Origin of the sequence: Paraburkholderia sp. RL17-347-BIC-D (assembly GCF_046027915.1) — a bacterium.
Lineage (GTDB): Bacteria > Pseudomonadota > Gammaproteobacteria > Burkholderiales > Burkholderiaceae > Paraburkholderia.
The window spans coordinates 56,728-138,661 of the sequence record NZ_JARESS010000024.1 but is presented as its reverse complement, the minus strand read 5'-3'; the positions used below and the strand labels follow the sequence as shown (position 1 = coordinate 138,661).

Here is an 81,934-nt window from a genome sequence, read left to right as displayed (position 1 = left end):
ACTCGACAATCGCATCGAACCCGAACGCCGCTCCTGCCCCGTCGAACCGCTTTACACCGTGCGTTTGTTCATCTGCCCCGCGATGTGATCCGCCTGGCGGATCGCCAGCGTGACGATCGTCAAGGTCGGATTTTCCGCCGCTCCGGTGGTGAACTGGCTGCCATCCGAAATGAACAGGTTCGACACCTCGTGCGTCTGGCCGAAGCGGTTGCACACGCCGTCTTCTGCGCGCGCGCTCATGCGGGCGGTGCCGAGGTTGTGCGTGGACGGATACGGCGGCACGCGATATACCGTCTTCGCGCCCGCCGCTTCGTACACCGCGGTGCCCTGCTTGTATGCGTGCTCGCGCATCGCTTCGTCGTTCGGATGATCGTCGAAGTGCACGTTGGCAACCGGTTGGCCGTATTGATCCTTCACGTCCGTATTCAAGGTCACGCGATTGCTCTCGCGCGGCATATCCTCACCGACGATCCACATGCCGGCCGTGTACGCGTATTGATCCATCGCCTGGGCAAATGTCGGACCCCACGCGCCCGGATTGAGAAAGGCCGCGTAAAACGGCAGGCCGAGCGAAACGGTCTCCATGTGGTAACCGCCCGCGAAGCCGCGCTGCGGATTGAACACCGCTTCGTCCTCGATGATGCCGGCCATCGTGGTGCCCTTGAACATATCCACCTTGTCGTTGAACACCGCATACACCGAGCCCGTGGTGTGACGCATGTAGTTGCGGCCCACCTGCCCCGAGCCGTTCGCTAGCCCCTGCGGGAATTTGCTCGAATGTGAGTTCAACAGAAGCCGCGGGGTCTCGATCGAATTGCCGGCCACCGCGACGATACGCGCCTTCTGTCGCTGCAATTTGCCCTTATCATCGTAGTAGAGCACCTCCTTCGCCTTGCCACGCGCATCGGTTTCGATGCGCACCACGTGGGCCTGCGTGCGCAACTCCAGATGCCCAGTCGCCTGCCCGCGCGGCAACTCGGTATAGAGCGTCGACCACTTCGCGCCCGTGCGGCAGCCCTGAAAACAGAAGCCACGCTGGAAGCAATGCGCGCGGTCGTCGCGCACCACGCTATTGATCGCCATGTGGCCGGTATTGCATTCCTTGTAGCCGACCTTCATCGCGCCGGCCGACATCACCTTGAAGTTGTTGTTGCCCGGCAGGCCCGGCAGACCGTTGGTGCGCGTCACGCCCATTTTCTGCGACGCGCGGTCATAGTACGGATCGAGTTCTTCGCGCGTGAGCGGCCAGTCGAGCAGGTTGGCGTCCTTGATATTTCCGTAGGTCGTCTTCACCTTGAACTCGTACGGCTGGATGCGCAGGCTCGCGCCGGCCCAGTGCGCGGTGGTGCCGCCCACAGTCTTGCAGATCCACGCGGGCAGATTCGGAAAGTCCTTGGCGATGCGCCAGGAGCCCGACGTGGTGCGTTTGTCGAGCCATGACAACATCTGGAACGCGCCCCATTCGTCAGTCGTGAAATCGGCCTGCGTATGCAGCTTGCCCGCTTCCAGCACGACGACGTTGATGCCCTTCTGTGCCAGTTCGTTGGCGAGCGTGCCGCCGCCCGCACCCGAACCGATGATCACGACGACCTTGTCGTCGTTGTGCGAAAAACGCACCTTGTTGTTGTCCTGATTCATGTCTTGTCTCCGCTGTCGACCAGAGTTGGCGCTTTAGCGCCTTACTCTGGTCCCATGCACTCGCATCGACCAGAGTTGGCGCTTTAGCGCCTTACTCTGGTCCCATGCACAATGTTTGCCGTCGTGGCGATTAGCTATCCGTCGGGATCGGGCCGCTGGCGGCGGCCGGCGGATTGGGCAGCCACGAGAGACTGTTGAATCCTTTGTTCAGATAGCCGCCGTCGCCTTCCGATGCGCCGTAGCCGAAGTGCGCATACGCCATGGTGTTGGCATACAGCGAGACCACCGCGGTGCTGCGTATCGTGTTGAAGAAGGGTGTGCCCGCGAGCGACGCGACGTCTTTCGCCTGGTCGGAAGGCGTGCGCTTGAGCCAGTCCGAGCCGGCTTGCGCGTCGAGCTGTTTGACGCCGTCCGCGAGTTGCTGGCGCACCGCCGGATCGGCTTTCGCTTTCGCGTCGAGGTCCTTGACCACGAGCGCATAGACCGCGTTGTCGAGCGTGGGGTGCGGATAGAGCTGCCGCGTGAAGGCCAGAATCACTTCGCCCTGATGCGTGTCCAGCCCTTGCAGCTCGAGCGCCCAGGCGCGGCTCGGTGCGAGCGTCGACAACACCGACGAGAACGCCAGCGTGCCCATCAGCACACCCGTGCCTCTCAATAGCTCGCGCCGCGTGAGCGGAATCCGCAACGCGGCCGCGGCCGCCTTCGCCGCGCGATGTTCGTCGCCGGTTTCATGGGAATGTTCATGGGGATGCGCATGCTCATGACCAAGCGCATGACGTGCGTGATCGGACGTGACGATCGGGATGATCGTTGTCTTCATGTCTGTCTCCTTTGTCGACCCGAGTTGGCGCTTTAGTGCCTACTCGGGTCCCATGCAAGGTTGCTTTGTGGGGTATTGCAACTATGCGCGGCGGCCGCCTGGATTGCTTTTACTATTGATAGTGGCCGTAGCGTTCCAGCACTTCGATCTTGTAACCGTCCGGGTCCTGAATGAAAAAGTAACGCGCGAGCAACTCGCCGTTGTCGTTGTGAAACTCGCGCAGATCGTTGGGCGCCATGCCGAGATCGAGCAGACGCTGCCGTTCGCTTTTCGCATCGTCCACGCAAAACGCGACGTGACCGTAGCCGTCGCCATGCGAATACGGTTCCTCGCGGCCTTTGTTCCAGGTGAGTTCTATTTCGGCGTCCGCTTCCGCGTTGCGCAAATAGACGAGCGCGAAGTCCGGAAAGTCGAGCCGGTGCGATACGTCGAAATTGAAAGCCTTTTGATAGAACTGCAGCGAGCGCGGCAGATCGTGTACACGGATCATCGTGTGAATGAGTTTGGCCATCGGTGTCTCCTCCTGTTTGAATCAAGTTTAGGAGGCCGCCCACGCGAGTGGTAATGCACGGCTAAATCGCGCCAGGGACTTGCCCTATGTTGCGGGAGCGTCATTGCGGGGTTTTCGTTCGCGCGTCGACGGCGCAAACAGCGATGAACAGGGCGCCGCGTCAGGTTGCATTGCAGCACGCCTAGCGGTTCAAGCCAGCATGCGCCGAATGGCATTAGGCAAAACCCGACCTCGACGTTGTGCTAACGCGTATCCGGTGAAGCCCGTTCGTTTTTGCCTCGTGGCCATGCACACGCGCCTCGAGTTTCCCTAAGATTCGGTTGGTGTCTTCTTGAATGCTGTGGAGCGTAGTGCGTTATGGAATTCGATACGAAAGTCGCGATCATCGTGCTGGACGATCTCGCTGTCTGGCAAAAGCTCAATGTGACCGCGTTTCTCGCGACGGGAATCGCCGGCGCCGCACCGGAGGCGATGGGTGAGCCGTACGAGGACGCGGCGGGCCGCCGGCACGCGCGTCTGCTCGGCCAGCCGATGATGGTGTATCAGGCGGACAACGCAGGTTTGCTGCGCGCGTTTCGCCAGGGCATCGAACGCGAATTGACGCGCGCCGCGTATGTGCGCGCGATGTTTGCGACCGGCCACGATCAGGCGAACCGCGAGGTGTTCCGCGCCGAACCCGCCGATGCGCCCGACCTCGTCGGCATTGCCGTGCGCGGGCCGAAGAAGGCGGTCGATAAAGCCGTAAAAGGTCTCTCACTGCATGCGTGACACGCCGTGCCGCTCTCGCGTTCAGAGTTCAGGGCTCGGGCCGCGCTCCAGATAGGTGGTCAGCGCGATATAGCTGCGCGTGCCGGTAAAGCCTTCGATCGCATGAATGCGCGCGAGCAGTTGTTCGAGCGATTGCGTATCGCGCGTGCGGACCTTCAGCAGCATGGCACTCTCGCCTGTCACGGTGTGAATCTCCTCGACGTCCGATAGCTCCTGCAGTGCCAGCAGTTGCCGCGTCACCGCCCAGCTCGTGGTATCGACATGTACGAACGCGAGCAATGGACGGTTGAGCCTCGCGGCGTCGAGCGCGGCGACGGTGGCCTTGATCACGCCATCCTTCTTCAACCGCCGGGCGCGTTCGTGGACCGCGGGCGCCGACAGAAACAGCAGTTTGCCCAGTTCGGCGTAAGTCCGCGTGGCGTCTTCGGCGAGCAGCGCGAGCAGCTTGCGGTCGGTGTCGTCGAGCGAGGCCGGGCCCGGTTGGGTGCCCGGCGTCCGGAGCGCCTTGCCGCTGCGAGTCGAGGGTGGACGTGGGCCGGTGCTCATCGTTTTGCGGTGGGATTGTCCCCGTCGTCTCCGAGTCCCTCGCGCAACGCTTTGCGGATCACCTTGCCGGTCGCCGTCAACGGCAGGCTGTCGACAAAGCGGATCTCGCGCGGATATTCATGCGCGGCGAGACGCGTTTTGACATGCTGCTGGATCTCGCGCACGAGCGCCTCGTCGCCGACAAAGCCGGCGTTCAGCACCACGAACGCCATCACGATCTCCGTGCGTTCGCGATCCGGCGCGCCGATCACGGCCGCCATCGAAACAGCCGGATGACGCAGCAACGAATCTTCGATCGAAGCCGGCCCGATTCGATAACCGGCGCTCGTGATCACGTCGTCGCCACGACCGACGAAGCGGATGAAGCCGTCCGCGTCGCGTGTGCCGAGGTCGCCGGTCACCAGAAACTTGCCACGGAATTTCTCGCGCGTCGCCGCCTCGTTGCCCCAGTAGCCAAGGAACATGACCGGATCGGGCGCGGCCACGGCGATATCGCCGATTGCGCCTGGCGGCAGTTCGTTGCCGTCCATATCGACGATGGCGACATGATGCCCCGGCACCGCTCGGCCGATCGCGCCGAAGCACGGCTCGAACAGCGCCGCGCACGACGACAGCACGACGTTGCATTCCGTCTGCCCATAGAACTCGTTGATCGTCACGCCCAGCGCCGTGCGGCCCCAGCCGATCAACTCCTCGCCGAGCGATTCGCCGCCGCTTGCCACCGAGCGCAACGCGAGGTTCCAGCGTTTGGGATGTTCGACTCCGCGCATCATCTTCAGCGCGGTCGGCGGCAAAAACGTGTGCGAGACCGCGTGACGCGCCATCAGATCGAACGCGGACTGACCGTCGAATTTCGCAAAGCGGCGCGCCAACACCGCGACGCCGTGATGCCATGAAGGCAGCAGCACGTCGAACAGGCCGCCGATCCACGCCCAGTCAGCCGGCGTCCACATCAGCGTGGCGTGCGCGGGAAAGCCCTGCTGCGACATCTCGACACCCGGCAGATGACCCAGCAACACGCGATGCCCGTGCAGCGCGCCCTTCGGTTTGCCGGTCGTACCCGATGTATAGATGATGACCGCCGGATCGTCGGCGCCGGTGTCGGCGGGCGTGAAGCTGGCCGATGCGCTGTTCAGCGCCTGCCAGAATGAACGCACGGCTACTTGCGGATCGCCGCTGTCCTGATCGATATCCACGCTGAAGACACTGCGCAATGCCGGCAACGCCGCGCGGATTTCATCGACCTTCTGCACGCCGCCCCGATCCGTAATCAACGCGACCGCACCGCTATCGCCGAGCCGGTGTTCGATCGCGTCGACCCCGAATAGCGCGAAGAGCGGCACGGCCACCATGCCGGCCTTGTAGGCGGCGAGATGCGCGATCGCCGTTTCGATCGATTGCGAGAGGAAGATGCCGACGCGGTCGCCGCGTTGCGCGCCCGCTGCGAGCAGCGCATTGGCGAAGCGGTCGGACAGCGCCTTCAACTGGTCGAACGTATAGCGTGTGGCGTTGCCCTCGGCGTCTTCGTAGATCAGCGCGAGGCGGCCCGAACCGTCGGCCCATTTGTCGCATACGTCGACGCCGATGTTGTAGCGCGCCGGGATGTGCCACGCGAAGTTTGCCGCGAGCGTTTCGTAGGTCTGGCCGTCGAGATTCATCGTGTCTGCTCCTGCAAGCCCGTCGGCGGTTGATAGCGCGGGAAGCCGTTATATTCGATCGTACGCTGCGCTTCAGCGAGCGGCCATGAATGGCGCGCGTTCGGCACACCGCCGTCGACACGGATCACCGTGCCGTTGATGAACGCGGACGCCTCGGACAACAGAAAGACCGCCGCGCTGGCGAGTTCGGATTCGGTGCCGAAGCGCTGCAGCGGAACCTTGTGTTTCAGCGTGCGCAGCAACGCCTGATACTCGTCGTTGTAGCTGTCCATGCCCGCGGACGCAATCCAGCCGGGCGCGACCGCGTTGACTCTGACGCCCGCGTGGCCCCATTCGCATGCGGCCGTTTCCGTGAAGTTCCATACACCGGCGCGCGCCGCGCCTGAATGCCCCATGCCGGGCATGCCGCCCCAGATGTCGGCCAGCATGTTGACGATCGCGCCGCCGTGGTTTTGCATCCATTGGGTATAGCACTCGCGGGACATCAAAAACGTGCCGTGCAGATTGTTGCGCACGACCGCGTCCCAGCCGTTCAAGGAGATCTTTTCGAGCTTGGCGGGGAATTGGCCGCCTGCGCAGTTGAAGAGACCATCCACGCGGCTTAAATCCGTGATGATCGAAGCGATCGTTTCACGGACCTGTTGCTCGTTGCGGATGTCGCAGGAGTAAAGCTTGTGGCCGTTGGCGGAGGACGGATGATCCTCGGCCAGTTCGGCTTGCACTGCTTTCAGCTTGTCCTCGCTTCGGCCGACCAGCGCCAGGGTCGCCCCTAAGGACGCGAGTTCGTGAGCCGTGCATCGGCCGAGCCCGCTGCCTGCGCCGGTGACGATGATCACCTTGCCGGCGAAAAGACCTTCGCGGAAAACTGAACGGTAGCCGTTTGACGGCGGTGAGGTACTCGACGAAGCTGCGGGCATTCGGGTGTCTCCTCCATGTGCTGCGCTTTCGATGTTTTCTGAGTTTAGCTCAAGTTTCATCCGCGCGTTGCGCACGCCTGCAATTTTTGTTTCCTCTACCACGCCATTAGCATTGAAACAATCTTTGAGCCAGACTCAATTCGCGCTCACTCAACGGCCCGCCTATCCCTTTCGATGAACGTCTCCTCCCTCTCCCGTCGCGTGCCCGTGCAGACGCGTTCCGAACAACAACTCAAGGCGATTCTGGAGGCGGCCTGGCTCGTGTTTTCCGAAGTCGGCTTTGCATCGGCCACCTTGACGGAGACTGCCGGGGACGTCGGCGTGTCGCAGGCGACGATCTTCACGTACTTCGCCAGTACGCGCGATCTCTGCGTTCGCGTGCTCGGCAATCGATACGACGAGATCATCAGTCAGGTTGAAAACAAATTGCCGCTGATCGCGGGCACGTGCAACAGGTTCGCGCATTTGGTGCGGATGCACCTCTACCGGCTGACCGTCGACGGCACCGGTTTATGCGCGCTCATTCTTTGCGAAGGGCGCGAGAAGCGCAGGAGGCCGCGTTGCGGCAGTTTCGCAACGAGGTCATCGGGGCGGTGAAGCGGTTCGAGGCGGCGGGTTGGAAGTGAGCGGGCGGCGCTTACGGGTCGACATGATGAATGCACGAGCGGCTAGGACTGCAGAAAGGGAAAGACGCGTTCGAACAGCAACTCGGGCGCTTCCTCAGGAATGTAGTGACCGCACGGCAGCGCTGCGCCGCTCACATGGTCCGCCCATTGCCGCCATTCGGCGAGCGGCTCGAAGCATTGCTCGATCACGCCTTGCGCGCCCCACAGAGCCAGGAATTCGCATTCGATCTTCCGCCCTTCAGCGAGCGACGCGCGGTCATGATCGAGGTCGATTGTGATGCTCGCGCGGTAGTCCTCGCAGATGCCATGCGCGGTGCCGGGGTCGCTCAGACAGCGCAGATACTCGGCGTAGGCCGCGTCGGTGAACGGTGCGAGGCCGGCGCTGCGCGCGCCGATGGTCTGCTTCAGATAGAGATCGGGGTCCGCGCGAATCAGGGTCTCGGGAAACGGCGCGGGACGCACGAGAAAGAACCAGTGCCAGTAAGCGCGCGCGAAGTCGAACGAGGTTTGTTCGTACATCGCGAGTGTCGGCGCGACGTCGAGCGTCACGAGTCGCGTCACCGTCTGCGGATGATCGAGCGCCATGCGAGCGGCCACGCGCCCTCCGCGATCGTGACCGATCACGGCGAAACGGTCGAAACCTTGCGCGCGCATCAGCGCGACCTGATCGGCGGCCATGCGGCGCTTCGAATAGTTGCCGTGATCGTGCGTGCCCTGCGGTTTGCCGCTGTCGCCGTAGCCGCGCAAATCCGCGGCGATCACTGTGAAGTGCTGCGCCAGCGTCGGCGCGACCTTGTGCCAGATCGCGTGGGTCTGCGGATGACCATGCAACAGCAGCAAAGCCGGCCCGTTGCCGCCGCGAATCGCGTTGATGTGGATGCCGTCGACCTCCGCCGACGCGTCTGTGAAATCTGTAAACATCGTTGCCTCCCATGTTTGGATGAAGTCTAATTGATGCCTGCAGCGATATGGTTTCGCCTAAGGCAATCCGGAATTAACTTTTTGGAACGAATCAATGGACGGCTTTTCCGACCTGAATCTGTTCGCGCTGGTGGCTCGCCACCGCAACCTCGCCGCGGCCGCGCGCGAACTCGGCGTCACGCCGCCGTCCATCAGCAAGCGGCTCGCGCAGATCGAACGGCGCCTCGGCGTGCGGCTCGTGAACCGCACCACGCGGCGCGTGAGTCTGACGGCGGAGGGTGAAATTTATCTGACGAATGGCTCGCGCATCCTCGACGACCTTGCCGAACTCGAACAACTGGTCACGCAAAGCCGCGCCGAACCGGCCGGTCTGTTGCGCGTGAATGCGTCGTTCGGCTTCGGACGCGCGCATATCGCCCCGGCGATTTCGCGTTTCAGCGAGCGTTTCCCGTCGATGAAGGTTCAATTGCATCTGACGGACCGGCCGATCAGCTTGCAGGAAGAAGGCTTCGATCTCGGGATTCGTTTCGGCGAAGTGCCGGATGCGCGCATCAACGCGCGCTTGCTGCTGAAGAATCAGCGTGTCGTGTGCGCGTCGCCGGCTTATGTGAAACGGCACGGCGCACCGCTGATGCCGCACGATCTCACGCGCCATGCCTGCCTCGTCTTACGCGAAAACGAATCGGCGTACGGCACGTGGCATCTTTCGCGCGGCAAGAAATCGGAGACGGTGAAGGTGGATGGTCCGTTGAGCAGCAACGACGGCAGCGCGGTGCTGAAGTGGGCGCTCGACGGCCGCGGCGTCGCCGTGCGTTCGGCGTGGGAAATCGCCGGACATCTACGGCGCGGCGAACTGGTACCGCTCTTGACCGAGTGGACGCTGCCGAACGCGGATATTCACGCCGTCTATCTGGAGCGGCACCGTCTGTCGGCCAAACTGAGAACGTTTATCGACTTTCTCGGTGACGAGTTGCGCGAGAGTGTTCAGGCCATGTAGCGTGACGTGGCTTGAAATGACACGTTCGACTCACCCTGCCCGTTTGCTCCGCTGTTGCGCCCGGCTGGCCCGCCAGCGCAAGAGAACGCTGATGAGTGCGGCAAAGGCGGCAGTCGCCGCGTAACCGGCGAGGCGAATCATGTCTTCACTCGGCAAGCGGGAGATCAACAGAACGACTACGGCGAGTGCCAGCACGGCTAGAAGTCCGATGATCCATTTCATCTCTTGTCTCCGCGACCACGGTTGTGAAGTGAAGCGCCGCTGTTTTGCGTAGCATACCTGCGCGAAACACAAGATGAACGTCGTCGTTTACGTGGGCAAACCTCTGCCCGTGCCGTGCGCCTGCTGCAAAATGAAATCGATGAATGTCGATGCTGCGCGCGTGTGATGCCGGTTCGGCATATACAGCATGTACATATGCGTGCCGAAGATGCTCAAGCGCCATTCATCGAGCGCGGTCACCACGTCGCCACGGCGCAGATCGTCCTGCACCACATAGTCCGGCACGAGGCCCACGCCGAGGCCGGCGAGCACTGCCTGGCGCAAGAACAGAAAGTTCTCGGAGATGAGGCTCGGCTCCAGCAGCACTTCATGCCGTTCGTCGCGCAAATAAGCGGCCACGCGTAGCTGCCTGCCGACCACCGCCGCTGTGATCAGCGGCGCCGTGCCGAGGTCGTCGAGGCGCTGCGGCATGCCGTGCCTTTGCGCAAAGTCCGGTGACGCGCACGCCACATACCGCACCGGACCCATGTCTCGCGCGACCAGGTTTTGCGGCGGCTCGGACATCACGCGCACGGCGATATCGACTTCATCGCGCATCAGGTCTTCGACGCGGTTCTCGAACATCACATCCAGCACGATGCCCGGATACAGCCGTTTGAACGCGATCAACCAGTCCGACATGACGAGTTGCCCGTAACCGCTCGGCACGCTCAGCCGCACGCGCCCTTGCAGGCTTTGCCCGAGCGTGGTGACGGACTCGCGCGCGGCAAGCAGCGCATTCTGGATCGTGCGGCCATGTTCGTAGAGCTGCAGGCCGATCTCGGTCGGTTCGACGCGGCGCGTGGTGCGCCTCACCAGTTGCAGCCCGATGGAGCGCTCCAGCTGGTTCAGGTGGTAGCTCACGTTCGCGCGGCTCATTTTCAGCCGGCGCGCGGCTTCGCTGAGATTGCCCGCGTCGAGAATGTCCACCAGCAAGGTCAGGGAATTGACGTCCATGGCGGCACCTTTGTCAAAGAAATTTTGACAGTCTGTCAACCGTCCATGTAATTGTCAATAAACCTTGACCGACCCACAATCGGAACATTCGCCAGACCCGGCATGCCATGCAGCCGATCACAATCAGGAGACGACACATGACCCCCACCCCTTCAGCCGATGTTGTGACGCGCGAATTGCGTGGCAAGGTGCTGCTCGTAACGATCGACCACGCGCCGGTGAACGCGCTTTCAGCCGACGTGCGGCGCGGCCTGCTCGCCGCCGTCGAAGCCGCGGACGCCGACAAGGCCGTGGAAGCCGTGCTGATCGTCGGCGCGGGACGCAATTTCATCGCCGGCGCGGACATTCGCGAGTTCGGCAAGCCGCCGGTGCCACCCTCACTGCCGGACGTGTGCAATCGCATTGAAGCGTGCACGAAGCCGGTGGTCGCCGCGATTCACGGCGCGGTGCTCGGCGGCGGCCTAGAAGTGGCGCTCGCGGCGCATTACCGGATTGCCGTCGACGGCGCGAAGCTCGGCTTGCCCGAAGTGCAACTCGGCCTGTTGCCGGGCGCGGGCGGCACGCAGCGCACGCCGCGTTTGATCGGCGCGCAGGCCGCGCTCGATCTGATCCTGAGCGGCCGTCATGCTAGCGCGAAGGAAGCCCTGACGATCGGTCTGATCGACCGCGTCGGCAGCAGCGACGACATCCTCGCCGAAGGTCTCGCCTACGTGCACGAGTTGCTGGCCGCCCACGCGCCGGCGCGCCGCACGCGTGATGCCGCGGCACTCGGCGATCACGCCGCGAGCCTCGCCGCCGTCGCCACGGCGCGTGCGGAAACCGTGAAGAAATCGCGCGGTCTGTTCTCGCCGCTGAAAATCGTCGACGCTGTCGAGGCCGCCATCGAACAGCCTTTCGACGAGGGTCTGCGGCTTGAACGCAAGCTGTTCCTCGAATGCATCGACAGCCCGCAGCGCGCCGGTCTGATTCACGCGTTTTTTGCCGAGCGCGAAGTGCTCAAGGCGCCGGAAACGCGCGACGCCAAACCGCGCGCGCTGAACACGATCGGCGTGGTGGGCGGCGGCACGATGGGCGCGGGCATCGCCGTCGCGGCGCTCGACGCCGGCCTGCCGGTGACGATCATCGAACGCGACGACGTGTCGCTCGCGCGTGGCCGCGCGCACATCGAGAAAGTCTATGACGGGCTGATCGCCAAAGGCCGCATGAGTGCGGAGAAGAAGGCCGCGCTCATGGCGCGCTGGAGCGGCAGCACGTCGTACGATGCGCTCGCCGACGCCGACCTCGTAATCGAAGCCGTGTTCGAAGACCTCGCGGTCAAACAGGCTGTGTTCGCTGAACTCGATCGCGTCTGCAAAGCGGGCGCGGTGCTCGCGACCAACACGTCGTATCTCGACATCGACGCGATTGCGGCGAGCATTTCGCGTCCCGCCGATGTGATTGGCCTGCACTTCTTCTCGCCCGCCAACATCATGAAGCTGCTGGAAGTGGTGGTGCCGAAGCAGGTCAGCGCCGACGTGGTCGCCACCGCGTTCGAGCTGGCGAAAAAGTTGCGCAAGACGCCGGTGCGCGCGGGCGTGTGCGACGGCTTCATCGGCAACCGTGTGCTGGCCGTGTATCGCAGCGCCGCGGACGCCATGATGGAAGACGGTGCCTCGCCCTATCAGATCGACGCGGCCGTGCGCGCCTTCGGTTTTCCGATGGGACCGTTCCAGGTCGTGGATCTGGCAGGCGGCGACATCGGCTGGGCGGCACGCAAGCGGCGCGCGGCCACGCGCAATCCCGCGGCACGTTATGTGCAAATCTCCGATCGGTTGTGCGAGCGCGGCTGGTTCGGCCAGAAGACCGGGCGCGGGTTCTATCTGTATCCCGAAGGATCGCGCAGCGGCACGCCCGATCCGGAAGTCGAGTCGATCATCGACGCCGAGCGCGCACGCGCCGGAATCACGCCGCGCAGCTTCACCGATGAAGAGATCATGCGCCGCTACATGGCCGCGATGATCAACGAGGGCGCCAACGTCGTGCATGAGCGCATCGCGCTGCGGCCGTTGGACGTCGACGTGACGTTCCTGTACGGCTACGGCTTTCCGCGCTATCGCGGCGGTCCGATGAAGTACGCGGACATGGTCGGCCTGCCGAAAATCCTCGCCGACATCCGTGAGTTCGCCAAGGAAGATCCGCTCTTCTGGCAGCCTTCGCCGCTGCTCGTCGAACTGGTGGAACGCGGCGCCGATTTCGCGAGCCTGAACCAGAGCGTCTGAAACGGCGCATCATCGTCGACGTGCGTCATGATGACCGGCCGCGCCCCGCGCGCCGGTCGCTCAACCCTATCCGGAAGAACCGCCATGGATCTGAACTTCACTCCTGAGGAAGAAGCCTTCCGCGCCGACGTGCAGGCCTTTCTGCGCGACAAACTCCCGCAGCGTCTCGCCGACAAGGTGCACGGCGGGCGCCGTCTCACGCGCGACGACATGGCCGAGTGGCACGCGATTCTCAACGCGCAAGGCTGGCTCGCCAATCACTGGCCAAAAGAGTACGGCGGCCCGGGTTGGAACTCGGTGCAGAAATTCATCTTCGAAAACGAATGCGCGCTGGCCGGCGCGCCGCGCGTGGTGCCGTTCGGCGTCAACATGCTCGGCCCGGTGCTGATCAAATACGGCAGCGAAGCGCAAAAGCGCCATTGGCTGCCGCGTATTCTCGATGGCTCTGACTGGTGGTGCCAGGGCTATTCGGAACCGGGCGCCGGCTCGGATCTCGCCTCGGTCAAAACCACCGCCATGCGCGGCATGGATGCGCAAGGCGAGCACTACATCGTCAATGGACAGAAGACCTGGACCACGCTCGGCCACTTCGCGAACATGATCTTCTGCCTCGTGCGCAGCGCCACGGACGTGCGCAAGCAGGAAGGCATCAGCTTCCTGCTGATCGACATGAAGACGCCGGGTGTCGAAGTGCGCCCGATCATCACGCTCGACGGCGAGCACGAAGTCAACGAAGTGTTCCTCACCGACGTGCGCGTGCCGGTCGAAAACCTGGTCGGTGAAGAGAACAAGGGCTGGACCTACGCCAAGTATCTGCTCACGTACGAGCGCACCAATATCGCCGGCGTCGGCTTCTCGGTGGCCGCGTTCAACCGCCTGCGCAAGATCGCCGCGAAACAGCGGCGCAACGGCCGGCCGCTCGCGGAAGATCCCGCGTTCGCGGCGCGCATGGCGCGTGTCGAGATCGATCTGGAGAACATGAAGACCACCAACCTGCGCGTGATCGCGGCGGTGGCGGGCGGCGGCGTGCCCGGCGCCGAGAGTTCGATGCTGAAGATTCGCGGCACCGAGATCCGTCAGGAAATCTCGTCGCTCACGCGTCGCGCGATGGGTCCGTACGCGCAGCCGTTCGTCGAGGAAGCCTTGCACGACGGCTTCGAAGGCACGCAGGTCGGCCCCGACGAAGCGGCGAGCGCCGCCTCGCTGTACTTCAACAATCGCAAGCTGTCGATCTTCGGCGGTTCGAACGAAATCCAGAAGAACATCATTTCCAAAATGATCCTTGGACTGTAAGAGGCGCACGTCATGAATTTCCAGCACACCGAAGACCGCCGCATGCTGGCGGATACGCTCAACCGTTTTGTCAGCGAGCAATACGGCTTCGCGACGCGCGACCGGGTCGCGCAGTCGGCGGAAGGTTTCAGCCGCGAGTTGTGGAGCCGCTTTGCGGAGCTCGGCACTATCGGCGCACTGTTCGATGAAGCGGACGGCGGTTACGGTGGCGGCGGCTTCGATATCGCCGTGGTGTTCGAGAGCCTCGGACGCGGGCTCGTGGTCGAACCGTTTCTGGATACGCTGATTGTCGGCCGCGCCGTTGCGCGGAGCGGCAGCGAGGCGCAAAAGGCCGCGCTTGGGGAATTGATCGACGGCTCGCGCATCGTCGCACTCGCGCACGGCGAGCCGGACAGTCACTATGAACTGTCCCGCGTGACGACGCGCGCGCAGCGCAGCGGCGATACGTGGCAACTGAATGGCGCGAAAGCGGTGGTTCAGCACGGCGAGCACGCTTCGCTCTTTCTGGTCTCGGCGCGCACGAGTGGTGACGACGATAGCGAAGCAGGCGTGACGCTCTTTCTCGTGCCGCGCGAGGCGGCCGGTGTCAGCGTGCGCGGCTATCGCAAGATCGACGGCGGACGCGCGGCCGAAGTGACATTCGACAACGTCACGCTCGGCGGCGACGCGTTGCTCGGCACGGCGGACGCGGGCTTCGCGACGCTCGAATACGGGATTGGCTGCGGCGTATTGGCTCTGTGCTCCGAAGCCGTCGGCGCGATGGATGTCGCCAAGGACTACACGCTCGACTATCTGCGCACGCGCAAGCAGTTCGGCGTGCCGATCGGCAGCTTCCAGGCGTTGCAGCATCGCATGGCCGATCTGCTGCTGGAGATCGAGCAGGCGCGCTCGGCGGTGATCAACGCGGCGGCGGCGCTCGGCGCCGAACGCAAGGTGCGGGAGCGCGCGGTGTCGGCGGCCAAGTACAGCATCGGGCGGATCGGCGCGCTAGTGGCGGAGGAATGCATTCAGCTGCATGGCGGGATCGGCATGACGTGGGAACTGCCGCTCGCCCATTACGCGAAGCGCCTCGTGATGATCGATCATCAGCTCGGCGACGAGGACCATCATCTCGAGCGGTTCGTCGCGCTGGGCCGCGAATGAGCGGGAGGCGCGAGGTAGTGAAACGCCATCAATGAATCGGGTAGATGTTTGCTGGAGTATGGCGATCGCGTCGGCCTGTTTCGGTGCAACCAGGCCTGCGATCGTCCGTGATCATCACGAGTACAGGGCGCGCACGCTCTGTTGCGCGTCGAGTCGGACGGCAGACATCGAACAACCCCTTTTGTATCGAACGTCTTACATACCAAGCATTCGCATCTAAAACTCGATCGGCTTCTTCCCGCCACGGAAATAAGGCGCATGGAGTGTCTACAGCGTTGACGGCGGCCCGAGAAGGCCGCGTTTGATGATTCTCAGGCGATCGCAGAAGCGGAAGTAACAACACGCAAACCTGGCCGATGCCGCCTGGCGCCCAATAATGGGCGCCTCACGCTCGGGCCAGCGCGCTGGCGTTCAGGTCATCCGTAGGCCGCTTGCTAAAGCGACCTCACTCCGGCGAATCCATTCCTGACTGCAGATAGTTCTGGATGCCGACCTTGTCGATCAACTCCAGATTGGTCTCGAGCCAATCGATATGTTCTTCGGTGTCGTCGAGGATATGGGTCAGTATCTCGCGCGAGATGAAGTCGCGAACCGATTCGCAATAAACGATAGCCTCCTTGCAGGTGGCCTGCGACATCTGTTCCAGCTTCAGATCGCACTCCATGATCTCTTTGGTTTCTTCGCCGATCAGCAGTTTGTGAAGGTCTTGCAGATTAGGCAGGCCGTTCAGCATGAAAATGCGCTCGATCAGCAGATCGGCGTGCTTCATCTCACCGATGGATTCGTCATATTCATGCTTGCCGAGCTTGTCGAGCCCCCAGTGGCCGTACATGCGCGCGTGCAGGAAATACTGATTGATCGCGGTGAGTTCGTTTTTCAGTTGCGAGTTCAGGTATTCCAGGACCTTTGGGTCGCCTTGCATATTACCTCCCTGTTTCGTGTGCGAAGACCCCGGTGCCGCCGAAGGATTGATTGGTCGGGCAGGTTCTTTGGTGGCGTTGCACCAACACGGAACCGGCCTCACGTCTTATGTTTTCTGCCGTCTATCCCAGCATAGCGCATCGAAACGGCAAGGCAAAAAATGAGAATCGTTATCAACGACTTAGGGTAAAGGTTACGTCAGCGCTGAGAACGCGCCGCCGGCTTGCTGCCGCAAGCCGCATGCCACCTGGGGCGCCGGCTTTAACAACAGCGACAGCAGTTGAGATTCGCGCACTGCGGAACTGACGCGCCGGCATCTTTCTACTTCGTGCCAACGAGCCCAAAGAAAAGGCGGCACGACACTAGATAGCGTGCTTGGCTCCATTCGACAAATGACTAGTATGGTTTGGTGACCAATCGCCTCCGACGCCGTGGCGCACAACATGGATTGCGACTTACCTGTTGCTTAGGCGGCGGATGAAACGATGCCTGGCTGACGAAGGAGCGACAAAATGAACGCGAGTCTTCAGGCGATGCGACCGCGCTCTCCAGACACGGTCGTGATTGCTCGCACGAAAGAACTCGAAGACAGTCGCGTCAAGGCGGTGAACATCGACGGAATAGATTTGATCGTACTCAGGCACGCCAACGCCATTTCGATTTTTCAGGGCCGCTGTCCGCATGAAGGCACCCTCCTTTCCGAAGGAACGATAAAAGACGGCCTTTTAACTTGCCGGGCGCACGATTGGCAGTTCAATTGCTCGTCAGGCTGCAAACAAGGACTGGGTGTATCGGATCTGAAGAGATTCGACGCGATCATCGAAGACGGCGACGTGAAAGTCGATCGCAACGAAGTGCAGGCATGGAATGCAAAGCGCTCTGCCCCGGACCATAAGACGCCGCACCGCGCCTCTCCCGTCAGATCGCTTTCCCAGCTTCCAGGCCCAAAGCGAATTCCGTTTCGGGGCACTACATTGCAGCTACAACCCGAGAGGCTGCATCTCGTACTCGAACAGTGGTCCAGGGAATTCGGCCCTGTGTACACGTTCAGGTTGATCGGCCGCCCCTTCGTCGCGATCGCCGATCCGATTCTCATCCATCAGGTCTTGCGCGATCGACCCGGCGCTTATCGCCGCTGGAACACGATCGAAACGGTCGCGCGGGAACTGGGTATCAACGGCGTCTTCTCCACGGAAGGCGACGCCTGGCGAAGGCAGCGCCAACTCGTCGCAAAAGCACTGGATCCGCTGCATCTGCGGGCTCTCTTCCCGTCGCTGTGCGAGATGACAAGGCGATTGCTGCAGCGATGGGAGAGCGCGACTCTCGCTCAGCAAGCCATCGATATTCAGAACGACTTGATGCGTTATACGCTGGACGTCACGACGAATCTTGCCCTTGGATATGACATGGGCACCATCGACGGCCAAGGCCAGGGCGACGTGATCCAGCGGCATCTCGAAGTCATGTTCCCGGCGATCAACCGGCGAATCAATGCGCCCTTCCCCGTTTGGCGTGACACGAGGCGACCCGCCGACAAAGCGCTGGATCGCGCCTTGATCGCCGTTCAGGCGCTCACGAAGGAACTCATCGCCGCCAACCGTGCGCGGCTCGCGCAACGCTCGGCAGCGAACGCGATTCCCGCGAACCTGCTCGAGGCACTGCTCATGGCGCAACAGGAGGGGGAGGCGCCGCTGACAGACGACGAAGTGCTGTCCAACGTGTTCACCATCCTGTTAGCCGGGCAGGACACAACGGCGAGCACCATCGCCTGGGTTGCGTATTTCATGGCCTCTCACCCAGAGGTTCAGCGCAAAATGCAGGAAGAAGTCGACGCGGTTATCGCGCCTGCGGCCATGCTCGAAGATTTCGACGCGGGCGACGCCCTCCCCTATCTGAACGCCGTAATCAACGAAGCCATGCGGCTCAAATCCGTTACGCCAGTTCTCGCAGTCGAGCCGAATTACGACGTCCAGGTCGGCGACATCGCGATTCCAAAGGGGGCAATACTGTCGTTATTGACGCGCGAGGCAGGACTGCAGCAAGGCGGCAACTCGGCGGTCGACGTATTCGATCCGGACCGCTGGCTCACTGGCGCGAGCGCCGCCAGTCATCATCGAGCGGGCTTCATGCCGTTCGGCTCAGGACCGCGCCTGTGCCCGGGACGCAGCCTCGCTTTGATGGAAGTGAGATCCGCAGTGGCCATGCTGTGCCGCAACTTCGACCTGTTGCAGGTCAAAGACGCGCCCGAGGTAGAGGAAGTGTTCGCGTTTTCGATGGTACCGCGGAACCTGCGCGTCGAACTGCGCCGACGCGGCTAGTCGATCCATCGACACAAGACGGGCTCCCTTCTGTGCGCGCCAATCGTGCCGACGCGAAGCTGAACGGCGCGCTCACGAAAGCGCGTCGAGCAACGCATACCATGCCACTCCCGCGCTGATATAAAACCGCTGCAACGCATGCAACGGTATCGGTTCGATCGAAGTCGGCGGAAACGGCAAGCCTCTCGTCGTCCCGGCGATAAATGCGGCCAGATGCTTTCCCAACGTAGTCGCCATTGCGATGCCACGTCCGTTGTAGCCGAGCGCGATCGTCACGCCTTCCGCCGGCACATGCACGTGCGGCAAGAAGTTGCGCGTAATGGCGATGCGGCCCGCCCAGCGGAATTCGTACTCGGTGCCCTTCAGCTGTGGAAACATCAACTGCGCGGCACGCTCGAGATGCGCCCAATCCCCTGCGTTGCGAGGTTCGCGAAATGGTCCTCGACCGCCCATCAGCAAGCGTCCATCCGCGTCCTTGCGAAAGTACAGCAGCAGGCGCCGCGAATCGGAAGCCACTTCGCCACCCGGCAGAATCGTTGCGCCGACGTCGCCCCGCAGCGGCTTCGTCGCGACAATGAAGCTGTTTGCCGCGATTACCGATTGCGCAAGACGTGGCCAAAGCCCGTCGGTATAGCCGTTGGTGGCGAGCAGCACCTGTTTCGCCTCGATGACCGGACCATGCGCCGTGCGAATCCGCCATCCGTTCACGCCGCGCTCGACACTCGCGGCTCGGGTTCCGCCGTGAATCGCCGCGCCCGCCGCTTGCGCCGCGCGCGCAAGGCCGCGCGCGTAGCTCAGCGGTTGCACGCTGCCCGCGCGCCGATCGACCCAGCCGCCGACGAACGCATCCGTGCCGAGCCGTTCCGATACTTGCGCGCGGTCGAGCAGTTCGACCGGCGCGCCGCGCGATTCCCATTGCCGCGCCCGCGCGTGCAGCGTGCCCAGCAGCTTGTGCGAATGGGTCGGCTGAATCCAGCCCGCGCGTGTGGCATTGCAGCGAATACCGTGGCGCGCGATCAGATCGAAGACCGTATCCGCGGCGCCGCCCGCCATTTGCACGAGCGCGTCGCCGTCGCGCGGACCGTAGCGCCGGATGAGCTCATTGGGATCGTATTTCAGGCCGGGAATGACCTGGCCGCCATTGCGGCCGGATGCTCCCCAACCGGGTTCGTTGGCGTCGATCACGCAGACGCGCACGCCCTGCTCCGCCAGATGCAACGCCGTCGACAAACCGGTATAGCCGGCGCCGACGATCGCCACATCGACCGTAATCGAATCGTCGAGCGGAGGCGTCTCGATTGCGGGTTCCGCCGTCGCTGCCCAGAGAGACGGGGGCAACGGTTTTGCAACTTCAACCTGACTCATGATGGTATTCAAATCCGATGGGCTTCGGTCGGCGCCGGCATCTTGCCGAGAAACTCGCGCGTGCGCGCATGGCGCGGATGGTCGAACAACTCCCGCGCGCTGCCTTCTTCATGGATCGCACCGTCATGAAGAAAACACACACGGTCGGCCACTTCGCGCGCAAAGGCCATTTCGTGCGTGACGACGATCATCGTCATGCCGTCGTCGGCAAGCTGGCGCATCACCCCGAGCACTTCGCCGACCAGTTCCGGATCGAGCGCCGAGGTGGGTTCGTCGAAGAGAATCGCTTTCGGCTCCATAGCCAGCGCGCGTGCAATCGCCACACGCTGCTGCTGACCGCCCGACATTTCCGCGGGATAAGCATTCATCCGATGCGCGAGGCCGACCTTGTCGAGCAGATGCCGCGCCCGCTCGCGTGCCTGAGCGCGCACTTCTTTCTTGACGAACACCGGCCCCTCGGCCACGTTTTCCAGCGCCGTGCGATGGGGAAACAGATTGAAGCGCTGGAACACCATGCCGACCTGCGCACGCAGTTCGTGAATCTGCTTCGATTTCGCATCGACGGCGCAACCTTCGACAGTAATCGCGCCGGCGTCATGCCGCTCCAGTCCGTTGATGCAGCGTAACAGCGTGGATTTGCCCGAGCCCGACGGACCGATCAGACACACGACCTGGCCGCGTTCGACACTCAGACTGACGCCCTTCAGAACGTGCTGATCGTGAAAGCGCTTGTGAATCGAGTCGACCTTGATCATCGTTTTCCCTTCAGTCCGAGGCGGCGTTCGAGCCGCCGCAGTCCATAGACGAGCGGCAGGCTGAGTCCGAGATAAAGCAGCGCGACCAGCGTGAATACCGTCATGTTCTGAAACGTCGACGATGCAATGAGCTGCCCTGCACGCGTCATTTCGGCGACCGTGATCGTCGAGGCGAGCGACGAATCCTTGAGCATCATCACGAGCGTATTGCCGTATGGCGGCAGTGCGATCCTGAACGCCTGGGGAAGCACCACGCGCCGCATGATCATCGCGCCGCGCATGCCGATGGACTGCGCCGCTTCGATCTGCCCGTGATCGATCGCCTGAATGCCCGCGCGGAAGTTCTCCGCCTGATACACCGAGTACGCGATACCGAGCCCGATGAAGCCGGCCTGGAAGGCCGACAACTGCACGCCGAGATCGGGCAGCACGAAGTAGATATAAAAGAGCTGAACGATGATCGGCAGTCCGCGAATCACGTTGATAAACGTGGCGGCCGCGTTCGACACGATGCGGTTGTCGGACACGCGCATCAGCGCGAGCACCAGACCGAGCACGGTGCTCAGAATGAACGAGCAGAAGGTGATCTCGATCGTGACGACCGCGCCTTTCAGCAGGATCGGCAGGAATTCGACGGCGTTCTGGAAGAACATGGCGGGCAGTCCTTATTCTGAAGACGGCGTCATTCCACCTGCCACTTCTTGACGATCTGCGTCAGCGTGCCGTCAGCCTTGATCTTCTTGATGCCGGCGTTCAACTGCTCCAGCGTGGCCGTGTCGCCCTTGCGCACGACGAAACACAATTGACCTTTTACCGACGGCTGATATCCGCTGACGAGGCGCAGTTGCGGATTCGGATTGTGCTGAAGCTGATACGCAATGATCGGATGGTCACCGAAGCCCGCCTTGATGCGGCCCAACGCGACGTCGCGCATGATGTCGGCGACCGAATCGTAGGTGCGCACTTCCTTGAAGATGCCCTTCTTGTTCAAGGCGTCGACGAAAGCGGTGCCGACCTGCGCGCCGACGATCTCGCCCTTGAGATCGTCCATTGACGTGTACTGGCCTTTGTCGTCGGCGCGTACGATCAGGCCTTCGCCATACGAATAGACCGTGTCGGAGAAATCGACCACCTGCTCGCGCGCCGGCGTCTTCAGCATGGCCGCCGAAATGATGTCGATCTTTTTGGTGGTCAGCGACGGAATCAGCGACGAAAACGTGGTCTGCTCGATCTTCACATCGAAGCCTGCCGCCTTGCCGGTCGCGGTGATCGCATCGACGAGCAGCCCCTGGATCGAATTGCTCTTCACGTCGAGAAAGGTAAAGGGCACCCCGGTGGCCGTCGAGCCGACCTCGTAGGTGGTGGCGGCCGCCGACCAGGCCGGCGCACCGGCGAGCAGCAATCCTGTTGCAAAGACACTAGCGAAGCGTTTGGCAAACTGGAACATGAGTCTCTCCACGGGGTTGGTGAGGGCCGATGGAAATATCGGCAGCCATCGGTTAGAGCATGATATTCGAATCAAAAATATCGACAATCGTAAATTGCGTATCGATATTCGATATGCTAGTCTCGATCACGCACCTAAACAATTGGGTAATTCCATGACACGCAAGACGCCCGACGCGCAGCGGCAAGCGCCTCCGGAGCCGGATGAGACGCCGGACGCACTGTTCAATCAGTCGCTGGAGAAGGGAATCGCGGTGCTGCGCGCGTTCAGTGCGCAGCGCAGGTCGATGACGCTGCCGGAAGTCGCGGAGGCGACGTCCATCACCAAGAGTTCTGCGCAGCGCATGATCTACACGCTGGAGAAGCTCGGCTATGTGAGAAAGCATCCGCGTACGAAGCGGTATCAGCTCGCGCCGCGCGTGATGCAAATCGGTTTCAACTATCTTGCGGCCGACACGCTGATCGACGTCGCCAACCCGTTTCTCTCCGAGCTCACCAACGTCACTGGGGAGACGACCAATCTGACCGAGCCGGACGGTGTCGACATGGTCTACGTCGCGCGCTTCGTCTGCATGAAGTTCGTGCCGATTCATATGCCGATCGGCAGCCGTATTCCGATGTACTGCACGGCGTCGGGGCGGGCGTATCTCGCCGCGCTGCCGGAAGACGAGTCACGCGCGCTGCTGGTGGCCAGCGATCGTGTAACGCACACGCAGTACACCGTCACGGATCTCGAGGAGATCGGGACGCGTCTCGCGCTTGGGCGGCGCAACGGCTACGCGTCGAACCGCGAGGAGTTGTTCATCGGCGATATGACGATTGCGGCGGCCGTGCTCGACGGAGAGCGCCGGCCTGTCGGTGCGGTTCATGTCGTCGCGCCGACGAGCCGCTGGACGCTCGCGGAAGCAGAAGCGCGGCTGGCGCCGGCGGTGATCGATAGCGCGCGTGGTATCAGCAGTTCGATCAGGACGCTGGTCTGAAATGGCGTTTCGTGCGGGCTCGTAGGACCGCGCAACAGACTGCTTACCGTCGTGTGACGGTCTTCGTCTCCGGGCTCGAAGTAGAAGAAGACGGAAACTCCATCCCGCCTTCGGCCTCGCTCCAGCGCGCGACCCATTCGGGCAGCGCCGGCGATGGTTGCGTCACGCCGGACAGTTGCAGTAACTCGGCAGTCGTGACGACACCGCCGCTTCGCTTCAGGAAGCGCGCTCGCACGACGGCCAACGCGACTTGCGCATCGTCGCGCATGAACCCTTGCTCGATGAAGATGTGCTTGTCATCCCAGCCGATCACACGGGTCCGGACGTCATAACGGTTACCGAGTTCGAGCGAGCGGTGAAAACGCATCGTTTCCAGCGTGACGACCGGATACCAGCGTTGAGCCTTCAATTGGCGCCACAAGCCGCTGCGCATCATCAGATCGACTCGCGCCAGATCGAGGATCGTGAAATAACGGCCGTTGTTCATGTGGAGCAAGACGTCGAGGTCATTCAACCAGACGCGAAAAGGCGTGACGCACGTATCGAGCACATGCAGCCGGCTGCGGCGCCGGCTGGTGAGTATCAGAAGCAACAAACGAAGTAGCAGACTCATGCGGAAACCTGGTGGTAGCGACGCGCCGGACGCGGCAGCGAAACGTGCATGGTAGTCGCGTGGAGATGATCCGGGATTGAGGTGACGGGCAAATCCGTAGAGCGCTTGCTCGAAAACGAGTGACGTAGTCGATATTGGCAGGACTATGCCGTTGAGGTTTGAATATTATTATGGATTCTTAAGCGCTTTTTTTCGAGGCGCATACATGTCCGGAAAAACGTGCGGAGAATCACGCCGCCGTTTGCTTCGCATTCGTTCTTTCACTGTCCGCCGCTGTCGAAAACAGTACGCGATCTTCGAGAATTGATAGGCGCTCGAGGTATTGATCGGGTTGTGTAGCCCGCCTTGCCGCCGAAGTTGGGTTGCCTTGAGCACGCGCCCAGCGCGGAGAGCGTCGGCGAATAGTTGAGCGGACTGACCAAATAGCCACCCGTTGTCGGCGACAGATTGAGGCGGACGATCCAGTAACCAGATGGTAATCAACGCCGGAATAGAAAAAGGCCTTACAAGCAATGCTTGCAAGGCCTTGATTTCTTTGGTCGGGGCGAGAGGATTTGAACCTCCGACCACCTGCACCCCATGCAGGTACGCTACCAGGCTGCGCTACGCCCCGAACAGCACAAAATTATAACAGACACTTCATTCGATTAGAACCGCCTTCTGCTAACAAAGGCAACTAGTGCCCCAGCAAATCGATCACGTTCAGCAATTCCTTGCGCAACTGCTCGACGTCCACCGTGACAGCGGCTGTGGTTGCCGCCGGCATTGTTGCGCCCTCGCCTTCCTCGACCATATCGCCCGGCGCACCGTGCGCCCCGCCGCCATGTGAATCGAGCCGGTTGCGCGCGCCGTTGATCGTGAAGCCCTGCTCATACAATAGTTCACGAATCCGCCTGATCAACAGCACCTCATGATGCTGGTAATACCGGCGATTGCCACGTCGCTTGACCGGCCTCAACTGCGTGAACTCCTGTTCCCAGTAGCGCAAGACATGCGGTTTCACGCCGCATAGTTCGCTGACCTCACCAATCGTGAAGTAGCGCTTCGCCGGAATCGGAGGCAAGACGACTTTTTCGATCGTCGCTGTCATCGTCAGTTAGCCGTCGTGGTGGGTTGCGCAGGAACGCGCCAGTCGATCAGCGCGTGAAGCTTGCTTCAGCGCCGTTCTCGACCAGCGCCTTCAGCTTTTGACTCGCATGGAACGTCACAACGCGGCGCGCGGCGATCGGAATCGCCTCGCCCGTCTTTGGGTTTCTACCGGGACGCTGGGGTTTGTCGCGCAACTGGAAGTTGCCGAACCCCGACAGCTTCACGCTGTCGCCACTCTCCAGCGCGTCGCGGATCACCTCGAAAAACGCTTCGACCATGTCTTTCGCTTCCCGCTTGTTGAGCCCGACATTGTCGAACAGCAACTCAGCAAGTTCCGCCTTGGTAAGCGTCGGCGTTTCAGTGGAAACGACGGCGGGTGATGTCGGAATTTCGCGAATCATGGCGCTGCGTTGCGCCGTAAGAAGGGCTTCGAAATCACTCGAGTTCATTTCATTCATATCTATCAAATGGCGCGCCAAGCAGAAAACAATGGATGCGGAAACAGCCGTGCAATTGTTAAATGCGGGTTATCCGCGCAACCGTGCGCCATATACTCGAGCCAGACGTTCCACCAGAGTTTGAATGGCCAGATCGACCGTTTCATCCTGAAGGGTTCCGCCAGTATCTTGCAAGGTCACACGGAACGCAAGGCTTTTCTCGTGAGCGGCCAGACCACCGGAAGTGTTTGATTTTGGACGGAATTCGTCGAAAAGCGCAACCTTCTGAACAGTCTTGCAGGCGGGTTCGGACTGGGCCTTCTGAAGCTCGTCCAGCAGTGCCTGAACCTCGATTTTCTGATCGACGACCACGGCAATATCACGACGCACCGGCTGGAATTTAGACACTTCCGACGGAGTGGGCAATACGCGCTGCATTAATGCTTCCGCTTCGATTTCAAACAGAATCGGCGCATGCGGTAAATCATATTTTTGCATCCAGCGCGGATGCAATTCGCCAATCCAGCCGACTGCGCGGCCATTCAGTTCGATACGCGCGCTGCGTCCCGGATGCAGCGCCGGATGTTCCGCTTTCACGAAGCGCGCGACCGCCGGTGCCAGCACGGCTTCCAGATCGCCCTTCACGTCGAAGTAGTCGACCGTGCGCGTCGCCGCGCCCCACTGCTCTTCGAGCGCGGGACCGTACGCGAGGCCGCCGATCATCTTCGGCTGCGCGAATCCTTCGACCGTCAGTTCACCGGCCTTGATCGACGGATCGTGCAGGAACACGCGGCCGGCTTCGAACACGCGTACGCGATCCGCCGCGCGGCGGTTCAGATTCGTACGCAGCACGTGGATCAGGCTGCCGAACAGCGTGGTGCGCATCACCGACAGCTGGCTTGCAATCGGATTCAGCAGACGTACCGGCTTGTCGTTGCCGGCGAAGTCCTGTTCCCACTCGGCATCGACGAAACTGAAGTTCACCGTTTCCGCGAAGTCGCGCGCCGCGAGCGCGTGACGGATCACGTGGATCGAACGCTGCGTTTCGTTGGTCGCTCGCATCTCGCTGGTCGCGACCGGCGGACGTGCGGGAATTTTCTCGAAGCCGTAAATACGCGCGACTTCTTCGATCAGGTCTTCTTCGATTTCGATATCGAAGCGATACGACGGCGGTATCACCGAGAACGTATCTTCATCACGCTCGAACGACAGGCCGAGGCGCGTGAAAATCTGCGCGATTTCCTCCGCGTCGATCTTGATGCCGATGATGCGATTCGCGCGCGAGACACGCATCTTCACGGGCTCGCGCTTCGGCACGTTGACGACCTGATCGTCGACCGGGCCGGCTTCGCCGCCGCAGATGTCGAGGATCAGTTGCGTGATGCGTTCGATATGATCGACGGTGGTCGCGTAGTCGACGCCGCGCTCGAAGCGATGGCCCGCGTCGGTCGAGAAGTTGTATTTGCGCGAGCGGCCGCGAATGCTGTCGGGCCACCAGAACGCGGCTTCGAGATAGATGTTGGTGGTGTCGAGCGTGACCGCCGTGCTGTCGCCGCCCATGATGCCCGCGAGGCTTTCGATGTGCTGCTCGTCGGCGATCACGCCAACGGTTTCATCGAGCTCGACCGTGTTGCCGTTCAGCAGCTTGAGCGTTTCGCCCTTGCGGCCCCAGCGCACGTCCATGCCGCCATGGATCTTGTCGAGATCGAACACGTGCGACGGACGACCCAATTCGAGCATCACATAGTTCGAGATATCGACGAGCGCGGAGATGCTGCGCTGACCCGAACGCTCCAGACGCTCGACCATCCAGTGCGGCGACTTGGCGCGTGCATCCACGCCGCGAATCACACGGCCCGAGAAACGGCCGCACAGATCGGGCGCCGAGATTTTGACGGGCAGCGTCTCGTTGAGCTTCACTTCGACCGGCTTGATCTCGAGCGGGCGCAGCGGCGCGCCGGTGATCGCCGAAGTCTCGCGCGCCACGCCGAACACCGACAGACAGTCCGCCTTGTTCGGCGTCAGCTTGATCTCGAAAACGGTGTCGTCGAGATTGAGCGTTTCGCGGATGTCCTGGCCGATCGGTGTATCGTCCGGCAGGATCATCAGGCCGCTATGATCTTCGGAGAGCTTCAGTTCACGTGCCGAGCACAGCATGCCCTGGCTTTCCACGCCGCGCAGCTTGGAGAGCTTGATCGCGAACGGCGTACCGCCTTCTTCGGCCGGCGGCAGTTGCGCGCCAACCAGCGCGACCGGCACCTTGATGCCGGGCGCCACGTTCGGCGCACCGCACACGATGTTCAGCGTCGCGCCCGTGCCGGCGTCGACCTGACACACGTTGAGCTTGTCCGCGTCCGGGTGCTTGACGACTTCCAGCACCTGGCCGACGACGATCTTCGAAGTCGGCGGCGCGGCCGGCCGCAGGTCTTCGACTTCGAGACCCGCCATCGTCAACGCGTGCGACAGTTCATCGGTCGTCAGTTGCGGATCGACAAAAGTTCTCAGCCAGGATTCCGGGAATTGCATGGTTCTGTGTACGTTCTGATCAGGTTAGGTCCACGTCCGGCAGTGCCTGGCGTGACTCGGTGTTCGTGAGAATCGCCGGTCACTGCCGGGGACGCTGTGGCGGCATGCACTGCGTGCCTTGCCGCGCTCAATGCTTGACGCGTTCGTACGCGCCGGTTCAGGCGAATTGACGCAGGAACCGCAGGTCGTTTTCGAAGAACAGACGCAGGTCTTGCACGCCGTAACGCAACATGGTGAGTCGCTCGAGGCCGCTGCCGAAAGCAAAACCGATGTAACGCTCCGGGTCGAGGCCCATGTTGCGGATCACCGTGGGGTGAACCTGGCCCGAGCCCGAAATTTCGAGCCACTTGCCGGCGTTCTTGCCCGTTTCGAACAACATGTCGATCTCGGCCGACGGTTCGGTGAACGGAAAATACGACGGACGGAAGCGCACGAGAATGTCGTCGCGCTCGAAGAATTTCTTGAGGAAGTCGGTGTAGACGCCCTTCAGATCCGCGAAGCTGATGTTCTCGTCGATCCACAGGCCTTCGACCTGGTTGAACATCGGCGAATGCGTCGCGTCGCTGTCCACACGGTAGGTGCGGCCCGGCACGATCACCTTGATAGGCGGCGTATTGGTGCGCGCGTAGCGAACCTGCATCGGGCTGGTATGCGTGCGCAGCAGCAGTTGGCGGCCGTCGGCATCTTTGCCGTCGACGTAGAAGGTGTCCTGCATGGAACGCGCCGGATGATTTTCCGGGCTGTTCAGCGAGGTGAAGTTGTACCAGTCGGTTTCGATTTCGGGGCCGTCGGCCACGTCGAATCCGATCGTGCGGAAAATCTGTTCGACGCGCTCCCACGTGCGCATCACCGGGTGCAGACTGCCTGCGCCGGTGCCGCGGCCCGGCAGCGTGACGTCGATGGCTTCAGCGGCGAGGCGCTGATTCAGCAGCGCGTCAGCGAGCGCCTGACGGCGGGCCGTCAATGCGGCTTCCACTTGTTGCTTGACGAGGTTGATCCGTGCGCCTTCGGTCTTGCGCGTTTCGGAATCGAGTTTGCCAAGGCCCTTCAATAGCTCGGTCAGCGCACCCGATTTGCCGAGAAAGCGTGCTTTCTCGTTCTCGAGGGTGGTGACGTCGGAGGCTTCTGCGAAGGCTTTTTGCGCGTCGGCGACAATCTGGTCCAGATCCATTGATCCCATCATTTCAACGTCAGTGTTCAATCGAAGCAAAACTGGTTCTACCAACAAAAACGGGGCTCGGTGAGGAGCCCCGTTTTTGCTGCAACGTCACCGAGACTACCGGATCTTCGCTGCAACGAACCACGCAGTGTTAATTGCCAAAAGCGCAATCAGGCTGCAACGGCGGCTTTCACCTGCTGAACGATCGCAGCAAAAGCAGCCTTGTCGAACACAGCCATGTCGGCCAGCACCTTGCGGTCGAGTTCGATCGAAGCCTTCTTCAGGCCGTTGATGAACACGCTGTACGTCATGTCGTGCTGACGCACCGCCGCGTTGATACGCGTGATCCACAATGCACGGAACACACGCTTCTTGTTGCGGCGATCGCGGTAGGCGTATTGGCCTGCGCGCATGACCGCCTGCTTGGCGATGCGATAGACGTTATTGCGACGGCCGCGGTAACCCTTGGCCAGCTTGATGATCTTCTTGTGACGGGCCCGTGCGGTAACCCCACGTTTTACTCGAGGCATGTTTCGCTCCTATGAGTTTCGGTTAAGGGTTAAGCGAACGGCAGCATTGCGCGCACGGAGTTCATATCTGCTTCATGAACTGCCGTCGAACCGCGCAAATGGCGTTTGTTCTTGGTGGTCTTCTTGGTAAGAATGTGGCGCTTGAAGGCTTGACCGCGCTTGACGGTACCGCCCGGACGCACCACGAAGCGCTTTGCAGCACTCTTCTTGGTCTTCATCTTCGGCATGACAACTCCATTATTTGATGGATATGGGTGTGCGGTCGGCCAGTTGGCCATTACCCGCCCTTCGAAACCCACTCCACTTGGTATGCAGACCGCCTGAACCGCCGGCAGCCGCTTTTCGGGAAACGACGCGCATTGTACACACGTCGTTCCGAAACCTGCTGACACCGCACCGGACACCCGGCGCCGCATCATTTCAATCTTTCACAACCGGAGCGCGCACCACATGGCGCGCCACCGCTCCAGCCAGTTACTTCTTTTTCTTCGGAGCGAGCACCATGATCATCTGGCGCCCTTCCATTTTCGGCATCTGCTCGACCTGACCGACTTCGTCGAGATCCGTGCGCAGGCGCTCGAGCATGCGCATACCGATTTCCTGGTGAGCCATTTCGCGGCCGCGGAAACGCAACGTGATTTTCGTCTTGTCGCCGTCGTCGAGGAAGCGGATGAGGTTGCGCAGCTTGACGTTGTAGTCGCCGTCGTCCGTGCCCGGGCGGAATTTGACTTCCTTGACCTGAACGATCTTCTGCTTCAGCTTGGCCTCGTGTTGCTTCTTCGCTTCCGAGTACTTGAACTTGCCGTAGTCCATCAAGCGGCAAACCGGCGGAACCGCTTGCGGAGCGATTTCGACCAGATCCACGTCTTGCTGTTCCGACATGCGGAACGCATCAGCGAGTTTCACGATGCCGAGTGGTTCGTTCTCGACGCCGACCAGACGCACCTCGGGTGCCGTAATTTCACCGTTGATGCGGTGCGCAGACTTATCAGTAGCGATGTTACGTTTCCTCTAAAAAATTAAAAAACGAGCCGGGCTGCAAGTGGCTCAATTGAACGACTGCACGTCCTGGCGCAGACGCTCAATGAAAGTGTCGGGAGGCATTACACCCAGATCGACACCACCACGGGCACGCACGGCTACCGTTTGGGCTTCACGCTCTTTGTCGCCGACCACAAGCAGGTACGGCACCTTTTCCAGCGTGTGCTCGCGTATTTTATAGCTAATCTTCTCGTTGCGCAAATCGGCCTCTACTCTAACCCCTTGTTTTTGCAACGATTGGGCTAAAGATTTCGCATATTCGGCCTGACTTTCCGCGATATTCATCACGACGACCTGCATCGGCGCGAGCCATGCGGGCATTGCACCGGCGTGGTGCTCGATCAGAATGCCGAGGAATCGCTCCATTGATCCGACGATTGCCCGATGCAGCATGATCGGGCGGCGGCGGCTGTTGTCTTCGGCGACGTATTCGGCGCCCAGACGCTCCGGCAGCACCATATCAAGCTGCAACGTGCCGCATTGCCACGAGCGGCCAAGCGCGTCCTTGATGTGGTATTCGACCTTCGGGCCATAGAACGCCCCCTCGCCCGCCAACTCTTCCCACGTCACGCCGCAGGCCGTCAGCGCCTCGCGCAGACCCTGCTCCGCGCGATCCCACGTCTCGTCCGTACCGGCGCGCGCGTCCGGGCGCAGCGACAGCTTGATCTCGACATTGTCGAAGCCGAAGTCCTTGTAGACGCTCATCGCCAGCGTATTGAACGCGATCGATTCGCTGATGAACTGGTCTTCGGTACAGAAAATGTGCGCGTCGTCCTGCACGAAACCGCGCACGCGCATCAGCCCATGCAACGCACCCGACGATTCATTGCGGTGGCACGAGCCGAATTCAGCGTAGCGCAGCGGCAGATCGCGATACGAGCGCAGACCGTGGTTGAACACCTGCACGTGACCCGGGCAGTTCATCGGCTTGATCGCGTAGTCGCGCTTTTCCGATTCCGTCGTGAACATGTTTTCACGATAGTTCTGCCAGTGGCCCGACGCTTCCCAGAGCGAACGGTCCATGATCATCGGCGTCTTGATTTCGAGGTAGCCCGCGTCGTTCACGCGACGGCGCATGTATTGCTCGACCTGCTGCCACAGCGTCCAGCCGCGCGGATGCCAGAACACCATGCCCGGCGACTCGTCCTGCATGTGGAACAGATCGAGTTGCTTACCGAGCTTGCGGTGGTCGCGCTTCTCCGCCTCTTCGAGCATGTGCAGATACGCTTCCTGGTCTTCCTTCTTCGTCCAGGCCGTACCGTAGATGCGCTGCAATTGTTCGTTCTTCGAATCGCCGCGCCAGTACGCGCCCGCGACCTTCATCAGCTTGAAGACTTTCAGCTTGCCGGTGGACGGCACGTGCGGGCCGCGGCACAGATCCGTGAAGCCGCCGTGCGAGTACAGCTTGATTTCGTCGGTGGCGGGAATCGATTCGATGATCTCGGCCTTGTACTTTTCGCCGATGCTCTTGAAGTAGTCCACCGCTTCGTCGCGCGACACCACGCGGCGCGAAACCGGCTCGTCTTTCCTCGCGAGTTCCTGCATGCGCTTTTCGATCTTCTCGAGATCTTCCGGCGTGAAGGGACGGTTATACGCGAAGTCGTAGTAAAAGCCGTTGTCGATGACCGGGCCGATCGTGACCTGCGCTTCCGGATACAGATCCTTCACCGCGTACGCGAGCAAGTGAGCCGTGGAGTGGCGGATGATATCGAGGCCGTCTGCATCTTTCTCGGTGACGATGGCGAGCGCCACGTCGCGGTCGATCAGCGCGGACGTATCGACCAGCTCACCATCGATCTTGCCGCCGAGCGCGGCTTTCGCGAGGCCGGGGCCGATCGAGGCGGCCACTTCGGCGACCGTCACCGGATGCTCGTACTGTCGAACAGAACCGTCAGGCAGACGTATCGAAACCATTGCGTTCTCCGTGGTGCCGACCGGCGGCGGCACATACAACCATCAAATAAGCCAAAAAAAATGCGGCCCCACTTTCGAGGGGCCGCATTCACATTTCCTGCAAACTACATTGGCGAAAGTGGTCCTCGACTAGCGTCGCTCCGAAGTGGTTTCGGTCAACGTTCGCGGTGTCATAACCGTATTCGCCTTTTGCGCCAAAGGCGCTTGCTGCAGCTTGCGAAACCCCGGTAAAACCGGAATTTCTCTTTCGTTGGTAGGCTCGATTGGACTCGAACCAACGACCCCCACCATGTCAAGGTGGTGCTCTAACCAGCTGAGCTACGAGCCTGAAGAAACGAGATTATATGGAGCCCCACACTGCTTGGCAAGTACTTTTATGCACCGACTTTAAATTTCTACTCACGTCCAGCGGATACGTCGACGGGCCATGCGCGCGTCGCACACGCATCAACTCTTGCGTGAAGCGCGCACCACCCCTGTGACCTCGCCGAGCAACGTGCACGCGCGCTGAATCTGCGCCGCACTCGACACCTCGACGGTAAATTGCATGAACGCAGCGTTACGGCGCGTCTGCGTCTTCACGCCGATCACATTCATCTTTTCGCGCGCGAACACTTCGGAAATATCGCGCAGCAAACCCTGCCGATCCGTTGCGTCGATCGAAAGATCGACGGGATAAACCGACTGGCCGCGGCCGCTCATCACCTCCGCCGACCAAGCCGTTTGCAACACGCGCTCCGGCGCCCGGTCGGCCATGCGCAGGAACGTCGGGCAATCGCTGCGGTGAATCGACATGCCTTTACCGCGCGTGACAAAGCCGCAGATATCGTCGGGCGGCGCAGGCCGGCAACAGCGCGCGAGTTGCGTGAGCAACGCATCGACACCGACCACCAGCACACCCGTGGACGCGCCGCGCGCCACGCTCGCGCCGCTGCTACGCTTCTCGAATTGCTCCGGCGCTTCGACCACGGGTTCCGGCGGCGGCGCATCGTGCAGCGCCTGCTCGACGAGCCGCAAACTGAATTCTTCCTTGCCCACTACCGAGAAAAGATCGTCGGTAGTCTTGAAGCCGAGCTTGGCCGCAAGCTGATCGAGATTGACCGAGGTCTTGCCTTCGCGCTGCAAGGTCTTTTCGACCATCGCGCGGCCGCTCGCGATATGTTCCTGCACTTCGACCGCGTTGAACCACGCGCGCACCTTCTGCCGCGCGCGCGGACTTTGCAGATAGCCGAGTTGCGGGTTGAGCCAGTCGCGCGACGGCCCACCCTCCTTCACCGCGACGATCTCGACTGTCTGACCGTTTTGCAAAGGCGTGTTGAGCGGCACCATCGCGCCATCGACGCGCGCGCCACGGCAACGATGTCCCAACTCGCTGTGCAAGTGATAAGCAAAATCCACGGGCGTCGCGCCATGCGGCAACGGAATCACCCGTGCCTGCGGCGTCAACACATAGATGTGGTCGTCGTCGAGTGTGGCCTGGCGCAGTTGCTCCCACGGCTGCGCCGCGCGCTTCTCGCCATGCTCACCCTCGGAGACTTCGTCTTTCCACGCGAGCAGTTGACGCAGCCACGCGATTTTCTCGTCGTACTTCTCGTTGGCGGCGAACTGGCCGCCGTAACCACGCGTGCCGGCTTCCTTGTAGCGCCAATGCGCAGCCACGCCGTATTCGGCGAACTGATGCATTTCCTGCGTACGGATCTGCACTTCGAACGCGCGGCCGTCGTCGCCGATCACCACCGTGTGCAGCGACTTGTAGCCATTCGGCTTCGGCCGCGAGATGTAATCGTCGAACTCTTTCGGCACCGGCTGCCACAGGTTGTGCACGATGCCAAGCACCGTGTAGCAATCCTTGATGTCCGGCACGATCACCCGAAATGCACGCACGTCATAGAGCTCGGCGAAGTCCAGCTCCTTGCCGCGCATCTTGCGCCAGATGCTGTAGATGTGTTTCGGCCGGCCGCTCACTTCAGCGCGAATATGCGCCGCGGCCAATTCCTTTTGCAAGCGTTCGATAGCCTGCGCGACATAGCTCTCGCGCTCGACGCGTTTCTCGTCGAGCAGCTTGGCAATGCGCTTATAAGTAACCGGCTCTTCGAAGCGCAGCGCGAGATCCTCGAGCTCCCACTTCAACTGCCAGATGCCCAGACGGTTGGCGAGCGGCGCATAGATATCGAGCGTCTCGCGCGCCACGTCCGGTGAAGGCGTGATTTTCGCCGCCGCGTAGTAACGCAGCGATTGCAGGCGCGACGCAAGCCGGATCAGCACCACCCGAATATCCTGAGCGAAGGCGAGCAGCATCTTGCGCAACGCCTCGACCTGCGCGCGGCGCGCAGCTTGCGCATCGCGGCCGGCTTCGGGCATGGCGTTCTGCGCGGCACGCAAGCTCACGGTGCCGAGACGCAACAACTTGCGCACGTCGCCGACCAGTTGCGCGACTTCTTCGCCGAAGTTGTCGGCGATCACGCGCTCCGGGTCTTGCAGATGCGGCGTCAACGCAAACAACGCCGCCGCCAGTACCGCTGGCGGATCGACGTTGAGCGTGCGCATGATCGACGCCGTACCCGCCGCGTGATCCGCCAGCATTTCGCCCGACGACAGCCGCACCTCGCCCGCATGTTCGCGCACGAACGCCATCGCTTCATCGAAAGAAGGAAGTGGGTTCGGCGTGCTCGTAACAGTTTCGGTATTCATGGTGCGACGGCCCACCGGGCCAGACGATTCAACGGAATTTCAACAACACGTGCCCGCTTAGCTGCGCTGTGCAGCGACCACGCAGATTTCGACCAGGCACTTCGGATTGGCGAGCTTCGCTTCGACGGTAGCGCGCGGCGGCGTGGCGCCTTGCGCGACCCACTCGTCCCACACGGCGTTCATGCCGGCGAAATGCACCATGTCCGCGATGTAGATCTGCACCGACAGCAAATGCGACTTGTCGCTGTTCACTTCGCCCAGCAGACGGTCGATGTGGCCGAGCACTTCGCGCGTCTGACCCGTGATGTCCTGATCCGCGTCTTCGGCGATCTGGCCCGCGAGGTACACGGTGCCGTTGTGCACGGCGATTTCCGAGAGGCGCTTGCCGACGTGGTGACGAATGACTGCCATGACGAATCCTGAGTTGGTTTGAAAATTGATCGGAGATGCGTTCCGCATCGGGCCCCGTCAAGGACGCGGCGCGGAACTGCATATTATGACGCGTCGGCGGCCGGTCCGATAAAGAACTGCCTGGCGATGTCGATCTGATCGGCCGACAAAAACGCCGGCGCATGCCCAACGCCTGGGATTTCCGCACTCGACACGGCGCGCCCGGTCTCGACCATCTTCGCGACGGTTTCACGCGAGAGCAGATCGGATAGCTCGCCGCGCACCACCAGCACCGGCCCCTGGAACGACGCCAGCGAATGCCACAGCGCGGCCTCGCCGAGTTTGGACGCTTCCTCGGTGGCCGCGGTAAAGGGCTGCGCGATACGCGGGTCGTAACGGAACAGCCACTTGCCGCCCTGCTCGTGCAGAAGCGGCGTGTTGATCTCGCGCCACTCGTCCGGCGTGAGCGGGCCGAAAGTCTGTGCGAGCAAGGCCGCGTAGTCGATGCCTTGCTGCAGTGTTTCAAACTGCACCGGCTTGCCGAGATAGTCGCCGATGCGCTGCACCGCAGCCGGCTCCAGATGCGGACCGACATCGTTCAACAACATCTTGCGGATCGGCGTTTCCGGCAGACCGGCGAGCCCAAGCCCAATCAGGCCGCCCATCGACGTGCCGAACCAGTCGACTGTTTCGACATTCAGCCGCGCAATCAGCGTGACCATGTCGGCGACGTATTGCGGCACCATGTACAAGTTGGGGTTGGCCAGCCACGATGACAAGCCCCGCCCCGCGACATCCGGACACACCACGCGGTAAGTGCCGGCAAATTCCTCCGCGACGCGGTCGAAATCGCGCCCTGAGCGAGTCAAGCCGTGCACGCACAGCAGCACGCGCGGATTGGCCGGGTCGCCCCACTCGGTGTAGGCGATGCGGTGCAAGCCACCGGCGCTCGCGCACTGCACGTAGCGTTGACGCGGCGCGAGCCGCCCGGCGGTGGAAGCCGACGTGATTTCGGTCATCTGGGTTCCTTGCAAAAGCGCTGCGGATTTGGCTTGGGCACAGCAGGGATCGATATGCGTCCAATCTTCAAACGATTGTAAACCGCTTTGCCGCGCGGCAAGAGTCGGCCGAAAGGCATAGGACGCATCTGAACGAAGTGCTCCGCAGAAAACAAAACGGGCGAGACTCACGCCTCGCCCGCCTCGGAACCGCCTTGCGGCCGCCTTCCGCTCACACCAGCCGATCGGCCACACACCGGCCTCAACCAGCCTCAAACCGCTTCAGACGGCCTCATTGCACGCCATTTAACTCACTGCGCTCACATCGAGCGGCGCGCCCGTCTTCGCCTTGATTTCGTCGACGCTCACGCCCGGCGCCAATTCGGTCACCTTCAGCCCGTCGTCCGTGACGTCGATCACGCCGAGATCCGTAATGATCTGATCGACCACGCCCACGCCCGTAAGCGGCAGCGTGCATTCTTCGAGGATCTTGTGCTGGTCGCCCTTCGCGACGTGCTCCATCAGCACGACCACGCGCTTGACGCCCGCGACCAGATCCATCGCGCCGCCCATGCCCTTGATCATCTTGCCCGGGATCATCCAGTTGGCCAGATCGCCCTTCTTGCTGATCTGCATCGCGCCGAGAATCGCCAGATTGATGTGGCCGCCGCGAATCATCGCGAACGAATCCGCCGACGAAAAAATCGACGAGCCCGGCAGCGTGGTCACCGTCTGCTTGCCGGCGTTGATGAGGTCGGCGTCCACTTCCTCTTCGGTCGGCGACGGGCCGATGCCGAGCAAGCCGTTTTCCGACTGGAGCCACACTTCGACGCCCGGCGGCACGTGATTGGCCACCAGCGTCGGCAGGCCGATGCCGAGGTTCACATAAAAGCCGTCCTGCAATTCCTTCGCCGCGCGCGCGGCCATTTCGTCACGAGTCCATGCCATGATCAGTCTCCTTTCGCGCGGACGACGCGTTGTTCGATGCGTTTTTCCGGATGCGCATTCAACACGATGCGCTGCACGAAGATGCCAGGCGTATGGATCGCGTCCGGATCGAGTTCGCCCACTTCGACAATTTCCTCGACCTCGGCCACGGTGATCTTGCCGGCCATCGCGCACATCGGATTGAAGTTGCGCGCGGTGCGGCGATAGATCAGGTTGCCCGATTTGTCGGCCTTCCACGCCTTCACCAACGCGACGTCGGCCGTCAGCGAGTGTTCGAGCACGTAGTGGTTTTCGCCGAACTGGCGGGTTTCCTTACCTTCGGCAATCAGCGTGCCGTAGCCGGTATTGGTGAAGAACGCCGGAATGCCCGAACCGCCCGCGCGCAGCTTCTCGGCGAGCGTGCCTTGCGGCGTGAATTCGAGTTCGAGTTCGCCGGCCAGATACTGGCGCTCGAACTCCTTGTTCTCGCCGACATACGACGAGATCATCTTCTTGACCTGGCGTGTTTCGAGCAGCAGACCAAGGCCGAAGCCGTCGACGCCGGCATTGTTGCTGATGCAGGTGATGCCCTGCACCTTCGAATCGCGCAGTGCGCCGATCAGCGCCTCCGGAATGCCGCACAGCCCGAAGCCGCCGACGGCAAACGTCTGCCCGTCCTTGACGATGTCTTTCAGCGCCTCGGCGGCGCCTGGATAGACCTTGTTCATCAGTATGTCCCTTCCTTTATGGAAACCCGAATTCGGATCGTTGCGGCTGGTACGACGTTGCGCGGGCCTGAGCCCGACACGTCATTCTAGTCATCCCCGGCGGGCTGTGCGCCCAGGTTTCCCTGCGCATCGTGCAAATGCCCGCCGCGGACAGCTTCGCCGCGTTGTCATGTGCTCGAAAGAGTACGCTGGGCGCGCCATGCGGCACAATACGCAAAAATACATAAGTACTTGCCGCCAGCCCATGCCCGCACTGGATTACCAAACCGCGTTCCACCTCGCTCCGATCGGACTCGTGCTGTCGCGCGAACGGATTATCGAAGACTGTAATGACGAGCTCGCGTCGATTTTCGGCTGCACGCGCGAATCGCTGCTCGGCCAGTCGTTCCAGGTGCTGTATCCGTCGACGGACGAATTCGAGCGGATCGGCGCGCGGATTCCGCCGATCATGACGGCGCAAGGCAGCTACGCGGACGACCGCATCATGAAGCGGGCCAACGGGGAATTGTTCTGGTGCCACGTGACGGGCCGCGCGCAGGAACGCGCCGACCCGCACGCCGCGGGCGTCTGGACCTTCGAGGACTTGAGCGCGACGCGCCGCGTGGCGGTCGAACTGACGCCGCGCGAACGCGAAATCGCCGCGCAACTGGTGACGGGGAAAACCAGCAAGCAGATTGGCCGCGTGCTGGATATCAGCCCGCGTACGGTCGATGTCTACCGGGCGCGGCTGATGCGCAAATACGATACGGGGAACGCGACGGAGCTATTGCAGCGCCTGCTCGGGCATTGAAGCCGCCGCCAGGCAAGCACGCGGGACTCGCCTATCTATCGCCGCTCAGGCCGCCTTGACCAGCGCGGCACGCTCGATGGTTTCGCGCAGCATGTCCGGCACGGGGACCGACTTGCCGGCCGCGTAATCGATCCATACGCAGCGCGCGGCGCCGCGCGCATAGACGGTGTTGGGATCGTCGGCGCGCACCAGCTCGAAACCCGTGTCGAAGCTGCTGCGGCCGGGCGTGGCCACCGTCATCCGGCCGATCACGTCGCCGGGATAATGCAGTTGCTTGAGAAACTCCATCGACGCATTGACGATCACCGGCCCTTGGCCGTCGGCGTTGCTGCCGGCCAGCCCCAGCTGTTCGAACCAGGAAATCCGCACCTGCTCCATGTAGCGGAAATAGACCGTGTTGTTCACATGGCCGAAGGCGTCCATGTCGCCCCAGCGGATCGGCATCGACATCTCGAAAACTGCGTGAAAATCGCTCATCGTACTTCTTTATCGGATTGAAACCAGGTTGAAGCCGGCGCGTGACCCGGCGTAGAGACAAACATCAACATAGCGCGCGCCTTCAGGCGCAGGAAAGGCCGGAGCGCGTAAAACAGTTTCTTCGAACGGACGCTAATCCGGCGGGCACGACCTAAAACCGCGAGCGCCGGCTGCGCCGTCTTGCGCTCAGGAGAGCCCGAATCCGTCGTCGGCGGCAATCACCGAGCCGTTGATGAACTGCGATTCGTCGGCGGCCAGCAGCAGCAGGAGTCCGTCCAGATCCTCCGGTTTGCCGACGCGGTGACGCGGCAGCATCGACACGAGCTTCTGCCCTTGCTCCGTCGACCAGTGATGGTGGTTGATCTCCGTGTCGATATAGCCCGGGCAGATCGCGTTCACGTTGATGCCGTGTTTGCCCCACTCCAGCGCCATGGCTTTCGTCATATGCACGACAGCCGCCTTGCTGATCGAATACAGGCCGATCTGCGGCAGCACGCGCAAGCCGGCCATCGACGCGATATTGATGATCCGGTACGACGGTTTCTGCGCGTTGTTGCCGCGCATGATCATGCGTTTGGCGACTTCCTGGGCGACGAAGAACGCGCCGCGCGTGTTGGTATCGAACACGTATTCGAAGTCGGCGGGGGTGACCTCCGAGAGCTTCTGCGTGGTCGACACGCCCGAATTGTTCACAAGGATGTCGATCGTGCCGGCCTCGGTTTCCGCATGGGCGACGGCCGACTTGATGCTCTGGTAGTCGGTCACGTCGAGCGAAACGACGTGCGCCGCGCCGCCGGACGCCTCGATCTCGGCGCGCAATTCCTTCAGACGCTCGGTCCGCCGGCTCGCCAGTACGACCTTGGCGCCCGCCTGCGACAACACTTGAGCAAAGCGCTTTCCCAACCCGCTCGAGGCGCCGGTGATCAGCGCAACCTTGCCTTCCAGATTGATCGAACGGCCCATTGTCGTTCCTTGTTCGGTTGTTGTTACAGATGCGATTGACGGGTGCGGTAAGACCGTCACTACGGGTCATACCGTATCATAGAAATAGAACGATCGTGCTAATCTGTGCTCATCTGGTTGCAGTGCGGGTGTGCATCGCCCACAATACGAACCCGAAAAAAGCATTCTAACGGTAAGAGGAGCATCAATGACCCCCGCAAGTCTCATTGAGCAATACGGTCCACGCGAGTCGATGGAATACGACGTCGTGATCGTCGGCGGCGGCCCGGCTGGCCTGTCCGCGGCGATCCGCCTGAAGCAGTTGGCGGCGGAAAAAGGCGTCGAGCTTGGCGTGTGCGTACTGGAAAAAGGCTCGGAGATCGGGGCGCATATCCTGTCGGGCGCGGTGATGGATCCGCGCGCGATCAACGAACTGATTCCGGACTGGAAGGAAAAAGGCGCGCCGCTGACGGTGGACGTGACCGAAGACAAATTCCTGTTCCTCACCGAAACCGGTTCGAAGAGCGTGCCGACCTGGGCGCTGCCGGACAATTTCAAGAATCACGGCAATTATGTGATCAGTCTCGCGAATGTCACGCGCTGGCTCGGTCAGCAGGCTGAGACGCTGGGTGTCGAGATTTTCCCGGGCTTTCCGGCTGCTGAAATCCTCTACAACGATGACGGCTCGGTTAAAGGTGTCGCGACCGGCAATCTCGGTATCGGCAAGGACGGCGAGCCGACCGAGAACTTCCAGCTCGGCATGGAACTGCACGCGAAATACACGCTGTTCTGCGAAGGCGCGCGTGGGCACCTCGGCCGCCAGCTGAACGACAAATTCAAGCTGCGCGAAGGCGCCGATCCGCAGGTCTACGGGATCGGCATCAAGGAACTGTGGGAAATCGATCCGGCGAAGCACAAGCCGGGTCTGGTGATGCACACCGCCGGCTGGCCGCTGGAGAACGACACCTACGGCGGCTCGTTCCTCTATCACATGGATAACAACCAGGTGGTGGTGGGTTTCGTGGTGGGCCTCGGCTACACGAATCCGTACCTGTCGCCGTTCGAGGAATTCCAGCGCTACAAGACGCATCCGGCGATCCGCGCGGTGCTCGAAGGTGGCAAGCGTGTGTCATATGGCGCGCGGGCGATTACCGCCGGCGGCCTGATGTCGTTGCCGAAGCTGGTGTTCCCCGGTGGCGCGCTGGTCGGCGACGATGCGGGCTTCCTTAACGCATCGCGGATCAAGGGTTCGCATGCGGCGATCAAGACCGGCATGCTGGCCGCTGAAGCGGCGTTCGACGCCGTGCAGGCTGGGCGTCAGAACGATGAACTGACGGCGTATCCGGAGAGCTTCAAGACCTCGTGGCTGCACACCGAACTGCATCGCGCGCGCAACTTCAAGCAGTGGATGAGCAAGGGCCTGTACCTCGGCACGCTGATGGTCGGCATCGAGCAGAAGCTGCTGGGCGGCAATGTGCCGTGGACGCTGCATCACCAGCATTCGGATCACGAAATGCTGAAGCCCGCATCGCAGTGCAAGCCGATCACGTATCCGAAGCCGGATGGCAAGCTCACGTTCGACCGGTTGTCCTCGGTGTTCATCTCGAACACGAATCACGAGGAAAACCAGCCGGCTCACCTGACGCTGAAAGATCCGTCGGTGCCGGTGAATGTGAACTGGCAGACCTATGCCGGTCCGGAATCGCGTTATTGCCCGGCAGCGGTGTACGAGTTCGTGAAAAACGACGACGGCAGCGAGCGCCTCGTGATCAACGCGCAGAACTGCGTGCACTGCAAGACCTGCGATATCAAGGACCCGACGCAGAACATCGTGTGGGTCACGCCTGAAGGTGGCGGCGGTCCGAACTATCCGAACATGTGATCGATGCTTCACTTGCCTTCGCAGCGCCTGCTTCTGAATGCTCGCGCTGTGAAGGCAAAAAACTCAGCGCCGCCCCACCGCTTCAATCCGCTCGCGCACCTTCGCCACAACGGGCGCCCAGTCGCCGACGCGCGGCTGTCGAACCAGTTCAACCGAGTCGTACCACGCCGTCTCCGGCGAGCCATCGCCCCAAAACCAGGCGGACACGTGATCGATCATCAAGCAGGTCGGCACGCCGAGCGCTCCCGCCAGGTGCGCGGGCCCGCTGTCGATCGTAACCACCATATCCAGATTCGTCTGCAACGCCGCGACATCGTCGAAGCCGGACTGAAAATGATGCGTCAGATCCACGACGCCGAGACCCTTGGCGCGCCACTGCGCAACCGTCTCCCCGCGCCCCGGCGACAACGCAAAATAGCTCACGCCAGGCACGTTCAACAGCGGTTCGATTTGCTCGACAGGCACCGAACGCCGCATGTCGCGAACATGGTCCGGATTGCCGTTCCACACCAGCCCGACCTTGCGATTGCCTTGCCTGCCGGCCGTGTGCGCTTCGACTCGTTCGCGCCATGTCTGCTCACGCGCTGGATCAGCGCTTAAGTACGGCGCGCCCCATCCCGTTGCGCCGAAAATCCCGAGCCGCAGCGGCAGGCTCATCAGCCCGCAGTGAAAATCCGGCTGTGTCTCCAGGCTCGTTTCGAGAGGCAAATCGGCGGGCAGCATCCGTTCGAATAAATGCCGCAAGGGTCCGTCATGGCCGAAAATCACCCGGCCGCCCTCGCGCCGCGCCCGCTCGGCCAGCAGCGGCAGAAAGCGCACCGCCCAGAGGCAATCGCCATTGCCTTGCTCGCCGTAGACCACCAACGTTTTGCCCGCAAGCGATTCGCCCTGCCAATGCGCGCTGATCGCCGCGAGCGCCTGCTGCGCGTTATTCAGTTCGCCTGCGGCAAACGCGATGCGCGACTCGTAATGCGCCCAGCCTTCGACAAAGCGTCCGCTGCGAATCTCGAGTTCCGACAGATCGAACAATGCATGGGCATTATCCGGCGAGAGCGTCAGGACTTGCCGCAGCAACGCCTCGGCCTCGCCGAACCGCGCCTGCTCCTTGATGCACAACGCCAGCTTGTGAAGCGCCACCGGATTGCCGGGAACGACACGCACCGCTTCACGCAACAGCGCCTCGGCCGTGGCGAAGTCGTCGCGTTGCTGAACGGCCGCCGCGCGCCAGATCAGCGCGTTGGCGTCTTCGGCATCGCGCGAGAGCAGCAGGCTGGTGGCCGAGTCGACCAGCGGCCAGTCGCGTAGCACGAAGGCCGTTTGCGCAATCGTATGCAGCAGCGTGGGTTCGCAGGAAGGATCGAGTTGATAGGCGCGCACCAGTGCAGCAAGTGCCTCGCGCTGGTTCGCCTTGTCACGGCCGGCGTGTTGCAACAGCGCCTGACCGAACGCCAGGCAATCGCCGGCGGCGGCATCGGGCGCGGCGGCACGCGCACGCAGGCCCGCGAGGTGGCTCGCTGACGGCCCGAAATTGAGATCGGTCATAGAGACGGCACTGCTCACGCAGAACAGGTACAGAGACGCCTGAAACAGGCCCGTTAAGGCGCGCTCGCCGCGATCTTCGGCGTGCTGACGGCGACGTCGCCGCATTGCGCGCGATGGCGCAGCGCATGGTCGATCAGCACCAGCGCGAGCATGGATTCGGCGATCGGCGTGGCGCGAATGCCGACGCACGGGTCATGCCGTCCGAACGTTTCGACGATGACCGGTTGCCCCGCCTTGTCGATCGAGCGGCGCGGCGTGCGAATGCTCGAAGTCGGTTTGATCGCGATCGACACCGTCACGTCCTGTCCGGTCGAAATACCGCCGAGCACACCGCCCGCGTGATTGCCGACGAAGCCCTCCGGCGTCAATTCGTCGCCATGCACCGAACCGCGTTGCGCGACGCTGGCGAAGCCCGCGCCAATCTCGACGCCCTTCACCGCGTTGATGCCCATCATGGCGTGCGCAATGTCCGCGTCGAGACGGTCGAACAGCGGCTCGCCGAGGCCGACCGGCACGCCGGACGCCACAACGTTGATGCGCGCGCCGATCGAGTCGCCTTCCTTGCGCAGCGCGTCCATATACGCTTCGAGTTGCGGCACGATCTCCGCGTTGGGCGCAAAAAACGGGTTCTCGCGCACGTGCACCCAGTCGACGAACGGCACGTCGATCTCGCCGAGCGCGGCCATATAACCGCGAATCTCGGTGCCGAACTTCTCGCGCAGCCACTTCTTGGCGACCGCGCCCGCGGCCACCGTCGGCGCCGTAAGACGTGCCGATGAACGGCCGCCGCCACGGTAGTCGCGGATGCCGTATTTCTGCCAGTAGGTGTAGTCGGCATGGCCCGGGCGGAACGTGTCGGCGATATTGCCGTAGTCTTTGCTGCGCTGGTCCGTGTTGCGGATCATGAGCGCGATCGGCGCGCCGGTGGTCTGGCCTTCGAACACGCCCGACAGGATCTCGACCTTGTCTTCTTCCTGGCGCTGCGTGACGTGGCGCGACGTGCCGGGCTTGCGGCGGTCGAGTTCGAACTGGATGTCGGCTTCGCTGAGCGCCATGCCCGGCGGGCAGCCGTCGATCACGCAGCCGATAGCGGGGCCGTGCGATTCGCCGAAGGTCGTGACAGTGAAAAGCGTACCGAGCGTGTTGCCGGACATGGGCGTCGTCCAAAGAAATGCGGGGAAAGCAGTATTATGCCAGCCTCGTGGCGGCTGGACCGCGCCGCGCGGTCGTTTTGGCCCATCGGCCAGGGTGTGCATGTGCGGCCGCTTCCTGACGGATCACCCGGCTTGTCAGGACGTACGCTGTGTCGGGTAGGAATAGTCACCCAAGACGCTTGCGTCGCCTGTCGTCGGATCAGGCACGCAGCTGGCGGGTGCGCAAAACATCGCAAGGCGGGGAACTTCCGCGCCGATATTGCGCACCGCCTGCCCTGGCCCGCGCGGTCATGCCGCCACCTTTCGCAAGCTCTCTCTGCCCGTGCGGTCACGTTTTCGTTTCCCGTGCTGCCGCTACCGAGCTTCAGCGCCCTTGCCGCGCTACTTCCGCGCCCCGCGCAACTCGGTGACGATGTCCTGCAGCTTTTCAGGTGTCGCCAACGCCGGCTCGATCGGCTCGCCTACCGCCAGCGTGAGACGGCTCATGACGCCCTTATGGATCGGCCGCGGCCAGCGCGCGTCGTTGGCGCGCGAAAACACGCTGCCCCACAGGCCGCGCAGCGCCATCGGAATGACCGGCGCCGGCGTGCGCCGGATGATCTCGGTCACGCCGTGACGGAACGGATTCATGTCGCCGGTTCGGGTGAGCTTGCCTTCCGGAAAGATGCAAACCAGTTCGCCTTCGGCAAGCGCCTGCGCGCAGCGCTCATAGGCGCGCGTCAGCATCTGCGCATCCTGATGCGCCGGCGCGATCGGAATCGCCTTCGCGTGACGGAACACCCAGCCGGCGAACGGCGTCTTGAAGATCTCGTGGTCCATCACGAAACGGATCGGCCGCGGGCTCTCGGCCATGATGACGATCGCGTCCACGAAACTCACGTGGTTGCACACGAGCACGGCCGCGCCCTCTTCCGGAATCCGCTCGGCATGCACGAGGCGAATCCGGTAGAACGTGTGCACCAGCACCCAGGCGATGAAGCGCAGCAGAAATTCCGGCACGAGCGAGTAGATGTAGGTCGCCACGACGATATTGAGCAGCGCGGTGACGAGGAAAATCGCCGGAATGCTGAAGCCCGCCGAGGTCAGGGCGACGGCCATCAGCGACGAAACGATCATGAACAGCGAGTTCAGAATATTGTTCGCCGCGATGATGCGCGCACGGTGGCTCGGCTGGCTGCGGCTCTGGATCAGCGCATACAACGGCACGCTGTAGAGGCCGCCGAACATGGCGAGCAGGAACAGATCGGCCAGCACGCGCCAGTGGGCCGGCCGCACGATGAACTCGCCGACGCTCAGCAGATGCCCCGGCAGCGGCAGCGCGTGGCTCGCGAAAAACAGATCGATCGCGAACACGCTCATGCCGATCGAGCCGAGCGGCACGAGGCCGATTTCGATGCGCCGCTTCGAGAGCTTTTCGCACATCAGCGAGCCAAGGCCGATGCCGATCGAGAAGGTGCCGAGCAGGACGGTCACGACGTCCGGATCGGCGGACAGCACATTTTTCGCGAAGCTGAAAAACGACGACAGGAAGATCGCGCCGACGAACCACAGCCAGGAAATGCCGAGCAGACTCAGAAACACGGTGCGGTTTTCGTGTGCCAGCTTGAGGTTGCGCCACGTTTCGCTGACCGGATTCCAGTTGATGCGCAGATCGGCTTGCGGCGCCGGCGTGAGCGGCACGAAGCTCGACACCGCGCGCCCTACAACCGCGATCGCGACGCACGCGCAGGCGAGCACCACTGCGCCGTGTTCGACGAAACCGGCGCCCACGCCGCCGACGATCGTGCCGATCAGGATCGCCACGAAGGTGCCCATTTCGACCATGCCGTTACCGCCGACCAGTTCCGCCTTCGACAGATGCTGCGGCAGGTACGAGTATTTGACCGGTCCGAACACGGTGGAATGGACGCCCATGAGAAACGTGCACAGGTACAAAAGCGGCGCGCTATGCAGCCAGAAACCCGCGCCGCCGATCAGCATCACCACGATTTCGAAGCTCTTGACGAAGCGCGTGAGCATCGCCTTGTCGTACTTGTCGGCGATCTGGCCGGAGGTGGCCGACAGCAGCACAAACGGCAGAATGAAGATGGCCGAGATCAGGAACGCTGCCGTTTTCGGATCGACTCCGGAAAAGCGCGCCGCCTGATACGTGACGAGCGACGTGAAGCCGATCTTGAACACGTTGTCGTTCATCGCGCCGAGGAACTGGGTCCAGAAAAACGGCGCGAAGCGACGCTGGCCGAGCAGCCGGAACTGGGATTCGTGCGCTTCTTGTTGACGGGCGGCGCGGCGGGCGGCAGGTAACGGACGATCGCTCATGAAGTTCCGTGAACAGGCTAGAAGAACGACAAAGAAGTAAGCTCCATGCGCGGTTTCGCGCGCGGGCGGGTCAGCGGGCAGCACCCGGCGCCGGACTGCAAAGCGATCACGCAAGCTCGCACCGGCTTTGACATCAAGCCAGCCCAAGAACTGGATACAAAGCAGGACATGAGGCCAAACCCAGCGCCGGACACAAAAAAAGCGCACGCTTTCGCGCGCGCCTTGACTGCCTCTTCGCGCTCACAGCAACGGCTAGCGCGTCGCAGTGAATCGCCGCGCATTAACGCGCCGGCTGCTGGTCCTGCTGTTCTTCCGGCCAGTCGCGGATATATGCCTTGAGCATGCGGTTTTCGAAACCCTGCTCTTCGACCACCGCCTTGGCGACGTCGTAGAACGAGATCACACCCATCAGCGTGCGGCTTTCCATCACCGGGAGATAACGCACGTGATGTTCGAGCATCATGCGGCGGACTTCGTTGACATCCGTTTCCGGCGTGCAGGTGAGCGGATGGTCGTCCATGACCTTGCGGATCGTGGAGGTGCCGACGCTGCCGCCGTTCTCGCTCAGCGTCAGAATGATTTCGCGAAACGTCAGCATGCCGACGAGGTCGCCGTATTCCATCACCACCAGCGAGCCGATGTCGTGCTCGGCCATGGCATTGACTGCGTCGTGCAGCGTGGTATCCGGCGTGACCGTGAATAGGGTGTTGCCTTTGACTTTGAGGATGTCGCTGACTCGCATGATTTGTCTCCCGTAATGCCCGCTAAGCTGGTAATGCATCGATGTTTTTCGATCCTAGCGGAAAGACCCATAAAAGGAAAGCGGCCCGCCCACCAAGGCGCAGCGGGCGTTCGCAGGTTCGAACCCGTAATTCCGAGCGTACGCGCATCGGGAAAACCGCGCTTGAAGCGCCGCATGCCGGTGATAGGATGGCCGCCACTTTCACCTTTCGCGAGGCCGTCCGTGGCCCCGCCGCCCAGCATGTCCGCGAACCGTTTCGACACGCTTGCGCTGCACGCCGGCGCTGCTCCCGACCCGACAACCGGCGCGCGCGCCACGCCGATTTACCAGACTACCTCGTTTTCGTTCCGCGACTCGGACCACGCCGCGGCGCTCTTCAATATGGAGCGCGCCGGTCACGTCTATTCACGCATCTCGAATCCGACCGTGGCCGTGTTCGAGGAACGCGTCGCCGCGCTGGAAAACGGCGCGGGCGCGATCGGCACGGCGAGCGGCCAGGCGGCCTTGCATCTGGCCATCGCCACGCTAATGGGCGCCGGCTCGCATATCGTTGCCTCCAGCGCGCTGTACGGCGGCTCGCACAATCTGCTGCACTACACCTTGCGGCGCTTCGGTATCGAGACGACCTTCGTCAAGCCCGGCGACCTCGACGCGTGGCGCGCCGCGCTGCGCCCGAACACGCGGCTGCTGTTCGGCGAGACGCTCGGCAATCCGGGCCTCGACGTGCTCGATATCGCCGCCGTGGCGCAGATCGCGCATGAGCATCGCGTGCCTCTGCTAGTCGACTCGACCTTCACCACGCCTTATCTGCTCAAACCGTTCGAACACGGCGCGGACTTCGTCTATCACTCGGCCACCAAATTTCTCGGCGGCCACGGCACGACGATCGGCGGCGTGCTGGTGGACGGCGGCACCTTCGACTTCGAAGCCTCCGGGCGCTTCCCCGAATTCACCGAGCCATACGACGGCTTTCACGGCATGGTATTCAGCGAGGAAAGCACCGTCGCGCCGTTCCTCCTGCGAGCGCGCCGCGAAGGCCTGCGCGACTTCGGCGCATGCCTGCATCCGCAGGCCGCGTGGCAACTGCTGCAAGGCATCGAGACGCTGCCTTTGCGGATGGAACGGCACGTCGCCAATACGCGCCGCGTGGTCGAATTTCTCGCCGGTCACGCGGCGGTCGAATCCGTCGCCTACCCGGAGTTGCCGACGCACCCGGACCACGCGCTCGCGAAACGCTTGCTGCCGCGCGGCGCCGGCGCGGTGTTCAGCTTCAATCTGCGCGGCGACCGCGCCGCCGGACGCAGCTTCATCGAAGCGCTCGCGCTGTTCTCGCATCTCGCGAACGTGGGCGACGCGCGCTCGCTGGTGATTCATCCCGCATCGACCACGCACTTTCGCATGGATGCCGCCGCGCTCGCCGCGGCCGGCATTGCTGAAGGCACGATCCGCCTCTCGATCGGCCTCGAAGATCCCGAAGATCTGATCGACGACCTCAAGCGCGCGCTGAAGGCCGCGCAGAAAGCGAGCGGTTCGGGCGCGCCGCGCGGTGGCGCACCCGGTGTATCCGGTGCATCCGGCACGGCGGCCCAACCTCGCCCGGAGTCCGCATGATCCTCACTGTTCAAGGCAAACCCGCCTACGCCTACACCGGCGGCAAACCGTTCGATGCGAGCCTGCCGACCGCTGTCTTCATCCACGGCGCCGAGCACGATCACAGCGTGTGGGCGCTGCAAACCCGCTACTTCGCGCATCACGGCTTTAGCGTGCTGGCCGTGGATCTGCCCGGCCACTGCCGCAGCGCGGGCCCGGCTCTGACCACGGTGCCCGCCATGGCCGACTGGCTCGCCGCGCTGCTCGACGCCGCCGGCGTGCAACGCGCTTTCGTGGCCGGCCACAGCATGGGCTCGCTGATCGCGCTCGACTTCGCCGGCCGCTATCCGGAGCGGGCAACCCACTTCGCCCTGCTCGCCACGGCGATACCGATGGCCGTCTCCGACGCTTTGCTCGACGCCGCCTTGCACCGTGAGCCCGAAGCGATCGGCATGGTCAACGAGTGGTCGCATTCGACCTTCGCAGCCAAACCCTCCTGCCCCGGCCCCGGCTTCTGGCTGCACGGCATGAACCAGCGCTTGATGGAGCGTGTCTCGGCAAGCGGCGAGCCAAACCTGTTCCACACCGACTTCGCCGCTTGCAACAGCTACGCGGACGGCCTCGCCCGCGCCGCGCAGGTTCGCTGTGCGGCACGCCTGATTGTCGGCCGGCGCGATGCGATGACACCGCCGCGCGCGGCCAAAGCGCTTGCTGGCGCCTTGGCGCAAGCCGGTGTGCCGGTCGACACGGTCACGCTCGAAGCAGGCCACGCGCTCATGACCGAGCAACCGGACGCCACGCTCGACGCCCTCTTCAGCTTCGCTTCCGGTGCGCCTCGCGAGATCCGATAAACGTTGCGAGTCGTCACGATAGCCGCGTGAGGAGCGGCGCGCCATCGGCCAAACGGCCAGGTTGCGCGCGTCGCCCGATAGCCGCACAATGGATCAAGCCTGTCCTGCTTCGAGCGCGTGTGTCTGGCCTGTTGGCGCGCACGTTTAAGCATCGAGAAGCGTCGCAATCGGAGGCCGTGATGGCTCAAACCGCGCACACCGATCACTTCGCGAGTTTCGCGGAGTTCTATCCGTACTACCTGAGCGAGCATCGCAACACGGTCTCGCGGCGGCTGCATTTCGTGGGATCGCTCGGCGTGATCGGCTGTCTCGCCATGGCGCTCGCCACCGGCGACTGGCTATGGTTGCCCGCTGCCGTGATCTGCGGATACGGCTTTGCCTGGGTCGGGCATTTCTTCTTCGAGAAGAACCGGCCGGCTACCTTCCGACATCCGCTGTATAGCCTGATGGGCGACTGGGTGATGTTCAAGGACATCTGCGTCGGGAAGATTTCGTTGTAGCGATGCGGTAGTTTCAGCGCCGACCAGTACGCACTCCGCGCGACTCAAGCCGCCTGATGCGGCATGGAAGGCGTACCGGATTCGCTCTGCTCGGCACGCGCCGCGCGTGCGGCCGCGCGCGCCGCCAGCAACGCGGCGAGTGTGACTTTCAGCTTGTCGTTTTCCAGCGCCGCCAGCAACATCTGCCCATCCACGCGGGTGGACGCCAGTTGGAGCTGATACTCGAGTTCCGCGCGGTCGATCACGAACAGCGCGAACAGGCGCTCCACCGTGATTTGCGCCGGATTCGCCAGCAGGAGGAAATGCGGACGCATGCCATCCTCCTGCAAGCGCGCGATCCACTCGATCTCTTCGAGCTTTTGCAGCAGGTTGATCGTGGTGTCCATATCGCGACGAAGCATCCGCGAAAGCTCGGGCACGGTATAGCCGCGCTTGCCTGCTTCACGCGCTTCCGAGAGCCGTGCGAGCAGTTCGAGCGAGTCAAACAGATTGCTGCCCTCGAAAGTGGGCCGGTGAAACTGGCCGATACGAATGGCCGGCAACGCGGACGCGATCATCGCGCCCGCGAGCGTAATGAACCAGCACAGGTACATCCACACCAGGAACAGCGGCACGGCCGCGAATGCGCCGTACACCGCGGTGTAGGTCGGAATGCGCCGTACGTAGTACCCGAAGCCGCGCTTCGCCAGTTCGAAGGCGATCGCCGCGGTCACGCCGCCGATCACCGCGTCGCGCCACTCCACCCGGCAATTCGGCAGGTAGACGTAGAGAATCGTGAAGGCGAGCGCCGTGAGCGGCAGCGCGGCGCCGGTGAGCGCCCACTCGATGACCGGCGTCATGCGTTGCGCCGCCGTAAAGGTCATGGATTGCGTGAACAGGTACGATGAAATCGACAAACTCACGCCGATCAGAATCGGCCCGAGCGTGATGATCGCCCAATACACCAGAATGCGCTGCGCGATCGGCCGCGCCTTGCGCACGCGCCAGATCACGTTGAAGGCGGATTCGACCGTCATCATCGTCATCACGGCGGTGACGAACAGAAAAATCATACCGATGGTCGTGAGGCCCTTCGCCTTCGAAGCAAACTGGTTCAGATAGTTGAAGATCTGACTGTTGAGCTGCGCGGGCATCAGATGGTCGGCAAGAAAAATCTGCAGCGACATCTGGAACGAAGCAAAGATCGGAAACGCGGTGAACAGCGCGAACGCAACCGTGGCGAGCGGCACGAGCGAGAGCATGGTGGTGAACGTGAGGCTGCCGGCCACCTGCGGAATGCGGTCTTCGCTGCTGCGCTGCGCGGCAAATTGCGCGAGCCGTTTGAGCGTGTCGAGATCGAAACGCACCCTGGACAACAAACCCCACCTCCTTGCTTCGTGTACCGGTGTTTCAGGACCGCGCGCGAGACCTGGCCGAACGGCTATGGGTGGCCTGTAGAGCGGACCCAGCCCCTATAATACCCGTTCACCGATGAGGCCTATGAAAGACATTCTCGTGCTCTATTACAGCCGTCACGGCGCCACGCGCGAGCTCGCGCTGGCGATCGCGCACGGCGTCGACAGCGTCCCCGGCATGCAGGCGCGCGTGCGTACCGTGCCGGCGGTGTCCACCGTCTGCGAAGCGACCCAGCCCGATATTCCCGCCGAGGGCCCGCCCTACGTCGAACTGCGCGACCTCGAGGAATGCGCCGGTCTGGCGCTCGGTTCGCCTACCCGCTTCGGCAACATGGCCGCGTCGCTCAAATACTTTCTCGACGGCACCACGCCGCAGTGGCTTTCCGGCGCGCTCTCCGGCAAACCCGCTTGCGTGTTCACGTCCACCGGCAGTTTGCACGGCGGCCAGGAATCGACGCTGCTTTCCATGATGCTGCCGCTTCTGCATCACGGCATGCTGATCGTCGGCATTCCGTACACGGAGAGCGCGCTGAGCACCACGCAAACCGGTGGCACTCCGTACGGCGCGTCGCATTTCGCGCGCGCGGGCAGCGCCGAACAAGGCATTTCCACGGACGAGAAGACGCTCGCCATCGCGCTCGGTGCACGCGTCGCGCGCACGGCGGCATCCATGAGCGAAAGGCCGTGAGCGAGCCGCACGCCCAACCGGCCGCCGCGTCTGACGCCGATACCGCAGCGCAGGCGCCCGTGACCACAGCCGCCATGCCCGTGCCGCGAAATCGCGCTGCCGCGTTCGGCGCCACCACTGCCCTGGTGGCGCTGATCGCCCTGTCCGTCGCGTGGGAATGGTGGCTCGCGCCGCTGCGTCCCGGCGGTTCGGCGCTCGTGCTCAAGGCTGTGCCGCTGCTGCTCCCGCTACCCGGCGTCTGGCGGCGCCGGCTCTATACGCTGCAATGGGCGTCGATGCTGATCCTGCTGTATTTTGCCGAAGGTATTGTGCGCGGCTGGAGCGACCGCGGGCTGAGCGCCGGTCTCGGCTGGCTGGAAGCCGCACTCTCTGTGGTCTTTTTCGTCTGCACGCTGGCCTACGTCGCGCCGTTCAAACGCGCGGCGAAGCGGGCTGCAAAACAGGCCGCCAACCAGCCCGCAAAGCAGCCCAACACCACCGGCTGACGAAAACGCTGCGCCTCACCTGACATTTCCGCCCGAATACGCTGACCGACCAACATGACCCAGACCGCTTTCCTCACCGCCTGCCGCGACGCCATCGGCGCCGCGCAGGTGCTGACCGATCCGCACGACACCGCCCCGTACCTGACCGACTGGCGCCGCCGCTACACCGGCGCGGCGTGCGCGGTGCTCTGCCCGGCCACGCCTGACGAAGTCGCGGCGCTCGTGAAGCTCGCCGTCGAACATCGCATCGCGCTGGTTCCGCAAGGCGGCAACACCGGACTCGCCGGCGGCGCCACGCCGGACGCAAGCGGCACGCAGGCGGTCATCAGCTTGCGGCGTCTGAACCGGGTGCGCGACATCGATCCGCACAACAATACGATCACGGTCGAAGCCGGCGTCATGCTCGCCGAAGTGCAGAAGCACGCCGACGAGGCCGGCCGCCTCTTCCCCTTGAGCCTCGCCGCCGAAGGCAGCTGCACGATCGGCGGCAATCTCGCCACCAACGCGGGCGGCACCGGCGTGCTCCGCTACGGCAATGCGCGCGAGTTGTGCCTCGGCCTCGAAGTGGTCACGCCGCAAGGCGAACTGTGGGACGGCCTGCGCGGACTGCGCAAGGACAATACCGGCTACGATCTGCGCGACCTGTTCATCGGCGCGGAGGGCACACTCGGCATCATCACCGCCGCCGTGCTCAAGTTGCATCCGCAACCGGCTGCGCGCGTCACGGCGCTCGCCGCGCTCGCTTCGCCGTACGCCGCGCTCGACTTTTTGTCGCTCACGCAGCGCATCGCCGGGCCGCTCCTGACCGGCTTCGAATTGATGTCGGATTTCTGCCTGCGCCTCGTCGGCCGGCATTTCGAGCAGATGCGCTATCCGTTCGCCGAGCCGCACGCGCAAGTCGTGCTGCTCGAACTGTCGGACAGCGAAAGCGAGGAGCATGCGCGCGGACTGTTCGAGTGTCTGATGGAAACAGCGCTCGAAGACGGCCTGGTGCAAGACGCGGTGGTCGCGGAAAATCTCAGCCAGTCGCGCGCGTTCTGGAATCTGCGCGAACACATTCCGCTCGCCCAGGCCGAGGAAGGCCTGAACATCAAGCACGATATCGCGGTGCCGATCTCGCGCATCGGCCACTTCATCGAGGAAACCGACGCGGCGATCGCGCAGGCCGTGCCCGGCGCGCGCATGGTGACGTTCGGCCATCTCGGCGACGGCAATCTGCATTACAACGTGCAGGCGCCCGAGGGCGGCGACGCTAAAACGTTCCTCGAGCAATACCAGAGCCCGATCAACCAGATCGTCTACGACAGCGTGCACCGGCATCGCGGCAGCATCAGCGCGGAACACGGGCTCGGCCAGTTGAAGATCGACGAGGCGATGCACTACAAGCAGGACGTCGAAGTGCAATTGATGCGCGCCGTCAAACGCGCGCTCGATCCGCTGAATCTGATGAATCCGGGCAAGGTGCTACGCTAGAGTCTGATGCTCCGCGCTCCCTTGCGGAGCCACTTCCAGGAGTTGTGGTCGTGAAGATTCGAGTGCTGTCCGATCTGCATCTGGAGAACGACGAGCCCGAGCTGATCCCGCATGCGCAGGCGGATCTGATCGTGCTGGCCGGCGACATCCACAATCACGCGGCCGGACCGCGCTGGGCCGCGCAGACTTTCGACGGCACCGTGCCGGTGGTTTACGTGCCCGGCAACCACGAGTACTACGACGGCGAGTTCAGCGCGCTTGACGCCGCGCTCTACGACGCGGCCGCGCAGGTCGATAACGTGCACGTGCTGAACAACGCCGCGCTGGTCGACCCGCAAGGCCGGTGGCGCGTGCTCGGCACGACCTTGTGGACCGACTTCGCGTTGTACGGGAACGACCCGGACACGCGCGCCGAATCGATCGAGGCGTCGCGCAAGGTCATGCTCGATTTCCGCGGGCTGATCCAGATGAACTGGCCGCACGACACCCACGACGCCACGCGCGATTTCACGCCCGACGACTCCCTCGCGCTGCACCGGCAAGCACGCGCCTGGCTGGAAGGCGAACTCGCCAGGCCGTTCGGCGGCAAGACGATCGTCGTCACGCATCACGCGCCGCATCGGCTGAGTCTCGCCGAGCGTTATGCGGAAGACCTCGTGTCGGCGGGCTTCGTCAATCACTTGCCGGACCTCGTGGGCCCGCCTGTCGCGCTGTGGATTCATGGGCACACGCATACGCCGTTCGACTACAACGTGAATGGCACGCGCGTGGTCTGCAATCCGCGCGGCTATCTCGACCGACGCACCGGCTTGCTGGAAAATCCGCTTTTCGCGTGGGATAAGGTTGTCGAGATCTAGCGGGCACTGAGGTGGGTTGGGTCGGCTTCGGCTTGAGTCGGCTTCGGCGCGGGTCGCTCAGCCGGGTCGGTCGGCTAGGGGCCGATCTGGGTAGCGGGCCGGCACGGCAGGCACTACGCTGTCGAGGTTGTCGAACCGCGGCCATCCAACCGCGGTTGTCGAAACCCAGGCCGGTCGCCTCCGGAGGTCGCTCATGTGTGGTCGAATCAGCCAGTATCGCGATCCGCATCTCTACGCCGAGCACCTCGGCCTCGCCGATCCGCTCATGCTCTTCGACGCCGTCGACCGCCGTCCCGGCTACAACCTCGCGCCCGGCACCCACCCGCTCGCCATCTATCCGGATCAGACGGTACACGCGGTCCACTGGGGCTATTGCCCGGACTGGGCACGCGAACAACATCTGCCGCAGACGATCAACGCGCGCGCGGACGCCGCGCCGAACGGGCGCTACTTCAAGGAACTGTGGAAAACCGGACGGGTAGTGGTGCCGGCGGACGGCTGGTTCGAGTGGCGCATGGAAACCGCGTCCGTGACCACCATCGCGGACAGCAAAGACAGACTAGACGAGCCGCCGATTCGCCAGCCCTACTTCGTGCATCTGAAGAGCGACTCGCCCATGTATCTCGCGGCGCTCTCGAGCGTGCGCGGCACCGAGCCGCAAATGGAAGGCATGGGAATGGTGATTGTGACGGCCATCGCCGACGCGGGCCTCGTCGACGTGCACGACCGCCGTCCGCTGGCATTCACGCCGGACGCGGCGCGGCGCTGGCTGGACCCGAAACTCCCGCTCGACGAACTCGAGCAGTTGACGCGCAGCGCGGGCTTGGCCGCCGGGCGCTTTCGCTGGCATCGGGTGAGCCACGACGTGGACCGCACGCTCAATGACGAGCCGGGTCTGATTGCAGCAGTGAACTGAATTTGAGCGCCAGATGTGCGCCCGGAACGTGCGTCACCCGCTACGCCCCAAGAACGGAAAACAGGCCGCCCGCCAAAGCGGCGCCACGCCAAGCCTCAGCGATCGCGCCGCTGCCCCTGCAAATCCGGGCGCTCGACCTTGACCGGCACCAGTTGCGGCTGCTGTTCGCGCAGGCGGCGGAGCAGATCGCGCGATGCGGCGATCCCGATCAAGCCCAACATGACGGCCACGCCGATCATCAGATGCGTATCCATGAATCCCTCGTCCTTCTGTCGTTGCGATGTGTAGCGATTTGCCGAACGGCGGCGAACTGCGCGCGTCCGGTGCAATACCGCAGCGCATGAACGACACGTTAGCAAATCGACCGCGCGGGAGAAGTAAGGAAATGTTGCGACGCGGCACTTATGTAACAGTGGCCCGTGCCGTCTGGCGGCAGCCCGTTGGCCATCGCCGGAACGCCCGCACGGCGCGGTGTCAGGTTCGCGCGAACTCGCGCAGTTCCTCCTGATCCGCGGCCAGCGTGACAGGTAGTTCCTCACGCAGGAACTCGACCCACGTGCGGATCTTGGCGTCCAGATACTGCCGGGACGGGTACAAGGCGTACAGATTCATTTCCTGCGACGTGTATTCCGGCAGCAGCCACACCAGTTCGCCGCTTCGCAAACCGCTAATTGCCGAGTAGATCGGAATCAGCCCGACGCCCATGCCGCTCGACACCGCCACCGCCATGGCTTCGGCCACGTTCACCTGGAACGTGGTCGCGCCGAGCGCGATGGTTTCCTCGCCGTTTGGGCCGTCGAAGGTCCATTTGTCGGTCGGGAACACCGGCGTGACCATTTGCAGACACGCATGGCGCGAGAGGTCGGCCGGCGTTTGCGGCACGCCGTGCCGCTCCAGATACGCAGGCGACGCGCACGCAATGCTGAACGCGCTGCCCAACCGCTGCGACACCAGCCCCGAATCCGGCAGACCGGTGGCGAGCGTGAGCGACACGTCGAAACCTTCGTCGAGCAGATCGGGCATGCGCTGCGCGAGCGTCAGTTCGATATGCACGTCCGGGTAGCGGTCCTGATAGCGGCCGACGGCCGGCACCACATAGTGCTGGCCAAAGCTCGTCATGGCGTGGACCTTCAGCTTGCCGGACGGGCGGGCGTGGGCGTCGCTCGCCTCGGCCTCCGCCTGATCCACGTACGCGAGGATCTGCTCGCAGCGCTGCAAATAACGCTCGCCGGCCTCGGTCAGCGCGATGCGGCGCGTGGTGCGGTTCAGGAGGCGCGTGCGCAGATGCGCTTCCAGATCAGACACCGCGCGCGACGCGTAGGCCGTGGTCGTGTTCAGATGCTGCGCGGCGCCCGTGAAGCTGCCCGCTTCGACGACGCGGACAAATACGCGCATGTTTTGAAGCGTATCCATAACTTTCCCTTGTGATCGGAAGCGATTGTTACACGATTCGCAAAGGCGATTGTCTCATATCCCGTAAAAATGCCTTGCATCTTTACCGGTTATTCCCCAATCAATCAAAAAATATAATGGCGCACATGCTTCTATGATCATTTTTGGAGGAAATCGTGCAGTCTCCGGTACAGAAAGGGGTCGCCGCAGCCGCGGTTCTTACGATCCTATTAACAATCGCCGGCTGCGCCAGTACCGGAGGCGTCGCGCCGCAAGCAAGCGGAATCGAGCCCGCTTCGCTCGACGCGGGCAACGCGATCCGCGCCGCCAATGCGGACGCCCAATGGCCGGCCGTCGACTGGTGGCGCGCCTATAACGATCCGCAACTGAACCAGTGGATCGAAGAGGCGCAGGCGGGCAATCCGAGCCTCGCGGCTGCCCAGGCGCGCGTGCGCGAAGCCATGTCGATGGCGGGTGTCGCCCGTTCGGCGTTGTCGCCGCAAGTCAACGGCAGCCTGTCGATCCAGCGCCAGAAGTGGGCCGACAACCTCTACTACGGCCCGGGGCCGCTGGCCGGCGAGCAATCGTGGAACAACACCGGCACGCTCGGCCTGTCGTATCACCTCGACATCTGGGGCAAGGACAAGAACGCCGCCGAGCGCGCGCTCGACGCCGCCCACGCGAGCGCGGCGGATGCGCGCGCCGCCCAGCTCGAACTGGAAGGCAACGTGGTGCGAACGTACATCGAGATGTCGATGAACTATGCGCTGCTCGACATCGCCAAAGCCACCTTGCATCAACAGCAGCAGATCGTGGATCTGGCCAACCGGCGTCTGAAAGGCGGCATTGGCACGCAACTCGAAGTGAGCCAGGCCGAAACGCCGCTGCCGGAATACGAACGCCAGATCGACGAAATCGAAGAAAAGATCGCGCTCGGCCGCAATCAGCTGGCCGCGCTGGCCGGCAAGGGTCCAGGCGCGGGCGATTCGATCCGGCGCCCGACGCTTTCGCTGAACGTGCCGGCCGGCCTGCCGAGCGCTTTGCCCGCGGATCTGATCGGCCATCGGCCGGACGTGGTCGCGGCGCGCTGGACCGTCGCGGCGCAAGCGCGCGGCATCGACGTGGCCAAGGCGGACTTCTATCCGGACATCAACCTGCTGGCGTCGATCGGCGGCTATGCGGCGATGGGGCCGCTGTTCCAGTTTCTGAAGAACCCGTCGCATAGCTGGAGCGCGGGGCCGGCGCTGTCGCTGCCGATCCTCGACGGCGGACGGCTGCGTTCGCAACTCGGTGCGGCGTCGGCGGGCTATGACGAAGCCGTCGATGGTTATAACCAGTCGATTGTCGGCGCGCTCAAGGACATTTCCGATCAGGTGATCCGGATCCGCTCGCTCGCCACTCAGGCCGACGACGCCGACCGTTCGGTCGCGGCGGCCCGCAAGAACTACGACCTGTCGCGCGAAGGTTACCGGCGCGGGCTGACCGATTACCTGAACGTGCTGATCGCGCAAAACCAGTTGCTGCGCGCGCAGGAAGGCGTCGCGAAGATTCAGGCCGAGCGGCTGGGCGCGCATGCGTCGCTGGTCACGGCGCTGGGCGGCGGTCTCGACGATCCGGCTAACGGTCCGCAGGCGAATGAGACGCTGCCGGCGCATGGGAAGGGCAAAGCTGCAGCGGCGGGTTCGAACGCTGGAGCCGCGCCCGCGAACGCGACGGCAAAAGCCGAGTCGGCTAGCCGCCCGGAGAAAGCCGCACCGGCCACCGCTGACACAGACCGCGCACGGAATGCCGGGCCGAGCGTCGTAAAACCGTCGCCCGCTGCTGCCAACGGTGCGAACGCTAGCGGAATGAGTGCGGCAGCGGCCACTTCCGTTCCGTCCACCGCTGCCCCGTCGGCCAAGTCGGGAAGCTGACCATGTCCGCCTCTTCTTCCGCCTCGCGCCCGGCGTCGTTCGCCGCGCTATACGCGGCCGCCGCCGACTGGGCGCGCAACGACGGCCTCACCTGGATCTACCTCTTCAAAGCGCTCGCCGCCTGCTTCCTCGCGCTCGGCGTCGCGATGAAGCTCGACCTGCCGCAGCCGCGCACCGCGATGACCACCGTGTTCATCGTGATGCAGCCGCAAAGCGGCATGGTGTTCGCGAAGAGCTTCTACCGGATCTGCGGCACGCTGGTCGGTCTCGTCGTGATGCTCGCGTTGATCGGGCTGTTCGCGCAGCAGCCGGAACTGTTTATCGTCACGACCGCGATCTGGGTCGGCATCTGCACCGCGGGCGCCGCGCGCAACCGCAATTTCCGGTCGTACGGTTTCGTGCTGGCCGGCTACACCGCCGCGCTGATCGGCATCCCCGCTTCGCAACATCCGGACGGCGCGTTTCTGAGCGCGCTCACGCGGGTGGCCGAAGTGGTGGTCGGCATCGTCTGCGCGGGCGCGGTGAGCGGCCTCGTGTTTCCGCAGTTCGCCGGCTTGCAGATGCGTAGCACCGTGCGCGCGCGTTTCTCGGCGTTCGTCGAGTATGTGTCGGCGTCGCTCGCCGGCCGCAACGACCGCGCGCAGATCGAAGCGACCAACGCGCGCTTTGTCGCCGACATCGTCGGTTTCGAAGCGGCCCGCAGCGTGGCTGTGTTCGAAGGCCCCGATTCGCGCATGCGCGGCGGCCGTCTCGCGCGTCTGAACAGCGAGTTCATGACCGCGTCGACGCGCTTTCACGCGTTGCATCAGTTGATGAACCGCTTGCGCAACACGCACACGAGCGGCGCGGCCACTGCGATCGACGCACTCGAGCCGTACTTCAAGGAAATCGCCCCGCTGCTCGCGAAATCCGGCGAACCCGTGCTGAGTGCCGCCGACGCCGCGCACGCCGCCGCGCAACTCGAAGCCTACAAAGCCGAGTTGCCCAAACGCGTGCGCGCGACACGCGCGCAGCTGGAAGCGTACCCCGAGACGCCGCTGCTCGACTTCGACACCGGCGCCGAACTGCTGTACCGCTTCATCGACGATCTGCATGCTTATGCCGCCACGTACGCGTCGCTCGCGGTCGATACGCACGAGCGCGAGCGCTGGATCGAACGTTACGAACCGAAGACGAACGCGCTTGCCGCGGGCGTCGCGGGTGTGCGCGCCGCCATCGTGATGATGGCGCTCGGCGCCTTCTGGATCGCGACCGCGTGGCCGAGCGGTTCGACCTTGACGCTGAATGCCGCGGCCATTTGCGCGCTGGCGTCGTCGTCGCCGAATCCGAAGCGCACCGCGTTCCAGATGGCGGCCGGCACGCTGGTCGCCACGGTGATGGGCATGATCGCGGTGTACGGCGTGTTTCCGCACATCGACGGCTTCCCGCTGCTGTGCGCCGCGCTCACGCCGTTCCTGCTGCTCGGCGTGTTCATGACGACGCGGCCCGCGCTGGCCGGCTACGGCGTCGGCTACTGCATTTTCTTCTGTTTCCTGGCCGGCCCGGACAACGTGATTCACTACGACCCGAGCGCCTTCATGAACGATGCGCTGGCGCTGGTGCTGTCGATCCTGGTGTCGTCGATCGCGTTCGCGGTGTTGCTGCCGCCTTCGACGCCGTGGCTGCGTAACCGCCTGCTGGTGGATCTGCGGCGCCAGGTCGTGCTGGCGAGCCGCGCGGGCATGCGCCGGGTGCGTTCGCGCTTTGAAAGCGGCGCGCGCGATCTGATGTTCCAGATCAACGCGCTCGCGCAGAACGAACCCGAGCTCAAACGCGACACGTTGCGCTGGCTCTTCTCGGTGCTCGAAGTGGGCAACGCGATGATCGACTTGCGCCGCGAAATCGCGGCGCTGCCCGCCGACGCGCGCTACGCGAAGTCGATGCCGTGGCGCGTCGCGTTACGTGCGATGCGCGACGCGCTGGCCGCGCTATTCGAGCGGCCGCGTGAAGACCGCTTCGACCGCGCGCTTGCCGCGACCACCGACGCCATAGCCGCCGTTCAGCAGATGCTCGCCACCTTCACGCCGCCGCGTGAAGAGCGGCATCGACTGCAACGCATTTTGAGTCAACTGCATTTCATTCGTACCGCGCTGCTCGATCCGCAATCGCCGCTTGAACCGCTGATGAGCGGACGTGCCGACGTGTCAGAAGGAGTTCGTCATGCCACGTGATATCGCCGTTTTCGACGCCTACGTGCCGGCCATCGTGCTGCTGTTCATCGCGGGCGCCGCGCTTACCTGGGTGTTGGACCGCGTGATCGCCTATACGGGCGTGTATCGCGTGGTGTGGCATCCGTCCTTGTTCCGGGCCAGCTTGCTCGTGTGTGTGTGCGGCGTGCTGGGTCTCGCCGTTTATCGTTGATCAGAGTCGAAACATGACCATCCGAAATATTGTGGGCTTCGTCGCGACAGCCGTTATTTTTATCGTCGCGATTTTGATTGGACGCGTGTTGTGGGTTCATTACATGGACGAACCGTGGACGCGCGATGGGCGCGTGCGCGCCGAGATCGTGAATGTCGCGCCCGATGTTTCTGGCGCGGTTGTCGATCTGCCTGTGAAGGACAATCAACTGGTGAAGAAAGGCGATCTGTTGATGCAGATCGATCCCTCGCACTATGAGATTGCGGTCGAGCAGGCGCAGGCTGCGGTGGCTGCGCGAAAGGCCGAGTTGCAGATGAAGCGCGATGATGCGCAGCGGCGGGCGGATATGGATGCTTTGGTTGTGTCCAAGGAGAGCCGTGAGAATGCAACGCATACGGCTTCGGCCGCGGAGGCTTCTTATCAGCAGGCTTTGGCTGCTCTGGATGCGGCTAAATTGAATCTTTCGAGGACACGGGTTGTGTCGCCGGTTGATGGGTATGTCACTAACCTCAGCGTGTTTCGCGGGGATTATGCGACTGCCGGGGCGGCTAAGCTGGCTATTGTGGATAGTCACTCGTTCTGGGTTTATGGGTATTTTGAGGAAACCAAGCTTCCTCATGTGCGTATTGGTGATAAGGCCGAGGTTCGGCTGATGAGCGGTGGCACATTGCAAGGGCACGTCGAAAGTATTTCTCGCGGTATTTATGATCGGGATAATCCCGAAAGTCGTGAACTGCTCGCAGATGTGAATCCGACTTTCAACTGGGTGCGTCTCGCGCAGCGCGTTCCCGTGCGGGTGAGGATTGATTCCGTGCCGGATGACGTGGTGTTGGCCGCGGGGATTACTTGTACGGTTGTGGTGACGCCATCGGCTGGTAAGTCGAGCTGAGCGGTTTTGTCGTTGCGCGCATGACCGGCGGGATTTGCGGCATGGTGGCACGCCCCTGCCGACACGCGTATTACGGCTGAAATGAAGACACTCGACCGGTGCGCAAGAAAATGTGGCTCGCCGGTCGCAGTGGCGCTAAGATGTGCGCGCCCTCATTGTCGGCCCTTCGATCGCGGGCCAGGCAAGTCGTTGAAGGCTTGATAAAAATGAAAACTCAGTCTCGTCGGCGACTTGCCTTAGGCCACTGCCGCGAAGCGCACGAAAGCGCATGCATAAGCCCTGATGCCTTCGTGTGTTCGTGCTGTTACCGACTGGGCTACTGAGCTCCTCACGGTTCGACTGTCGCCAATGCCGCTCCTCGACGGCCCGCGACTATTTGAAAGGGCAATATAAAAATGCAGAAAATGTCACGCGGGGTTTTCGTACTAGGTCTGTCCGTCGTGTTAAGTGCTTGCGGGGGCAGCGCCGGAACAACTTCTTCAGGCAATACCGAGAACAGCGCCAATGCAGCGCCGACCACGCTGGCGGCGGGCGCCAGCCGGACCATGACAGCAAACATGTCGGTGCAGGTTCCCGCCGGCACGATTGTTTCGTCGCCAAACGGCGACGTAGTCACGATCGGCGGAACGTCGAATACCATCTACACACAGACTGGCGCGCAGGTCACTGTGCCCGCGAATGCAACGGGTCCGGCAAACAATCTCGTGACAACCGCGCAGGCAACGGGTAACGGCATTACCACCTCCGCCTTGACGGCTGTCAGCATGGCCGGCTCCGCCACAACAAACCTGTCCCCCGTCGATGGAACCGGCGAAGCCGCGGTTCTCTGGGGAGGCGGCCATCTCACCGTAAACGCTTCCGGCGACATCGTCCTCTCCGACCGGCTAGCCCTGCGGCGAGTCACGCAGTCCGGCGTGGTCACCACACTATCGTCCGCTGCCGAGTGGGACGGCGTCGCAATCGATGCCGCCGGCAACATCTACGGTTCAGGCAACACGACGCTTACTTCCACATCGCCGTTCACATTGGGCGGATCGCTCAGCGAACTCACGGCGTCGGGCGTCTACCAGCAACTATTCGCAAACTGGGCCACCGCCAGTTCCGGCCTCGTTGGCGGAGGCGGCCTCGTCGCGGACAACAAAGGAAACCTGTTTCTTGCCGATGCCGCAAACAACCGCATCGTGAAGTTCAATCTGGCCGGCAACACATGGACGGTTCTAGCCGGCAGCGGTACGAGTGGCAATGTTGACGGAGTGGGTAGCGCGGCGACATTCTCATTCAACGGAACGCCCGATCTTGCGATCGACAGCAGCGGTGACCTTTATGTAAAAAGTCTCGACGCGGTCCGCAAGATTGCGCCGGATGGCACCGTGACGACCGTGGCGAGCAAGCTGTCGAATGCCAGTAGTGCAATTGCGGTGGACAGCCAGGGCAACGTCTACGCCGCGGGCGTGCAAATCATCTACCGGATTGCGGCCAACGGCAGCATGGTGTCCTACCCATTCAGCAGCTCGACCGACTTCATTACGTCCATGACCACTGACAGCGCCGGCAATCTGTATGTCGGCACGCGTGGCCTAGGTGCGCAGGTTTTCAAGATCACATTCTGAATGTCTAAAAGGGTGGGCCGCGCGACGAAAAGCCGCGCGCGACCTTCCCTTACAACCTGAACTTCCCAACCATCGTCTTCAAACCCCGCGCCTGATCGTCCAACGACCTGGCAGCAGCGGTCGCCTGCTCCACCAGCGCCGCATTCTGCTGCGTCCCGGAATCCATTTGCGTCACCGCGAGATTGATCTCCTCGATCCCGGCGCTCTGCTCGGAAGAAGCCGCCGAAATCTCGCCCATGATGTCGGTCACCCGCTTCACCGCCTTGACGACCTCATCCATAGTCTGTCCGGCGTCCTGAGCCAGGGTCGAGCCATTGCTCACGCGCTCCACCGACGTGCTGATCAACCCCTTGATCTCCTTCGCCGCCGCAGCACTGCGCTGAGCCAGATTCCGCACCTCAGCGGCCACGACTGAAAAACCACGCCCCTCTTCACCAGCCCGCGCAGCCTCAACCGCCGCATTCAAAGCAAGAATATTGGTCTGAAACGCGATCCCTTCGATCACGCCAATAATGTCGCCGATACTGCGCGCGCTATCGTTGATATCGTTCATCGTCGCGACCACGCGGCTCACCACGGCGCCGCCCTTCTCCGCGATCTCCGACGCGTTGTTGGCCAGCGTGCTTGCCTGCTTCGCGTTATCGGCGTTCTGGCGAACCGTCGAGGTCAACTGCTCCATGCTGCTAGCCGTGCGTTCGAGCGCCATCGCCTGCTGCTCGGTGCGCTGCGACAGGTCCAGATTGCCCATCGAAATCTGACCCGACGCCGTCGCAATCGCGTCCGCGCTGGACGCGATATCGGCGACCGTCGTCGCGAGCCCGCTTTGCATGTCGTGCAGCGCGAACAGCATGCTCGACTTGTCCTTGCGACCCAGCGCGATCTCGACCGACAGATCACCCGCCGCGATCCGGCTGGCAATTTCCTTCGCATACGCCGGCTCGCCGCCGAGCTGGCCGGCAAGCCGCCGCACCACCCACTCGCTGATGCCGAACGCGAGCACGATCAGCCCGAGCGTCGCCACCGCGATCATCACGAACGACGAGTGGTAAATGAAGCCCGACGCCTCGATGGTCGCCTTCGCCGCCGTGCCGCGCTGCGCGACGAGTTCGTCGACCATTTTTTCCAGCTTGCCGGTTTCGACCAGCATCGACACGTCCTGCGTGCCGACCTGCCAGTTCATTTGCGATAAATCGAGCGGCTGCGCTTTCACGAGCGTCACGAAGTCGCGCAGATGTCCGCTCCACACCGTCACGGCAGCGGCGAATTTCTTCTGCTGATCGACGGCCTTCGCGTCGGACGTGTCGACGTACTGTTGCAGCGTGCCGAGTTGCGCGGCAAGACCGCTCAGGCCCGCCTCGATGTCGGTGCCGAGTTCGTCGCGCTCTTTCGCGGTGGTCGCGGTGAGCAGCATTTTTTGCGCGCGGCTCGCGCGCAGCATGTGGCCGCGCGCTTCTTCCGCGGCGCGGCTGGCGACGTGCCCCTGATCGTAGATGGATTGGGTGGACGCGTTCAGACGGCTGATCTGGGTCAGCGAAAACACGCCGATCAATAGCGTGCCGATCAGCAGCACGGCAAACGCGAGGCGCAACATCGCCTTCACCGACAAACCCTTGAGCCTCACCGCCCGCGAGCGGCTGCTCTGGCCACGCGGCGGCTTGCCCGCCGCTTCTCCCTCCGGTACGAATCCCGCGCCCGTCTGGCTGCCCAGCGAAACTGCTTTCATATTCCCCGTCCCCACGTTTAGAACTGCCGGAAAGGTCGGTTCCGGCATTGCTTCTTATCTCTCCGGGTCTACGGCAAGAACGTCCGCGATCTTTAACGTCGCTCGCGAAATGCCGGCCGCTTTCGCCACATGTGTCGCCCGGTCCTCGACGCGCCGCTTTGTAAGCCGCGCGCCCGCGACCGTTTTATACACGGCCAAAAATCGCGGGTCGGGATATATCAGATGACTTGCCAGCCGCGCGTGGCCGTGGCAGCACGCACGTTTCCGGCACCGTCGAGGTGCGCGCGGTTCCCGGTTTCGGCGCAGCGTCTCTGGCCCTTATCAGCAGCGCATGTCCGATTCGCGACAAAACTTGTCCTTACAATTCGGTCAGGCCACATTAAACTTCGACAAATAGTTGACGACGCAAAAATGCCGCGTCGAAATGCCGCAGCGCCGAAAACGTTGCTGGAACAGCGCCCGGCGGCTTCAGATCCCTCTTTCTTCTCTCTCATCTAGCGTATGGAAACGAGCCTCGATAAAAGCGCCCTCGCCGGCGCGCCAGCCGGAACGGGAACCGGCGCGGCCACTGCCGCGCAACCCGCCGCCAAAGTGCAGCGCACGGTGTACTCCGTGCTCGGCGCGATCAGCTTCTCGCACCTGCTCAACGACATGATCCAGTCGTTGATCCTGGCGATCTACCCGATGCTGAAAGACAACTTCTCGTTGTCGTTCGGCCAGATCGGCCTGATCACGCTGACTTACCAGATCACCGCGTCGCTGCTGCAGCCGCTCGTCGGCACTTATACGGACAAGCATCCGAAGCCCTATTCGCTGCCCGTCGGCATGGGCTTCACGCTCGCGGGTCTGCTGCTGATGTCGGTCGCGCCCAACTTCGGCGTGCTGCTGGTGGCGGCGGCGCTGGTCGGCTGCGGTTCGTCGGTGTTCCATCCGGAATCGTCGCGGGTTGCGCGCATGGCGTCGGGCGGGCGGCACGGGCTGGCGCAGTCGCTGTTCCAGGTGGGCGGCAATGCGGGTTCGTCGCTCGGGCCGCTGCTCGCCGCATTGATCGTGATTCCGCACGGCCAGCGCAGCATCGCGTGGTTCTCGGTGGCGGCGCTCGTCGCGATCGTCGTGCTCACGCAGATCGGCCGCTGGTACAAGCAGCATCCGTCGGTGAAGAAGGCGCGCAGCGTCGCCGGTCACGCCACGCTGTCGCGCAACAAGGTCATGTTCGCGATGGGCGTGCTGATCCTGCTGGTGTTCTCGAAGTATTTCTATCTCGCCAGCATCAACAGCTACTTCACGTTCTATCTGATCGACAAGTTCCATTTGCCCGTGCAGGCCGCGCAGGTCCATCTGTTCGTGTTCCTGGCGGCCGTCGCGGCGGGCACGATGATCGGCGGCCCGATCGGCGACAAGATCGGCCGCAAGTATGTGATCTGGGTGTCGATTCTCGGCGTGGCGCCGTTCACGCTGCTGCTGCCGTACGCCAACCTGTTCTGGACCGGCGTGCTGACGGTGATCATCGGCGTGGTGCTGGCTTCGGCGTTCTCGGCGATCCTCGTGTACGCGCAGGAGTTGATCCCCGGCAAGGTGGGCATGGTCGCGGGCCTCTTCTTCGGCTTTGCGTTCGGCTTGGGCGGGATCGGCGCGGCGGTCCTCGGGCAATTGGCCGACGCCACCAGCATCACGTATGTGTACAAGGTCTGCTCGTTCCTGCCGCTGATCGGCGTGCTGACGGTGTTCCTGCCGGATGTAGAAGGGAAGCGCGCGAAGGCGTGATGGCCGTACGACCGCGGGTCTGATGAGAGAAAGGCGCTTCGGCGCCTTTTTCTTTGTCTTTGCGCGAACCTGGCGAGCGCGGCGTGTGCGGAGCGCGGCTCATCGCCGCGCCGGACGGCACCCCGCATCGCTCATGGTGAACCCGCGTTGTCCGCCGAGCCACGCCTGCTCTATGCTTGTGCGGACACACGCCCTGCTCTCGCGCCGCGTCACGCGGCCGCACGACCCGACATCCGTTCACTCACGCAGCAGAAGGATCGCCGCAGATGACAAGCTATCGCGACTTCCACCGCCGTTCGATCGAAAACCCCGAAGCATTCTGGCGCGACGAGGCGCGGCGCATCCATTGGCAAACGCCGTTCGACACCGTGCTCGACCGGTCGAATCCGCCGTTCGCGCGCTGGTTCGTCGGCGGCCGCACGAACCTGTGCCATAACGCGGTGGATCGTCATCTGGCCGAGCGCGCGCAGCAGAACGCGCTGGTGTATGTCTCGACGGAAACCGGCATCGAGCGGCGCTACACCTACGCCGAGCTTTACGGCGAGATCAATCGGATGGCCGCGGTCATGCGCTCGCTCGGCGTGAAGCGCGGCGACGTGGTGCTGCTCTATCTGCCGATGATCCCCGAGGCCCTGTTCGCGATGCTCGCCTGCGCGCGCCTCGGCGCGATTCACTCGGTGGTGTTCGGCGGCTTCGCGGCGCCGAATCTCGCGGCCCGCATCGACGACGCGAAGCCCGTGCTGATCGTCACCGCCGACGCCGGCGCGCGCGGCGGCAAGGTGATCGACTACACGCCGCTGATGGACGAAGCGCTCGCCCGCGCGAAGCACAAAACGCCGCACGTCTTGCTGATCGACCGGCAACTCGCGCCCGAGCGGCTCAACGCCAGTTATCTCGTCGCCTACGAACCACTGCGCGAACAGTTCTTCGACGCCCACGTGCCGTGCGAGTGGCTCGAATCGAACGAGCCGTCCTACGTGCTGTACACATCGGGCACGACCGGTAAGCCGAAGGGCGTGCAACGCGACGTCGGCGGCTACGCGGTCGCGCTGGCGGCATCGATGGAGCACATCTTTCAGGGCAAGGCGGGCGACGTGATGTTCACCGCGTCGGACGTGGGCTGGGTGGTCGGCCACAGCTATATCGTCTACGCGCCGCTGATCGCGGGTCTCACCACCGTCATGTACGAAGGCACGCCGATCCGTCCGGACGGCGGCATCTGGTGGCGCCTCGTCGCCCATCACCGGATCAATCTGATGTTCACCGCGCCGACCGCCTTACGCGTGCTGAAAAAGCAGGATCCGGCGCTGCTGAAGAAAGCCGATCTGTCGAGCCTGCGCGCGCTGTTCCTCGCCGGCGAACCGCTCGACGAACCGACCGCCGCGTGGATCGCCGGCGCGCTCGGCAAGCCGGTGATCGACAACTACTGGCAGACCGAGACCGGCTGGCCGATGCTGGCGATCCCGCGCGGCGTCGAGGCGCTGCCCACCAAGCTCGGCTCGCCGGGCGTGCCGTCGGCCGGGTTCAATCTGACCTTGCGCAACGAACTGAGCGGCGAGCCCTGCCCGCCCGGCGAAAAGGGCGTGCTCACGCTGGACTATCCGCTGCCGCCGGGCTGCATGTCGACGGTATGGGGCGACGACAAGCGTTTCGTCAGCACGTACTGGTCGAGCATTCCGAACCAGCAGGTCTATTCGACCTTCGACTGGGGCGTGCAGGACGAGGACGGCTACGTGACGATCCTCGGCCGTACGGATGACGTGATCAATGTCGCCGGACACCGGCTCGGCACGCGCGAGATCGAGGAAGCGTTGTCGAGCCACGCAGCCGTCGCGGAAGTGGCGGTGGTCGGCGTGACGGATCCGTTGAAGGGTCAGGCGGCGATGGCCTTCGTGGTGCTGCGCGACGCGCAGGCCTACGCGGACAAGAAGAAGCGCAGCAAGCTGGAAGCCGAACTCACGGCGACGGTGGATCGCCAGCTTGGTGCGATTGCGCGGCCGTCACGGGTCGTGGTGGTGTCGATGCTGCCGAAGACGCGCTCCGGCAAGTTGCTGCGCCGCGCGATCGCGGCGCTCGCGGAAGGACGCGAGCCAGGCGATCTGCCGACCATTGAAGATCCGGCGGCGTTGCAGCAGGTGCGCGAGGCGTTGAGTGACGGTGGGGAGAAGTAGTTTGCAAAGTGGCGGCGTGGCTAAAGCGCGTGTCGTAGTGAATGCGTCGACACGCGCCTCTCGACGCCGGCCATCAGGCCGTCGAACTGCGAGCTTCTAAAAACCGCGTCAGAATCGCGTTCGAATACGTCCCGGCGATGTCCGTGAGAAACGACACGAAAGACTCGGGCGCGTGATCGTCGGCGGTATCCGAGACGGTACGCACGACCGCGCACGGCACGCCGTATTCGTAGCAGACCTGCGCGATCGCCGCGCCTTCCATCTCCACGGCGAGCGCATCCGGCAGCACGTCGCGCAACGCCTGCACGCCCGCCGCGCTAGCCACGAACTGATCGCCGCTGATGACCAAACCGCGATGCACACGCGGCTCGCGCGTGCCGAAACGCGCCGCCGAAGCCGCGCCCTCCTCCGTGACGAAGCGCTCGCAGGCTGCGGCGAGCTGATCGGCGAGCGCCGCATCGGCGTCGAATCGCGAGATGCCCAGCAATGGCACCTCGAAACGCGGAAACAGCGGCGACGCGTCGAGATCGTGCTGCAGCAGCGCGTCGGCGACGACGATGTCACCCACCCGCACCTCGCTCCCCACACCGCCGGCCACACCGGTGAAGACGATCGCTTCCACGTCGAATGCATGGATCAGCGCGCTGACCGTGGCCGCCGCCGCGACCTTGCCGACGCGCGCCAGCGTCACGACGCACGGCGCGCCGTGGACGGTGCCGAGGTGATAGTCCCGCTGACCATGCGTGATGGTGCGCACGCCCGACTCGGCGCGCATCGCCTCGATCAGATCGCCGAGTTCTTGCGGCAATGCCGCCAGAATCCCGAGCGGCCGATGTGACACCGGCACGGCAGCGTTCGCCCCGCTCATTCCACCGCCTGCAATTTAGCAACCGCCAACGCCAGCCACTTCTCGCCGTGCCGCTTGAATTTGACCTGCGCCTTCGCATCGGTGCCGCCGCCTTCCAGCGCGGTGATCGTGCCCTCGCCGAACTTGGTGTGGAACACTTGCTGGCCGACGCGGAAACCCGTTTCCGCCGCACGCTGTTCGTTCGCGAACGCGGGCAACGGCGCCGGCGTCGACGACGCGGCCCCCGTATAACCCGGCCGCGCGAACCAGTCGCGTCCATAACCCGCGTTGTCCGAACGGCCGCCCCAGCGCGCGCCCGCCTCGACCTTCGGCGTGAGCCACTTGAGCGTTTCCTGCGGCAGTTCGTCGAAGAAACGCGAGCGGATGTTGTAACGCGTCTGGCCGTGCAGCATGCGGCTTTGCGCGAACGACAGATACAGCCGCTCCTTGGCCCGCGTGATCGCCACGTACATCAGGCGGCGTTCCTCTTCCAGACCGTCCGACTCCATCGCGCTGTTTTCGTGCGGGAACAGCCCCTCTTCCAGACCGGTGATGAACACCGCCGTGAACTCAAGGCCCTTGGCGGCGTGCACCGTCATTAGTTGCACGGCTTCCTGGCCGGCTTGCGCCTGGTTGTCGCCCGCTTCGAGCGATGCGTGCGACAGGAAACCGGCAAGCGGCGTCATCGTGTCCGGGTTTTGCGCCGGATCGGCGATGCCGGGCGCGTCGAGCACGACGGTGTTCGGATCGTCGGTGGCGACGGCCAGTTCGGGCGCGGCGGTCGCGCCCGGCCGCAGTGGAATGGAACGCGCCGGCGTGTCCATGCCGTAGCCCTCTTCGCTGACGAACGCGGCGGCCGCGTTGACCAGTTCCTGCAAGTTTTCCAGCCGGTCCTGGCCTTCGCGCTCGTTCTGATAGAACTCCGCGAGACCGCTCGTGCGAACCACGTATTCGACGGTTTCCGGCAGGCTCATCTGCTGCGTTTCCGCGCGCATCTTGCCGATCAGGTTCGCGAAGCCCGCAAGGCTCGAACCCGCCTTGCCCGCCACATACGGAATCGCCGCAGCCATCGAACAGTTGTACAGACGCGCCGCGTCCGCGAGTTGCTCGATGGAGCGCGCGCCGATGCCGCGCGTCGGGAAATTGACGACGCGGGCGAACGCGGTGTCGTCGTTCGGATTGTCGATCAGGCGCAGATAGGCGAGCGCGTGCTTGACTTCCTGGCGCTCGAAAAAGCGCAAGCCGCCGTACACGCGGTACGCGATGCCCGCGTTGACCAGCGTGTGTTCGATCGTGCGCGACTGCGCGTTGCTGCGGTAGAGAATCGCCACTTCGCTGCGCGACGTGCCGGTGCTGATCAGCGCCTTGATTTCCTCGACGATCCAGCCGGCTTCCTGCGAATCGGTCGCGGATTCATACACGCGAACCGGTTCACCGTGACCCGCGTCGGTCCGCAGATTCTTGCCCAGACGGCGCGAGTTGTTGGCGATGAGTTGATTGGCGGCGTCGAGAATATGGCCGTGCGAGCGGTAATTCTGCTCGAGCTTGATCAGATGGCGGACGCTGAACTCGTGCTCGAAGTCGCGCATATTGCCGACGTTCGCGCCGCGGAACGCGTAGATCGACTGGTCGTCGTCGCCGACGGCGAAAATCGAGTTGGTCTGCCCCGCCAGCAGCTTGAGCCATGCGTACTGCAGCTTGTTGGTGTCCTGGAACTCGTCGACCAGAATGTGCTTGAAGCGCGCCTGGTAGTGGGCGCGCAGCGGCGGATTGTGCGCGAGCAGTTCGTAGCAGCGCAGCAGCAGTTCCGGAAAGTCGACCACGCCTTCGCGCTGGCATTGCTGGTCGTAGGCTTCGTAGAGTTCGACGAATTTACGGTTGAAGTTGTCGGTGGCGTCGACGTCTTTCGGCCGCAGGCCTTGTTCCTTGGCGTTGTTGATGAAGTACTGGAGATTTTTCGCCGGGTACTTTTCGTCGTCGATATTGAGGCCCTTCATCAGACGCTTGATCGCGGACAGCTGGTCGGCGGTATCGAGAATCTGGAAGGTGGCCGGCAAGCCCGCGTCGCGATGATGCGCGCGCAGCATGCGGTTACACAGGCCGTGGAAGGTGCCGATCCACATGCCGCGCGTGTCGATCGGCAGGAGCGCCGACAGACGCGACATCATTTCGCGGGCCGCTTTGTTGGTGAAGGTCACCGCCAGAATCGTGGCGGGCGACGCCAGGCCGTGCTGGATGAGCCACGCAATGCGCGTGATCAGAACGCGGGTCTTGCCGCTGCCCGCGCCGGCGAGAATGAGCGCGGGCTCGTTGGGGAGCGTGACGGCGGCGTGTTGTTCGGGGTTTAGATTGGCTAGCAGATCGGGCATTTTTTGGGAGGGGCGGCAGTTCGTTCGACATTATATGCCCCGGAGGGGGTGGGGTTTTTTGGGGCCGATAGACCATCATCGATTCAAGGAAAGGCCGACACCCCAAGATAACCGCCGCCCGAGCGACCACGGTAAGCCTGCGGTAGAATTTGACCCTTCGGCGTCAAAACAGACGCCCAGTCCCCGAAGGTCGTCGTCGATGCAAATTCAGATTCACAAGGAAGTCGATGCACGCGGGCTCATGTGCCCGCTGCCCATTTTGCGCGCCAAGAAGGCGCTCGCCGACATGGAAAGCGGCCAGATTCTCAAGGTGCTCGCCACCGATCCAGGCTCACAGCGCGATTTCGCCGCGTTTGCCAAGCAAACCGGCAATGAAATCGTCGAAAGCTCCGCGCACGACAAGGTCTTCACCTTCCTGATGAGGCGCCGCTGAAGCCCGTGTCCTGATTCACGCTCCAACAAAAAAGGCGCTGTGCCCCGCGTTCGCGGGCACAGCGCCTTTTACTTCGGTTCAACGCTTCCGGAATCCTGGCTGCCGAAGCCCGCTCAACCTTCCAGCACCGGCGAACGAGTACGCAGATACTCTTCGAAATCGGCGGCCACTTCCGGGTGACGCAAGGCGAACTCGACCGTCGCCTTCAGATAACCCAGCTTGCTGCCGCAGTCGAAACGCGTGCCGTGATACTTGTACGCCAGCACCTGCTCGTCGGCCAGAAGCGACTGGATCGCGTCGGTCAGTTGCAATTCGCCGCCTGCGCCTGGCTTCAGCGCGCGCAGATGTTCGAAGATGCGCGGCTTCAGCACATAGCGGCCGACCACGCCGAGATTCGACGGCGCCAAGCTCGGCTCCGGCTTTTCGACGATACCCGACATCTTGATGATCGAGTCTTCCCACTCCTTGCCGTCGACAATGCCGTACGACTTGGTTTCCTGAGCCGGAATCTCTTCGACGCCGATCACCGAGCTGTGATAGTGGTCGAACACCTCGATCATCTGCGTCATGACGGGCGGCGTGCCGTACAGCAAGTCGTCCGCGAGGATGACGGCGAACGGATTGTCGCCCACCAGTTTTTCGGCGCACATCACCGCGTGGCCCAAGCCCAGCGCTTCCGGCTGACGCACGTAGAAGCAGTCCACGTGGCTCGGCTTGATGCTGCGCACCAGTTCGAGCAGCTTGTCCTTGCCGCGCGCCTCGAGTTCCGCCTCGATTTCATATGACTTATCGAAGTGGTCCTCGATCGCGCGCTTGCTGCGGCCCGTGACGAAGATCATTTCGGTGATGCCGGCTGCCATTGCCTCTTCGACCGCGTACTGGATCAGTGGCTTGTCGACAATCGGGAGCATCTCTTTCGGGCTAGCCTTCGTGGCAGGGAGGAACCGGGTGCCAAGACCTGCTACCGGAAAAACCGCCTTTGTAACTTTTAGCATGTGATTACCCTGAATCCTCTGGATTAGCTATCGGTCCTTGCCCGCCTCTTGGGGCGGACACGGAGCATGATCAGACCGGCAAACGCGCCAGCTGGGCTTTCAGCTTGCCCACCGTCGCCTCGAATTCTGCCAGTCTTTTCTGCTCCTGCTCAACGACTGCCGGCGGTGCCTTTGCAACAAAACTCTCATTCTGCAATTTGCCGTTGCACTTGATGATTTCCGTGCTCAACCGTGCAATCTCCTTCGACAACCGCTCCCGCTCCACTGCCACGTCGATTTCGACCTTCAGCACGAGCTTGTCGTTCCCTACGATAGCAATTGGCGCGCCATCTGCCTGCGCGTCCAGGCTTGCCTCGTCGGCAATGATCTGAACTTCGGACAAACGGGCCAACGCCTGTGCGTACGGAGCAAACGTGCGCAGGCGCTCCGCATTGCCGGTAGCGAGCAACGGCACCTTGACCGCCGGCGACAGATTCATTTCGCCACGCAGATTCCGGCACGCATCGATCACCGCTTTCAGGTCGGCTGCCCACTGCTCCGCGTCTTCATCGATTTTCGACGGTTCGGCAACGGGGTAAGGCTGCACCATGATGGACGCTTCGCCCTCGGCTTTGCCCTCGGGATAACGCCCGGCCAGCGGCGCCACTTTTTGCCACAGCGCCTCGGTGATGAACGGAATCACCGGATGCGCCAGTCGCAGCACCGTCTCGAGCACGCGCAGCAGCGTGCGGCGTGTTGCGCGCTGCTGGTTCGGCTGACCCGTCTGGATCTGAACTTTGGCGAGTTCGAGATACCAGTCACAGTATTCGTCCCATACGAACTTGTATAGGGCGTTGGCCACATTGTCAAAACGATAATCGGCGAAACCCTTGGCGATTTCCGCTTCCACGCGCTGCAGACGTGAAACGATCCAGAAGTCGGCCTGCGAGAAATGCAGATGTCCGTCCGGACCGCATTCGCCACATTGTTCCGGCTTGCCGAAGCCGCAATCGTGGCCTTCGCAGTTCATCAGCACGAAACGGGTGGCATTCCACAGCTTGTTGCAGAAGTTGCGGTAGCCTTCGCAGCGCGCCAGATCGAAGTTGACGTTGCGTCCGAGCGTGGCCATCGACGCCATCGTGAAGCGCAATGCGTCGGTGCCGAACGCGGGGATGCCGTCGGGGAATTCCTTACGGGTTTTCTTTTCGATCGACGCGGCCTGTTTCGGATTCATCAGGCCGGTGGTGCGCTTGGCGACCAGCGCGTCGAGGCCGATGCCGTCGACGATATCGATCGGGTCGAGCGTATTGCCCTTGCTCTTCGACATCTTCTGGCCTTCGGCGTCGCGTACGAGTCCGTGCACGTACACCGTGTCGAACGGCACCTGGCCGGTGAAGTGCGTGGTCATCATGACCATGCGCGCGACCCAGAAGAAGATGATGTCGAAGCCGGTGACCAGCACCGACGACGGCAGGAAGTGCTTCAGTTCCTGCGTTTCATTCGGCCAGCCGAGCGACGAGAACGGCACCAGAGCAGACGAGAACCACGTGTCGAGTACGTCTTCGTCGCGCTTGAGCGCGCCCGTGTAGCCGGCCGCCGCGGCCTTGGCGCGCGCGTCCTCTTCGGTCTTCGCCACGAAGATTTCGCCGTTTTCGCCATACCACGCCGGGATCTGATGGCCCCACCAGAGCTGGCGCGAGATGCACCAGTCCTGAATGTTCTCGAGCCACTGGTAGTAGGTGGTGGTCCAGTTTTCCGGCACGAACTTGATTTCGCCGCCGCGAACCACGTCGAGCGCCGTTTCGGCGATGGATTTGCCCGGATTGAAGGTACCTTCCGGCGCCGGCTTGCTCATCGCGACGAACCATTGGTCCGTCAGCATCGGCTCGATGACGACGCCGGTACGGTCGCCGCGCGGCACCATCAGCTTGTGCGGCTTGACCGATTCGAGCACGCCGAGCGCTTCGAGGTCGGCCACCACCTGCTTGCGGGCTTCGAAGCGGTCGAGGCCGCGGTATTTTTCCGGCGCGTTCTCGTTGATTTTGGCGTCGAGCGTGAGGATTTCGATTTGCGGCAGCTTGTGGCGCAGACCGACCTGATAGTCGTTGAAATCGTGCGCGGGCGTGACTTTGACGACGCCGGTGCCGAATTCGCGGTCGACGTAGTCGTCCGCGATGATCGGCACTTCGCGGCCCGACAGCGGCAGCGTGACCGTCTTGCCGATCAGGTGCGCGTAGCGCTCGTCTTCCGGGTGGACCATCACGGCGGTGTCGCCGAGCATGGTTTCCGGGCGCGTGGTGGCGACCGTCAGATGGCCCGAGCCGTCCGTGAGCGGGTACTGGATGTGCCAGAGCGAGCCGTTTTCTTCTTCGCTGACCACTTCGAGGTCGGAGACGGCGGTGAGCAGCACCGGGTCCCAGTTCACGAGGCGCTTGCCGCGATAGATCAGGCCCTGTTCATACAGGCGTACGAAGACATCGCGCACGGCGGCCGACATCTTGTCGTCCATCGTGAAGTATTCGCGCGACCAGTCGATTGAGGCGCCCAAACGCCGCACCTGGTTCGTGATGGTCGAACCGGATTCCTGCTTCCATTCCCAGACGCGTTCGACGAACTTTTCACGGCCTAGGTCATGGCGCGAGACGCCTTGCGCGTCCAGTTGGCGCTCGACGACGATCTGCGTGGCGATGCCCGCGTGGTCCGTGCCCGGCACCCACAGGGTGTTTTCACCGAGCATGCGGTGATAGCGGGTGAGGCCGTCCATGATCGTCTGGTTGAAGGCATGGCCCATGTGGAGGGTGCCCGTGACGTTCGGCGGGGGCAGCTGGATCGAGAAATCTTTCCGGTTTTCCTCGATGGAGGGCGTCGCGTAGGCGCGCTTTTCCCATTCGGGGCCCCAGTGGGCTTCGATGGTGTGGGGCTCGAAGCTTTTGGCAAGCGTGGAGGTGGTGTCGCTCGGGGTCTCGCTCATTGTGTCGGTTCGGCTGGTGAATGCTGGGAATGGTCGATTATAAGCGGCGCCTGGCGGTGGGGGATTTTTGGGGATTTGATCGGGTGGCTTTTTGCCTGCGGCGCTTTGGTGGATGGGGCTTTTGGGGGTGGCCTTTCCTTGAGTTCTTGGTGGTCTATTAGCGTTGCCCCTGTGCGGGGCGCGCATCCGGCCTGGGGTGGACGCAAGATCAGCCGGCGTCTGCGTGATCTGGGTCACACGGACGAGCCCGCCCCCAGCACTGTGACGGACATCCTGCATCGCCACGGGCTGATCGACCCGGCTGCTTCCGACGCCGCCACGCCTTGGCAGCGCTTCGAGCATGCGCAGCCCAACGATCTCTGGCAGATGGATTTCAAGGGCTGGTTCGACCTGCAGGACGGACGGCACTGTTCGCCACTGACCATGCTGGACGATCATTCGCGCTACAACGTGACACTCGACGCCTGCATCTGCACTGACACCCGGATCGGGCAGCATCATCTGGAGCGCACGTTCCGCCGCTACGGGCTGCCGCTGCGCATCAACGCGGACAACGGTTCGCCGTGGGGTAGCCCCAGCCAGCCGGGCCAGTTGACCGAACTGGCCATCTGGCTCATCCGGCTGGGCGTGCGACTGTCGCACAGCCGCGTGGCGCATCCGCAGACCAACGGCAAGGAGGAGCGTTTCACCGCACGCTGAAGGCCGAGGTGATCGCCGGGCGCCATTTCAGGGACCTGAGCAGCGCCCAGCAGGCGTTCGATGCAGGGCGCTCGGTCTACAACCATCAGCGCCCGCATCAGGCGCTGGACATGGCGACCCCAGTCACGCGCTATCGCCCCAGTCCGCGCGCCTACCCCGAGATTCTGCCGCCGATCGAGTACGGCGAAAACGACCTCGTGCAGTGCGTGAAGTGGAACGGTGAACTACGCTTCAGGAACCGGCGATTCAAGGTGTCGAAGGCATTGCAGAACCTGCCCGTGGCCATCCGCGAGCGCGTCGGTGAAGAGAACTGCTACGACCTGTTTTTTGCGCATCACCGTTTCGGAACCATCAACCTGAACCAGCAGGAATGAGCGGATCATGTGTTACCCATGTCTCCGCACACCTGTTACCCATGTCTCCGGTCCATACACGGCCGGCAAAGAAAAGTAAGTGCCGCCCCGCACAGGGGCAACGCTAATAGACCACAAACAAATCAAGGAAAGGCCAAAACCCCAAAAAAACCAAACCCAACCTCACAACGCAACCGCCTCCCCCTTCAACAAAGACTCCCGCAACGCCATCCCAATCCGCGTAGCCTCCAACGCATCAGCAAGCGAAGCCCCAGCCCGCGCAGCAGAAGACACCGCCCCACCCTGCACCGCCGCAACAAACGCCCTAGCCTCAAACAAAAACGCCTCCTCGAAACGATCAAAAAAATTCGCCGTACATTCGTTCCGAATCCCGCTGGCATCATAAATCTCAACCCGATTAGCCCGCGGATTACGTCCAATAGCAAGCGCTCCAGCCGTGCCGATCACTTCGCTATGCGTGTCATTACCATGGGCCTGCGTCCGCGACGCATAAAACATGGCCAGCTTGCCGTCTTCGAACTCGCAGATCGCGACACCGTTATCGACATCGCTGAACTCACGCAGCCCTTCATGCATCGCGGCAACACCCGCCGCAAACACGCGTTTCGCGCGCGGCCGACCCAGCAGCCAGCGCGCCACATCGATATCGTGCACGGTGCAATCGAGAAAAATCCCGCCAGACGTCGCCGCGAAACGCACAAAAAAACCATCGCTATCGTTCTGATCCGCCGTCTGCGAGCGCACAAGAAACGGCCGGCCGATCTTGCCGGCTTCGATCTTGTCGAACGCGTCCTTGTAACTCGGATCGAAGCGCCGCATGAACCCGATGGTCGCCTGCAAATGCGGATAGCGCGCGGCCTCGGCCAGCACCCTCTCGCACTCGGCGAGATCCAGCGACAAAGGCTTCTCGCAGAACACATGCTTGCCGGCCCGCAACGCGTCGACGATCTGCTGCGCGTGCAACGAAGACGGCGTGACGAGCCAGACCGCATCCACCTCGCGATCAGCCAGCAACTTCGCGTAATCCTCGTACAGTCGCGGCGCAGGCAACACTTCCCGCGCCCACGCCCGCTCCTCCTCCACCGGACTGCAAGCCGCCACGAGCGACGCACCCGGCACGCGATACGCGAGATTCTCCGCGTGCCGCTTGCCGAGCCGCCCGAGGCCGACTACGCCCACACGAACCCGCGCCGCGGCGGCCGCCATCACGATGCCTCGCCGAGTTTGATCGCGCGGCCCTCGCGCCACGAGCGCGTCGCCGCTTCGGCGAGTTCAAGCGCTTTCAAGCCGTCGGCGACGGTCGTGCGCACCGGTTTGTCATGTGTCACCGCATCGAAGAAATGCGCAATTTCATGCGCGTAAGCCGCGCGGTAACGTTCGAGGAAAAACGCTTCCGGCACGTCGCTCGACACCTCGGTTTTCGAATACGCCGTGACTTCCGTGGGCCGCATATTGCCCGCCTGCAACATGCCGGTGCTGCCCAGCACTTCGAAGCGCTGGTCGTAACCGTATGCGGCGCGCCGTGCGGTATTGATCTGGCACAGGCGGCCGCGCTTAGTGCGGATCGTCACCGCGGTCGAATCGATATCGCCCGCGTCGGCGATCGCCGGGTCGCTCAGACAACTGCCGGTGGCGTGCAGCGTGTCGGCCTCGTCGTCGAGAATCCAACGGAAGATGTCGAAATCGTGAATCAGCATGTCCTTGAAAATGCCGCCGGAATGCTTGATGTACTCGACCGGCGGCGCCCCCGGATCGCGGCTCGTCACCACCAGCATTTCCGGCGTGCCGATCTCGCCGGCGTCGAGCCGCGCTTTCAACGCGGAGAACGTCGGATCGAAGCGCCGCTGAAAACCGATCATGCACACCACGCCCGCGCGCTCCACCGCTGCCGCGCAAGCCCGCGCGCGCTCCAGCGTCAGATCGACCGGCTTCTCGCAGAACACATGCTTCTTCTGCGCGGCGGATTGCATGATCAGATCGGCATGGGTGTCGGTGCTCGAACAGATCACCGTTGCGCCGATCGACGCATCGCCCATCGCGCCGTCGATATCCGCGACCTGCGCGCCGTGCTCGGCGGCGAGCGCCGCGGCGGCCTCACGATTCACGTCGACCACGTACTTGAGCCGCACGCCCGGCTGCCGCGCAAGATTCGCCGCATGAATCTTGCCGATGCGCCCCGCGCCGAACACCGCCACGTCGATCGTCTTTGCCGCCTGATTTGCCCCATCAGTCATCGTATCCTCCAGTGTCTTTGGATTCTTCAACATTCAATTCGAGCTTGTACGCGAGCGCGATGAACAACGCCTGGCACAAACAGATTGTGCTGGTCAGCGAGCGGAACGCGAACGCGCTGCCCTCTTTCACATACAGTTGCGTGGTTGCATAACGCGCGAGCGGAGATAGTTGGCTATCCGTAATAACCAGCGTCCTGGCCTGGTGATGATGCGCGACCCGCAAGCAATATTGCGTCTCCTTGCCATAGGGCGCGAAGCTGATCGCAATCACCACGTCGCCCTTTTTCACACTGCGAATCTGCTCGCGGTACATGCCGCCGAAACCGGACACCAGGTGCACGCGCTTAGGCGTGTGCTGCAGCGCGTAGACGATATAGCTCGCCACCGGAAACGAGCGCCGCACGCCGATCACATAGATGTTGTCGGC

The 81,934-nt window shown here is 62.9% G+C and carries 72 protein-coding genes, 2 tRNA genes and 1 pseudogene (1 of these 75 cut by a window edge); 27 read left to right on the top strand and 48 right to left on the bottom strand.

The window, feature by feature from the left end; genetic code table 11:
- Nucleotides 1–51: 51 nt before the first annotated feature.
- From P0D96_RS28355 to P0D96_RS28345, 3 genes are all read right to left on the bottom strand, one after another.
- The gene (locus P0D96_RS28355) at nucleotides 52–1,638 is read right to left on the bottom strand and encodes a GMC family oxidoreductase (protein ID WP_408180071.1); all 1,587 of its coding nucleotides are present in this window, start codon (nucleotides 1,636–1,638) and stop codon (nucleotides 52–54) included.
- Between the two features lie 130 nt (nucleotides 1,639–1,768).
- Nucleotides 1,769–2,458, bottom strand: coding sequence for a tat (twin-arginine translocation) pathway signal sequence (locus P0D96_RS28350; protein ID WP_132373720.1), 690 nt, complete (start codon nucleotides 2,456–2,458; stop codon nucleotides 1,769–1,771).
- A 112-nt stretch (nucleotides 2,459–2,570) separates the two neighbouring features.
- Nucleotides 2,571–2,969 (bottom strand): VOC family protein, encoded by a 399-nt coding sequence (locus P0D96_RS28345; protein ID WP_408180070.1) that lies wholly within the window; start codon nucleotides 2,967–2,969, stop codon nucleotides 2,571–2,573.
- Nucleotides 2,970–3,326: 357 nt separating this feature from the next.
- On the opposite strand from P0D96_RS28345, the gene P0D96_RS28340 reads away from it, so the two are divergent.
- Nucleotides 3,327–3,737 (top strand): DUF2000 family protein, encoded by a 411-nt coding sequence (locus P0D96_RS28340; protein ID WP_408316726.1) that lies wholly within the window; start codon nucleotides 3,327–3,329, stop codon nucleotides 3,735–3,737.
- Nucleotides 3,738–3,758: 21 nt separating this feature from the next.
- Here the strand turns inward: P0D96_RS28340 and P0D96_RS28335 are convergent, their stop codons facing one another.
- The 3 genes from P0D96_RS28335 to P0D96_RS28325 are packed head-to-tail and all read right to left on the bottom strand — an operon-like array spanning nucleotide 3,759 to nucleotide 6,858.
- A complete protein-coding gene (locus tag P0D96_RS28335; RefSeq protein ID WP_132373717.1) occupies nucleotides 3,759–4,283 on the bottom strand; it encodes an Lrp/AsnC family transcriptional regulator in 525 nt (174 codons plus the stop codon).
- A complete protein-coding gene (locus tag P0D96_RS28330) occupies nucleotides 4,280–5,941 on the bottom strand; it encodes an acyl-CoA synthetase (RefSeq protein WP_408316724.1) in 1,662 nt (553 codons plus the stop codon). Before P0D96_RS28330 ends, P0D96_RS28335 begins: the two co-directional genes overlap by 4 nt.
- Nucleotides 5,938–6,858, bottom strand: coding sequence for an SDR family oxidoreductase (locus P0D96_RS28325; protein ID WP_408316722.1), 921 nt, complete (start codon nucleotides 6,856–6,858; stop codon nucleotides 5,938–5,940). The genes P0D96_RS28330 and P0D96_RS28325 overlap by 4 nt, the downstream gene beginning before the upstream one ends.
- Before the next feature lie 207 nt (nucleotides 6,859–7,065).
- On the opposite strand from P0D96_RS28325, the gene P0D96_RS28320 reads away from it, so the two are divergent.
- Nucleotides 7,066–7,455 carry a TetR/AcrR family transcriptional regulator gene (locus P0D96_RS28320; RefSeq protein ID WP_408316720.1) on the top strand — a complete coding sequence of 130 codons (390 nt, stop codon included), beginning with the start codon at nucleotides 7,066–7,068 and terminating at the stop codon, nucleotides 7,453–7,455.
- A gap of 71 nt (nucleotides 7,456–7,526) precedes the next feature.
- On the opposite strand, the gene P0D96_RS28315 is transcribed toward P0D96_RS28320, so the two are convergent.
- Complete coding sequence (locus tag P0D96_RS28315) at nucleotides 7,527–8,405, bottom strand: alpha/beta fold hydrolase (protein WP_408316718.1); 879 nt, start codon at nucleotides 8,403–8,405, stop codon at nucleotides 7,527–7,529.
- 94 nt (nucleotides 8,406–8,499) lie between these two features.
- Here P0D96_RS28315 and P0D96_RS28310 point away from each other — a divergent pair, with 94 nt between their 5' ends.
- Nucleotides 8,500–9,402, top strand: a complete 903-nt coding sequence (locus tag P0D96_RS28310) for a LysR family transcriptional regulator (RefSeq protein WP_408316716.1) — start codon at nucleotides 8,500–8,502, stop codon at nucleotides 9,400–9,402.
- Nucleotides 9,403–9,432: 30 nt separating this feature from the next.
- Here P0D96_RS28310 and P0D96_RS28305 read toward each other — a convergent pair whose 3' ends face one another.
- The gene (locus tag P0D96_RS28305) at nucleotides 9,433–9,624 is read right to left on the bottom strand and encodes a hypothetical protein (RefSeq protein ID WP_408180063.1); all 192 of its coding nucleotides are present in this window, start codon (nucleotides 9,622–9,624) and stop codon (nucleotides 9,433–9,435) included.
- A gap of 87 nt (nucleotides 9,625–9,711) precedes the next feature.
- A complete protein-coding gene (locus tag P0D96_RS28300) occupies nucleotides 9,712–10,620 on the bottom strand; it encodes a LysR family transcriptional regulator (RefSeq protein ID WP_408180062.1) in 909 nt (302 codons plus the stop codon).
- A 137-nt stretch (nucleotides 10,621–10,757) separates the two neighbouring features.
- Here P0D96_RS28300 and P0D96_RS28295 point away from each other — a divergent pair, with 137 nt between their 5' ends.
- The 3 genes from P0D96_RS28295 to P0D96_RS28285 all read left to right on the top strand — a co-directional run bounded on the left by P0D96_RS28295 (nucleotide 10,758) and on the right by P0D96_RS28285 (nucleotide 15,314).
- A complete protein-coding gene (locus P0D96_RS28295) occupies nucleotides 10,758–12,878 on the top strand; it encodes a 3-hydroxyacyl-CoA dehydrogenase NAD-binding domain-containing protein (protein ID WP_408316714.1) in 2,121 nt (706 codons plus the stop codon).
- A gap of 84 nt (nucleotides 12,879–12,962) precedes the next feature.
- Nucleotides 12,963–14,171, top strand: a complete 1,209-nt coding sequence (locus P0D96_RS28290) for an acyl-CoA dehydrogenase family protein (protein ID WP_408291525.1) — start codon at nucleotides 12,963–12,965, stop codon at nucleotides 14,169–14,171.
- A 12-nt stretch (nucleotides 14,172–14,183) separates the two neighbouring features.
- A complete protein-coding gene (locus P0D96_RS28285) occupies nucleotides 14,184–15,314 on the top strand; it encodes an acyl-CoA dehydrogenase family protein (RefSeq protein WP_408316712.1) in 1,131 nt (376 codons plus the stop codon).
- 445 nt (nucleotides 15,315–15,759) lie between these two features.
- Here P0D96_RS28285 and bfr read toward each other — a convergent pair whose 3' ends face one another.
- Complete coding sequence (bfr, locus tag P0D96_RS28280) at nucleotides 15,760–16,236, bottom strand: bacterioferritin (protein WP_132373708.1); 477 nt, start codon at nucleotides 16,234–16,236, stop codon at nucleotides 15,760–15,762.
- A 511-nt stretch (nucleotides 16,237–16,747) separates the two neighbouring features.
- Between bfr and P0D96_RS28275 the strand changes: the two genes are divergently transcribed.
- The gene (locus P0D96_RS28275) at nucleotides 16,748–18,553 is read left to right on the top strand and encodes a cytochrome P450 (protein ID WP_408316710.1); all 1,806 of its coding nucleotides are present in this window, start codon (nucleotides 16,748–16,750) and stop codon (nucleotides 18,551–18,553) included.
- A gap of 72 nt (nucleotides 18,554–18,625) precedes the next feature.
- On the opposite strand, the gene P0D96_RS28270 is transcribed toward P0D96_RS28275, so the two are convergent.
- From P0D96_RS28270 to P0D96_RS28255, 4 genes are read right to left on the bottom strand one after another with little or no spacing between them, the layout of a single operon-like run.
- Nucleotides 18,626–19,918, bottom strand: coding sequence for an NAD(P)/FAD-dependent oxidoreductase (locus P0D96_RS28270; RefSeq protein ID WP_408291518.1), 1,293 nt, complete (start codon nucleotides 19,916–19,918; stop codon nucleotides 18,626–18,628).
- A gap of 8 nt (nucleotides 19,919–19,926) precedes the next feature.
- Nucleotides 19,927–20,673 (bottom strand): amino acid ABC transporter ATP-binding protein, encoded by a 747-nt coding sequence (locus P0D96_RS28265; RefSeq protein WP_408316708.1) that lies wholly within the window; start codon nucleotides 20,671–20,673, stop codon nucleotides 19,927–19,929.
- Nucleotides 20,670–21,326: an amino acid ABC transporter permease gene (locus P0D96_RS28260; RefSeq protein WP_132373704.1), complete on the bottom strand. Its 657-nt coding sequence runs from the start codon at nucleotides 21,324–21,326 to the stop codon at nucleotides 20,670–20,672. The genes P0D96_RS28265 and P0D96_RS28260 overlap by 4 nt, the downstream gene beginning before the upstream one ends.
- A gap of 29 nt (nucleotides 21,327–21,355) precedes the next feature.
- Complete coding sequence (locus tag P0D96_RS28255) at nucleotides 21,356–22,120, bottom strand: substrate-binding periplasmic protein (RefSeq protein WP_408180055.1); 765 nt, start codon at nucleotides 22,118–22,120, stop codon at nucleotides 21,356–21,358.
- Nucleotides 22,121–22,274: 154 nt separating this feature from the next.
- Here P0D96_RS28255 and P0D96_RS28250 point away from each other — a divergent pair, with 154 nt between their 5' ends.
- The gene (locus P0D96_RS28250) at nucleotides 22,275–23,099 is read left to right on the top strand and encodes an IclR family transcriptional regulator (RefSeq protein ID WP_408180054.1); all 825 of its coding nucleotides are present in this window, start codon (nucleotides 22,275–22,277) and stop codon (nucleotides 23,097–23,099) included.
- A 43-nt stretch (nucleotides 23,100–23,142) separates the two neighbouring features.
- Here P0D96_RS28250 and P0D96_RS28245 read toward each other — a convergent pair whose 3' ends face one another.
- From P0D96_RS28245 to P0D96_RS28170, 16 genes are all read right to left on the bottom strand, one after another.
- On the bottom strand, nucleotides 23,143–23,712 hold the full coding sequence (locus P0D96_RS28245; RefSeq protein WP_408316706.1) for a thioesterase family protein: 570 nt from the start codon (nucleotides 23,710–23,712) through the stop codon (nucleotides 23,143–23,145).
- 536 nt (nucleotides 23,713–24,248) lie between these two features.
- Nucleotides 24,249–24,325, bottom strand: a tRNA-Pro gene (locus P0D96_RS28240).
- A 63-nt stretch (nucleotides 24,326–24,388) separates the two neighbouring features.
- Nucleotides 24,389–24,802, bottom strand: a complete 414-nt coding sequence (locus P0D96_RS28235; RefSeq protein WP_408316705.1) for a MerR family transcriptional regulator — start codon at nucleotides 24,800–24,802, stop codon at nucleotides 24,389–24,391.
- 46 nt (nucleotides 24,803–24,848) lie between these two features.
- Nucleotides 24,849–25,259 (bottom strand): integration host factor subunit alpha, encoded by a 411-nt coding sequence (locus tag P0D96_RS28230; RefSeq protein WP_012433735.1) that lies wholly within the window; start codon nucleotides 25,257–25,259, stop codon nucleotides 24,849–24,851.
- Nucleotides 25,260–25,328: 69 nt separating this feature from the next.
- Nucleotides 25,329–27,764 (bottom strand): phenylalanine--tRNA ligase subunit beta, encoded by a 2,436-nt coding sequence (pheT, locus tag P0D96_RS28225; RefSeq protein WP_408316703.1) that lies wholly within the window; start codon nucleotides 27,762–27,764, stop codon nucleotides 25,329–25,331.
- A 157-nt stretch (nucleotides 27,765–27,921) separates the two neighbouring features.
- Nucleotides 27,922–28,935 (bottom strand): phenylalanine--tRNA ligase subunit alpha, encoded by a 1,014-nt coding sequence (gene pheS / locus P0D96_RS28220; RefSeq protein ID WP_408316701.1) that lies wholly within the window; start codon nucleotides 28,933–28,935, stop codon nucleotides 27,922–27,924.
- 158 nt (nucleotides 28,936–29,093) lie between these two features.
- Nucleotides 29,094–29,453 carry a 50S ribosomal protein L20 gene (rplT, locus tag P0D96_RS28215; protein ID WP_006052502.1) on the bottom strand — a complete coding sequence of 120 codons (360 nt, stop codon included), beginning with the start codon at nucleotides 29,451–29,453 and terminating at the stop codon, nucleotides 29,094–29,096.
- Nucleotides 29,454–29,482: 29 nt separating this feature from the next.
- On the bottom strand, nucleotides 29,483–29,680 hold the full coding sequence (rpmI, locus tag P0D96_RS28210; RefSeq protein WP_028200199.1) for a 50S ribosomal protein L35: 198 nt from the start codon (nucleotides 29,678–29,680) through the stop codon (nucleotides 29,483–29,485).
- A gap of 247 nt (nucleotides 29,681–29,927) precedes the next feature.
- A complete protein-coding gene (gene infC, locus P0D96_RS28205; RefSeq protein ID WP_074263967.1) occupies nucleotides 29,928–30,452 on the bottom strand; it encodes a translation initiation factor IF-3 in 525 nt (174 codons plus the stop codon).
- A 48-nt stretch (nucleotides 30,453–30,500) separates the two neighbouring features.
- The gene (gene thrS, locus P0D96_RS28200) at nucleotides 30,501–32,408 is read right to left on the bottom strand and encodes a threonine--tRNA ligase (RefSeq protein WP_408291476.1); all 1,908 of its coding nucleotides are present in this window, start codon (nucleotides 32,406–32,408) and stop codon (nucleotides 30,501–30,503) included.
- A 251-nt stretch (nucleotides 32,409–32,659) separates the two neighbouring features.
- Nucleotides 32,660–32,736 (bottom strand) — tRNA-Val (locus P0D96_RS28195).
- A gap of 119 nt (nucleotides 32,737–32,855) precedes the next feature.
- Nucleotides 32,856–35,099 (bottom strand): RelA/SpoT family protein, encoded by a 2,244-nt coding sequence (locus P0D96_RS28190; RefSeq protein ID WP_408180050.1) that lies wholly within the window; start codon nucleotides 35,097–35,099, stop codon nucleotides 32,856–32,858.
- A 57-nt stretch (nucleotides 35,100–35,156) separates the two neighbouring features.
- Nucleotides 35,157–35,510: a RidA family protein gene (locus P0D96_RS28185; protein WP_310814448.1), complete on the bottom strand. Its 354-nt coding sequence runs from the start codon at nucleotides 35,508–35,510 to the stop codon at nucleotides 35,157–35,159.
- Nucleotides 35,511–35,593: 83 nt separating this feature from the next.
- Complete coding sequence (locus P0D96_RS28180) at nucleotides 35,594–36,508, bottom strand: alpha/beta fold hydrolase (protein WP_408316699.1); 915 nt, start codon at nucleotides 36,506–36,508, stop codon at nucleotides 35,594–35,596.
- A 285-nt stretch (nucleotides 36,509–36,793) separates the two neighbouring features.
- Entirely contained in the window at nucleotides 36,794–37,435 is a 642-nt protein-coding gene (locus P0D96_RS28175) for a CoA transferase subunit B (protein ID WP_132373694.1), read from the bottom strand.
- 2 nt (nucleotides 37,436–37,437) lie between these two features.
- Entirely contained in the window at nucleotides 37,438–38,142 is a 705-nt protein-coding gene (locus tag P0D96_RS28170) for a CoA transferase subunit A (protein WP_028200192.1), read from the bottom strand.
- Nucleotides 38,143–38,386: 244 nt separating this feature from the next.
- Here P0D96_RS28170 and P0D96_RS28165 point away from each other — a divergent pair, with 244 nt between their 5' ends.
- Nucleotides 38,387–38,932 (top strand): LuxR C-terminal-related transcriptional regulator, encoded by a 546-nt coding sequence (locus tag P0D96_RS28165; protein WP_132373693.1) that lies wholly within the window; start codon nucleotides 38,387–38,389, stop codon nucleotides 38,930–38,932.
- A 45-nt stretch (nucleotides 38,933–38,977) separates the two neighbouring features.
- Here P0D96_RS28165 and P0D96_RS28160 read toward each other — a convergent pair whose 3' ends face one another.
- Nucleotides 38,978–39,409: an acyl-CoA thioesterase gene (locus P0D96_RS28160; RefSeq protein WP_132373692.1), complete on the bottom strand. Its 432-nt coding sequence runs from the start codon at nucleotides 39,407–39,409 to the stop codon at nucleotides 38,978–38,980.
- A gap of 186 nt (nucleotides 39,410–39,595) precedes the next feature.
- Nucleotides 39,596–40,372: an SDR family oxidoreductase gene (locus tag P0D96_RS28155; RefSeq protein WP_132373691.1), complete on the bottom strand. Its 777-nt coding sequence runs from the start codon at nucleotides 40,370–40,372 to the stop codon at nucleotides 39,596–39,598.
- A 187-nt stretch (nucleotides 40,373–40,559) separates the two neighbouring features.
- On the opposite strand from P0D96_RS28155, the gene P0D96_RS28150 reads away from it, so the two are divergent.
- Entirely contained in the window at nucleotides 40,560–42,233 is a 1,674-nt protein-coding gene (locus P0D96_RS28150) for an electron transfer flavoprotein-ubiquinone oxidoreductase (protein WP_408316697.1), read from the top strand.
- Between the two features lie 63 nt (nucleotides 42,234–42,296).
- On the opposite strand, the gene P0D96_RS28145 is transcribed toward P0D96_RS28150, so the two are convergent.
- The 4 genes from P0D96_RS28145 to P0D96_RS28130 form a co-directional block, all read right to left on the bottom strand.
- Complete coding sequence (locus tag P0D96_RS28145) at nucleotides 42,297–43,775, bottom strand: tetratricopeptide repeat protein (RefSeq protein WP_408180609.1); 1,479 nt, start codon at nucleotides 43,773–43,775, stop codon at nucleotides 42,297–42,299.
- 53 nt (nucleotides 43,776–43,828) lie between these two features.
- On the bottom strand, nucleotides 43,829–44,929 hold the full coding sequence (aroC, locus tag P0D96_RS28140) for a chorismate synthase (RefSeq protein WP_408180610.1): 1,101 nt from the start codon (nucleotides 44,927–44,929) through the stop codon (nucleotides 43,829–43,831).
- Between the two features lie 381 nt (nucleotides 44,930–45,310).
- Nucleotides 45,311–47,248, bottom strand: coding sequence for an MFS transporter (locus tag P0D96_RS28135; protein ID WP_408180611.1), 1,938 nt, complete (start codon nucleotides 47,246–47,248; stop codon nucleotides 45,311–45,313).
- A 280-nt stretch (nucleotides 47,249–47,528) separates the two neighbouring features.
- A complete protein-coding gene (locus P0D96_RS28130; RefSeq protein WP_132373686.1) occupies nucleotides 47,529–47,990 on the bottom strand; it encodes a CBS domain-containing protein in 462 nt (153 codons plus the stop codon).
- A gap of 240 nt (nucleotides 47,991–48,230) precedes the next feature.
- Between P0D96_RS28130 and P0D96_RS28125 the strand changes: the two genes are divergently transcribed.
- The 3 genes from P0D96_RS28125 to P0D96_RS28115 all read left to right on the top strand — a co-directional run bounded on the left by P0D96_RS28125 (nucleotide 48,231) and on the right by P0D96_RS28115 (nucleotide 50,931).
- Nucleotides 48,231–49,601, top strand: a complete 1,371-nt coding sequence (locus P0D96_RS28125; RefSeq protein WP_408180612.1) for an O-acetylhomoserine aminocarboxypropyltransferase — start codon at nucleotides 48,231–48,233, stop codon at nucleotides 49,599–49,601.
- Nucleotides 49,598–50,431: an alpha/beta fold hydrolase gene (locus P0D96_RS28120; protein WP_408180613.1), complete on the top strand. Its 834-nt coding sequence runs from the start codon at nucleotides 49,598–49,600 to the stop codon at nucleotides 50,429–50,431. Before P0D96_RS28125 ends, P0D96_RS28120 begins: the two co-directional genes overlap by 4 nt.
- 179 nt (nucleotides 50,432–50,610) lie before the next feature.
- Nucleotides 50,611–50,931: an Mpo1-like protein gene (locus tag P0D96_RS28115; protein ID WP_012433756.1), complete on the top strand. Its 321-nt coding sequence runs from the start codon at nucleotides 50,611–50,613 to the stop codon at nucleotides 50,929–50,931.
- Nucleotides 50,932–50,975: 44 nt separating this feature from the next.
- Here P0D96_RS28115 and P0D96_RS28110 read toward each other — a convergent pair whose 3' ends face one another.
- Nucleotides 50,976–52,289, bottom strand: a complete 1,314-nt coding sequence (locus P0D96_RS28110; protein ID WP_408180614.1) for a YihY family inner membrane protein — start codon at nucleotides 52,287–52,289, stop codon at nucleotides 50,976–50,978.
- Between the two features lie 121 nt (nucleotides 52,290–52,410).
- Between P0D96_RS28110 and wrbA the strand changes: the two genes are divergently transcribed.
- The 5 genes from wrbA to P0D96_RS28085 all read left to right on the top strand — a co-directional run bounded on the left by wrbA (nucleotide 52,411) and on the right by P0D96_RS28085 (nucleotide 56,744).
- The gene (gene wrbA, locus P0D96_RS28105; RefSeq protein WP_408316693.1) at nucleotides 52,411–53,013 is read left to right on the top strand and encodes an NAD(P)H:quinone oxidoreductase; all 603 of its coding nucleotides are present in this window, start codon (nucleotides 52,411–52,413) and stop codon (nucleotides 53,011–53,013) included.
- The gene (locus tag P0D96_RS28100; RefSeq protein ID WP_408316691.1) at nucleotides 53,010–53,498 is read left to right on the top strand and encodes a DUF2069 domain-containing protein; all 489 of its coding nucleotides are present in this window, start codon (nucleotides 53,010–53,012) and stop codon (nucleotides 53,496–53,498) included. Before wrbA ends, P0D96_RS28100 begins: the two co-directional genes overlap by 4 nt.
- Nucleotides 53,499–53,552: 54 nt before the next feature.
- A complete protein-coding gene (locus tag P0D96_RS28095; protein WP_408316689.1) occupies nucleotides 53,553–54,971 on the top strand; it encodes an FAD-binding oxidoreductase in 1,419 nt (472 codons plus the stop codon).
- 50 nt (nucleotides 54,972–55,021) lie between these two features.
- Nucleotides 55,022–55,828, top strand: coding sequence for a metallophosphoesterase (locus tag P0D96_RS28090; RefSeq protein WP_408292356.1), 807 nt, complete (start codon nucleotides 55,022–55,024; stop codon nucleotides 55,826–55,828).
- Between the two features lie 193 nt (nucleotides 55,829–56,021).
- Entirely contained in the window at nucleotides 56,022–56,744 is a 723-nt protein-coding gene (locus P0D96_RS28085; RefSeq protein ID WP_408292358.1) for an SOS response-associated peptidase, read from the top strand.
- A 95-nt stretch (nucleotides 56,745–56,839) separates the two neighbouring features.
- Here the strand turns inward: P0D96_RS28085 and P0D96_RS28080 are convergent, their stop codons facing one another.
- A complete protein-coding gene (locus P0D96_RS28080; RefSeq protein WP_165923807.1) occupies nucleotides 56,840–56,998 on the bottom strand; it encodes a hypothetical protein in 159 nt (52 codons plus the stop codon).
- Between the two features lie 220 nt (nucleotides 56,999–57,218).
- Nucleotides 57,219–58,157, bottom strand: coding sequence for a LysR family transcriptional regulator (locus tag P0D96_RS28075; RefSeq protein ID WP_132373679.1), 939 nt, complete (start codon nucleotides 58,155–58,157; stop codon nucleotides 57,219–57,221).
- 155 nt (nucleotides 58,158–58,312) lie between these two features.
- Here P0D96_RS28075 and P0D96_RS28070 point away from each other — a divergent pair, with 155 nt between their 5' ends.
- Genes P0D96_RS28070 through P0D96_RS28055 form a run of 4 tightly spaced genes read left to right on the top strand, consistent with a single transcriptional unit; the run spans nucleotide 58,313 to nucleotide 63,338 of the window.
- Nucleotides 58,313–60,049, top strand: a complete 1,737-nt coding sequence (locus P0D96_RS28070; RefSeq protein ID WP_408316687.1) for an efflux transporter outer membrane subunit — start codon at nucleotides 58,313–58,315, stop codon at nucleotides 60,047–60,049.
- 2 nt (nucleotides 60,050–60,051) lie between these two features.
- Nucleotides 60,052–62,259: an FUSC family protein gene (locus P0D96_RS28065; RefSeq protein WP_408316685.1), complete on the top strand. Its 2,208-nt coding sequence runs from the start codon at nucleotides 60,052–60,054 to the stop codon at nucleotides 62,257–62,259.
- Nucleotides 62,249–62,449 (top strand): DUF1656 domain-containing protein, encoded by a 201-nt coding sequence (locus P0D96_RS28060; protein ID WP_012433767.1) that lies wholly within the window; start codon nucleotides 62,249–62,251, stop codon nucleotides 62,447–62,449. The genes P0D96_RS28065 and P0D96_RS28060 overlap by 11 nt, the downstream gene beginning before the upstream one ends.
- 13 nt (nucleotides 62,450–62,462) lie before the next feature.
- Nucleotides 62,463–63,338: an efflux RND transporter periplasmic adaptor subunit gene (locus P0D96_RS28055; protein ID WP_408180620.1), complete on the top strand. Its 876-nt coding sequence runs from the start codon at nucleotides 62,463–62,465 to the stop codon at nucleotides 63,336–63,338.
- A 328-nt stretch (nucleotides 63,339–63,666) separates the two neighbouring features.
- Here P0D96_RS28055 and P0D96_RS28050 read toward each other — a convergent pair whose 3' ends face one another.
- Complete coding sequence (locus P0D96_RS28050) at nucleotides 63,667–63,978, bottom strand: hypothetical protein (protein ID WP_408316683.1); 312 nt, start codon at nucleotides 63,976–63,978, stop codon at nucleotides 63,667–63,669.
- Between the two features lie 124 nt (nucleotides 63,979–64,102).
- Here P0D96_RS28050 and P0D96_RS28045 point away from each other — a divergent pair, with 124 nt between their 5' ends.
- Nucleotides 64,103–64,948, top strand: coding sequence for a two-component regulator propeller domain-containing protein (locus P0D96_RS28045; RefSeq protein WP_408316681.1), 846 nt, complete (start codon nucleotides 64,103–64,105; stop codon nucleotides 64,946–64,948).
- Nucleotides 64,949–64,997: 49 nt separating this feature from the next.
- On the opposite strand, the gene P0D96_RS28040 is transcribed toward P0D96_RS28045, so the two are convergent.
- On the bottom strand, nucleotides 64,998–66,671 hold the full coding sequence (locus P0D96_RS28040) for a methyl-accepting chemotaxis protein (RefSeq protein WP_408316679.1): 1,674 nt from the start codon (nucleotides 66,669–66,671) through the stop codon (nucleotides 64,998–65,000).
- A 501-nt stretch (nucleotides 66,672–67,172) separates the two neighbouring features.
- Between P0D96_RS28040 and P0D96_RS28035 the strand changes: the two genes are divergently transcribed.
- Nucleotides 67,173–68,435 (top strand): MFS transporter, encoded by a 1,263-nt coding sequence (locus tag P0D96_RS28035; protein ID WP_132373673.1) that lies wholly within the window; start codon nucleotides 67,173–67,175, stop codon nucleotides 68,433–68,435.
- Nucleotides 68,436–68,701: 266 nt separating this feature from the next.
- Nucleotides 68,702–70,606 (top strand): propionate--CoA ligase, encoded by a 1,905-nt coding sequence (locus tag P0D96_RS28030; protein WP_408316677.1) that lies wholly within the window; start codon nucleotides 68,702–68,704, stop codon nucleotides 70,604–70,606.
- A 73-nt stretch (nucleotides 70,607–70,679) separates the two neighbouring features.
- On the opposite strand, the gene P0D96_RS28025 is transcribed toward P0D96_RS28030, so the two are convergent.
- On the bottom strand, nucleotides 70,680–71,474 hold the full coding sequence (locus P0D96_RS28025; RefSeq protein WP_408316675.1) for a 5'-methylthioadenosine/adenosylhomocysteine nucleosidase: 795 nt from the start codon (nucleotides 71,472–71,474) through the stop codon (nucleotides 70,680–70,682).
- Nucleotides 71,471–73,822 carry a UvrD-helicase domain-containing protein gene (locus P0D96_RS28020; RefSeq protein ID WP_132373670.1) on the bottom strand — a complete coding sequence of 784 codons (2,352 nt, stop codon included), beginning with the start codon at nucleotides 73,820–73,822 and terminating at the stop codon, nucleotides 71,471–71,473. The genes P0D96_RS28025 and P0D96_RS28020 overlap by 4 nt, the downstream gene beginning before the upstream one ends.
- Before the next feature lie 205 nt (nucleotides 73,823–74,027).
- Between P0D96_RS28020 and P0D96_RS28015 the strand changes: the two genes are divergently transcribed.
- Nucleotides 74,028–74,255, top strand: a complete 228-nt coding sequence (locus P0D96_RS28015; protein WP_026225937.1) for a sulfurtransferase TusA family protein — start codon at nucleotides 74,028–74,030, stop codon at nucleotides 74,253–74,255.
- Between the two features lie 113 nt (nucleotides 74,256–74,368).
- Here the strand turns inward: P0D96_RS28015 and galU are convergent, their stop codons facing one another.
- Nucleotides 74,369–75,250: a UTP--glucose-1-phosphate uridylyltransferase GalU gene (gene galU / locus P0D96_RS28010; protein ID WP_342960359.1), complete on the bottom strand. Its 882-nt coding sequence runs from the start codon at nucleotides 75,248–75,250 to the stop codon at nucleotides 74,369–74,371.
- Nucleotides 75,251–75,320: 70 nt separating this feature from the next.
- A complete protein-coding gene (locus tag P0D96_RS28005; RefSeq protein ID WP_408316674.1) occupies nucleotides 75,321–78,200 on the bottom strand; it encodes a valine--tRNA ligase in 2,880 nt (959 codons plus the stop codon).
- A gap of 162 nt (nucleotides 78,201–78,362) precedes the next feature.
- Here P0D96_RS28005 and P0D96_RS28000 point away from each other — a divergent pair.
- Nucleotides 78,363–79,273 (top strand): annotated as a pseudogene (locus P0D96_RS28000) (integrase core domain-containing protein); the annotation flags it as partial.
- A 162-nt stretch (nucleotides 79,274–79,435) separates the two neighbouring features.
- On the opposite strand, the gene P0D96_RS27995 reads toward P0D96_RS28000, so the two are convergent.
- The 3 genes in view from P0D96_RS27995 to P0D96_RS27985 are tightly spaced (each overlapping or abutting the next) and all read right to left on the bottom strand, a layout consistent with a single transcriptional unit that may run on beyond the window.
- On the bottom strand, nucleotides 79,436–80,479 hold the full coding sequence (locus P0D96_RS27995; protein WP_408180659.1) for a Gfo/Idh/MocA family oxidoreductase: 1,044 nt from the start codon (nucleotides 80,477–80,479) through the stop codon (nucleotides 79,436–79,438).
- Nucleotides 80,479–81,507 (bottom strand): inositol 2-dehydrogenase, encoded by a 1,029-nt coding sequence (gene iolG / locus P0D96_RS27990; protein ID WP_408316673.1) that lies wholly within the window; start codon nucleotides 81,505–81,507, stop codon nucleotides 80,479–80,481. The genes P0D96_RS27995 and iolG overlap by 1 nt, the downstream gene beginning before the upstream one ends.
- A protein-coding gene (locus P0D96_RS27985) for a MurR/RpiR family transcriptional regulator (RefSeq protein ID WP_132373667.1) crosses the window boundary here: on the bottom strand, nucleotides 81,500–81,934 show its final stretch. It continues 447 nt past the right edge of the window; 435 of the gene's 882 nt are visible here — the last part of the coding sequence; its start codon lies off the right edge, out of view — the gene reads right to left on this strand; its stop codon occupies nucleotides 81,500–81,502. Before P0D96_RS27985 ends, iolG begins: the two co-directional genes overlap by 8 nt.

Bases quoted from the DNA above. Each gene is read 5' to 3' on its own strand.
- P0D96_RS28355 (WP_408180071.1), bottom strand. From the start codon at position 1,638: ATGAATCAGGACAACAACAAGGTGCGTTTTTCGCACAACGACGACAAG.
- P0D96_RS28350 (WP_132373720.1), bottom strand. From the start codon at position 2,458: ATGAAGACAACGATCATCCCGATCGTCACGTCCGATCACGCACGTCAT.
- P0D96_RS28345 (WP_408180070.1), bottom strand. From the start codon at position 2,969: ATGGCCAAACTCATTCACACGATGATCCGTGTACACGATCTGCCGCGC.
- P0D96_RS28340 (WP_408316726.1), top strand. From the start codon at position 3,327: ATGGAATTCGATACGAAAGTCGCGATCATCGTGCTGGACGATCTCGCT.
- P0D96_RS28335 (WP_132373717.1), bottom strand. From the start codon at position 4,283: ATGAGCACCGGCCCACGTCCACCCTCGACTCGCAGCGGCAAGGCGCTC.
- P0D96_RS28330 (WP_408316724.1), bottom strand. From the start codon at position 5,941: ATGAATCTCGACGGCCAGACCTACGAAACGCTCGCGGCAAACTTCGCG.
- P0D96_RS28325 (WP_408316722.1), bottom strand. From the start codon at position 6,858: ATGCCCGCAGCTTCGTCGAGTACCTCACCGCCGTCAAACGGCTACCGT.
- P0D96_RS28315 (WP_408316718.1), bottom strand. From the start codon at position 8,405: ATGTTTACAGATTTCACAGACGCGTCGGCGGAGGTCGACGGCATCCAC.
- P0D96_RS28310 (WP_408316716.1), top strand. From the start codon at position 8,500: ATGGACGGCTTTTCCGACCTGAATCTGTTCGCGCTGGTGGCTCGCCAC.
- P0D96_RS28305 (WP_408180063.1), bottom strand. From the start codon at position 9,624: ATGAAATGGATCATCGGACTTCTAGCCGTGCTGGCACTCGCCGTAGTC.
- P0D96_RS28300 (WP_408180062.1), bottom strand. From the start codon at position 10,620: ATGGACGTCAATTCCCTGACCTTGCTGGTGGACATTCTCGACGCGGGC.
- P0D96_RS28295 (WP_408316714.1), top strand. From the start codon at position 10,758: ATGACCCCCACCCCTTCAGCCGATGTTGTGACGCGCGAATTGCGTGGC.
- P0D96_RS28290 (WP_408291525.1), top strand. From the start codon at position 12,963: ATGGATCTGAACTTCACTCCTGAGGAAGAAGCCTTCCGCGCCGACGTG.
- P0D96_RS28285 (WP_408316712.1), top strand. From the start codon at position 14,184: ATGAATTTCCAGCACACCGAAGACCGCCGCATGCTGGCGGATACGCTC.
- bfr (WP_132373708.1), bottom strand. From the start codon at position 16,236: ATGCAAGGCGACCCAAAGGTCCTGGAATACCTGAACTCGCAACTGAAA.
- P0D96_RS28275 (WP_408316710.1), top strand. From the start codon at position 16,748: ATGAACGCGAGTCTTCAGGCGATGCGACCGCGCTCTCCAGACACGGTC.
- P0D96_RS28270 (WP_408291518.1), bottom strand. From the start codon at position 19,918: ATGAGTCAGGTTGAAGTTGCAAAACCGTTGCCCCCGTCTCTCTGGGCA.
- P0D96_RS28265 (WP_408316708.1), bottom strand. From the start codon at position 20,673: ATGATCAAGGTCGACTCGATTCACAAGCGCTTTCACGATCAGCACGTT.
- P0D96_RS28260 (WP_132373704.1), bottom strand. From the start codon at position 21,326: ATGTTCTTCCAGAACGCCGTCGAATTCCTGCCGATCCTGCTGAAAGGC.
- P0D96_RS28255 (WP_408180055.1), bottom strand. From the start codon at position 22,120: ATGTTCCAGTTTGCCAAACGCTTCGCTAGTGTCTTTGCAACAGGATTG.
- P0D96_RS28250 (WP_408180054.1), top strand. From the start codon at position 22,275: ATGACACGCAAGACGCCCGACGCGCAGCGGCAAGCGCCTCCGGAGCCG.
- P0D96_RS28245 (WP_408316706.1), bottom strand. From the start codon at position 23,712: ATGAGTCTGCTACTTCGTTTGTTGCTTCTGATACTCACCAGCCGGCGC.
- P0D96_RS28235 (WP_408316705.1), bottom strand. From the start codon at position 24,802: ATGACAGCGACGATCGAAAAAGTCGTCTTGCCTCCGATTCCGGCGAAG.
- P0D96_RS28230 (WP_012433735.1), bottom strand. From the start codon at position 25,259: ATGAATGAAATGAACTCGAGTGATTTCGAAGCCCTTCTTACGGCGCAA.
- pheT (WP_408316703.1), bottom strand. From the start codon at position 27,764: ATGCAATTCCCGGAATCCTGGCTGAGAACTTTTGTCGATCCGCAACTG.
- pheS (WP_408316701.1), bottom strand. From the start codon at position 28,935: ATGGATCTGGACCAGATTGTCGCCGACGCGCAAAAAGCCTTCGCAGAA.
- rplT (WP_006052502.1), bottom strand. From the start codon at position 29,453: ATGCCTCGAGTAAAACGTGGGGTTACCGCACGGGCCCGTCACAAGAAG.
- rpmI (WP_028200199.1), bottom strand. From the start codon at position 29,680: ATGCCGAAGATGAAGACCAAGAAGAGTGCTGCAAAGCGCTTCGTGGTG.
- thrS (WP_408291476.1), bottom strand. From the start codon at position 32,408: ATGGTTTCGATACGTCTGCCTGACGGTTCTGTTCGACAGTACGAGCAT.
- P0D96_RS28190 (WP_408180050.1), bottom strand. From the start codon at position 35,099: ATGAATACCGAAACTGTTACGAGCACGCCGAACCCACTTCCTTCTTTC.
- P0D96_RS28185 (WP_310814448.1), bottom strand. From the start codon at position 35,510: ATGGCAGTCATTCGTCACCACGTCGGCAAGCGCCTCTCGGAAATCGCC.
- P0D96_RS28180 (WP_408316699.1), bottom strand. From the start codon at position 36,508: ATGACCGAAATCACGTCGGCTTCCACCGCCGGGCGGCTCGCGCCGCGT.
- P0D96_RS28175 (WP_132373694.1), bottom strand. From the start codon at position 37,435: ATGGCATGGACTCGTGACGAAATGGCCGCGCGCGCGGCGAAGGAATTG.
- P0D96_RS28170 (WP_028200192.1), bottom strand. From the start codon at position 38,142: ATGAACAAGGTCTATCCAGGCGCCGCCGAGGCGCTGAAAGACATCGTC.
- P0D96_RS28165 (WP_132373693.1), top strand. From the start codon at position 38,387: ATGCCCGCACTGGATTACCAAACCGCGTTCCACCTCGCTCCGATCGGA.
- P0D96_RS28160 (WP_132373692.1), bottom strand. From the start codon at position 39,409: ATGAGCGATTTTCACGCAGTTTTCGAGATGTCGATGCCGATCCGCTGG.
- P0D96_RS28155 (WP_132373691.1), bottom strand. From the start codon at position 40,372: ATGGGCCGTTCGATCAATCTGGAAGGCAAGGTTGCGCTGATCACCGGC.
- P0D96_RS28150 (WP_408316697.1), top strand. From the start codon at position 40,560: ATGACCCCCGCAAGTCTCATTGAGCAATACGGTCCACGCGAGTCGATG.
- P0D96_RS28145 (WP_408180609.1), bottom strand. From the start codon at position 43,775: ATGACCGATCTCAATTTCGGGCCGTCAGCGAGCCACCTCGCGGGCCTG.
- aroC (WP_408180610.1), bottom strand. From the start codon at position 44,929: ATGTCCGGCAACACGCTCGGTACGCTTTTCACTGTCACGACCTTCGGC.
- P0D96_RS28135 (WP_408180611.1), bottom strand. From the start codon at position 47,248: ATGAGCGATCGTCCGTTACCTGCCGCCCGCCGCGCCGCCCGTCAACAA.
- P0D96_RS28130 (WP_132373686.1), bottom strand. From the start codon at position 47,990: ATGCGAGTCAGCGACATCCTCAAAGTCAAAGGCAACACCCTATTCACG.
- P0D96_RS28125 (WP_408180612.1), top strand. From the start codon at position 48,231: ATGTCCGCGAACCGTTTCGACACGCTTGCGCTGCACGCCGGCGCTGCT.
- P0D96_RS28120 (WP_408180613.1), top strand. From the start codon at position 49,598: ATGATCCTCACTGTTCAAGGCAAACCCGCCTACGCCTACACCGGCGGC.
- P0D96_RS28115 (WP_012433756.1), top strand. From the start codon at position 50,611: ATGGCTCAAACCGCGCACACCGATCACTTCGCGAGTTTCGCGGAGTTC.
- wrbA (WP_408316693.1), top strand. From the start codon at position 52,411: ATGAAAGACATTCTCGTGCTCTATTACAGCCGTCACGGCGCCACGCGC.
- P0D96_RS28095 (WP_408316689.1), top strand. From the start codon at position 53,553: ATGACCCAGACCGCTTTCCTCACCGCCTGCCGCGACGCCATCGGCGCC.
- P0D96_RS28085 (WP_408292358.1), top strand. From the start codon at position 56,022: ATGTGTGGTCGAATCAGCCAGTATCGCGATCCGCATCTCTACGCCGAG.
- P0D96_RS28080 (WP_165923807.1), bottom strand. From the start codon at position 56,998: ATGGATACGCATCTGATGATCGGCGTGGCCGTCATGTTGGGCTTGATC.
- P0D96_RS28075 (WP_132373679.1), bottom strand. From the start codon at position 58,157: ATGGATACGCTTCAAAACATGCGCGTATTTGTCCGCGTCGTCGAAGCG.
- P0D96_RS28065 (WP_408316685.1), top strand. From the start codon at position 60,052: ATGTCCGCCTCTTCTTCCGCCTCGCGCCCGGCGTCGTTCGCCGCGCTA.
- P0D96_RS28060 (WP_012433767.1), top strand. From the start codon at position 62,249: ATGCCACGTGATATCGCCGTTTTCGACGCCTACGTGCCGGCCATCGTG.
- P0D96_RS28055 (WP_408180620.1), top strand. From the start codon at position 62,463: ATGACCATCCGAAATATTGTGGGCTTCGTCGCGACAGCCGTTATTTTT.
- P0D96_RS28050 (WP_408316683.1), bottom strand. From the start codon at position 63,978: ATGGTATTCGACGTTCCGCCGATCGTGACTACGTCGCCGTTTGGCGAC.
- P0D96_RS28045 (WP_408316681.1), top strand. From the start codon at position 64,103: ATGGCCGGCTCCGCCACAACAAACCTGTCCCCCGTCGATGGAACCGGC.
- P0D96_RS28040 (WP_408316679.1), bottom strand. From the start codon at position 66,671: ATGAAAGCAGTTTCGCTGGGCAGCCAGACGGGCGCGGGATTCGTACCG.
- P0D96_RS28035 (WP_132373673.1), top strand. From the start codon at position 67,173: ATGGAAACGAGCCTCGATAAAAGCGCCCTCGCCGGCGCGCCAGCCGGA.
- P0D96_RS28030 (WP_408316677.1), top strand. From the start codon at position 68,702: ATGACAAGCTATCGCGACTTCCACCGCCGTTCGATCGAAAACCCCGAA.
- P0D96_RS28025 (WP_408316675.1), bottom strand. From the start codon at position 71,474: ATGAGCGGGGCGAACGCTGCCGTGCCGGTGTCACATCGGCCGCTCGGG.
- P0D96_RS28020 (WP_132373670.1), bottom strand. From the start codon at position 73,822: ATGCCCGATCTGCTAGCCAATCTAAACCCCGAACAACACGCCGCCGTC.
- galU (WP_342960359.1), bottom strand. From the start codon at position 75,250: ATGCTAAAAGTTACAAAGGCGGTTTTTCCGGTAGCAGGTCTTGGCACC.
- P0D96_RS28005 (WP_408316674.1), bottom strand. From the start codon at position 78,200: ATGAGCGAGACCCCGAGCGACACCACCTCCACGCTTGCCAAAAGCTTC.
- P0D96_RS27995 (WP_408180659.1), bottom strand. From the start codon at position 80,479: ATGGCGGCCGCCGCGGCGCGGGTTCGTGTGGGCGTAGTCGGCCTCGGG.
- iolG (WP_408316673.1), bottom strand. From the start codon at position 81,507: ATGACTGATGGGGCAAATCAGGCGGCAAAGACGATCGACGTGGCGGTG.